Here is a 115,343-nt window from a genome sequence, read left to right as displayed (position 1 = left end):
TAGCTTGACTTGTCGTGACACTAGTATTCAAGGTTCTGTTCTAACATCTACTTGCGAAAGAGCGAGCGGTGGCGTTTACAACACTAGTTCTATTAATTTGAACCGAGTAGTTGAAAATGTTGATGGTAGTCTGAAGTGGCAACCCAGCAACTTTATTGAGACTTGCAGATCAACCCAAGTAGTTGCTTCACGTCTATTAAGTGCTCAATGTAAAACCCGCGCTCAACAGTGGGTTTCCACCACAATCAACCTTGATGATCACATTGCCAATATTGATGGCACTCTACGGTTCGAGTAATATCTAGAAACATCAATCTCATTGAATGAGGACAGGAAACAGGGAACAGATTGGATTGGATCTCATTTAGAACTGTTATATACCGCGGATTGCAGGGAAATGAGGTACAAATTTCGAGAAACAACCGCATATTACAAAGCTTGCAACTTTGTTAGCTATCTTCTATTCCTTGTTTCCTGTCGCAAAAGCATCATCTTTGTAGCCAGTCCGTTGGGCTGGTTTCTTGACTTGAGGCGACTGTCGTTGGCTTTGCCGACTCCCTCACTGGCGCAACACGGAGTAATGAGGGTTTGAGAGAGTTATAGCAGTAGCCAAGTTGGTTAGGACATTGATAAATCATGAGACTTAGACACCATAAAGCTTTTAACCCTGTCACCTGTAACCTATTACCTGTCCCCTGCTATATTGTGTAATTCTTATATTGAATATAGTAATGCTCATATTGGAGGATATAGAAACAAAGAATTAACCGCCGATAGCAGAGGATGAACGCACGCTGATGAACGCAGATAAATTTGTAGCTCAAAAGCATAGTCAACGCTACAAATTAGGCAGATTTATTATTATATTGTGTCTATTTGTTGGTGTAATTTTGATGGAGTTTGAAACACCAACAGAATATGTTTTTGGATATCTTTATACAGGCGCAATCTTATTAACAAACTATTGGTTTGGCGGCAGGGCAACTTTTTTAGCGACTGTGGTGGCGGTGTGTTTGACGCTGTTGAATTTGGTGGTACCTGGAAATGAATTAGTGAAAGTCTCGACGGTAGCCAGTCGCTTAATTGCGGTGATGGCTTTAATTGTGACTGGTATTTTAAGCGATCGCCTGCGTCGTTCTCAAGAGGCGATCGCAGTGACTCGCGCTAAGTTAGAATCCCAAGAGGAATTGGTCAAGGTACGAGAAGATTTTGCCTCTACACTGACTCATGATTTAAAAACACCGTTGTTAGGAGCGATTGAAACTATCAAAGCTTTTCAACAAGAAAAATTCGGCCCAGTTGTACCAATGCAACAACAAGTTTTATCGACAATGGCACGCAGTCATGAAACCTCCCTACAATTGGTAGAAACGCTGTTAGATGTTTATCGCAACGATACCGAAGGTTTAAAACTGGACTTAGCACCAGTCGATTTAACTATCTTGGCAGAAGAGGCGGCTGGTGATTTGATGGAATTAGCTGCCAATCGTCGCGTTCATCTATCGGTTAGTTATGGTGATTCTAATTGGCGACAATCATTGTGGGTGTATGGTGATGCTTTGCAATTGCATCGCGTGTTTAATAATCTGTTAGTCAATGCTATTAATCATTCCCGGCGTGGTGGGAAGGTGGAAGTTTTTTTAGAAGCACAAACTTCTTCTCAAGTCGTGAAAATTTTAGATACGGGTGCGGGTATTCAAGCAGAACAGTTTTCTCACTTATTTGAAAGATTTTATCAAGGTCATAGCGATCGCCAAGCTAAAGGTTCAGGCTTGGGGCTTTATTTATCTCGGCAAATTATTGAAGCCCACGGGGGTATAATCTGGGCAGAGAACAAAGTGCCGACTGGTGCTGTGTTTGCTTTTAGACTACCTGTTTATCCATTTCCATCTCCGCCAACTGCGTGAAATGTCTTCTACTCCAATCAAAATTCTACTAGTTGAAGATGATGAACTTTTTCGCTTAGGTTTGCAAGTACGGTTGCAGCAAGAACCTGGGTTAGAAATTATTGCTGAGACGGAAGATGGTGAAACAGCTATTGAGTTAGTCAAAGAATATCCTCTAGATATTGTGCTGTTAGATGTGGGTTTACCGGGAATTGGTGGAATTGAAACTTGTAGACAAATTAAGCAGCAAAATCCGGCACTGCCAATTTTAATTCTTACTTCCCATTCACAAAAGCCTTTAATTTCACGGTTGATAGAAGCAGGCGCTCAAGGTTATTGCCTGAAAGGTATTGCTGCGGAAAAATTAGTTTTAGCATTGCGTTCTGTGGCGGCTGGCGCTTCTTGGTGGGATGAAACTGCAACTAGAGAAATTCGTTCTTCTTTTGTTTCTGAACTACCTCAATTAGAAAATATCTCCAAGATTGCCAATCCCTTAACTGGGCGCGAACAAGAAATTTTATCACTGTTAGCAGCAGGTAAAACCAATCAAGAAATTGCTGCTGCACTATATATTGCACCGGGAACAGTGCGTGTGCATATTCATGCCATTTTACAAAAGTTAGAGGCGAGCGATCGCACCCAAGCTGTCATTACAGCTTTACAAAAAGGATTAATCAAAAGCGACATAATTGTCAAAGATTAGCAAAATCCACACCTGAAAGTATTCGGTTACACTCAAAATCCTTTTAGTTGCCTTGTTAGCCTAGAGAAGCAATCATAGCAGAAGGCAGAAGGCAGGAGGCAGGAGGCAGAAGGAAAAGTCTTACTAAGCCTAGCGTTCAAATTTTCAAATTGTCCTAACATATTTGACTACTGCTATAAATACCAGGGCAATCTTTAGCCAAACAAATATTAGTTGAAAGATTGGCAATCAAACCGCAGATTCATGCCAAAAAAATTGTTTTTAACCATAGGACTGTCATTTTTAATTTTCATCATGGTTGTACTCACAAATTCTTTTGCTAGTACTCATCCGATCGCTGGACTTTATGTATTTGGTGACAGTCTTTCGGATACAGGAATGGTATTTCAAGCAACAGGGGGAATGTACCCGCCTAGTTCAACTTACTTTCAGGGGCGTTACTCAAATGGTCGGGTGTGGGTGGAGTATCTCGCCGATCGCCTGCATTTGCCAAGCCAGCAAAGTAACAATTTTGCTTACGGTGGTGCAACTACTGGTAATGTTGGCAACAATTATGTGCCGAACTTATTAACTCAAGTCAAGTCATTTACCCAGTCACATCAAAAGACTGATCCCAATGCCTTATATGTAGTTTGGGCGGGAGCAAATGATTATTTACAAGGGGTAAATAATGCAAATGTCCCAATTCAAAATGTGACACAAGCGATCGCTTCTTTAACAGATGTCGGTGCGAAAAAATTTCTGGTGGCGAATCTACCAGATTTAGGTAAGTTACCCGCCACAAGCAGCAACGCCAATTCTAACAGCCTCAGTTCCTTAACCCAAGCACATAATCAAGGTTTGCGGCGATCGCTAAAAATACTAAATCAGCAGCATTCTGACTTGGAGATTGTCAGTTTGGATGCTAACACCTTGTATCGGAATGCGATCGCTAATCCGGCTGCATTTGGTTTTAACAATGTTGTCAGTGCGTGTATGTCTGCTTCTCAACCATGTGGTCATCCAAATCAATTCTTATTTTGGGATGGTATTCATCCGACAACTGCGGCGCACCGAATAATTGCAGACACAGCTTTTTCGGCGATTCAAGAAGCTGGAATTTCTACTTATTCCCGCACACCAAACCAAACTTAATTAACCCACGTTCATAACCGCGACTCATTAACCCTAGTGCTAAGGCTCCTTGAATGGTATTCCAACCAGAACGTAACAAGCCAAAAATCGCACTAGGTGTGATTGCGGAATCAATTACGACATTCCAAAATGGCGCAACCGCAACTGACCAATCAGCAGTGCGGATATTTTTTAATGGTAGTTGATGAGCGATCGCTTCATACTCCGGTAACGAAATTACATAAGGCAAACAATACACGCGATAAATATCTTGTAAATGCTTTTGTTCATCTGCTGTTAATGGTGCATCATCTGTCGCTCGATGGCACCAAGTTGCCATAATTAAAGTCCCACCCGGTTTTAATACGCGATAACATTCTTGCAAAAATTGTGTTTTATCAGGCATGTGTTCACCACTTTCCAGTGACCAAACCAAGTCAAAAGTATTATCTGCAAAGGGCATAGCTTGAGCATTAGCCACTAAAAACTTACTTTTCAGATGTAACAGCATTTCTTGGGCGCGTTCTGTAGCTCTCGCCGCCTGCACAGGACTTAAAGTAATACCAGTAGTCCGAGCATGAAACTTTTCGGCTAAGTATAAAGAACTGCCGCCGATACCACAACCCACATCCAAAATGTTAGTTGCTGTTTTGACATCTGCCCAATGAAGTATTTCTTCTATTAAATCAATTTGCGCTTGGCGGCGCTCTTTTTTTTGCGTTCCATCCACACCGTAAAAACCGTGGTGCATGTGTTCGCCCCAAACTTCTTCCCATAAACCCGAAGAAGCATCGTAAAACTGCTGAATTTGCTGATATAGTGTTGTATTCATAAAACAAATAATGCTAAGACAAAACAGTGTTTAAATCAACATACTGGTAGGCTACCATGTGTGTTTTTCTTTAAATAAAGATGTTTTTCCTTTCCAGGAAAATTTAATTAAGTAAACCCGCCTGGAAGAATTGAGAGGCTCTACCTTAATATGACTGTTTCGCGGACAATTTGCTTGGGTTTTATGGCTGTCATCACTGTCGGCACGATTTTGTTGATGCTGCCAATTTCAACTAGTGACGGCAGTTGGAATAATTTAGTGGTGGCATTGTTCACCTCAACATCTGCCGTTTGTGTGACTGGTTTATCAGTAGTTGATCCTGGGACTTATTTTTCTTTTTGGGGTCAGTTGTTTATTGCCTTGTTAGTTCAAATTGGTGGTTTGGGATATATGACAACCACTACCTTTTTGATTTTGCTAATTGGACATAAATTTGACCTGCGGCAAAAAATGGCAATTCAACAAGCATTAGACAGGCCAGGAATGCAAGGTAGCGCCCAAGTGATTCGCTCAATTATTGCCACTACTTTAATTTTTGAAATTACAGGTATCTTTTTACTGCTGCCTGCTTTCGTACCGCAATATGGTTGGTCACAAGGACTATGGTTAGCGATTTTTCATAGTGTTAATTCTTGGAACAATGCAGGGTTTAGTTTGTTTAAAGATAACTTGATTGGTTATCAAACATCTGTGTTAGTAGTTTTCACAGTTACTACATTAATTATTTTTGGTGGTATTGGTTATCAAGTTATTTTAGAGATGTATCTTTGGTTGCGCGATCGCATCTTCAAACAAAAGACCTGTTTAATATTTTCTTTAGACTTTAAAGTTGCTACCAGCACAACTTTAATTCTTTTAATTCTAGGTACAATTGCCTTTTTTTGTATTGAAGTGAGGAACCCTGCAACCTTTGGTAACTTAGATTTGGGCGGTCAATTTTTAGTAGCTTGGTTTCAATCTGTCACCCCTAGAACTGCCGGATTCAACACTATAGATATTAGTAAAATGACCACTGCTGGTCTATTCATCACAATTGCCTTCATGTTTATTGGTGCTAGTCCTGGTGGTACAGGCGGGGGTATAAAAACTACAACTTTACGAGTTTTGACAAGTTGTACAAAAGCAATTTTGCAAGGTAAAGAAGAAGTTTTATTGTATGACCGCAAAATCGCCATCTCTTTAATATTGAAAGCCGTGGGTGTTTTAGTTGCTTCTGTAGCTACGGTAATTTTGGCAACGGTTCTAATTTCTTTAACAGATCCAAAGTTAGACTTTATTCAAATTTTATTTGAAGTAGTATCTGCCTTTGCTACCGTTGGTCTTTCTACAGGCATTACGGGTACAGTTTCCACTGCCGCTAAACTGATATTAATTATTACTATGTACATTGGTAGAGTTGGGGTTCTTTTGTTAATGTCCGCGATTTTAGGCGACCCCCGTCCTACTAGAATTCATTATCCTGAAGAAAATTTATTGGTGGGATAGCTGGACACAAGGCAAAAGTAAAAAGGCAAAAGTAAAAAGAAAGAATAAGGATACCACAAGCCTTTTAGCAATTTCTTATGGTCTGTTTATTTACGCCGAACTGTACTAGATACAAGGCAAAAATTAAACATACCAATTTCATTGGATTTGTGAAAATTGAGAGACTCAGATCCCCGACTTCTTAAAGAAGTCGGGGATCTGTTTGTGGATAACGAAAACTTACTGTTGGGATAACCGTACTGAGTATCAATACCATTAACTTAAACTGATAAAATATGAAACACTAGGCAAAAAATAAAAATTGATACTTTAAGTGAGATTGAAAAATTTTTTGTCCTAAATACAGGGAGCGTTAATAAGGAAAGCAACTGTGAACCTTGCATCACTAGGTTTTTTTCGCAGCTTACGTAAAGATAATCAGCAATTTGCGGTCATTGGGCTAGGTCGCTTTGGTCGGTCTGTATGTTCAACTCTGCATAAATTTGGTTATCAAGTTCTAGCGACAGATGTTGATGAAAAAAGAGTCTGTGAGGCGTTGACAGAAGAAATTGTCGGTCATGCTTTGCAATTAGATTCTACAGAACCAGCCGCACTCAAAGAAGCAGGGATTTTTGAATTTGATACAGTAATTGTAGCGATCGGTAATTACGTTCAAGAAAGTATTATTACTACTCTCAATGTCAAAGAAGGTGGCGTACCTCACGTTGTGGCGAAAGCTTCTAGTGAAGTTCACCGCAAGTTACTGCACAGAGTCGGTGCAGACCATGTTGTTTTCCCGGAGTATGAAGCCGGCTGTGCTTTAGCACGTACTCTCACCAAACCATCTATATTAGATAGATTTGACCTCGACCCAGACCATAGTATTGTTGAGATGATTGTGCCTGATGAGTTTCATGGCAAAACCATTACTGAAATTCAACTGCGTAATCGTTATGGTTTAAATTTACTGGCTGTCAGTCAAGATGGTAAATTTGCCATCAACCCAAACCCACACCAGCGACTAGAACGTGGTTCAGCAATGGTGGTAATTGGCTGTAATAAAGATATTAATCGCTTACCAATTTAATGCTCTGATTGAGGAACATAGGAATTACACTTAAGTATATGGTGTAAAAACCCTGAAAAAAGAATTTTGTTTTTGATCGGAGTTATGGATTTAATAGTTAAAGATTTAGCAGCAATAGATGATAGACTTTCTCAGCGTCATATTGACCTTGACCCGGCTGGCTATTTCATCATCTATTTGGACAGAGGGGAGGGATTAATCCACGCCAAGCATTTTACCAATGTAATTGATGAGCATGGTTTAGCGGTAGATCCCGAAACAGGTAAAGTCATTCCCGCGCGGGGTAAGGTGGAAAGAACTCACAGCACAGTTTACAGTGGTAGGACTGCCAAGGAACTCAGTGTCAAAATTTTTGAACAAACTCACCCTTGTCCAGTGTCGCAGTTAGACCATGCAGCTTATTTAGGACGAGAGTTTGTCCGCGCTGAGGTGGCTTTAGTGACAGGACAAGAGTATGTTCAAGACTAGAAAAAGTATGAAGTATGAAATTTTCACACCTCATACTTCATACTTTAGACTTCAGATTTAGCCGTTAGATGGTGGCTGTGGCTGATTGACTTGATATATGTAGTAAGTCGCCATCGGGATGACGGTTGCTGCAATTAACAGACCTATCACCCAAGCAGTTGCACTACCTTTGTCGGTATCCTCTGCTTTGGTAAAGGTGCCTTCTACCGTTTCTTTATCAACAATTTGTGGTGGGCCGGGGTCGGGTTCACCAGAGAGAACTTTTACTAAGCGATCGCTTGCATCCAAAAATGCCTGATTATATTTATCACCGTTGCGTAATGGTGCAGCTAAGGTTTCTGTAGCTACACTCTCGGCAATAGCATCAGTCAGCAAAGACTTGACTTTATCCCCGGTAAGAATAGCAGTGTTGTTAGTAACAGTATCTAACACCAACAAAATTTGATTGGCTTGCGCCTCTTTGGTGGGAAACCATTTTTCAAACAGCCCTTTAGTAAAGCTTTCTGAGGTTTCACCATAATCTAAACGGCGAATAGTGACAAATCGCACTTCATTGCCAGTTTTCTTGGCTAAATCTTCAAAGGCACCACTAATTTTACCTTCGTTGATGCGACTTAGCACTTCACCTTGATCTACAACCCAGTCACCACCGGGGGTTAAATTCGGAATTTGATACACACCAGTAGCTAACGCCGGGGTAGCCAAAAGTGATGCACTAAGAATAATTGCCAGTATTGGGGTTAGCAGCCAAATGATGTATGTTTTAATGCCAAATACTGTTCTGAGGAGCTGTTTCATTTGATTGATCCTAAGACAGACTAGCACCAAAAATACTACACAATCAATGACAAAATCACCCTGTTCAGGAATTTATATCGTGTCCGGTGAAAGACTTATCATGATTCACTCACATCGAATCGCACACCCTCACACCCTTACGCCCGATAGGAACACACATTGGTGTTCCAACAATCGGATCAGATACAATCCGACATTCTAAGCCAAATACTTCTTGTACCATCTCCTCCGTCATCACATTTTGCGGTTCTCCAGCCGTAAAAATCCTTCCTTGTTTGACAGCCACCAAATAATCTGCATAACGACAAGCCTGATTTAAATCATGCAGCACCATTACAACAGTTCGTCCTTGATGCTGGTTCAGTTCATATAACAAATCTAAGACTTCTATTTGATGTGCTAAATCTAAAAAAGTAGTCGGTTCATCTAATAATAAAATATCTGTATCTTGTGCCAATGCCATTGCAATCCAAGCACGTTGTCTCTGTCCACCAGATAAAGTATCTAAGGCTCGATTTGCTAAATCTAATAAATTGGTAATTTCGAGTGCTTGTTGGACGATTTTTTCATCTTTTTCTGACCATTGCTGTAACCAGTTTTGATAAGGGTAACGTCCTTGTCCTACCAAATCTCTGACAGTTAGTCCTTCGGGTGCTAGTGGGTTTTGTGGCAAGATTCCCAATTGTTGGGCTACTTCTTTGGTAGAAAGATTAAAAATAGATTGACCATCAAGATAAACTGTACCACCATAAGGTTTTAAAAGTCTGGCTAACCCTCTTAATAAGGTGGATTTACCACAACCATTTGCGCCTACTAAAGCACTAATTTTGCCGCCAGGAATTGCCAAATTCAGATCACGAATAATTGGCGCACCATCATAAGCTAAAGATAAACTTTTTGTTGATAAGCCTTTCATATTTGTTACCATCTTAAATTAATAAAAATCAGATTTTTACCTATTCCCTAGTTCCCAAAACTATTTCTTCCGATTACGAATTAACAAATAGAGGAAATAAGGCGCACCGACGGCAGCCGTCACAATGCCACAAGGAATTTCAATAGGTGCAAACATTGTTCTTCCTAGAAAGTCTGCTATTACAACTAATATTCCTCCCAACAATGTCGAGATAGGAATTAAGCCTTGATGATTTGTACCTACTAACTGTCTGCCGATATGGGGTGCGATTAATCCTACAAAACCAATCATTCCGGCTGTGGCGACTGCTGCACCAGCTAAGGCAACACCAACTAGCACCAGTAAACCCCGTTGCCATTCCACGCGAGTTCCTAAACCTTTGGCGACATCATCCCCCAAATTTAAGGCGTTCAACTGTCTGGCTAATATCAACGCCATCGGGACAAAAACGATTAACCAAGGTAAGAAGGAAAAGACTTGTTCCCAAGTGCGTCCGTAAACACTACCCGCTAACCACACCAAGGCATCACTGACGCTATAAATATTGCCAAAGGTAATCATCAAACTGGTGAATGCGCTGGCGATCGCCGACAATCCCACGCCCATTAAAATAAATAAAACGGGGGAACTACCATTGTTCCAAGCTAAGGAGTAAATTAACCCAGCCATTAATAAAGCACCGCCAAAGGCTGATAAAGGCAAAGCGTAAATAGGTGCTGTTGGCAATAGTACAATTACAGAAACGGCTGCTAAACTTGCGCCTGCATTAATCCCAATAATGCTGGGGTCAGCTAATGGGTTGCGTGTGATGCCTTGAAAGATAGTCCCTGCAACTGCCAGTGCCATTCCCACCATGACAGCTACTAAGGTACGAGGTAGACGCAGATTATCAATCACAAAAGCATGATCTGGGTTGCCTGTATCTATACCCAATACAGTTTTGACGATATCTAAGGGAGAAATCGGATATTCACCCTGTCCTAAATTCATCACCATCGCCACCACAAGCCCGACTGCCAAACATAACAGCATTGGTGGCACACGGCGGTCAATCCGCAAAGATATCGTTTCAGAACGAAATACAAGCCAATCCAATTTCATTTTCTTACCTTCGATTTAGCCAAGTAGACAAAAAAGGGTGCGCCAACCAAGGCTGTCATAACTCCTACTGGTATTTCTTGGGGTTGCAGTAAGACACGCGCCGCGATATCTGCAATTAACAGTAAAGTTGCCCCCAAGACTGCGGAATAAGGCAAAATCCAACGGTAATCAGCTTTAATAAAAAACCGCACAACATGGGGAACAATTAAGCCAATAAAGCCAATTGGCCCAGCTAAAGATACAGAACTTCCCGCCAGTAAGACAACGCTGATGGCGGTTGTAATTTTTACCCAACCCGTTTGTTGACCCAAGCCTTTAGCGACATCTTCACCTAGACTCATTGTGGTAATTTGTCTACCCAGGGCAAATGCTACGACTAAGCCAATCACGACAAAAGGTAACGCTGACAATAATATATTGATATCGCGGCCAGCTAGTGAACCAGCTAACCAAAATCGAATTTCTTCTAAGGTTCTTTGGCTAACTATGAGCATCGCAGTCATTACAGAGGAAATCAGGGCGGTGATTGCTGCGCCTGCAATGGTGAGATTCAGTGGGGTGGCTCCGCCTTTGCCCAAGGAAGCAATCAGGTAGACTAACACTGCTGTCGCACCTGCACCTAAAAAGGCCACGATAGTTAAAACATTTAAGGAAGAGCTACCGAAGATAAAAGTTGTGGTGACTACAGCTAATGCGGCTCCTGACTCAATACCTAAAATTCCGGGATCTGCTAAGGGGTTGCGTGTCAAACCTTGCATTAATGCACCTGCAACTGCCAAGGCTGATCCTACCAGCAAGGCGATGAGCGATCGCGGTAATCTCACTGTCTGAATGACTAAATGTTCATAAGACCCATCAAAAACGACAAAGGATGCCAAAATCTTATTTATTGGTATTTCTGCGGCACCTAAAGCGACGCTAAACACCAAGCAAATCAGCAGAATCAGTATGCCCAAAATCAGCCCTAAGAAAGGCGATATTTTGGGTTTATGCCAGTTTATTGGTGATGCTGTGGTTGCTTTTGTCATGCTCTTGAATTAATTGAACATCTCGTCATTTAGGTAAACTATTTGTGTTTTATTTGACATTGGCAATTACAACATCTTAATTGAGAATATTTAGTAAATATTGAGCCGCATATTCTTAGATGCACGGCTTTATAGCTCAATATGAGCAATGAGTTTCCAAAACTTACTTTATACTTATTAGTAATTTTTTTCAACTCTTGGGGTCAAATGGCGATCGCATCAACCAGGAGCTAATAATTTGATTTTTCCTGGCTCTTCATCTATCCTGTTCTGCGGCGCTGCGTTCTCGTGCCAAGCTATCGATCGCATCACCCAAAGCGGTGGTGAGACTTTTACGTGTTTGAGCGTGACTTTCTTGTTCAGTTTTCAAAGCTTGTAATAAGCGATCGCGCTCTTTAATCGCTGCAATCAATTTTGTCTGCAATTCTTCCACAGTTTGGATTTGAGTAATTTCAGCTTGAATAGCTTCAACTGCTTTACCGTCAGCCAGGGTTGCAGCTTCAATACCTTGGAGTTTGTGAATATTAGCTTTGAGAGATGCGATCGTTTGTTGGAATAAATGCGCGTCTGTCCGGCGTTGTTCTGCTTCTGTATTGTAGAGTTTGCGCCACTTTTCGGCACTTTCCCAAGCTGCTGCTAAATCAACTCTTTGTTCTGCCAGTTGGCGTTTGAGTGCTTGAATTTCAGCTAACCACTGCTGTGTTAAAGATGTACTTTCACTCATTTTTCTATGGTTGTATTTGTATAGTGTCAGTTGTAACTGCACTCTGATTATCTGTCACTGTTAATTTGGTGAGGGTTGAGCATAGTGGTTACAGTTTTACCATTGCCAATGCTTGGTGGATAAATTAATTTACCAATTGTCTAATATCAGATTTGCATCTTCGCTAATTAGCTCTTCAGGAGATTGAGCCGCCGACTCTATAATTATCTTCGCTTCAGGAGTTCCGATTTCTGCTAATGCCAGGAGAGACTTTCTTGGTACATTGAGCCATTCATCATACGACCATCGGTATGTCAACGCTTTGGATAATGCCGGAATTGCTCTTTCATCGCGCAATACATCCAAAAGTTCAATAACTGATTCGTGAAGACCATTATTATTCTCATCATTGAGGATTTGACAAAGTATAGGTGTGTAATCCTTTGATAAGTTACTCCATGCTGCCATCATGATAAACGAAGCCACAGGATAATCTGGATTTGAAGCATATTCTTCCAACTCCTGAATTACTTCGCTAACTAAAGGAGGTGATGTTTCAAATTCCTTGTTCATCTCCTTTAAAAGGAGAGATGATTCACTGGGTGTTGAAGAATCCTTGAATAATTGTAGATATTTTTCAATCGTTTTACTTAGCATTTGATAGCTTATTAATATTAGTGCGATCGCCTCTTGCTTAGGTTGGTAGAACGAAGTGAAACCCAAGAAACCTTCAACTACAAAAATATCTCAATTCCAAGGGTAAAATTGACGCTGCAATTATTTTACCTATTAAAATATTGCCTCAAAATATCATGATTTTGTGTTGGATTACGGCGCAATATATCTTGTGCGCCTGCACCAACATACTAGTATTGAAATTTGTTAATACCAAAACGGGATAGGTTATCCTATCCCGTCAACATATCCTATCGCTTAAACTTTAACACTGAGTTTAAGTTCCACTAGTCCAAGAGTTGATGTACTCAATTTGCTCTGGTGTTAAGGAGTCAATGCTAATACCAATAGCTTGCAACTTCAACCGCGCAATTTCTTGATCTACCTCGGTAGGAATCGAGTGCAAACCCGGTTCCAATTTACCTTTATTCTTCACCAAGTATTCACAAGCCAATGCTTGGTTTGCAAAGCTCATATCCATTACCGCGCTGGGATGTCCTTCGGCTGCGGCGAGGTTGACTAAGCGTCCTTCACCCAAAACAATCACTGATTTACCACTCTTCAGCTTATATTGTTCGGTAAAGGGGCGGACTTGCTTAATTTCTTCAGCTTGACTAGCCAAATATTTCAAGTCAAGTTCGATATCAAAGTGACCGGAGTTACAAACGATCGCACCATCTTTCATAACATCGAAATGTTCACCGCGAATGACGTGCTTGTTACCAGTTACGGTAATAAACAAATCACCTTGGGGTGCAGCTTCAGCCATTGGTAAAACGCGGAAGCCATCCATCACTGCTTCAATCGCTTTGATGGGGTCAATTTCGGTGACAATCACGTTTGCACCCAAACCACGGGCGCGTAATGCAGTACCTTTACCACACCAGCCATAACCAGCAACAACAATAGTTTTGCCAGCTAAGAGAATATTTGTCGCACGGATAATCCCATCCAGGGTTGATTGTCCTGTACCGTAGCGATTATCAAAAAAGTGCTTGGTATCTGCGTCGTTAACATTCACAGCCGGGAAGGTGAGAACGCCATCTTTGAACATCGCGCGTAAGCGCACAATTCCCGTTGTGGTTTCTTCTGTAGTCCCAATTAAATCAGCAATTTGATGTTGACGCTGCTGAACTAAGGTAGCTACCACATCACTACCATCATCAATAATAATGTTAGGACGGTGGTCTAAAGCAATTTGAACGTGGCGGTTATAAGTTTCGTTATCTTCGCCTTTGATCGCAAAAACGGGAATTTCATGATCAACAACGAGACTAGCAGCTACGTCGTCTTGAGTTGATAAGGGGTTACTCGCAATTAATACTGCATCTGCACCGCCAGCCTTGAGCGCAATGGCTAGATGTGCTGTTTCGGTGGTGACGTGGGCGCAAGCTACAAGACGCAGCCCCGCAAAAGGTTTTTCTTGGGCAAAGCGATCGCGGATTTGCCGTAAAACTGGCATTTCCCGTCCAGCCCATTCAATACGCTGTCTTCCCAAGGGAGCGAGGGCGAGGTCTTTAACCTCGTGCTTTAATCGGGGAGAAGTTGCGGTCATAAGTTCCTCAAAAACGTAAAAAATGTACGTAAATATCGCTTACGTACTTTATTTAGTTTATTGTACGACTAGAATTTTTGGGTTGTTTAGTTCGGATTTAGAATTGGAGGGGATGAAGGGCGATCGCGCCTGAGCTTAATTTATCACTTGTCTAACCAAGCCTGTAAATCAGCCAAACTGGTAAAATCTAGCAATGCTTCGCTCAAATCTTCCAGAACAGGCAAAGGCAAACCAGCAATTGTAGAGCGCATTTCTTCCGATAATTCGCCAAACCGCTTGGTTAGCTGTCGAGTAATCAGATTAATTGTTGCTGCTTCTCGACCTTCTTCACGCCCTTGTTCTCTGCCCTCTTCACGTCCTTCTTCTTTAATTTCTCGGTAAACTCTGGTTTCTTTAAGTGTAATTCCCAGCATTGACTCAACCTCTGTTCTGGTTAATTGTTCAAACTTGTACACCATAATCGTGAGAATCATCTCTATTATGGCTTTATTCCCTAGCTCTGTGACTTCTTGGCGAGTTCTAGTTAAAAGATATCTTGCTTCTTCTGGTGCTTGATTTTCCTCTAGAGTTGTCAGCACCATCAACGCTACCCATATCGGTAAAGAGCGAATATTGCCTAATTCGTTCAGATACACCCGATGCACTTGTCCACCATTGAGGAATGAGCGATGTGGATGAATGTCGGCTTGTTCAGTATTGCGTGATGGATAAATGATGACTGCTTGCCAATCGCTAAATCTAGCACGATTGCGGTAAAAGTAGAGTGCAGATTCAGCAAATACTCTTTCGTAAAGCTGTTCATCTGTTTGGAACTGTACTTCACAGAAGTACACAACTCCCGCACCTTGATTTTCTGGCGGGAGAAACACACCATCAATTTCAAATTTGGGTTCTTTGACGGCTACTGAATCAAATCTGTATGCTTCTGCATTGCTGGGTGGTGTTGCTAATAATTGAAATAACAGTGTAGGAGATTGTTGAAATAGTTTGTAAAATATCGAATCTCGGCGCATAAATTAGTATTAGCCATATATGTTCATTATTTTAGATTAAGATGCGTATTTTAATCTGATATTCATTGTATTTACCATCAGAAATCAAACATAAAGCAATCAGAGAAAAGTCGCCAATCAGTGACAACAAGTTCATTATGTAACCAGTGTTGCATTAGTTAGTATTGAAGAAAGTCAAGTGAGGAGTCGGATTCTGAAAAAGTTTGAACTGAAAGGGGTTGAGAAATTAATTGGGCCGATCGCGGCGCTATTGGCTTTTATATGCTTGTTACAGTGGTATATCTTTGGAGACTTGCGATCGCCTTCTGATCCTGTGTTTAATGATAATCAACCACCCCTAGTCATGAAAGGCGGCGACCCCTATATCCGCGCCTTGATGCGAACCATTTCCGCCAGTGAAGCTAATGGGAACCGTCCTTACTCTCTGTTGTATGGTGGACAACAAGTTACAGACTTAAGTCGTCACCCAGAAATCTGCGTTACCATCGTTACCGGGCCAAACACAGGTAATTGTTCTACAGCTGCTGGCAGATATCAAATTATCAATACTACTTGGTATAATATTGCACCCCGTTATCATCCCAATCCAACAAGAATGGTGTTTTGGATTTCTTATAGTTTTGAACCAGAATTTCAAGATGTGGTAGTTTACCGTTGGTTAAACGATATTCAAGTTTGGGGTGTTGATATTCCTAAACTTTTGCGTCAAGGCAAAATAAATGATGTTTTACGCCGTTTATCTCCAACTTGGACAAGTTTAGGATATGGAATCGAAACAAATTCTATCAGTAATTCTTTACCTAAGATTTATCAAAAAATGTTAAAAGAAGAATTAGCAAAAGCTAATCAACCAACATCAGTAAATGTTGCGCCAACTCCTTAAGTAAACTCCCTTTAATGTTGATATGAAGATGTGTAATTAGTCTTGAATTTATCAGTAAATAAATGAAAATTTTAATCTTCCTATGACAGCAATAACATTCTGCAAAAAATTTGGTCTTAAAGATATTCCCGGACAAATAAAGAATAATTAACTGCCGATGGACGAAGATGAACGCAGATATTTTTCACATCAACAGACTAGCAAAATCTATATATAGCGGTAGTATCTGTAGTGGCGCGGCAAGCCTTAAATGTTGCATGATAAATTTCTTGTGGGATGGGCTTCTAGCCCGTCCGGTGCGGGCAGGATGCCCACACCACAAGAGTTATTTTTATGCCCTATTTTAGCCTTGCCGCGCCAGTAGGGTGTGTTAGGCGTAAGCCGTAACGCACCGAAAACTTGGCGTTAGATGCGTTACGCTGTCGCTAAAACATCCTACGTACATTTCATAAATCTAATTATCCTGCTAAAAATTCTTGAATATACTGCACAAATTCTGGAGTATTTTCTAAGTGAACATTATGAGCAGAGTTACTAATTACTTTTAATTGAGCAACTGGGCATTTTATCGCCATTTCTTTATTGATATTGATAAACTTTTCATCATTATGACCTACTAGTAAAAGCAAAGGTACTGTATTATTTTCGAGTTTATGCCATAACGCAGGTTGACTACCTGTTCCCATAATTCTGAGTGATTTAGCTAATTCAAGCGGTTGATTTTGTAATCGACTTGCTAACATTCTGTCAAATGCTGGATGATTTTTGATAGAACCAAAAATTGGCTGATTATACCAGTTTAATAAAAATCCTCGAAATTCATCTATAGAAAGACATCTTGAGAGTTTCCTGGCTATTTGTTCATCTTTTTTAATTCTTCCTAGTCGTTCTTGTTCTGTAGCTAAACCGGGAGAGGCTGATTCTAAGATAACTTTTTCAAAACGCTCAGGAGAATGTAAAGTTAGGTATAGGGCTAATCTTCCACCCATTGAATAACCAACTAAAAAGCATTTACGTAAGTGCAATTCATCTAATAAATTAATTAATGCTTGAGAAGTTTGTTCAATGTTATAGTATTTATCTTCACCAAATACTTGCGTTTTACCATGTCCGGGAAGGTCTACGGTGAGATAAGAAAATTCTGTACCCAGAAGTTTGATAACTTCGTCAAATTCATCTAACTGACCAATAAAACCATGTAGAAAAATAATATATGGTTTATTGGGATGGCTAACTAACTGATAGTGAAATTTATAATTTTCTCCCATACTATTAAATTTACACAAATCAGCGATCGCTCTCTATTTTAGCTTCTAGGTAGGAGTGATTTTACTAATGGGATACCCCCAATTAAAACAAACAGTGAACCCATACCAATAAACATTGTAGGTAAAAACCATAAATCAAACCAAGAGTGAATTGCAGCAGATTCTGGCTCTTGAGGATTGTAGACAATTTCTACTTGTTGTCCTGGAGAATATGCTGGGGGGTTACTGCCGCTACCAGCTTCAAATTCTACTACTTTACCAGAATTTGCTGTAAATTTGATGACTGGATAATAAATAGTAGAAGAACGCCCTTTACTATCTCTAGATTTATGTTTGACTACGTTAATCACAGTTCCTTGGGCGGGGATAGAATTTTTAGAGAAACTGCGAGTATCTATAGCAATGATGATACCTGTGATCAAAAAAATACTACCAATCCCCGCAAATATAGAACCAAATATGCGAAAAAAGGTGACATCTTGATTTGGCATATATTTGAGATTTAAGTAAAATATCTAGATTTGGTGATCGCGGCATTTATAAGGTAAGTCAAAATTAATTATCGGGCCTACTGGCATCACTCCACTAGGATTTAATTCTGGTAGACCGACATAATACAGTTGTTTGATATGATTAATATTACACCATTGTTTCACACCAGGATATTGATATAGCTCCCGGCAATAATTCCAGAGATTGGGATACTCCACTAACCGCTTCAAGTTACACTTAAACAAGCCATAATATGCTAAATCATATCTGAACAAAGTCGTAAACATACACCAATCTGCTAAGGTAATTTCATCACCGCAGAGATATGGCTGTTTAGCTAACACTTTTTCCCAATGTTCCATAGCCAAGAATAATTCTTTCATGGCTTGTTCATAAGCCGTTTGGGTTGTGGCAAAACCAACGCGGTATACACCATTATTTATCGGCTGGTAAATAGCATCGATGGTTTTATCAATGACAGCTTGTAGGGATTTGGGATAAAAATCAACCATTTTCTCAGCAAAGAAATTAAATTCTGTATTTAATATTTGGATAATTTGCCGAGATTCATTATTAATAATGCTGTTTGTATGTTTATCCCACAGTACTGGAACGGTGACTCGTCCGGTATAATTGGGATTCGCTTTGGTGTAAATTTGCCAAAGATAATCAGCTTGGTTAACTTTGTCTCGAATACATCCTTGTTTATCAGAAAATTTCCATCCTTGTTCACTAATTACAGGGTCAACGATAGAAAGACCAATCACTTTTTCTAACCCTTTTAAAGCACGTAATAAAACAGTACGATGCGCCCAAGGACAACCCAAAGAAACATACAAATGATATCTATCGGCTTCTGCTCTAAATCCACTAGCGCCATCTGCGGTAATTTTATGATGAAACTGTGTAGGCATTCGCTGAAATTCGCCTTTCTCATTTCGTTCTGTCCAGACAGTTGTCCATTGTCCGTTAACTAATCTACCTAATGCCATATTTTTTCCCTATATTAATTGATGGAATGATTTGGCGATAGTTTAACAGACTTTTTTGGCGTTTACAGCTTAATCAAAGGTAGAGTGACAATAAAAGTTGTGCCGACTCCTACCTCGCTGTTGAGCATAATTTCGCCGCTATGGGCATCGACACACTTTTTTACAATTGCCAAACCTAAGCCAGTACCGGGAATTCCCCCGACGTTTTCGGCACGTTGGAAAGGTTGAAACATATGCTTTTGGTCTTGTTTTGGGATACCAATTCCCCAATCTTGAAACCGGAACATGACGGAGTTTTCTTGGCTAATTAATTCAAACTGAATTTTGCCATTAGGTAGGGAATATTTAATAGCATTGCCTAATAAATTGCCTAAAATGTGGCGTAGTAGAGTTTCATCCCAAACGGCTTCAGCTAATTCTCCATAACTGGTAAATACCAGATTTAAATTTTTTTCTTTGAGATTTAATTGCGCTTCATAAACTAATTGGCGACAAAATCCTTCTAAATCTAATGGTTCAAGGTCACAGGTAAATTTCCCAGAGTCAACCCTACCAATTACAGAAACTTCGTCTAGCATTTGTGCCATGTTCTTAATAGCTGCGCGAATCATTTGTAAATGATTGCGTTTTTTCTCTTGAGTTAATTTATCTTCGTTATTTTGGAGTAGTCCGGCGGCTAAGAGAATAGTATTTAGCGGTTGACGAATATCATGAGAAAGCATGGAAACTAATTCTGATCTGAACTGGTTAATTTCGTTAGCTTTCACTAGTTCGGCAGTACTTTCTTTAACTTGTACTTGTAATGTTTGATTAACTTGGCGTAATGTTTCTAAAAGCTGTTTACGCTCGATCGCATAACAGATAGAACGCACCAAACCATTAGCATTGACGTGACGCTTGACTAAATAATCTTGCGCTCCTTCTCTGACTGCTACAATCGCCAGTTCTTCGTCGTTAGTATTTGTGAGTACGACTATTGGCACGCTGGGCGCACAACTAATCAAGACTGGCAAAGATGATAATCCTTGACTGTCGGGTAGAGTCAGGTCGAGTAATATGATATCGTAATCGCTGCTTTTGAGTTCGTTGAGTGCTTCTTGTAATCGCTTGACATGAACTAGCACAAATTCTTTAGCGTCGGCTTGCTGCAAAAACTCTTGCAATAACCTAGCTTCTGCCAGATTGTCTTCAATTAACAAGATTTTTACTAAGCTTCCAGCCATAGTTTTTTATTTCAAGCCCTGGGAAGTGAGAGTGGGAAGGCAGGAGGCAGAAGGCAGAAGGCAGGAGGAAAAGACTATGTGGCATTTTCTCTCCTGCACCCTGACACCCTGACACCCCTACACCCATCTAGTTACTCTGAAGGTAAGGTAACGGTAGATAGCCAAAAATCTTCGATACCTTTGACGATTTGGAAGAGTTGGCTGAGGTTGCGAGATTTTGTAATGTAGCAGTTAACGTGCAAGTCGTAGCTGTGAAAAATATCATCCTCGTTTTTTGAGGTTGTCAGCACAACTACCGGGATGCGTTTCAGGAGTGGGTCGTTTTTAATTTCTGCTAAGACTTCTCGACCATCTTTTCTAGGTAAGTTTAAATCTAGCAGAATCAGGTCGGGGCGGGGAGCATCGGCGTATTCACCTTCTTGGCGTAAAAAGGCCATTGCATCCACGCCGTCCCTGACTATCACGACTTCGTGGGGGACTGCGCTATTTTTCAATGCTTCTTGAATTAAGCGGATATCGGCTTTATTATCCTCGACCAAAAAGATGGTTTTGGGCTTGTCTTCCGTTTCTACGCTCACGCTCGCGCCCTCCAACTGGAATTGTAAAGTAGAAGGTAGCTCCCTCACCAAGTTGTGATTCTACCCAGATGCGACCTCGATGACATTCGGCAATTTTTTTACAGATGGCTAAACCCATACCCGTACCAGGATACTCGTCTCTGGTGTGTAGGCGTTGGAAGATGACAAAAATGCGATCGCTAAATTTGGGTTCTATACCGATACCATTATCGCGTACCCAGAACAACCATTCATCTTCTAATCTTTCTGCACCTACGTGAATGCGGGGTGGTTGGTTGCTACGGAATTTGATGGCGTTAGCAATCAAGTTCTGGAATAGTTGCATTAACTGGGTACTACCAGCCATGACTGTGGGTAAGGGATCATAGGTAATTACCGTACCTGTTTCAGCAATGCGCTGACGTAAGTTGCTGAGGGCGTGTTCTAAGGCGGTTTCGACTTCAGTTAGTTGAAATGCGATCGCTTGAGTATCAACTTTGGAGTATGCTAGTACGTCATCAATCAAAGTCTGCATTAGACTCACACCCTGAACGGCGAAGCCAATAAATTCTTTCGCGTCTTCGTCCAGTTCTTCGTTATAGCGCATTTCCAATAACTGCACATAATTCGCCACTTGATTGAGTGGTTCTTGCAAGTCATGGGAAGCAACGTAAGCAAATTTTTTCAATTCGGCGTTAGAACGTTCTAAATCTTGGGCTAATTGAGCAAGTTCATCGGCTTGGCGCAAGACAATATTTACAATTGCTTTTCGCAATTCCAATGCAGCTTTAATTTCCACATATTGCCAAGGTAAAGATGTTAGCTTGACTGTTTCTTTCCACAATTCAAAAGATTTGCGGGGACACAGACGCACATCGCCATCTGTTTGGCTAACTTCAAATGCTTTATTAGGATCACCACCCCAATTCACTGTTTGAATGACTTCGGGACGGAACCACAAAACATAATTGCGTTTAGAAATGGGAATTGCTAATAAACCACTAGCAACGTTTTTAAATTTCTCCGCATCGGGGTAAACTTGGGGCAAAGAATTAGTATAGAAAACTTCTTCATCGACGTTGTTCTTTAACCACTGTACCAAAAAAGTCAAGTCTTCTTCGGCGGGAGTCTCACCTATAAGTGTACAGCGATCGCCAAAACAAACAGCCGCACCTTGGGCGCTGGTTAAATCTAATAAATTCGGCTGATGTTTGACTAAACCATCGATGAAGTTTTCTTCCTGAGACATATATTCAACCAACAGTGATTGAATATGTGTCAAATTCATCCGATAGTCGTAATCTTCTGTTTCTTCTCTGGCAGAAATTTCGGCAAATATCACTCGTCCTAAAAATTCGCAGGCTTTCCGCAATTCGTAAGAAACAAATTTCGGTGTTTGATGATGGCAAGCAATCAATCCCCAGAGTTGTTGGTCTTTAATTAAGGAGATAGTTAAAGAAGCACCCACACCCATATTATGTAAATATTCCAGATGGCAAGATGCAGCACTTCTCAAAATAGAATTGGTTAAATCTACAGGACGCTGACTAACTGGATTAACGGCGGGAATTAGTTGTACTGGTTCGGCTTTGGCATCCGGGATAATTCTAATCGAATTAGATGCAAATAATTTTCTAGCTGGTTTAGGAATATCTGATTCAGGATAATGTAAACCTAAATATGGCTCCAGGGTTTCTAGCTTTTCTTCAGCAATTACTGAACCATGTCCATCATGATCAAATTTATATAACATTACCCGGTCAAAACCAGTTACTTTCCGCACTTCTTGGACAATGATTTGGCAAAAATCCCGCAGATTTGAGGTTTTTTCTAACTGGTTAATAGAAGCCTTCGCTAGATGGTAAAAACTTAAAAATGGGATGTTTTCTTGGGAAAATGTTGGTTCCAGTTCCAGAATTAAACAGCCTTCTGAGTTACGATGAAAAACTGCATCAAAAACTATATATTCATCACCTTTTTTGCGGAACCAAAGTTTGGTCGGGTTGATAAACTCTAAATTAGCTTCGGCTAACCCTGCCTTAATTCTTTCGAGTTGATAAGAGTCTAATAAATCTTCGAGTTTCTTTTGTAACATTGCTTCGGGTTCTATCCCGAATACAGCCCAAGTATTATTACTTACTTGTAAGATTTGTAATTCTGGTTCTGCCAAAACTAACAATACTCCGTGGGGCTGAATTTGGCGAGAAGTATGAATTGGCGCTTCTTTTAAGCTAGTAACATTAATGCTAGGAAGTTGTACATTTAATTCCATTAGGATTCCCCTCTATATACTAGGGAGCATCAAAAGCAGGCTCTATATAGGTGTTACCTATGGTGTGGATAACTTTATGACACTTCCTAGATGTAAGCTGATATAATTGTGATTCTATAAATCTAGTAATTCTGAAATTCTTACAGTAAAAATATAGAATGATGAATTATAAAATTTTTCTTTATTTTTCTTCATCATTTCTGATATTTCGATACTTAATTTTTTGCTACCTCAATTGTGCTACTTAGCTATATTTTTAGCTTAACTTGCGTTTTTAGTCTAACAGTCAGGCTCGATAAATACAGATAAGAAATGTAAAAAAGATGTGATTAGTTACCCTGCATATATGTAGCAGTATTAAGGAGATTAGAGGTGACAGGTGATAGGTGACAGGTGACAGGTGACAGGTTAGAGGTATCTTAAGGCAAAATAACTTTAAATCCAAGAGTTAAACCACATTCTGAGGCGATAAAGTTCGGTTGTCAGTGGTAAACCTAAATAAATCGGCAACCAAAACACAAAAGCCACCAAAATAATTATAGAAAGGCTGACACCGATCGCCTGCAATGGATAATGATAACTACGTAGGCATTGATCCACAAACCAAGCGATCGCGAGAAATGCAAATACCACAGCCGTCATATAGTGGTAAATAAACGCGCAGCGCGATACTCTCATCCAAGGTACTAAGTTAGTGGCATAATTTACGACTAAGTACAAAGCAATCCAGGTATCGACAGTAAAGTTTTTCGGTAAGGTAAATTGTTTTTTTTGCTGCAAAAACATTACCATTGAAACAATGAGCATTCCGATTAAAAATAACATGGCAGCAACACTAAACCACCATAAAAAAGGATTGCCCATTGCATGAACATCATAAATAATTTTCCCAGCATTTGCAGGCAAATCTGGCCCCAAAACAGGTAATGGCTCATTAATACTGTGGGCTGTTTTGTAATAATATGCCATTGGTCTGATTAACAATGGCCATTTATACCAAGCAGCGCAATAGGGATGCACATTAGCATTATTTCCACCCAACCGTTCATGAAAACTCAAGATTTGCTTGTGGACTTCGATAAATCCGTATTTGGTATCTAGTTGTAAATGGGGAATCCAAATCAAGCTATAAACAATAAGTGGGATAACTCCTAAAAATAATATTATTTGCCAAGCATAGATTTGAGTGAGCTTTTGTAGTGGTGATTCATTCTGCTGATGAGTTTCTTCAGCATGATGATTGATTTTTCTGCCAATGAATTGCCATATCCAAGCAAATAGCCACAAACAATAAACACCAGCTAGGAAAAATAAACCATTCCACTTGGTAGCAATTGAGCAACCAAAAGCGATACCAGAAATAATTAAAAATAATTTACGTTGTTGTTTTTGATGATTTAAGGCTAAAAGAAACAACCAATGCCCTAATAAACCAAATATTACTATATATATATTAATCAAGGCATAGCGGGATTCAACAATAAAAATGCCATCAACAGCAGTAAATAACCCAGCAATTAAAGCAAAGCTACGCCGCGAACTTAATTGATAAGCAATCCCAGCATTTAATAAAGGGATAAATGAACCTAAAAAAGCATTAATCCAACGATAATCCCAAGGCGATCGCAGTGAACCCGTAAGTCCATTCACACTCTCATACAAAAATTTTACATGGCTACCCAGCCATATACCGAGAGCAATGATCAGTTTTCCCAATGGTGGATGACCATCGAAAAACGGAACATGGGTGAGATAGTTATTTCCAAACTTAGCGTAATAAACTTCATCAAAGACTAAGGTGTTAAACCTGTCTAGTCCCCAAAACCTGACAGCGAGTGAGAGTAAAAAGATACTCACTAACCCAATGCGAAACCAATTTTTATTCATCAGTCAAGGTCATCAGTCAATAGTCTTTAGCTATTTTCCCCTTTGTGTTGCTTTCTGTGGAAAAATTTTTAGGGTGAGCATTGCCCACCCTCATAGTACTGAATGTTAGGCTAGTACAGTTCGGCGTAAATCAACCGATCACACTTCGACTACTTCGACTGCGCTCAGTACAAGTAAGCTCAGTGACCATAAGAAATTGCTAAAAAGCTTGTGGTATCACTATTATTTCTTTTTCCTTTTGACCTTTTACTTTTGCCTTATTGTACTAGGCGATCGCAAATTCTGAATCTTGTCGCAGTTCCTCAGACCGAAACCCCAACACAATCTGATTTTTCGGTACGCCAGCATTAACAAGTTCTGCGGCTACTCCGTCTTCCGTACCATCACGCTGAATCCAAATCTTACCATCAATAATATCAACGTGAATAAGACAGCCGTGAACGCGTCGAGTCACAGTAGGAGAAAAATCATACGCAGGTTCTCGTCCCAAAATCATCACCAGATAACGATCTTGTTCACTATCAAAAACTGTTTCAAATTGAATGTCACCAGTACTGAAAGGAGTTTTTGTATGTTCAATTAAAATATTTCGTATTAGCTGTCTGTATTGCTCCAGGGTATCCATCGTAAAATAACCTCTTGTTCTAGGTTAAAGACAACGATATTAACTTTGTAATCCTCTACCAAAAGTTTAGCAATTGGCTCATCTTACAACAGAGACGTTGCAATACAACGTCTCTACTTTATCGCTTTACTCAAGACTCAGGATTTTCTACCTTGGCAATTTCCAGCATTGTTTTTAAAACTGAATCGGGATTTAAACTGATAGAATCAATGCCCTGTTCGACTAAAAACTGAGCAAATTCTGGATAATCGCTGGGTGCTTGTCCGCATATACCGATTTTCCGGTGGCGTTTTTTGGCGGCTTCAATGGCCATTTTCACCATTTGCTTCACGGCGGGACTGCGTTCATCAAATAATCTGGCGACTAAAGCTGAATCTCTGTCTAAACCTAGTGTTAGCTGCGTCAAATCATTAGAACCGATGGAAAAACCATCAAAGACATCGGCAAATTCTTCTGCCAAAATCACATTACTTGGTAATTCGCACATCACATAAACTTGCAAGTTATTTACACCTTGTTGCAAGCCATTTTTTGCCATCTCTGCTAATACTAACTTTCCTTCTTCGGGTGTGCGGCAAAATGGAATCATCGGTATGACATTTGTTAAACCCATTTCATCCCGGACTCGTTTGATAGCTTGACATTCTAAGGCAAAAGCAGCTTTATAACCTTCATCATAATAACGTGCGGCACCACGCCAACCCAACATCGGGTTTTCTTCCCCTGGTTCAAATTGTTTACCACCTAATAAATTGGCGTATTCATTACTCTTAAAATCTGACATTCGCACAATCACAGGTTTGGGATAAAATGCGGCGGCGATTCTGGCTATACCTTGAGCTAATTTATCCACAAAATATTGTGGTTTATGATGATAAAGTGCGGTGATTTCTGCTATTTGGAGTTTGACTTTTTCATCTTGCAATTGGTCGTAATGAATTAACGCCATTGGATGAATTTGAATTTGATTAGCAATAATAAATTCTGTCCGCGCTAAACCTACGCCGTCGTTGGGAATTGCAGATAAGCTAAAAGCCTCCTGGGGATTACCAACATTCATTAAAATTTGGGTACGGGTGCGGGGTAAGTTTTCTAAAGGGACTTCTTTAACTTCAAAGGGTAACAAGCCAGGATAAACTTTACCGTCTTCCCCTTCAGCACAAGAAACGGTGACTGCTTGACCATTTTGCAAGACTTGTGTCGCATTACCACAACCAACGATCGCCGGCACACCCAATTCTCGTGCAATAATCGCTGCATGGCAGGTACGACCACCAGCATTCGTAATAATTGCACTGGCGCGTTTCATAATTGGTTCCCAGTCGGGGTCGGTTCTCTCGGTAACTAAGACATCCCCTGGCTGAAATTTATCAATGTTGTGAACATCGACAATGACACTCACTTTACCTTGGCTGATGGCTTCACCTATGGCGCGTCCAGTTACTAAAGGGTTTGGAGTTTCTTGATTTGATACTAAACGATAACTGCGTAAGACATTGCCTTTTTTCTGTGACTGCACAGTTTCGGGACGTGCTTGCACAATAAATAATTGATTACTAATCCCATCTTTTGCCCACTCAATATCCATTGGGGTGTAATTACCGTGGACTTGGGAATAATGGTCTTCGATGACGCAAGCCCAATGGCCTAATTGTAAGATTTCTGCGTCATTGAGGGCAAATTGAGTGCGATCGCTTTCCGAAACCGGGACATTTTTGGTTAACTTGCAATTATCATCTGATTTAACTGTTAATGTATGGGCATTGTCAGCAGCACAAGCAACTAAATCAATTTCGGAAGCTGACACATAAATCATTTTGATTTCTTTACTGCCCAATTTCTTATCCAAAATTGGCCGGAAACCTGTTTTTAATGTGGGTTTAAATACTACATATTCATCAGGATTCACTGCACCTTGGACAACGTTTTCCCCTAAACCGTAGGCGGCGGTGATTAAGGCTGCATCTTTAAATCCGGTTTCGGTATCAATTGAAAACATCACCCCAGATGTTGCTAAATCAGAACGCACCATTTTCTGGACACCAACTGATAAAGCTACGTTAAAGTGATCAAATCCTTTTGTATGACGATAAGAAATAGCGCGGTCAGTAAATATAGAGGCAAAACATTTATGACAAGCTGTAATTACTTCTTCAACACCAACAATATTTAAATAAGTTTCTTGCTGTCCAGCAAAACTCGCATCAGGTAAGTCTTCCGCCGTGGCGCTAGAACGGACTGCAACATCTGTTTGAGTTTGATATTTATCACATAAATTTTCGTAGGCTTGGGCAATGGCTTGGCGTAAATCTGTGGGGAATGGTGTGTGTAATAATAGCGATCGCGCTTTTTCTCCACGTTCGCGTAAATTGTTTACATCATCAACATTTAAATCAGCAAAAAGTTGACGTAACTTGCTTTCTAACCCTGCTGATTGAATAAAATAACGATAAGCATAAGCTGTAGTTGCAAACCCCGTTGGTACATTCACACCTTTGGGGGTTAATTGTTGAATCATCTCTCCCAAAGAGGCATTTTTTCCACCTACTAGGTGTATGTCTTGAATGCCTACTTCATCAAACCAAAGAATCAGCGATTGTTCTTTAGAAAATGAAGACAAAATTTGATGAGATGCTGTAACCATAATTGTTACCTCCCCAATAGATACTCTGAATTAATGAGCTTTTAATTTTAGTGATTAATTTCATATCTCGCACCCAGCAGGCATTTCGGCGCTGATTTAGCGTCTGGTCTATCTTGTTGGTGCTTAATAATTCCTTTGGGATCACGATAACAAATAAATTCAGATTTTGGGTAAGATATGCAGCATTCCTTAAGATATTGCTGGCAATTTCTCCAGGTATTGCAAGCATTCGGGACTCTCTCAAACTATGAGAAAGAATGTAAAGAAAAATAAAGAGACGTTGCATTGCAATGTCTCTAGCAATGTTTGGCATAGATGCACTGTTTTCATGTCAGCGAGTTTGATTTCGCCGTGGCTGACTGGAGGTGGTAGGACTGTTTGATGGTTGTGTGCGAGTCACAGCAGAACCGATGATTAGTGATGGCGATCGCATATTATTAGTTTTGCATCCTACCCTGACACCTGATGAATCTGAATGGCCTGTCGGGGGTTTTTGGTCTTTCGGTGGTTCATATCCAGCTAGTGCTGTTTGACTCATCCCTAAGATGATACTGAAAACACAAATTGTGAAAATCTTTGGCTGCCAAAATTGATGATTTTTTATCTTAAATACCGAAGATTTGATCATTATTTTTCTCCTTCATGGAAGTACTCAAAAAATAATTTAAAAAATCAAAAAGTTATTTAATTTGCAATTAAAGCTATGCGTATCTTTTCTGTTTAAATTATATTAGTATCTTCTCATACTATATAACTATTTAGCAATTTTTAACCAATTCACTTAAGGGTATATCTATATAGATTGCAATATGTAAATCATGAAAATTCTCAAAACAAATTTCAATATAAAGTGGCGGATAAATAAACAAGTTGAAAACTACCAATAAATAGAAAATTTATTGGCGAGTCTGAATTTTTTACTATAGCGTTTCTTATTCTAGTGAAGTACAAGCAAGAATAATTAACCGCAGATGGACGCAGATAAATTTGTACCTCAGCAGACTAGGAAATACTACAATTAATTTTGACTTCTTCAATACCAAAAATAAAACTTAGGTATATGCCAAGATAACTCACACAGAGTTCCTCTAGGAGAAAGGGGAATGCGGCGAAATTTACCTTTAAATTGTCGTGCTAAATTTCTAAACTGTTGTGTTCCCCGTCCTTCTATCGATGAGTTAATTCCTAAACCATCATCGATAATACTTAAAGTGTACCAACCTTCCGATGCTGAACAAGTTACTTCTAGGCGGGTGACTCCTGCGGCATGTTTACCGACATTACATAAAGCTTCTTCTAAAAACCGACAAAGGTCACGCTTATGATCAAGATTTAAGCAGCGTTCATTTATTGGTTCAAAATTTCTGATTTTAACTTTAATAGTTTTAAAACAAGGTAACTCTCGCTCTAAGGTAGAATTATAAACTTGATAGAGAAGCTCATGTAAAGGGTCACGTAAATTTAGCACTGTATTTTTACCTAAATACAAGCTAGTTTCTTGGTCGATGGGTTCTCGTTGTAAAAATTCATAAATGCCTCGTAAATCATAGTTTAATTTTTCTAGTTCTTTTTCGATTTCAATGAGTAATTCATTGACTGGTAAATCTTTATCTCGCACTAGTTTTAAAACTTGAGCGAGGCTTTGTAAGGGGCCATTATGAATTTTAGCAAAGGTGCGTTCAATGATGGCTTGTCTGACTCTAATTCCCGAACGTAAAGCTTGCTCATATTGATATAAAGCTGTAATTTCCATACCATTTAAACTTAAAACTAAAAATGCAGGAATTAACGGAATCCACCAACCAAATAGCAGTAGAAAATAACACAATATAAATAAGCTACAACCGGCAATAGCCACAACTAATAAACTACGCCAAGGTGATTTTGTCAGCCTTGCGATCGCAATTCCAACTAATCCCCAACTCACAATCCATACATATTCCCAACCTTCTGACCAAGTATTTAACAATGGTCGAGAGTCAAGGACGGCGCTGATAATTTGGCTAACAGTATGTGCTTGAATTTCTACACCATAAACTCTCCCTGGTGCAGACTCCAAAGATTCAATTGCAGAAGTTGGAATAAAATCTTTCCGACTGGGGGAAGTGATACCGATAATTACAATGCGATCGCGTATCCAGTCTGGATTAAATTTATCATTTTTCAGTTCGGATAAGGATAAAAAGCGAAAGCGGTCTCGACCACTGTGAAAATTGAGTAAGACTTGCACTCCCCCCGCGTCGGTTCGCACATATCCCCCGGAATTGGGGAAGACTCTGGGTATCTCGGTTTGACCAAATCTAATCGCCGCGCGATCGCGTATGCCATTTTCTAGATTAAGCTGATAATGATTTAAATATACTGCTGCTAACTTGAGAGACAACGAAAATTTATAACCTTGATTGGTAGGCGTACCTAATAAACTACGGCGTAATTTACCATCACTATCCATAATTTGATCAGCAAAACCAATTTGTTCTGGTGACAATGCTGGCGGTGGTGCAATTTCATCAGGTAATACTTTATCAATTCCAATAATATTTTGAAAATTTTGCAAGACTGCGACTAATTCATCATGACCAGGATTTACTGGCGCATCTCGATAAACATCCAGTCCAATAACTCTTGGTTGATAAGTTTGTAATTTTAATAGTAACTGTGCTAAATCATGGTCTGAAAACGTAAAATCTGTACCATTATTAATATCATCTTCATTAATTCCGATTAATATAATTCGTTCATCTTTGGCTTCTTCAGGGCGTATCCGTAGCAAACTATCAAAAGCCAGCCACTCTAAAGATTGCATTACACCAGACAGACGAGCAATGATCACTAATCCAATAACTGCAATCCCTGGTAATATCCCTACGCGCCAAATATTAATTTCCTCTTTAATTTTTTTCCAATGTTCGGGCTGCATAAACCTTCGCTTGCATTTTTGCTGTTAATTAGCCCTGAACTTTAGCAGGTTGATTTATCGCCTTTCTTACCTAAGATACAAACACCAGTAAATAACTACATTAGACACAAAGCAGCTTCCCATAAAGTTGGACACAGATTAGCAGCAATAAATTTGTATCTCAGCAGACCGGGAACCGCTATCAATCACTTTCTAGACATCAAAATAGGGAACAAAGAATCAACAATAATTTTTTCTCTGACTTGTAAACAAAAATACTTTCATAGATTTAATTAATTTTGTTAATTATTAATCAATTAAACCTTCTTCTCTAGCTTGCATTTCAGTTTGAATACGGATATTTTTACCCTCTTCAGGATAAACATTTAAAGCATCTTGCAACTTACTCCAGTAATGACGCACCATCCTCTCAGAAATACACATCCGTTCGGCAATTGTTTTATCTTGCAATCCTTCTTCAAAAGCTAAAGCTAATACTCTCAGCCATTCTGGTTTAACTTCTAATACAGAATGGATACCTTTGATATCTTTTGTATGTGTTAAACCTTGCAAAGCCCAATCAACTCTTGTGAGCATTTCTTGGGTGGAAAGGCTTTTATCTGCAACAGTAAAACCTCCTTTATGACTGTCAATATCAGGTCGAATCCTCACTAAAGTTCTCACATTAGCACTCTGCACAACAATATTTAAGTGAGGATAATTTTTCATCAGAGTTCGCAGCAGTTGAACTCCGATATCTGGTCTGGCTGTCATCCCTGAAGTATCAGGAATTGACAAATCCATCACAATTAAATCTGGCTGTAAACAACTAATTTGATTGAGTGCATTTTTAGCATTTACAGCAGTAATAAATTCCGCATCAGGGTAACGCTTTTGCAATACATTAACAGTTCCCGCTAAAACTGATTCATGGTCATCAATTACTAAAATAGTGAGTAATGCTTTCTCTGTTAAAGCTTGTTTCATAATTAATAATCCACCAATTCCAGAAGTCACTATTAACTACATCAAGCACCATCAATAAATAAGTTTTTTATATTATGATTATATGACTTATTACGCATATTTACGCAAATATTACGTATTCTTAATCTAAAAACATTAACTGAAACAATTTTGCTAAATAGCAAGCAAGTTGCTACAAATCTTACCAATAAAAATCCCAAGTGATGCTGAGATGATGCTGACGATAAGAGCATTTCCCAGAAGTTAAAAATTGAAAGCTGTGGCAGAGATAATCTAATTCTTTTAATGTAGAATAAAACCTCACAGTGGAGAGATCAGGATATGTAATGTGTACCCTAAGTTGAGCTAAATATGTTTGTTGTTTGAGGCTGATAAAAATAGATGTATTAATTGCACAATTGGGCAAGGTTAAGATGAGTAATTCTTCTAATGATCGCAGAACTATCAAACTGCGTTCAACTGTCTCAAATCGCCAGTAGACTGGAATATCTAAATGGAATTGAAGATGAGAATTTGCAGTTGACCAAGGTTCTAATAAGCACTCAATAGCTAAGGGTAAGTTATCTTGAATGTAGGTAGGAAATAAGCGATCGCTCAGTTGCATGAGAGTATGATGAAAGTTATCAGCTTGTTGGAGATATTCATGGGTTTTATTAATTGTCAAATTTAAATTATCCTGAGTTAATAAATCTAAGCTGCGCCGAATTGCGAAGGATTCTTGTAATAATCCATCACGAATTTCTTTCGCCTCTAGATAAAGTTTCAGGGATTGTCGAGCAAACCACCATTGCAATGCTTGTTGAAATTTAGAACAGTTTTTGACAAACATTAACGAGGTGATAATGTATAGCAGCACCAATATAATTTGTGAGGAAAATTTCAAAAGCACATATTTATCCCCTTATAAATCTGTGGTTAATCTAGCCTTACGCAACATAAATTGTAATGCAGTTTCTTCTTGGGAAATAATGTTAGCTTTTGCCTCCATACCAGCTTGGATATGACATTGGCGATCGCCATTACCAAAAATGATTCTTTCTGGTTGAATGGTGGCTTCAAAATAGCTCCCTCCGGGAGTGAGAGCAGTTGATGTCGGAATATCTGCATTACTTGTTTTAGGCGAAATTGCATCAGGAGAAATTGCTGTCACCACACCTTTGAGAGTTCCGTAATCAGGATAGGGACAAGCATCAATTCGCATCTGTACTTTTTGACCAACGGCGACATTTTTAATTTCTTGGGGTGGAATCATCGCTTTCACAACTAAAGGTGCATTAGTCGGTGCAATTTCCGCAATTGGTTCACTCACCCGCAAAACTTGACCAGGGTTGCGTAAATTCAGCTTGAGAATTACCCCATTACTACTAGCTCGCAAAATAGTATCTTGCAATTGGCTAATAACTTGTAAAAGTTCTTTTTGCGATTGTCCCAATTGATTTTGCATTTCTACACGTCGTTGAATTAATGCTTGTTTTTCCTTTTTTAAAGTAGCGATATTAGCCTCACCTCTAGCAATTTCTTGGGCGATTCTCGCCTGAGCGATCGCAATTGAGGCGTTGCTAGGATTTACAGATGCTTGGGCGACTTGCACTTTGGCTTTTGCAATATCTACGGCTTTTTGTTCAGCTTCTAAAATGGCTTGGGTTTGAATCACAACCAGCTTTTTTTGTTCAAATTCGCGCTTACCAATTGCGCCAACCAGGGCTAATTGTCCATAGCGATCGCGATCCACCTCGGCAAAACTTAAATCAGCTTGGGCTTTATGCAAGTCTGCTTCCGCCTTTTGTAAACTGGCTTGTGCTGCGAGTAATTCGCTGCTGGTGGTAACTTGGCGTTCTTGATATTCTCTTTGATTGCGGGCTAAATCGGCTTCAGCAGAAGCGACAGTCCGTTCTCCTACCGTGGATTCTGCGACAATTTGTGTATCTAAAGTTCTGATTTGAGCATCAATTTGGAGAATTTGCAGCCTAGCTTGCTGAATGTTGTCTTGTAATTGACTTTTTTTGATTTGCAATTGTTCGTCATCTAATTTTGCGATCGCATCGCCTTGTTTGACGATTTGATTTTCTTGCACAAAAATACTTTTTACAGTCCCTTCAATTTTGGGTTGAACAAAGCGAATTTCTCCCGTTGGACGCACAGATGCAGAAGTTTTTACCGTCACATTATATTTCACCCATGAAGCTAAACTCATCCCCGCACCCAAACTTCCAACTAAAAAAATTCCGGCTAGAGATGTCCAACGACTCACAGGCGGAAGAAAATCATCACTTTCTATTGATGGCAGAGTTTGTTTAGTATATGTGTACAGCATAATTACCTGTAAAATTCTGAATGATTAAGGATTTAAAAATTCCCAATGCTCTCCAGGTTGAGAGCGTAATTCTGCCAACGAACCTTGTGTTTTTAACTTACCTTGATCTAGTAAAACTATCCAATCTGCCCGATTAACTACTCTAGGACGATGAGTAATTAAAATTGTGGTTTTACCTTGACGATGTTTAAATAATTTATCTAAAACTTGTGCTTCACTTACTGGATCAAGTCCACCAGTTGATTCATCTAAAATCAAAATTGGCGGGTCTGTAACAATCGCCCTGGCTATTGCTAATCTTTGACGTTGCCCACCTGAAATATTTGCGCCAAATTCCCCTAAAATAGTTTGATATTTATCTGGTAATTTACTAATAAAATCGTCGGCTTCGGCTACCTGACAAGCTCTGACAATTTGTTCAAATGTGACATGAGGAGCGCCCAAGCGAAAGTTTTCTACAATTGAACGACTCCAAAAATGCGGTTCTTGGGGAACAAGTACGACTTGTTGGCGCAGACATTCAAGAGATAAATCTTGCAAGTTATACAGCCCAATCCGAATATTACCTGATTGCAAAGGATATAAGCCAGCAATTAGTTTCGCTAAAGTACTTTTTCCACAACCAGATTTACCAATTAAAGCCACAACTTGACCACCAGGAATAGTCAACGAAAAATCATCAATTAAATCTAGTCGCCCAGCATAATGAAAATTCAAATTTGTACAAACAATGTCAGCATCACCAACAATTTTGGCGTAAGGTTTGATTTCATCACCTGCATTTTCTGGCGTTGCGTCTATTACCTCCGTGAGTCGTTGAGTAGCAGTTTTAGCGCGGGTAATTTCATCCACAAAGCTAATAATAGTAGCAATTAATCCTAAAAAATTACCATTCATTGAGTTGAAAGCAAAAAGTTGCCCAATACTCAAATTTTCGGCTGGATTAATTACTAAATTTCCCCCAAACCACAGCAAAACTACACTCCCAACTCCCGAAACAAAACCAGAAAAAGTATGATTTATAATACCAATTTGAATTGTGCGATAGGTAACATTTGCTAACCGACCAAAGCGGCTTTGTAATTCATCCCAAAATTGCAACCCAGAAGTTGTAGTTTTGAGAGTAAGTGCGCCTTTAAAGGTTTCGACTAAAACGCCTTGTGTTTCTGCTTCTTGGACTAAAAGCTCACGAGTTTTTTGTTGTAAAGTCGGCTGAAAAACTACTGTTGATAAGCTCATCACTATACCAATCAATGCAGCTACTAGTGTGAGTTTCCAGCTATAGAAGACCATAAACCCAAAAGATATCAAAGCAATAAAAAATTGACTGGGTAAACCAACAACTAGTTGAGCAACTAACTGATTAATCTGGTCAATATCTTGTAAGCGACTGACAATTTCCCCACTGCGCCGTGATTCGTAATAAGCAAGCGGTAAACGCAGAATTTGTCTACCAAATTCTAAGACTAAACCTAATTGCAGCCGTTGAGCAAAGTGAGCAATTAAGTTAGACTGAACAAAGGAAAGACTGTGGGAAATTAAATTCATCACTACAACTGCGATCGCTACAGTAGTAAGTAACTGTGTATCACCTCTAACTAGCACATCATCAGTCAGAATCTGCATTAAAAATGGCGACGCTAAAGACAGCAATCCCAACATCAAATTCAGAGGTAATGCTTGCGCTAAAATCGCGCGATAAATCCAGACGCGCTGAAAGAAACGCCAAAATCCACCAACTTTTTCATCTGCTTGTGCGAAAAACTTAATCGGATCAGGTTCTAATAACAGCATCAACCAATCAGCCCAACCTTCTGCTATCTCTTGTTTAGAAAGATAGCGAATCCCCACAGCCGGATCAGCAACTAAACATTTTTGACCTTTTCTGCCATATAATACAACCCAATGATTACCTTTCCAATGAATAATGGCTGGCAAAGGTGCTTCATTTATCCGGTTTAAAACTTCTGGTGAAGTTTTCACAGGACGCACATTAAAGCCTAGTGTTTCTGCTCCTCTTTTTAGACCTAATAAAGTAGTTCCAAATTGTCCAGTCCCAACAGCTTCACGAATGCGACTGAGGGTAAAAGTACGTCCATAATATTTAGAAATAGCAGCTAAACAAGCGGCCCCACAGTCTTCTTCACTGTGCTGTTTCACAAATTGGTGTTTCATAAGTAAATTACCCTAAATCATGACAACTACTCAGTTGTCAATTTTGTTTTGCATTTTAGAGGTAATAGTATTAATGGCAATATTTACCCAAACATAGACATCAATTCAAACAACATATTGAGTAAATATTGTCTTCTTCTTCTGGCTTTCCTTCCTCTGCTTCCACCGCCAAATTCGCCCCCACTAAAACCAAAAGTCACCTGTGAAAGTCGATATCCTGTTTGTTGCTGAGAAGAAAAGCTGCGAATACCATCAGAATAAGTACTGTTAATGTTGGCAAAGCTGGCTATTTCTGTTCTTTGAAAGAACATATTATAAAGGCTAAGTCCAGGATAGGAAGAACCGCCTTTGACTGGTTCTTGTTCTTTTTCTGATAAATCAATAAATAGTTCTGATGATTTATCTTCTAAGTGTGCAGACATAATAGTAACTCCATCTTTGGCAAATAAGAAAATTCCAGAATTTTCACTTGTTTCGACCGCCAAATTGACATAATATGAAAATTCTGGAATCTTGATTAGACAATTAATTACTTACCAATGGAATGTAAGAAGGTCGCCAGCCTTACTTAAACGATTATCGTTGACAGCTTGGAAAATCTTCGTAGAAGATGCACCATTAGGCCCAGAAGTGGCTGTAGTACTAAACTGCACAAGCTTCATATTTTGCTGATAACTAGCATAATTATACTCTTGCAGTTTGGGTAAACTCATTACAGCAATTGAACCACCAGTTACTATTTGTTGTTGTTCTTCGTTGATATCAATAAACAATTCGTAAGACATAGTTAAAACACTCCGTTATTTGCATGACGTAAGTTGATTGCTTGCTTTGTGTAGCTGCTAGAACTTAGGTTTTGTGGAAATTACTAAAAATAAGATTCCAGAATCATTCCTCATCTTCTCTGCTGGATAATTCTGATTGACCAAGAAATTCAGCAGCAAATTGATAGTATTTGCGATTTTTGGTAGATGCGTTTAGGGGGCGAATTGATCTGATACAGAATCGCTATATATGATAATTCTGGAATCTAAATGATGCAGGTACTCAACTACCAAGAGAACTTGAGAATATCTCCAGATTTGCTGAGAATATTATTTTGTCCAGCACTGAATACTTTAGTGGAAGAAGCACCATTAGGCCCAGCAGTTGCAGTAGTAGCAAACTGTACAACCTTAGTATTTTGTTTAAATAAGGCACCATTAATTTCTTGAAGATTTCCACTTAGGACAGGTATAGTAAGGCTACCACCGGAAATGGTTTCTTGTTGTTCAATTGCTAAGTCGGTAAATAATTCTTGAGACATAGTGTAGACCTTCTCTTTTTTGAACTAGATTTTAGTTAGCTAGTTGATGAGTTTTGTTTAGTGGCTCAACTCCTTGCTTAATTAATAGAATAAGGTGAACACCTAAGCTATGTCATTTACAGTTTCAGTAAACTTAATTACCAAATTTAGAAAAATAAATTGCACAATGAAGCTATGACGTATTTCCGAAAAATACATAAGTAGCTCAGTGTTAAATATTATCGTTATGGAAAGGCAGAAGGCAGGATTCAGAAGGGAAGAGGATAGTAGCTTTGCTTATTTTTCTTACCTTAGTGTTGTTTTTTCGCACCGACTTAGTTATTAAGATGTGAATAAAAATAAACACAGATGAAATCTATCTCCATCTGCGTTTATCTGCGGTTATTTTATATAATCTAAACTTCATTGCATCATTTTGATATCAAATTACGGCACTAGTACCGACAGCAACACAATAAAGCGCCGCATGACGTTTGCCATCAATACCCAACATCTGATTGAGGCTGAGGTCATGGAAACCACCGATGCAAAGACTACCCAGACCTAGTTGCACAGCCATCAGACAAACATTTTCTGCTTGATGACCAGCTTCTAAAAGTGCAAAACGGTAGCCCCGCGCACCATATTTGCACAGCGATCGCATAAAAATAGACGTGAATATCACCAAAGCATTTGCATTCACAATATAATCTTGTTGCAGTAAAGCTTCTACAAAGTCATTAGGTACTGCATTATTCACCAGATGTAAGCCATGACCACGCGGTTCATAATGATAAAGTCCATCAGCTAAATTTTCCACAGCTTGGGTTGAGACAAACACTTCCAACGGATACAGCCCCCCCGCCGATGGTGAGTTTCGCGCTTCATAGGTGTAATCCTCTGTGTGACGCAACCCATTCAGACCACATCCCGCATCCAGCAACTGAGCTAATTGAATCAATGGCATAGTTGTATTAGCAAACGATCGCACAGAAGACCGCCCCTCTAAAAGTAGGCTCAAAGAATTGTTATGTGGTGCTTTGGGAAGTTCCAAAAAAGGAGCCTCCGGCATATACCGCATTTCCGTAGCCGGAACGCGCTTGACAGAACTTTTCGGTACTGGGGAGTTTAAATGATAGAGAAGAGCTAATTCTAGTGGCTCGTTGACTGTATACATAGTGATTTAAAAGATAGTCTTGCTTTGAAAAGGGGTGTCAGGGTGTAAGGGGTATAGGGGTGTAATAAAATCCAAAATTGTTCGGACTTAAGCAAGAACTCTCTCAAACTCTTTTTCCCCCTGCTCCCTGCCCCCTGCCCCCTGCCTCCGACCTAATTTAAGCCATAGGATGTGGACAGGGATTTAAATCAGCTTCGCTGCGTCGCCCACCATAACCTAACCTTTGTGGTACTTCAAACAACCGCCGATTTCCCAATGGTTCTAACCCATAACCAAAATATATCGGCACTAATTCACTCGCCAAAGTCCGCACGACGCGAAAACCAAGCGGTGCCACATCAGGAGTTGTAATATCAACTAAATATGGTTCAGCCCCCACAGAATGCAATCTTTTAATGACAGTCTGTAATTTTTCTGCCTCTGTTAAAGAAATATAAGTTGGTAAATCTTCAACGGCTATGCAATTGTTATGCTCAAATAAAAATTCCAACTCACCTAGGCGAGTGGTTGTGTAGAAAAAGGCGCTGTGATCATCTAATTGTTGTACATCTTGATATTGATGAAGATGAGAACCAGCACCGTTAGCTTTGCGTTCTATGTCACCAAAGCGGGCTTGGCAAACTTCAAAAATTGCCTTACGTAGCGCCGTTGAACCATCCAGATGACATCCTAAACCAGTGGCGACAGCCGGAGTTCTGCCGGAACGGTCAATTAACATCGCCATCACCACTGGGATATTAATATCAGTAGTCAAATAAAAGGTAACTAACTCAATGCCAAATCGGGCGTAGTGGCGTAAAATTTCTGTTTCAATTCCGGGACGGTGGGCGAAATAAATCCGGGGCGCAGGTAAGCGGTTTAACCAATTAATAATGAAAGCATCACGCTCAATTAATTCACACAAGCCACTGTCAGCCGCAAACTCAAGATTTGGGCCACTAGCCAAACCATTGGAAGTCACAGGTAAAATGTAATCTCCTGGTTGATGGCTATCCCAGTCAAAATAAACCATAAATGCTGGGACTAATACTGGTTGGTTACTGGTGAGAGATATGGCAGTTATCCAGGAAGTCTGCGTTGTTTCATCAAAAGCAGGAAAAGGAAAATTGGGGTCAGAGTATTGGGTGTCAGAAAATGAGAAAAAACTTGGCGGCGGGACGGCGGGATAAGTTAAATCTGCGTAGCTACTAATTATGAGTTGGCGATAATTCACAATACTGCCACAGTATCGCTCTACGGCTTCTCCAACTGCCCCAAAAATTGCTTGTTCATCTGTCATTCCTCTGCCGACACCGTAGCGTAAATCATCTGGCTGTTTACGCAATTGAAAATTAGCTAATTCGGCTTGCCAGAGAACTGGGAAATCAAACTCTGTATAAGGCTTGGTAAACCTATCGATGGCGCGGATGATACCAGTATGAGGGCTAACTAAATCACGCCAACGTGGACTAGCGATCGCACTATTCACTGATTCTCTCCTGTTGTGAACAATGAGGGCAACCAGGTTTTTTCAGCACAACATTGTGAGTGAGTTTTGTACCCAACAAGTCTAGATGCACTAATTTGCCATCTGTAGCGATGGGTAAACCAAGAAACATTTTAATGGTATCCAAAGCTAGGTAACTTCCTACTAACATCTGGGCGATGGGTAAAGTTTCTTGTAGCCTTGGTTGAGAACGCCGTTCTCGGTCAAGAAATCGCTCAATGGCTAATTCTGCCTCTGGGAGTTTGGCGCAAGCTATTGACCGCATCCGATAGCAGAGATAACAAGGGCTATCTTGAGCATAGATTAACGGCCCAAAAGTGCCTTCCACACCAGCCGTGCCACCTGGTAATAATGGGCGTTGCATCTGCCAGCATAATCTATTCAGACGATAGGCAAGATTGACGGAGACCGCATCGGTGGCGACAATCACCAAGTCAACATCTTCTAGTAAAGCCTTGACAGTGGCATCATCTGTGAAATTATCGGTCACAATTTCAGTTTCGGTGATTTCTGCGATCGCGGCAAGTTGTTGTGCAACTTCCACACCCCGCAAAGCCCCAATTTGATTAAATACTGAGTCTGACATCATCAAATCAGCAGTAAGTGTGCAGACATCATCACACAATCTCAGAAAACCAATCCCTGCACTAGCCAAGTTGATTGCTGCTATCATCCCTGAACCACCAAGTCCAAAAACAGCAATTCTCGCTTTTGCTAACTGTTTTTGGGCATCCTTTTGCTGAAATCCCAACTCATGATAAAGACTCATTTGAGGCAATAAATCAGCCCGGATATTTAAATCAGTCGCATCTTCTAATAATTCTTCAACTAACCGATTTTCCATCAAAAACTGTAAACATTGATTGATAGAAGCATCTGTTAATTTCTCCCCAATTTCTACTTTAATTTCTCCAATTGTTCGTGAGCCATCTAGCAACGGCAAAACTATACTTTCGATATCGCGCAGTGCTTGACCCTTTACAGTCAATGTTCGGCGTGTTGTATTGAAAATCATTGTTTCTTCGCCACTACAATCTGACGGTGTTACATGAACAACAATATGTTGTAATAAACGCAGACGTTGAGTATCATTTAATTGCATAGGCTTTATCTGATTATTTAAAATTGTCAAAAATAATTACAAAACTGTTTTTTAGAATTTGTCAGGTAAAAATTTTTTCTGTTATTGCAATCCTATTTGATTTAGAAAAATTAATTGTTCTCAAATGTCCTGGTTTCAGATACCCGACTTCTTAAAGAAGTCGGGTATCTAGAATCTAGGTATCCCCAGATTATTTAATATCCAAATCCAAACTCATCTATGTCATCTGGAACACTTGACATTGAGCTAGTTTCACTAACTCGACATCCACAGCCACCACATCCCCGACATCCACGACATCCACCACATCCAAAACAGCCACGACAAGGAAAACAGCCGCGACATCCAAAGCAGCCACCACATCCGCCACAGCCGCCGCAATTAGCAAACCATCTTTGTTGAGTTTCAGATTCTAACATTCCTGGCATTGCCAATTTTTCTAAAGCTGCTATTTCCTCCTCAGACAACAAAAGTTGTTCTAATTTGTCAGCTTTATCTTCCAAACGCATATTTATTGTTTGTTGGGCCAGTGTTTTTTCCGCAAGCATTATCAATTACTCCTTGTAACTTCAATTCATAAGCCTGTTAACAAATCTGCATTCAAATCGCCGAAAAATTTTGCTGATGTTTATTCATCAACAAGTTTTGTGAAATTAGAGATATGGGAACAGGCAAATGTGAAGGACGAGCCGATAATCAGACAGTAGTTGATGCTTAACTATATATGTCAACTAAGACATAGTTAAACAACAAAATTCAGCTTTTGATTCAGATTTTCACTAATCCACAACAGGTCAAATCACTTTGTCATCAGTGATGGGAATTTCCATACAGGATTAATCTTCCCGAAAAACCTTGTCTTTGATAAATATTTTGCGATTGTTAGCGACACCTTGTCCTGTCTTGATCATCTAACTTCTCTAACATTATCTTTTTCTAGAGTTTTTTATTCTTACTGGAGTAGTATACTTTTGACTCATTATATTCAGATTGTTCTATCTTAAGTAAGATGGTTTTGAGTTGAAATAGCATTTAATATAACTGCCTGCATTATGAAGAAGGCAGGTAGGTGGGTCACTGAGCGTAGTCGAAGTGACCCACCTAGCCGCTTGGTGAGCGACTTGCCTTGAGCGCAGTCGAAAGGAGCCGAACCACTACCCCCTGCCTTCAAATATCAATAATTAGGTTTAATTGATGAGCGATTTGAGAGTTTGGTTTACAGACTACGCTAAAGCTTTATTTCGTTCTTTACCTTTGTTATGGCAAGCAGCACCAAGAGAAATGATGTTCTTAATTGCTGTGACTTTATTACAAGGTGTTCTGCCTGCTATTAGTGTTTGGATTACTAAGTTAGTAATAGATACTGTAGCAGCAGCCTTAACATCTGGTAGAGAATTAGGGTATGCAGTTCTGATACCTTTGGTATTAGGATGGGTGGGAGCTTTACTATTAGAATCACTGCTTTATCCTTGGATATTTGCACTGCAAGGAAATCTCAATGATAAGTTAACTGCACATATCAGCTTATTGTTAATGCGTAAAGCAGATAATTTCGCAGATTTGAGTCGTTTTGAGGATTCTTTGTTTTATGATGAAATACAAATATTGCAGCAACAAGTCGGCTATAAACCATTAAGTTTACTAGAAAATTTAGTGGAATTAAGTCGCTCTTTTGTGACTTTGATAGTCATAGTTGGGTTACTAGTTCCCTTGGCTTTTTGGATACCATTAGTAATTGCGATCGCCACTGTACCCCAAATCGTCGTTTCTTCTCAATATGGCAAAGCAATTTGGCTAACTTTATTTGAAAATAGTCCGCAGGCGCGGCGGATGCAATATTACACGTCACTCATGCTCACTGATAGCTACGCAAAAGAAATACGGTTGTTTCAACTAAGTTCATTTTTTATCGAGCGTTACTTACAAGCGTTTCAATCTTTACATCAAACCATGCGTCATCTGCGTGCTAAACAGGCATTTTGGTCGTCAACTTTAGCTATTCTGAGTACTCTAGGTAATGGTTTTGCTTTTTATTGGGTGGTAAGACAAGCTTTTCGGGGTAATTTCAGTCCTGGTAGTGTACTTTTATTTGTGCAATCATTAACTTACTTTCAAAATAATCTCGAAAGATTTGTCGCTAATTGGGTAGAGTTATTTGAAAATATTCTTTATATGCAGCAGTTTTTCTATTTTATCGACAGTCCCATACCAATGCAAATCAGCATCCCTGGAGAACAAGTACCAATGCCGATTCGTTCTGGTATTACTTTTGAGAAAGTTGATTTTTATTACCCAGATAATCGATTAGCTCTACAAGATATTTCTTTTACTATTTACCCTGGACAAACTGTCGCTATAGTCGGCGAAAATGGCGCAGGTAAAACAACTTTAGTAAAACTTTTAACACGGCTGTATGATCCAACACAAGGTTGTATTTTAGTGGATGGTATAGACCTGAGAAATTTAAATTTACAACAGTGGCGACAGCAAATTGCTGGTGTTTTTCAAGACTTTGGTCATTACGCCCTGACTCTGGGAGAAAATATCGCGTTAGGAAATTTAGCGGCTTTAGAAAATCCAGATATTCTCAGGTATGCAATCGAAAAAGCAGATATCACCACACTCGTTGATCATTTTCCCACAAGAGAAGATACACCATTAGGTAAACAATTTGGCGGTACAGAACTTTCTGGTGGACAGTGGCAAAAGTTAGCTTTAGCGCGTGCTTTTGTTCGTCGAGATGCACAGATATTACTATTAGATGAACCAACGGCTGCACTTGACCCGCGTAGTGAATATGACCTCTACCGACACTTTATTGAATTAGCCGAGGGTAAAACAACAATTTTAATTACTCACAGACTAGCTTCAGTACGGATGGCTGACCGAATTTTAGTCCTGAAAGCTGGTCATTTAATTGAAGATGGAACGCACCAAGAACTTTTACAGCTTGGTGGTGAATATACAACTTTGTGGAATATGCAGGCACAACATTATGGTATTTCTGAATAAGTAGGAGGACTAAATTAAACCTAACTTGAGATTACCGGATTTCTACTAGTCCGCGTAGGCGAACTTTGTTTTTATAGCCGCAAATTCCATTCGTCGGAGCTGGGGATGAGGTCAAAAAGCACTCGTTGAATTTACGTTAATTCAGCAATTATGTAACATTATCTACCAAGTAGGATTTTTGCAAAAAAACATACATAAAAAATGCTCTTTCTTACTGCTAACCAAAGATAAACAGATTATCTTAGCAGGGTTCCAGGATTTTACACAATAACGAACAAGACAGTTAAAAAACTTATCACAATCTAAATTTTTATCATTAACCTTTTGATAGATTAGGGCTACTCTAGAAAAGCTATATATTAAGACAGAGCTAACATATAATTTATTATTGCTCTTCATGCTGTATCAGTAAATTGCATCTAAAAAGACCGAAAATTATTCACTTTATTTTTAGTAACCTGATAAGTCATGACATCCCCTGAGCCTCAAATTGATTTTGACAAAGAACTGACAGAACCATCATCGCCACCACCTCAAAAAAATTGGCGACGGTGGCGATTATTGTTAGCTTTAATACTAATAATAGGGGGTGGAGTTGCGATCGCTTGGCGTTTACTTACTCCTGTACAGCCAACAAAACCCATTCAAGCTCAAACACCAGGAGTAAGAGCCAAAATTGCACCTGTGCAATTAGGCACAATTGAAGAAAGTGCAGACTATATTGCCACTTTAGAGTCTCGACGTTCTATCAACCTCTTACCGAGAATTCCTGGACAAGTTACTCAGATATTTGTCAAGCCAGGAGACACAGTTGCCATAGGTACACCGATTATTCAGATAGATTATAAAGCCCAACAACCAAGCAACCTGGGTAATAATAATGCAACTCAAGCAACCGCCGCCCTCCTAGAAAGCGCCCGCGCCACACTCCGCGCTTTGGAATTAGAACGCATATCAAAGTTAGGTGAAGTCCAGTCAAATCAATTAGATTACGCAAAATCTGCCAATTTAGCAGACCAAGGTGCAATATCACGCCAAGCCAAGGATTTAGCTGCTAATAGATTGGCGACAGCAAAAGCTAATCTAGATGCTGTCAATTCTCGTATTCAAGCCCAAAAAACTAGCATTTTGCAAGCTGAAACAGCCCTCCAGCAAGCCACCGCCAACAACAGACAACTACCCGCACAACTTCAATATGACAAAATTACGGCTCCCTTCGCTGGTACGGTGGGTGATATTTCGGTAAAAGCTGGTGATTTTGTCACGACTTCTTCACGACTGATGACTGTTGCTGAAACTCGACCTTTAGAAGTTGCCTTAACTTTACCACTAGAGCGCGGCCCTAAATTACGTAAGGGAATGCCTGTGGAAATTCTCAGCACCCAAGGGCAAGTTTTGGGTACAAGTCGAGTGTTTTTGATTGTTCCCAATGTCAACACTGAACAACCATCGATATTAATTAAAGCATTGTTTAACAATACCCAAGGGCAATTAAGGGCAGGTCAATTAGTCCGCACAAGATTAATTTGGAGTCAGCGTCCAGGAGTTTTAATTCCAACTACAGCAGTAACTCGCGTGGCGGGGGAGACTTTTGTTTATGTCGCCCAACAGCAAACAACTCCCCAAGGAATTTCTCAGTTAGTGGCGCAACAAAAGCGAGTTAAGTTAGGCAATATCAAAAATAACTATTACCAAGTTTTAGCCGGGTTACAGCCAGAAGACAAAATTATTATCTCTGGACTGCTGAACATTCGGGATGGCGTGTCTATCGTGCCTGAGTCTTAGTGCAAGCTGAAGCAGACTTTTGATATCCTGTTCCCGCAGGGTAAGCATCGCCTTGACTTCTCCTGACGGAGACGCTGCGCGAACACTCGGCAACCGGAAGCCCAAATGTAGAGGAGAGCGTTTTTACGTTCCTGCACAAATAACTCTGTCACCTGTTATCTGTCCCCTGTCCCCTTCTATGAAGAGGTAAATTTAACCTTTGTGCGATAGGTTAAGAGCAACTAATCACTAGTCAAGCAGGATTTATTTATGGCAGTTTTAACCGGGAAAGTTGCAATTGTCACTGGTGCATCGCGGGGAATTGGTAGAGCGATCGCTTTAACATTAGCAGAAAAGGGTGCATCTATCGTAGTTAATTATGCGGGGAATGCAGCTAAAGCCCAAGAAGTTGTAGCAGAAATCGAAAAGCTGGGAGTGTCAGCAATTTCTGTCCAAGCTGATGTGGGTAATGTGGCTGATATTGAACAGCTATTTCAAAAAACCATCGCCCATTTTGGCAAAATCGATATTTTAGTGAATAATGCAGGCACAATTATTTACAAACCAGCTACAGAAATTACAGAAGCAGAGTTTGATAAACTGTTTGCTGTGAATGTCAAAGGAACTTTTTTCGCCTGTCAACAAGCTGCAAAACATATAGCTGTAGGCGGCAGAATTATTAACTTTTCTTCATCCACCACAGCTATGATGTTGCCAACTTACAGTGCTTATGCGGCAACTAAAGGCGCAGTGGAACAAATAACACGGGTTTTATCTAAAGAGTTAGGTGCTAAAGAAATTACAGTGAATGTTGTTTCTCCTGGCCCGACAGATACAGAACTATTCCGCGACGGCAAAACTCCAGAACAAATTAATCGTTTAGCTCAAATGTCGGCTTTTAACAAGCTGGGTGATGTCCAAGAGATTGCCGACGTGGTGGCTTTTTTAGCCAGTGAAGAAGCACGTTGGATAACTGGGCAGAACATTCGCGTTAACGGTGGGATCGTTTGAGGTTTTTATTTATCAAATATCTACTTCTTGGTTTTATAGCAATCCTATCTGAGTTGTGAAAAAGTATTCTTTTTAACGAACCGCAAAGGGCGCATAGACGCGATAGCGGCTTCCCGCAGGGTAGGACACAAAGAAAGAGAAAGAGGAAAAGAAAGAGAATTTCACAAATGATTTAGAATTGCTATATAGTTATTCAGTTTTAGATGTGAAATTATCTGTGCAGGTAGGGAGTCGAAAAAATTACTTTTTAAGTCTACTGTTTTTCAGAAATCAAACGTTCGTCTTATATAATCTTCCTGGAACGGCAGACAAAACAAGTAAAGAAAAATGGGCGAAAAAAAATTGTATAAAACGTTTTCTATTATACAAAATTAGCTCCTCAATCTGAGTTTATAGCTTGTTTTTTGCCAGTAATTCTCAATTAACCAATAATTCCTGAATAGTGAAATTATCTAGTTTCATTTGTGGAATCAATTGAAAATTGGCAATTATCCAGCGTTTTGCTTTGGGGACAACCCAAACTCAAAAACCTATTTTCTGACAGGTATTCTCAAACTATGGATTTATCCAACATTAATACTCTGCATAACTTAGAAGCGGCCTTTGGTGGTGAATCGATGGCTAACCGCAAATATTTATATTTTGCGAAAGTTGCTAGTAAATTAGGATTTTCGGATTTAGCAAAACTGTTTCGTGAAACCGCCGAACAAGAAACCGAACATGCTTTTGCTCATTTTGAGTTGTTGCATCCAGAATTGGTAGTTAAAGATCCAGCCGCTTTAACTGATGAACAAAAAAAACAAATTGTTTCGCGTTGCTTGTCTTTAGCGATTGAAGGCGAGACTTACGAATACACTACAATGTATCCCGAATTTGCTGAAGCTGCAAAAAGCGATCGCGATAACCCAGCCGCCGTAGAATTTCTCAAACAAGCACAAGAATCTGGCGAACACGCTAATACATTTCGAGAAGCTGCACACCGTTTTGGCTTGCTCAAGTTTATCGAAAATTACCACGCCGATCGCTACACTGAAGCATTAGAAGTGTTAAATGGTGGACAAGCTGTCACTAGAGTAGCAGGTGATGATCCCCAAACTCGTAAATGGATTTGTCGTCAATGCAGTATGATTTATGATCCCGTAGCTGGCGACCCCGATTCAGGTATTACTCCCGGTACACCTTTTGAAGATATTCCTGATGATTGGAAATGTCCAATTTGTGGTGCCACCAAAAAGACTTTTAAACCTCTAGAAGAAAAAGTCGCGGCTTAAAAATATGGGCTAGAGGTTAGAGGCTAGATTTTAGAAACAGGGATTTTTTGAGGTTTTACTGAGTAAAAATTCTTAGTTCTAGTCTCTAATCCCTAATCCAGACTCATGAACTTTATTTTTCAATCAAATCAAAATAATTGTCATATTTTTGATGATCACACCCTTCAACCATTGAGCGATCCCTAAATGTTTGACAGCACGCATTATCATCTTCTATCGTTCTTTTTGGATTTATATCCGCAGGACGATGCGAGTTTTCTTCTATTAGTTTCAAGCTGGTATTGATTACTTCCTGGGTATTTGTAAATTTTGCTAATTCGAGACGCAATTTATCTAGTTGCTCATCTTCAGGTGTTACCAAAATATTCATTGGTGAAGTACCTCTGTTATCTGTTATCAAATTTTACTGTGTTTTTCTATAAATAACTTTTTAAGTAATTATAGAAAACATCAGGAAGTTGTTTACAAATCTATTTATTACGGGTCTGGTTTCTATACCTTGACGAGTCAGTTAATCAATTAAATGGGTCTTTCATCTTACAACAAGATAAAAATCCCAATGACTTACGTAAGAAAATGAAAAACTCAGGTTTGAGAAAGACTGTAGAGTAATGAGTTCATCAGTGTATGAATGTTAAAATAATTACGAGTTTATAGACTTATTACACTCATACGCCACAAAAAATTCTTGGTGCGTAAATTTTGATTGATCAATCATAAGTAGGATATTACACATCTTTTTGCTGTATGAGAGTCTTTGCTAACTTATATTTACAGAGAAAATTATGAAAATCCGCTGAAGTCAATTGATACAAAACAGCACCCATCTTAAAATTAGGGGGCGGGAGTTTTACAGCCCATTGAACTTAGATGAATGCTGACGAATTGTTTAACCAAGGCTTTAACAAAAATTTGCAAGGAAACTTTCCAGGTGCGATCGCAGATTATACGGAGGCGATTCAGCTAAAGCCTGACTTTGCAGAGGCTTACTATAATCGCGGTAATATTTTGTATACCTCACTCCGAGATTACGATGCCGCACTGGCAGATTTTAACAAAGCAATCCAAATAAATCCTCATTTTGCTGAAGCCTATCATAATCGCGGCAACACTCGTTATTCTCTAGCAGATTACGAAGAAGCGATCGCTGATTATGAGTGGGCATTAGCAATCAATCCCAACTTAGCAGAATCCCATCACGGTCGGGGTAATGTTTATTGTGCGTTGGGTGATTATGATTATGCGATCGCAGATTATCATCAAGCGATTGAAATTAACCCGGCATTAGCAACATATATAGATTTTGATATAGCACGAGCTTTTCATTATCGGGGTATCGCTCGCAGTGAAAGTGGTGATTACCAAGGCGCATTAGCAGATTTTCAGCAAGCCTTACAGTGGTATCCCCAGTATGCTGCCGTTTACAGCAGTCGCGGGAATATTTTCCATATTTTAGAAGAATATGAGCAAGCCCTTGCCGATCATGAACGGGCGTTACAGTTAGATCCGCATTTGGTAGAGGCTTATCATTACCGGGGTAATACCTGTTATGTTTTAGGAGATTATGCAGCCGCAATTGCTGATTATAATCGCGCCTTACAAATTAACCCCAATTTTGCCCCAGCCTACTACAATCGTGGACTTGTCCGTTCTTACCTAAAAGATTATCCCGCCGCAATTTCTGACTTTAACCAAGCTCTGCAATTAAATTCTGAAGATGTGCAAGCATACTACGAGCGGGGATTAGTCAAAGCAACTTTAGGCGATTTTCCAGGTGCGATCGCAGATTATGAACAAGCTTTAGAGAGAAATCCGAGTTTAGCTTTAGTCTACGGGTTTTTGGCTCATGCGCGTTGTCAGTTGGGCGACTATCAAAGTGCGATCGCAGATAGCAATCGTGTCTTACAAATTCATCCCGAATATGCCCAAGGATACAGCGATCGCGCCACGGCTCGTCGTTGTTTGGGTGATTACCAAGGGGCAATTTTAGATTACAACCGCGCCTTACAACTCAATCCCAACTTAGCCACAGCATACTATGGCCGTGGTTTAGCCCGCGAAGCTTTACAAGATTATTTAGCTGCGGTGGAAGAATACACCCAAGCAATTAGAATTGATCCTGATTTTGCTCCAGCTTATTGTAATCGGGGTAACGCTTTGCGGTTTTTAGAAGCTGAACAAAGAGCTTTAGCTGATTACAATCAAGCCATCAAAATTAACCCCAGTTTAGTAGAGGCTTATTACAATCGCGGTTCCTTGCGCTATGCGTTGCAAGACTATCATGGCGCAATTACAGATTACACCACAGCTTTGCAAATCAACCCCAACTCGCCAGCATTTTACAGCGATCGCGCCAGTGCTTACTATGCCCTGCAAAATTATCACAGTGCGATCGCTGATTACAACCAAGCTATTGACCTTGACCCCAGTTTTGCTGAAGACTGGTATCACCGTGGGCGTAGCCGTTTGCTGTTGGGAGACTTGCAAGGCGCATTAACAGACTTAAACCAAGCCTTACAACGTCAACCTCATTGGGCTTCCGCTTATATGTTACGCGCCGATATCTACCGCCAACTCGAAGATTTTCCCGGTGCGATCGCTGATTTTCAACAATCTGCCAACATCTATTATCAAGAAGGCAACATTGAATATTATCAACAAATGCTGACTGCGATCGCTCAACTCCAGTCTCAAGTCTAAAAATTTATTTCCGCGTAGCGTTACTAGTCTGCTGAGGTACAAATTTATCGGCGGTTAAGTATTCTTGCTTGTATCTCGCTCAAGCAAGAACCGCTATATGATATGGACTTGAAAAATTTTTCATATCAATAGTCATTCAAACCATACCAAAGATGAATGATGAACTCTAAAAATGTCTCGTCTCCAGACTTTTGCGCCCGTCAACTCAAAGTTTTAGCAGATACAACACGTTTATCTGTTCTGAAAATTCTTATGGAAGGCCCGTTACACGTAGGGGAACTGAATTCTGTTTTAAAGCTAGAGCAGAGTTTATTATCCCATCATTTAAAAATCTTACGGGAGGCCGGTTTTGTAGAAGCGACACGAGATGGTAAGGCAGTACTTTACCATTTTGTCCCGACGATTCACCAAGTCAACGCTGGTAAAGCAATTGATTTAGGCTGTTGTCTCCTCTGTTTTGAATAGAACCAGAATTTTGCGATGCAACGACTCAAAACCATAGCATTTATTACTGTCGCTTTCACAATTGGCTTAGGGTTACAAGCTTGTACCCAACCATCCCCAACAGCAACTCAACCAACCAACAAATTACAAGGAAAATTAGTTTTAACAGGCTCTAGTACAGTTGCACCATTGGCGGCAGAAATTGGTAAGCGATTTGAATCAGAGCATCCTGATGTGCGAATAGATGTGCAAACAGGCGGTTCATCTCGCGGGATTGCGGATGCGCGTACAGGGGTTGCTAATATTGGGATGGCATCTCGTAGCCTCAAAGAAGAAGAAAAAGATTTACAAGCTTTTGCGATCGCCCGCGACGGAGTTGGCATAATTTTACACAAAGATAATCCCGTCACATCCCTCTCAAATCAACAAGTTAGTGATATCTACACGGGTAAAATTAACAACTGGCAACAGGTTAACGGCAAAAATGCACCGATTACAGTTGTCAATAAAGCTGAGGGACGTTCTACCCTGGAATTATTTCTGAGCTATTTCCAACTCAAAAATAACGATGTCAAAGCATCGGTAGTGATTGGAGACAATCAGCAGGGGATTAAGACAGTAGCAGGTAATCCTAATGCCATTGGTTATGTATCAATTGGTACGGCGGAATTTATTATCAATAACGGCGTGACCATTAAATTACTGCCCCTGAATGGAATTGCTGCCACCACAGAGAATGTGCAGAATGGGACGTTTCCCCTGTCCCGTCCTCTCAATTTGGTGACTAAAACCCAGCCCCAAGGCTTAGATAAAGCATTTATCGAGTTTGCACAATCGCCACAAGTTCATGACATTGTTAAAAACCAAGATTTTGTCCCCATCTCAAAGTGATATTTTTCTCTTGTGGATATTAAGGGGGTTAGCTCTAACTACAGGTATTATCGTTATCTTAATTACCACATTCTTATTACTCGAAGCATTACCGATACTGCGAGAGGTGGGATGGTTGCGTTTTGTGAGCGATCGCTCTTGGCATCCAGTGCAAGGACTGTATAATTTACTGCCGATGCTCTGGGGTAGTCTGTTGGTAACATTCGGTTCTGTACTATTTGCTGCACCTTTGGGTATTGGTTCAGCAATCTTTTGTCAGTATTATGCGCCGCCTGTAGTTGGGGGATTATATCGGCAGTTAATTAATTTACTAGCTGGGATTCCTTCTGTAGTTTACGGGTTCTGGGGTTTGGTTGTTCTTGTACCACTGATTGGCAAACTGCAACCACCAGGAACAAGTTTGTTAGCGGGAATTGCGATTTTGACATTAATGATTTTGCCTACCATCGCCTTAACCGCAGAAGCTAGTTTTTCGGAATTACCGACGGAGTATTTACAAGGTGCAGCTGCTTTAGGAATTTCTCGCTGGGCAACAATTAGAAGCGTTGTTTTACCTGCGGCGAAATCTGGTTTATTTACTGGTTTGATTTTAGGAACGGGACGGGCGATAGGGGAAACAATGGCAGTGTTAATGGTTTGTGGCAATGTAGTCCAAACACCCCTGAGTATATTTGACCCCATTCGCACCCTGACTGCCAATATTGCTTTAGAAATGGCTTACGCTACAGGAAATCACCGTGCAGCATTGTTTGTCAGTGGTTTATTGCTGATGGGAGCGATCGCTATTTTAGTAGCCTTTGCCGAAGGTGTGAGTAGGAGAAACATCTATGGCTAAAAAATTACCTACCCTTGTCTTTTGGGCGATCGCTTTATTTGTCACTGCCGTTTTCTGCTGGATTTTAGGCGATATCCTCTGGCACGGTGTCGGACAGCTATCTTGGGAATTTCTGACAACTGCACCGCGCAATACTGGGCGTGAGGGGGGAATTGCCCCAATTTTGATTTCTACTTGTTTGATATTGGGGGTTTGTATGGCGGTTTCTATCCCCCTTGGTGTTGGTACTGCTGTACTTTTAGCCGAGTTTACCACCACTGAAAGTCTGTTTGGGCGTTTAGTCCGGCGTAGCTTAGATGTATTAGCAGGAGTACCATCCATCGTCTTTGGCTTGTTTGGTAACGCCTTGTTCGCCATTAAGTTGGGATTAGGCTTTTCAATTTTGTCTGGTGGTTTGACTTTAGCTTGTATGGTGTTACCAATTCTCATCCGTTCTACAGAAGCAGGATTGCAAGCTGTTCCGGCTGAGTATCGCTTAGGGGCAGCAGCCTTGGGATTATCACGTACCACTACATTAGGAAAACTGCTCTTACCAGCAGCGACACCGGGATTAATTGTGGGTTTAGTGCTGGGGATTGGCAGAGCGATCGCCGAGACAGCCGCATTAATTTTTACTAGTGGTTATGTAGATCGGATGCCAGAGTCATTACTAGATTCCGGGCGATCGCTATCAGTGCATATTTTTGATTTATCCATGAATGTGGCTGGCGGAGATGCTAACGCCTACGCCTCTGCCTTAGTGCTGTTGGTTTTATTGTTGCTGGTGAATGTTATAGCAACTTGGACAGCTAAGTTTTGGTTAGCGGGGAGAATTACACTATGAAGCAATCTCAAATTAGGCAAAATTCTCGGTTATCTCTACCCTCAATGCAAACCGAACAACTGAGTTTATATTACGGCAAAAAAGCTGCTTTTACAGATATTACTATGCCCATTCACGCCGGAAAGATTACGGCATTGGTGGGGCCTTCCGGTTGTGGTAAAACCAGTTTTTTGAGTTGTCTAAATCGCTTGACTGATTTAATTCCTCATACCAAAGTAACGGGAAGCATTCGCTTAGATACTTTAGAAATTCTCAATGAAAAAATAGATGTCATTAGCCTGCGTCGGCGTGTGGGGACAATCTTCCAAAAACCCAATCCTTTCCCCTTTTCCATTTGGAAGAATCTGGCATTTCCCCTACAAGAACACGGAATTAAAAACCGCGCAAAACTCGACTGGCTAATTGAAACCACACTGCAAGATGTCGGACTGTGGGACGAAGTTAAAGATAGACTGAATACTTCTGCCTTATCTCTATCTGGTGGACAAAAGCAGCGTTTGTGTATTGCCCGTGCTTTGGTTTTGCAACCAGAAGTTTTATTATTTGATGAACCCTGTAGCGCCCTCGACCCGATTTCTAGCGGCGTAGTTGAGGATTTAATTGCCAGTCTGCGGGGACGTTACACAGTAGTAATTGTCACCCACAACCTTGCTCAAGCTAGACGCATTGGCGATTACGCTGCCCTGTTTTGGGTACAAGCAGAAGTAGGCAGATTAATCGAATATGGTACAGTCGAGCAGATTTTTACTGCACCACAGCACGATTTGACGGCTGCTTATGTGAATGGTGTTCGCGGTTAGTCTTCGCATCCTTTTCGGCTTAGGTGCAGATTACCTTGTATTATTTCCTGTAATTACGATTAAGTATTTTCCCTCTTGCATCAAGTTGTTATCCCCAAATAGTATTTACCACATTGTTTTTCATCATCTAAATAATTGTGAAATCAGTTCTACAAAGTTACTTAGATCAAGAAATTTGGTTATTGATCAGAGATAAGTGGTATTTCGCAACAATTATCAATGTTTGTGACGATTTATTATGCTTTAAACACAGAACGCATAATAAAGATACAGAAGAAGATACTTTGTGGGAAATGGTTGTTAAAACCAGTGAAGTAGTTGCTATTGATAAAGTTATCTCTGTTATGAGTCGCAAACCAGATGTGTTTATGTCTCGTCTGTTAGAAACTAATAGACCAAATGATAATCAGCAACAAGATTGAAGAATTCAGAAGTCAGAATTCAGGATTCGGAATGCAATCAGTGGTGAAAAGAAAGGCCACAGATTGAAGACCACAAAATTTAAATGCTAAATTGCCTTTAAATTTCAGGGTATTACTGCTGACTCCTGAGTGCGGAATTCTCACTTATTATTCCTGACCAAAAGTCACACATGGGCTATCAATTTCTTCCGCAGGTTGAAAAGAACTGCAAAAAGTCACAATAGCACAATTAACTACTAATTCATCGGGGTGAATACACTCTATTCCTGATTCAGTTTCAACATGAAAAGCACATTCATTGCAGATAGTTTGACTAGACATAAAATTACTATTATTTCTTAAACTTTCTCTAGTTCCAAATATTGATAAAAAAAGTCAGAAGACAGAATTCAGAATTGGTGAATACTTCACTCATAAAGGGATGGAGTTTAGAGCTTGCCGTTCGCGTAGCGTCTCCGACAGGAGAAGTGTCATATAGAATTCATACGGCATTCTGACTCCTGATTTCTGACTTCTTCTTCATAAACAATCCTCTCCCTTGTCTACCTTGTCTCCCCTGTCTCTTTTGTTCATATCTCACATAGGACTGCTATAACAGTAGCGATTATGGCAAATTGTCAACTAATATACGCTAAATTACTTCACAATATTGGTAGTCGATTGGTTGAGCAGTTTGGTTATGAATCAAAATGAGAACAACGAGCAATCTAATAGCCATGAATTGTCCTCACATTCCGGTGCGAGATACTGGGGTAACGTAGAGGTAATCGAAGAAGGTGATACTTATAGAATTAGTCGTGTAGAAATTAAGCCCAGGCATGGCATTAAACCACAAATCCATTACCACCGCAATGAACATTGGGTGGTAGTTTCTGGGGTAGCTAAGGTAACTTGTGGCGATACGGAAATGTTGCTTAATCGTCATGAATCAACTTATGTTCCAGCCGCAACCTTACACAAAGTTGAAAATCCTGGTTTAATTCCCTTAGTAATTTTGGAAATTCAAAACGGCGAGTATTTAGGCGAAGATGATATCGAACGCCCTTATGACCTTAATTTAATTAAGCCAACATCAGAAAATAAGTGAAGCTTGTCAATGGTCAAAAGTTAATAGTTAAAAATCACTTTTGACTTTTGACTTGATCAAAACCATCCTTCTTGTTCTAAAGTTTCGATTAGCTGTAAGCCACGGGGGTCTCCTACGCCGAGTAGTGCGGCTTTAGCATCTTCTCGCACGCCTAAATCTTGATCTTCGGCAAAGGCTTGAATTAAGGCATCAATGGCTGTGGCGTAAACAATATTAGAGGGTAGTTCTTTGCATAACTGTCCAATTGCCCAGGCGCTATTACTACGAACTGCGGGAATTGGATCTTGGACTAACGCTTCAATTAAGGCGGGAATTGCCCCAATCACTGCTTCGTAAGCCACTCCTGCCATTTGGGCTAAAGCACTCGCTGACCACAAACGCACTGCGGAAATGTCTGTTCTTAAAGCATCAGCTAAGGGTGCTAGACAACGGCGATCGCGGCAATTCCCCAACGCCCAAACTACACCTTTACGTACATAACCGTTCCAATCTTGGTTAAGTTGGGCAATTAATGGTTCTACTGCTTCTTGGCTGGGATTGCGACCAATACCATACGCGGCACTCACTCGCACTAGGGGACAGGAATCTTTTAACAGGCCAATGAGTAGCGGGGTAGCCCTTTCATCTTCAATATCACAAAAAGCACGCGCCGCCAACATTCTCTGCTGGGGTTGAGAATCTTCCAAAAGTGCTAACATCACTTCTGGATCGGGCTTTGCCACTTCTGACTCCGCATTGAGTGGCTCCATTTTATCGAGAGGGCTTTCTAGCTCTACATCTGGATCGAGTAGGCTTAGGTCATCGTCGTCATACATACGTCATTTAAATGCCGAGTGGGATTTGTAGCAGGAGGCAGAAGGCAGGAGGCAGAAGGCAGGAGGTAAAAGTTTACTATACCTAGCATTCATGCTTTTTTAATTTCCTCACCTATGCTTCGACTACTATACAGATAACCCCCCGTGCCAATAATTCAGCGCCTGATAGGTATTTGCTAGATTATTGTACACTTTATGTTCGACATGATGAGATTTGTTTGGGAAAAAGAGACGCTTAGGCTAGAGGTTAGGGACTAGAGAAGATAACTATTGACTAATCACTAACTGTCCCAGGTGTTTCAGAATTGTTAGTACAGTAAATAAATTGTTGCGGTACTGCGATCGCAAAACTGCTACTCATGGCTGTCACCAACGAAATAACCTGACAGTTCTTTCAGCATCCACAAAGATTGAGTTTGATAACCCAGTTGATTGTAGAGATTTAAAGCAGGTTGATTAGATTCAAAGACTTGTAAACCGATTTGTTTATCACCTCGTTGAATTGCCCATTTTTCTAAATACTGCATTAAAGCTTTACCAATACCTTTACGCCGATGTTCTGGGACGACGTAAAGCAAAAAAATATGAGCATGGCGATCGCCACTGACTTGATCTATGGCATTTCCCACCCAGAGGCAAGCGATGGGGGATGAGGGAGACAGGGGGGACAAGGGAGACGAAGGGGAATTATAGTTAGTTGCTTGCTCATTTCTCTCTACTTTCCCTATACCCTTATCCCCCTGTACCCCTAATTCCACATCTACCCACCACAAAGGCGTATCTTGGGATAAATACTGCTCGACGGTGCGGGCGAGGTGGGCAAAATCTTGCTGGGGAAATCGCTCCTGGTAAGTGCGTTGCATGAACTTGACAAGGAGCGATCGCTCTAATGTTGAACCGCGACGAATTAAATACCCTGGTAGTAATTGCTCAGACACTTTATTTGCTAAAGGTGAATAAATCCATCGCTGTAGCTGGCAAAATTACCCCGGTTTCTTCAATAGGTGCGGGTGCTGCCATATCAGCCGGCAAAAATATTCGGGCGCTGACTGCTACTAAGGCAACGATAAATACTAAAAGTACTAGTAGTGGGGCGATGTATTGACGAATTATAGCCATATTTAGTAAGTCAAAAGTCAAAAGAAAAAAACTGAGTGCTGAGTGCTGAGTTGAAGCATTTTCCTCTGCCCCCTGCCTCCTGCCTCTCTTCTTTAACCTTAACGCCGATCGCGTTCTAAATCATCCATAACTCGCTCGCAATACCAACTTTCTGGCATACCGGGATAATTTTGCTTGGCTTGTTCAATTAAGCGTTCAGCTGTGGCGGTATCACCGTCTAACTTGGCAATCAGCCTGTTTTTGAGTTGGTTGTCGGTGATGCGATCGTTAATCTCTGTTGCGGACATACTTTCCGGCACAACGCTGGATTGTTCTCGGCGTAACTGCCAAAATAAAACGTAATACAGTGTACCGAAAATTAAAATTAGGCTGAGTGTACCAAAAAAGGTAAAGAGATTAAAAGTCAAAAATCCCAGTACTAATTGTGACAGGACATAGCCAAGTAACAAACCTGTAAGTAAAAGAATAAATGTACCAATAACAACAATTACTTGGCTTCCCATACATCCTCATCTTCTTCCTCTAGTCCTGGTCTAGATATTATCATTGGCTTTTGATTCCAGGGAGCAACAAACGGTAAAAGTAACAATCCTGGCAAGGCTGCTACTAGGGTTAATAAGAAAAACAAAGGCCAGCCTGTGGCTTTTGCCCAATCGCCTGCCGGTGCTGAAAGAACATCTCTACTAATCGCCATTAAGCTAGAAAATAATGCAAATTGAGTGGTTGTAAAACGGTGATTGCAGAGGTTCATTAAAAAGGCCACTGTAGCAACTGTTACTAATCCGGCACTAAAATTTTCGATATTTACTGCCAAAATTAATAACGAGTAATTTTTGCCAGCAACAGCTAAAGCATAATAACCCAAGTTACTCAATAATTGCAGTATGCCAAATATCCATAAACCGCGATTTAGGTGAATTTTGGTTAAGATTACCCCACCAGCTAATACACCGACAGTTGTGGCAAGAAAGCCAATCCCTGCTTGAATTGCACCAATTTCAGTTTTAGTAAAGCTGATTTCTCGCAAAAATAAATTAGCTGTGATACCAACCAAAGAATCACCCAGTTTATAAAGAATGATAAATATCAGAATTGCACCAGCTTGAGTTAAGCCAAAGCGATGAAAAAATTCTTTAAAAGGCAGAAAAATTGCTTGTTGTAAGTTTTGAGGGGCTTGATTTTCTTGAGCTTCACCCAGTAATTCATCAGGCAATAATAAAGATGAAACTATCCAAGCTATTATCAAACCTGCCAATAGCCAATAAAACACAGGCAAAGCAATATAGCCAAGAAAAACTCCTCCCAGTAAACCAGCTACCAAGCCTGTGATAAATAGTACGAATATCACATCTTTGACAGATATAGGGGCGGTTTCTCTGTGATTACTTACCTGTGGTTCTCTGGGGGCTGATAAGCTGACAAAGATACTCCCTGCCATTAAAGCAGCCATCAGTAAGTAAACACTGTTCCAAGGTAAGTGATCAGCTAAAACCAAAGCTAGAGAACTAGTAACAAACAAAGCAACACGATAGCCGAGTACCCAAACTGATGCACCGGCTTCTGCTTCTAGAGGGTTTAAGATATCGGTGCGGTAAGCATCACCAGCGATGTCTTGGGTGGCACTTAAAAAGGTGATAATTAAACAGTTGATGGCTAGTATTTGCAATACTTGGTCACTTTGGGAAGGCTGTTGTAATGCAAGAGTGGCGATCGCAATTGCTAAACCAACTTGAGTTAAAATCAACCAACCTCGTCTCGCGCCCAAAAACGGCGGTACAAACCTATCTAACAACGGCGACCACAAAAATTTGAGAGAATAAGGCAACGCCAACAAACCAAATAAAGTAATTTTGCCGATATCAACCTTGGCATCTTGCATCCACAATTGCAATGTTCTACTAGTTAAGAACAAAGGCAATCCCGATGCAAAACCCAGCAATAACAAAGCCCCCATTTTGCGACTTTGGACGGCTTGGCGTAGTGCTTGGATTTCTTTCATCGTTTCGATATTCCTTACTCACTGGAGCGAATTGCAGTTATCTTGCCATAGTTACTGCATAGTTTCATAACCTTCAATTTGGTATAACTTGCAAAATGATTAGCAGTCTCCTAACTTTCTTTGATCGGATAAACTTGATGTCCTCTAATTTCTACTCCATGTTCAGCCAGACATTTTAACCAACCTTCTCGTGTGCCAATGTCACTTTTTTGCTTGAGTAAACCTAATTCCTGTTCTTGTTGGGTGAGTTTAACAAATTCTTCGTATTGGGGATAATTAGGTGTAACAAAAGTTTCTTTCCGGTGCAGAACAGGTGGATTTGCCCGATTTGCATAATCTCGATGAGTGACGTACAAAGTTTTTAAGTCAATGGTGATGCTGGCTTTTAAGGCTGGGTGGGGGTCTGTGTCAAAGTCTGGATAAAATAAGTAGGATATTTGTGGTTGCTCAAGGTTATATTTAATCAGCGTCGCATCATCAACACGCCCAATAGTCCGGCTGGCGCAACCTTCGTAAATGCGGAGTAAGGGATCGAGGGCGGCGAGGGCGGAAACATGAACGTAAAGTGCGCCGCGTGTTTGTTTGCCAATTTTGCTTTTTTCGCAGGCTGTTTGGATAACTTTTGGTCTACCCAAACTAAATAATTTTTGGTCAGCGACTTCGCAAGCTTCCTCGTAACTACCAAAAAAGGCTTTGATGTCGTGGCGCATTTCTGGCGCTAGTTGGGAAAATCTGGGGCGTTTATCAAAGTGGGTGAGGGCAAGGTAAACTTGAATATCTAAAGAACGACGATAGGCGATCGCATCCCATTCTGCTTCATCGGTGGCTTGCAACACAACTGCAAAGGCGCGGCGAAAGTTACCAAATTCGCTTAATAGTTCTTGTTCGTTTGTTAGTTCACCCTTGACAGGTAATCTCCCGCGTTTGGTGAAAAACTCCATGAGTGGTTGCAGTGTTTCCTGATAATCTTCAAACCGCTTGCTAGGGATGCGGACTCGCGGTGTATAAGTGCGCGAAAAGAAGCGGATGGCTTTGAAACTTTCTTTTTCGGCTTCATCACGGAAGACAAAATAAACCCCAAGCGCCACCGGAACTGCATCGACGTTGAGGACTTGATCAATATATTTTTTGAGTTCTTCTTGCTCGTAATATTTTTGAAAGGTATTACGGCTAGTTACAATGCCGTCATTGTAAGCGAGTTGGGCTTTGCTGGGAGCGTTAATTAAGACTTGTGCGGCGACAATTAAAACTTTGCGGGTGAGTTCCCAGGCTTTAATCAGGCTTTGGTTACGTTCTTCTAAATCTTCGATGACGTTGATAACGTAACCCAAGTTCACCACATCAGCAGGCGTTATCTGTTGATTAGGGTAATAGTACGGGTCCCAACCTGCACTCGTATAGCCAAGGTTTCCGACGCGCTGCACATCGCCACCATGACCACAGCCATAGTCAAAAAAAGTCGTGTCCTGGTTAATGATTGACCATTCTATGGCTAATCTTACAGGACGAGAGATTTCTGTGCGAGCGATCGCAGCTCGATGACGCTCAATTTCTAAGTAGCTCTCCGGCATAAATATATCAAGAAGAACTACATTAATCCTTATATCTTCTCTAGGGCGATCGCAATTAAATCTTCAATTTTCTTGATATTTGGGTCGCCAGCTAAATAACCAATCCCACGATGCAAATGCAATCGAAATTGCGTGGCTAAGGTTTCTTTATCAGTCCCTAAACCGTCATTATGACAACGTTGCTTCAGGGCGAGTAAAAAAATATCAGACATTTCACCACCAAAAACCCGCCAAGCCATTTCCACATTACTATCTTGGGGAATAGGTACAGGAGACGGTGGCGCGGGTTCAGCCAGCGAACGACACAACGCCCAACGACACAGAATATTCCATTGGTCGATTTTGGTGTTGCGTTTGAGTTTTTGTAGTTGGTCTTTGGCGGTTTGGGAAAGTTTAATTCTTTCGATTGGGGCTTCCATATCTTTGTTAATAATTATTTTTATACAAATTAGGCTAGTTTTTCGTCATACATTTTTTCTAATCCATCCATTTCAGTAACAATAAATTCCTCATTAATAGAAGCAATTTCTGTTTTTATATCTAAATCATTAGTTATAGTAGCTAATTGTTTATTTATATGGTTAATATCAGTTAAATTATCTGATTGTTTTCTGGCTTGCACTTGTTTTCTCATGCGTTCTAAAAGCCATTCTAGTTCTTCTAATGACAAAGCACTTAAATCACGTTCTAGTTCTAGTAAATGTGGTGATATCATCTCTACTCTCTAAAGCTGCTTACATCTATTGTAAATAGACAAACTTATACAAATTGCTCAACCCCATTGTTTCAAAGCTATCTCCTACCAAAAATATTGATTTTCTATCACGGTAGTTTGACGGGTAGATGAGTCGTATTTGAGGAGATATTCACGAGCGATCGCTTCATTTTTCCGCAGGGTTTCGACTTCTTTTTTACCAATTTCCGTATCAGTAGAAAGCAGAATTACTTGATGGCTGGCGGCGGGGAAGTATTTTTCTACTAGGTTTTGGCGGTGGGAAGAGTCGAGTCTGCCGAGGGGTGTGTCAATAGCTACTGGTAAGCGCAAACCAGAGACTTTGGCTAGTCCCCACAGGAATGCGATCGCCAGTAGTTGTTTTTCCCCAGCCGACAAGCGATGTTTCGGGACTGGTTTACCCTCGAAATCGAACAGCGATAAGGCGAAAGTTTTAGTATCAATAGCAATGCGAAATACTAAATCTGATTTGTGCAGTAAATAGAGAAAACAATTCTTCACTTCTTCCTCTAATTTATTTAGCTTCCTCAGAGTTAATTTCTCTCGAAAAACCTTCAGAGTTTCTTGCACTTTAGAAGCTGAAGTAATGATATGTTCTCTATTTTTATGTTTTATACTTTTGTCAGTGTAATCGTTTAATTCTTTTTTAGTTATTTCAATTCCATCCGTTAACGCTGCTAATTTCTGCCTTGTTGTTTCATACTTTGCCTTAGCTTGTACAACTTCTTTTTGTGAATCTTCCACAGCATCACGCAATTTTTTATAAGCTTCTGGTTCTGCTGCTGTCTGCACTTGTCTTTCTAACGTAATAATTTCTTCTTCCAGATTTCTGAGATTCACTAAGTGCTGTTTTGCAGTATTACATGCACTTTTTAAGTGATATCTCACATTATCTAGTTGACTCAAGCTTTCATCATCAGCTAATAGCCAAGGTGCTTCAGATTGGAGTGAACTTGCATATAAACTATCGACATCTTCAGCTAAAAAAGCTTGAATTTTATCAACTTGGTCAGCAGCAATAGTCAACTGACTTAGCCATTCAAGTAAGCGTTTATCTCGTTCAATTAAAACATCTCTGGCAAGTTGCACCTGTTGATTACGAAATTCACTTGCACCCTGGGTTTGTACCTGACTCAATAAATTAGGAATTAACGCTAAAGGCAAAATATCCGCAGCTAATTCACATAAAGACTGTCGAATTGCTTCTAATGCAGCAGTTTTTTCATTTTTTTTCTCTTCTAACTGACTGCGTTCGGCGGCAATTTTCCCACCTTCAGATACAAATTTATCTAAAGCTTCTTGCTGGATAGTTTCTAAATATTCAACTTGATTTTTCAAATTAGCTAACTCTTGTTCTGCTACTTGATAATCTTCTTGCTGTTGTAATAACCTTTTTTCAATATCTTCGAGATTGGCTAAATCTTTAGTATCAGCCATCTCTTTACGCTTGCGGGTGATTAAAACATCTAAATCAACTGCTAATTTATCAGCTAATTCTAGCCCTAACAGCCCGCGAATAGCTTCCACAACAATTGGTGGTGGGGTTTCTTGTTCTGCTAGTTCTTTTACTTGTTCGCCATCAAACAAAAATAAATTAGAAATTCCTAAAGGTAGTAAATTTTCTATATAGTCATCCCAGATATTTATCAGATAATCAACAGGCCAAGTATCATCATCACCTAAAATTCCCAAAGCATCTTTACCATCTTTAGGATTTTTCTCCCAAGTTCTCACAATCCTATATCTGACTGGCTGATCATCTTCAATATGCTCAAAAAGTAACTCAATCCGTGTTTTATCAGTAGGAGTAGCTTTACTATTAACACATTGATTTAAAAAATCACTATAGCTTAAATTACCGCGCGTCGAACATTGAGCGCGTTGTCCATATAATGCCAGCCGAATAGCATCCATCAGCGTAGTTTTTCCGCCGCCATTCATTCCACCTAATAAAAGAATCGGGCGAGGATTGTCCTCATTTCTTGGGTCAAGATTAATTACTTGTCTACCAGAGTAAGGGCCAAAATTTTGTAATACCAGTTCCAAAAATATCATTTTTCTTTGTAGTGAGAGAAATATTATTCCGGGCGAATGAAATTCGCGGCTACACAGGCGAAGTCCGCCTTCGCGGACTAAGATAAGATAAAATTTATGTTTTTTAACCCGCGCAGGCGGGTTTTGTTTGTATAGCCGCGATTTCTAATCGCCCTTTATATCGACAGGTAAGGTTAATTCCCATGCAGAAATAATTGATTTTTGTTGATGATGAATCGCCTGATTCCTGATATAGTGAGCAACATTATCAATTGCATCATGACTAACTGTAAAAGCAGCATAACTACCTTGCCATTTGAAAAAATCACTGGGTTTAACTTCATGGTTTATAAAGTGTGAAGAACTACCTTTAATCTGCTTAATTAAATCAGATACGCTGATAGTTACCGGAAAACCTGTTAATAGATGAACATGCTCTTCAATACCACCAACCGCAATTACAGTACATTTTAATTGTTCACATTCTTTGATAATTGCTGCATACACTAACCTTTGAATATCAGGTGTAATAAGAGGTAATCTATCCCAGGTCGCCCAAACGTAATGTAAATATAACTGCGTAAAATTTGCTCTCATTTTACTCTCATTTTCTTTGAAACCCGCGCAGGCGGGTTTTGTCTGTGTAGCCGCGAATTCTATTCGCCCCGTATTTTTTAACTTAATTTGTCACAATGTGCCTTGTTAATATACTCATAACTTCGCCAGGATTAGAACTAGGTAATCAAGGACTCCACTCATTAACTTGGGCGAAACCCAGTTTGTATAAAGTCAGAATTGTGTTATTAACACCTTTTTTAGAACCATAAATTACTACTTTTACAGACTCTCTATCGGGTGTTGCTTGTGTAGAGTCATTGGTGGAAGCAAGCGGTGTGCTGGTTTGACAAGTATCTGCTAGAAAGCTTTTAGTCATTGGAATTAACCTGTTTATAGGTAAGTTACCGTGTTACTTAAACGTAACAAGATAATCTTATCTCGTTTGTTACATATACAGAACATTTACTCTGTTAGAAGCCTTTGACACAATCAAAGGCATGGGAAAAGCAGGTAAAGCACTTAAACAGGTGTTGGAAACATACAGCATCAGTCAGAACAAGTTAGCCGTCACAATGGGAACAGGACGGCCAAACATTCACCGTTGGATTAATGAAATGACAGACCCCGTTGCTGATAAGCTGTTAGAAATTCGTGATGCACTCAGAAAAATTAATCCAGCCGCAGCAGACGAGTTTATCAGGCTGTACTTGGGAGATGCTAATGATGACCAGCAAGCTTAAGCCTTTGTCTGTTTCTTTTTAAATTTCATATTTGACCAAGTTTTTGCATTGTCAGCAGATTTTGATGTATTTTGTGTATCGGGTTTACTTGGTTGTTCATTGGGTGCGGAAAAATCGGCTAAAGTTAACTGCTTGACTTTTTCTCTAACTGTTGCAACATCTCCTTGACTAACAGCCTCTCTTAAATCACGTTTTAAATGAGCATTCCTAATTGCTTCTTCAGGAGAACGAGAACTAGTATTAAAACATTTTTCGAGAGTTTCGTAAATTCCGACACGCTTTGTTTTCTTACGAAATTGCCATTCTGTGCTTAAAAGTTTTGACATGAGTTCCAAGTGCATAGTGTCATCAGCACAGATTTCTTCTAAGACAGCCCATTCGTCACTACCTAATAGTTTATGTTCAACACCAGGGCGCGGGTCTTTGAATTCTTCCCCAGTTACTTCGTAATAAATGCGGGGTAAACTATCGTCAAACTCATGTCTTTCTTCTAGCCAGATGCGACGAATTTCGCTAAGTTCTTCTGTAGAAATCAGAGTAATATCGCGCATATTTTCTGGTGCTGTTTGACGGATTTGTTTTTCGACGTTTAGTAATTTTCTCAGCCAATCTTCCCGTGCTTCTTTTACATAAGGGCCTGGAATTGGTTCAATAGATAGTTCACCTTCTAGATTGCGCTCATACAGTTGAACATCTCCATTTCTGCGGCGGAAATCTCGGCGATCGCGTGTTTCTTCTGCATCTAATTCCTTGCGAAAATCAAGTAGAGGCTGCATCCACTCTTTTTCTTCATCATTTTGAATCATAGCCGCTAGAGATTTATCCTGGCTGACTAAGGTACAAACCCAACAACCAAAACGAGAACTACCACAGCTTGGAGTAGACGTATCCACTACTAAGGGACATTCATTATCAGCAGAAGCACCCCGATACATAGCAAATAAGTCTTTATTGCTATATCCCCAAGGATTTTCCCACTGCATTAAATAAATCCAAACTTCATCATTTTGCCAGTCTTCAATAGGGCTGTAAACTAAAGAATTCGGCAAATTCATGTTAGGACTTAGGCGATCGCGTACCCGCAGAGCTTCTAATTTTTTCATTCTGTTAGCGCGTTTTGTGCTTTCTGCTTTGCGAGTACCCAGCACAACAATTGCTTCTCCACTAGCTCGAATGACATCACGAATAAAGCGATTCGAGGGATTGATTTTCAGACGTTCTGTACACCAACGGAATTTACCTCTTGGTGCTGGATAACCTTTCCCAATCAAACCCACCCAAAATGTTTCTTTAAAATCTGGCTGTAACAAATGAGGTTCAAATGGTAATTCTTGCGCTTGAGCTTCTAATTTCATTTGCTGTAGAGAATTTCGCACCCAAGCTGCAACAATCGGGTTTTCTACCAATGTGTCTGTAGTAATGACGTAGATTGTTTTAGTCCGTTTTTCTGGTGGGAGTCCAGCGATCGCATTCCAGACCAACTGTAAAGTAGCAGTGCTGTCTTTACCACCCGAATAACCTACAACCCAAGGAATCGCATCCAAACAATACAATTCTTGAATTTCAATGGTCAGAGCTTGGATATCCTCTACTAATTCTGCTACAGTACCTTTCTGCTGACCTTTATTTTCTGGTTGTTGTGCTTCAGTCATTGCTTCCTACCTCTGGACATTTGGGCGTTACCGCTTTTTACTCCAGTGTATGGAATGCGCGGCTTCCCAAAAAGTTTTTAAAAACTGATTTATTAGTATCTAACTTTTTGGACAATATAGCTAGGTTACAAGACTAAGTTTTTAAAAATTAATATGAGTGACATTGCATCTAACCTCACCACTGAGATTGCTAAAGAGTACCTGGAGAGAGACAACAAGGATAAACAGGTACTAGCTTTACTTTTAGAAAAATTCTTAGAGAAAAAAGACCAAATTCTGGTACAGAAAACGGAGATGGGCGGAATTGAAGCCTATATTGGTTCCGTGACTCTAGAATGGTTCGCTGGTCGAGTTCATTTCGCTTCTGGTTTACCTCTGTTGCAAAAAAAATATAATCCAGAGACTGATAATATTGAAATCGATGCAGATAGTATCGATGAAATTCAACAGCGTCCTGTTGACTGGTCACGCCAAGCACCTTTAGTTCAATATTTGGCTGCGAGAAAAAATCATAAGTTTCCCCCAGTTCTTGTAGTAATTAACCAGCCTTGGGTTGATAACTCAAAAGCCTCTGAGTGGGACAATGAGGAACGCGCTACAAAGTCTACTACCGATTTTACACCTCTAGATAAAGATGGTAAGGTGGGCTTACTCAATGTTTCTGAAGAAAATGTCACCATTTATGCACTAGATGGTCAACATCGGCTGATGGGAGTTCAGGGTTTAATTGAGTTAATTAAAACTGGTAAACTCCAGCGATATAAAAAAGATAAAACTGCCGATGATAGTTTTATTACTATCTCAGATTTAATCGAGCAGTATCAAGTAGATCCTGCTTATTTGCAAAGCTTACCTAAAGAAAAAATTGGTATTGAATTTATTTGTGCAGTTAATTCTGGTGAAACTCGTAACGAAGCTAGAAGAAGAGTAAGGTCGATTTTTGTTCATGTTAACTTGATGGCTGCACCTTTAACTAAGGGTCAGTTAGCACAGTTAAATGAAGACGACGGTTTTTCTATTGTGGCGCGAAAAATAGCAGTAACTCATCCACTTTTAGAACAACGTCCAAATCGAAACCCGCGCGTTAATTGGAATAGTGCAACTGTAGCCACAAATTCTACAGTTTTGACGACATTGCAAGCCCTACAAGATATGTCTGAGCGATATTTAGGTCAAAAATTCCCTCACTGGAAACCATTAGAAAAAGGTTTGATTCCGATGCGTCCAGAAGACGAAGAAATTGAGCAGGGAATTGCGGAATTTAAAAAGCTGTTTGATAACTTGGCTAGTTTACCTAGTTACAAGATTTTAGAACATGAAGATACACCAGTTTTGCGAAGATTTAGTTTTGAAAAAGGTAGCGGCGAAGCAAATATACTTTTCCGTCCTGTAGCGCAAGTTGCTATAGCGCAAGCTTTAGGATTTATGGTTTTTAAAAAGGGTGTTTCTCTAACCAATATTTTCAAGAAATTGAAAAAATTTGACCAACAAGGTGGCTTTACTGGGATGGAATATCCTCAGTCTCTTTGGTATGGGGTTTTATATGACCCGAATAAAAAGCGAGTACAAGTTTCTGGAAAAGACTTAGCGGCTAAGTTATTAATTTACATTTTGGGTGGACTTCAAGATCCAATGGAAGTAGCTGATCTCCGTAAGGCTTTAGCTAATGCAAGAACTGTGGAAAATAAAACTATAAGTTTTAATGGTGAGTTTGTCGATCCAAAAGCGGTAGGGCTTCCATTGCTGATATGAATTACAGGCTCTAACAAGAAAATTTCAATAGAGTTTTTACTGATTACGAACCGCTTAAAAACAGCATAGCATGATAGATACTTACCTCGAATTATACAACTGTTTTTATGGTTAACGTAAACCAGGATAGTGCTAATACTATTTCACCAGAAGTTCAAGCGAAGTTTAATACTTTCCTTGAACCATTTTTTTCTACGTATCATCGTGAACGTTGTTACCCTGGTCTACTTTTTAAGCAGGGTAAGCGTACTATGCTACAAATAAATATACCTGCAAGTGATTTTTCTGGGCTTCTGCAAGCAAAACCATCAACTGGTAATGATCCGGATTCTGGAAAAAATCGCCCAGAAGTAAAAGGTCATGTAGAAGAAATTAAACAATATGTAGTTGAACGTGCGAAAAAAGACAAACCTTGGATTGTGGGAACCTTAACAGCGAATGTAAATCCAAAAGATATTACAATAATTGAATTAGGTAGAGGAATTTGTCTAGTTGTTATTCGTCGTGGAGTTAAGTTAGATATTACAGACGGACAACATCGTAAGCGTGCTATTCATGAATTAATAGAGAGTGCTGAAGGTAGCTTAATTAGCGATGATGATTTTCCAATTACTCTAGTTTTAGAAGGCGACTTTCGCCAATGTCAGACAGATTTTAGAGACATGGCACAAACTAGACAATTAGATAAATCACTTTTATTATCATTTGGTGAATTTTCTGGTCGTGTTGGCATTACTAAAGAACTAGTACAAAGAGTGCCAATGTTTCAAGATAAAACAGAGAAGATTAAGTCTAGTCCAGCTACTAAACAAAAGTTGATTTATACAACTAACTTCATAGCTAGGTTTGTTAGTTGTGTTTTCACCAACGATCCCAATCATCAGTTACGAGATTATGATGTCTATGCAACATCTGATGCTTTAGTTATTTGTCTAAATAAATTTTTCTCACAATGCAGCAACACAGAATATATTTTTGATACAAGTATTGAAGAGTTGACTGAAGCTGAAGTAGCTGCATTCAAAGACGACTGCATTTTAGGTGTAAGTGTTGGCTTAGAAGTTTTAGGACGTTTGTTGTATTATACGTATTCTAAAACAGATAACTATTTTAACGAAGAGAAAATATTACAACTTTCGCAGATAGATTGGTCAAGAGAGAACCCATTGTGGAAAGATAACATAGTTAGGATAGACCCAAAACCAAAAAATCCTGATAAACCTTATAAATTATCCACTGCGGCAAATGCTGTCAATGATGCTGTTAAGATGGTTATAATGCAGTTAGGATGGATATAAGTTTTTGTTATTAATGCGATAAATAAATCAATTTGCTCAAGAGAGGAATTTACTTAAATCAAATTCCTCTTCTTCATTATCTTTTTGAGTTCGTTCATAACTGAGAAACAATAAAATTCTCTCTGAGTAATCCACTGCTCCACGCAACTCATTGCGTAAAATTTCTAATCCTCCATTCGCATACTCTTCAAAAATACTGTTGCGTTGAGTTTCATATTCCTCTTCATGAATGGATAAGATGTTAATATTTTGGGTTTCTATCATTCCCAATAATTTAATCACCACATCATTCCCCACAGAAGCGAAATATTCCAATCGGATTGGTGATGGTTCGCGTTTAGAAATTTCGCCTAAAGGTACACGCTTTTTATGCTTTACACCCAAAGCTGCTGCAAATACAATCACATCAGCAAAGGTTTGAAAAGGCCCTGTACCACCACCAGAAGATGTTAACGCTTTTACTAAATCTGCTTTATCTTTAGCAACCCTAATTCTGCCAGTTTCAGCCATTGATTTGAATATTTACGTTGTAGCTATGATAACCGAAAGCTAAGACAATCCCCCTCAACGCAAACAAAAACGCTCCCCTTTTCAGGAGAGCGTTTTTTATTAATTATTTAGAGACAATCTCTAGCAAATTAACCGTTGATTGCAGGAGCAGTCAACGCAACAGGTTTAACTTCACCAGCAGCTAAGTCTAAGGGGAAGTTGTGAGCGTTACGCTCGTGCATTACTTCCATACCTAAGTTAGCGCGGTTGATGATGTCAGCCCAGGTGTTGATGACGCGACCTTGAGAGTCAATCACTGATTGGTTGAAGTTGAAACCGTTCAAGTTGAACGCCATTGTGCTGATACCTAAAGCGGTAAACCAAATACCAACTACAGGCCATGCAGCTAAGAAGAAGTGCAAGGAACGGCTATTGTTGAAGGACGCATATTGGAAGATTAAGCGACCGAAGTAACCGTGTGCTGCAACGATGTTATAGGTTTCTTCTTCTTGACCGAATTTGTAACCGTAGTTTTGAGATTCGGTTTCGGTTGTTTCACGAACCAAGGAAGAAGTTACCAAAGAACCGTGCATTGCGGAGAACAAAGAACCGCCGAATACACCAGCCACACCGAGCATGTGGAAGGGGTGCATCAGGATGTTGTGTTCTGCTTGGAACACGATCATGAAGTTGAAGGTACCGGAGATACCCAAGGGCATACCATCAGAGAAGGAACCTTGACCGATGGGGTAGATCAAGAATACTGCGGTAGCAGAAGCCAAAGGAGCAGAGTAAGCTACGCAGATCCAAGGACGCATACCCAAGCGGTAAGACAATTCCCACTGACGACCCATGTAGCAAGCACATCCGATCAGGAAGTGGAAAATTACCAACTGGTAAGGGCCACCGTTGTACAACCACTCATCTAAAGAAGCAGCTTCCCAGATTGGGTAGAAGTGCAAACCGATCGCATTAGAAGAAGGAACAACTGCGCCAGAGATGATGTTGTTTCCGTAGATTAAAGAACCAGCAACGGGTTCACGGATACCATCGATGTCTACTGGAGGAGCCGCGATGAATGCGATTACGAAGCAGGTGGTTGCAGCCAGCAATGTAGGAATCATTAATACACCGAACCAACCGACATAAATACGGTTTTCGGTGCTAGTGATCCAATTGCAGAACCGCTCCCATACGTTAGCGTTAGAACGCTGTTGTAAGGTTGTAGTCATTGTTTTATGAGTGCAATGTTTAGTTAAATATTGAACAGACAAATTTTTTTAATGCCTGTTGAAATAAGTCTACATGAATTTACTTTACTTGGATGTTTCACTTAATATTCTGTAATATTTTTTTGATTTTTACTTGCAGCAATGTAAAGTTTTGAGTTGTATTTATAGAAGCCTTTCAAGGCATCCAAGGCTTGATATTCATTGTTTATAGCTGTTTTAATTCACCTAGAATTTTGGTCATAAACTTTCTAGTAACTTAAATTTATATTTCTTTACAAATTTGACTAAAAATAATCAAAATTTAATCAAGACCCTACAACGCTTACTGGATAAGAGACTTAGTATGTAAACCATGAAAATAAGGGGAAAATTGTGAACACAAATTTCTTAAAATCCTAAAATTATTACCATTAAATAACTTTTATTAAAGAATGTAAACGTAATGATCTATTTTTTCGCCATACTCTGTTATGGAAGTCGCATCAGAGGCTTTATCTTTACGTTAGAGGAATGAAAATACTAATTTTTTGGTTAGCTATAATTATTAACCCTAGATTCTATAAATAGATGCTAATTATCTGAGAATGATAATAAATATCTGCTTGTAGAGGTTTGCGTTAAATGAAGCGATCGCCATTTCTCAAGCTATAAGTATTGATATACCTGCCTTTTAATTTTCTACAATTAAATTAAAATTGTTGATTGTGCCACTTTAAATCGCGGAATGTAAGCTAAAAAACAAATCAGTAAAAAGTGGTAGCAATATAGCAGTTTTGCTCAAAAACTCACATCTACCAAAAATCTTCCCTACACATGAGTTCACTATCGCCGCGCCCTGACAAAATTTTGGTGGTCGATGATTCACCAGATAATGTTTTTTTAATTAAAACCATACTAGAAGAAGAAAGTTATACAGTTAGCACCGCAGAAAACGGTTTTGCAGCGTTAGCCCAACTAGAAGCATCTCCTTGTGACTTGGTATTGCTGGATTTAATGATGCCAGGAATGGATGGTTATGAAGTTACCAGGCGCATTCGTGGGGAGATGAACTTGCAGCAATATATTCCAATTTTGCTAATCACAGCGCACGATGCACCCAACGTTGCGCGTGGATTAGATTTGGGCGCTGATGATTTTATTCGTAAACCTGTGACGGTAGATGAATTACTTGCCAGAGTGCGATCGCTATTACGACTCAAGCATAGTATGGATGAGCGTGATGAAATTGCCCGTCAGAGAGAAGACTTTGTTTCTCGACTCACCCATGACTTGCGTACGCCCTTAGTCGCGGCTGATCGGATGTTAATGTTATTTGAGCAAGGTGCTTTGGGTGAATTATCTGCACAAATGCGAGAAGTACTCACCATCATGGCGCGTAGCAATGCCAACTTGCTCTCAATGGTGAATACTTTATTAGAAGTGTATCGATTTGAAGCCGGACGCAAAACCCTGGCGTTTCAACCCGTAGATTTAAAGCTATTAATTGCCGAAGTAGTTGGTGAACTTACACCTTTAGCCGCAGCTAAAGCACTGACTATCCAACAGAAATATGACGAGGAACTAACTAACAGTAATATTATGGGCGATCGCTTAGAACTGCACCGCCTGTTGACTAACCTTATAGGTAACGCCATTAAATTTACTGAATCCGGCTATATTGCAGTGCGCCTCTCCCCCGCAGATAAAAATCCAGAAATTTCCTCCTTGGGAAGCACGTCATCTATCTCTGGTAGTGACTATATTGATATTGTGGTAGCCGATACAGGTTCGGGTATTCCACCTGAAGAACAAACAACATTGTTTCAGAGATTTCGTCAAGGTAGCCACAAAAGTTCCGGTAGTGGCTTAGGACTGTATTTGTCTCGCCGAATTGTCGAGGCACATCAAGGACAGATTTCTGTTAATTCTGTATTAGGTAAAGGCAGCCAATTTATTGTCCGTTTACCACTTAAATCTTGAAGAAATAATAAGTTGATCAATTATGATCCATAGCAGTCCTAAATCATTTGTGAATAGCAAGATACCTGGTTTCTTGAAGAAGTTGGGTATCTCAGCCTCTCGATAAAATACTAGAGGATAACATCATGATTACTGCTGAATTATCTAATATTGCAGAACTTATTACTCAGCAACGGCAATTTTTTCAAACTGGGAAAACCAAAGATATAGCTTTTCGTTTAGAAAAGCTCAGAACTCTCAAACAAGCAATAATTGATAACGAAACGGAGATTTTACAAGCTTTAAAAGCAGATTTTCAGAAACCAGAATTTGAATCTTACGCAACAGAAATTGGTATTACCAAAGAAATTGATTATGCCATTAAACATTTGCACTCTTGGGCTAAACCACAAAAAGCCGAAGTGCCAATCGAGTTCTTTTCTTATTCAGCTAAAATTTATGCTGAACCTTTAGGAGTAGTTTTAATTATTGGCCCTTGGAATTATCCCTTTAATTTGATTATTGCACCCTTAGTCGGTGCGATCGCCGCAGGTAATTGTTCCATTCTCAAGCCTTCAGAACTTGCCCCCGCTACCTCTAGTTTGTTAGCCAAAATGATGGCTAAATATTTTGCACCAGAGTTTATCACTGTAGTAGAAGGTGGTGTAGAAGCCAGTCAAAAGCTACTTGCAGAAAAATTTGACCATATCTTTTTTACTGGTGGTACGGCTGTAGGTAAAATTGTTATGGAAGCCGCAGCAAAACATCTCACGCCAGTAACTTTAGAATTAGGCGGCAAAAGCCCTTGTATTGTTGATGCAGATATTAACTTAGAACATACCGTTAGACGGATTACTTGGGGTAAATTTATTAATGCTGGACAAACTTGTGTTGCTCCAGATTATCTTTTAGTTGATAAAAAAATTAAGCCAGACTTAATCAATTGCTTGAGAAAAACTCTCACAGAATTTTATGGCGAAAACCCATACAATAGTGCTGATTATGCCAGAATTATCAGTCAAAAACACTGTGAAAGGTTAATTAAACTGCTTGATAAAGGTGAAATTGTTGCTGGTGGCGAAAGCAAACTAGAAGAACGTTATATTGCCCCGACAATTATTGATCAAGTCTCTTTGACAGACCCTGTAATGCAGGAAGAAATTTTTGGGCCAATTTTACCTGTAGTTGAATATACCGATATTACAGAAGCGATCGCCTTAATTAATTCCAAACCAAAACCCTTAGCTTTATACCTGTTTTCACAAAACAAAAATCTGCAACAGCAAGTTTTACAAGAAACTTCCTCTGGTGGTGTTTGTCTGAATGACACAGTAATGCACCTTGGTGTTTCATCTTTACCCTTCGGTGGCGTAGGTGATAGTGGTATTGGTAACTATCATGGTAAAGCGGGTTTTGATACCTTTTCTCACCATAAAAGCGTGTTGCATAACTCCTTCTGGTTAGATTTAAAATGGCGTTACGCCCCATATCAAGACAAATTGGGCTTTTTGAAGCGATTAATTAAGTAAAAAATAAATTATTCATCTTGTGGGACGGGTGAGGACACCCATCCCACAAGAAAATATCGGATATTCTTTGAGGATTTTGCTCAAATCAAAAACTACTGCTATAACGTTCTTCCGCCCAAGGTTCGCCACGGCGATGATAACCGTTGCGTTCCCAAAAACCCAGTTCTTCTTTTTTGAGAAATTCTAAACCATTAATCCACTTGGCACTTTTCCAAGCGTAGAGATGGGGAACAACTAACCGCAAGGGGCCACCGTGTTCTGCGGGTAATGGTTCTCCAAACAATTGAAAAGCAAAGAAATTTTCTTCGCGGACAAAATCTTCAATGGCGATATTTGTAGTGTAGCCACCATAGCAATGTTCCATGATATGGGCTGCTTCTGGTTCTACCTCTATCAAATTCATCAAATCTGTTACCTTAATGCCAGTCCACTTGACATCCAGTTTTGACCAACGGGTAACACAGTGAAAATCTGCTGTAAATTCGTGCTGTGGTAGTGCCATAAAGTCCGACAAAGTGAAAACAGCAGGTTTAGCCGCACCCCAAATGCGAAATTCCCACTCTTCGATATTGACTTTGGGTGTTGCACCATAAGTTAGTACAGGGAAACCTTTGGCGAGGTGCTGTCCAGGCGGGACACGTTCACCCTGTTCTTTATCTGGCTTTTGAAAAAACTTGCCTAACATATTCTCAGCAAAATTAGGTTAATTGAAACACTTGGCTATTTCGAGACGATGATCTAAACCTGATTTTGAGTGTGCTAGAGTGCCTGAGTATGAACAACTAGACTCAGACAGAGAAGAAATATTAATTTTGCTGAACACCTACATCGTTAGGATATCCAGATAATTTACTGTGTGATTATGATTATCTGATCATCAGTCATGGGTAATAGGTAATGGATAATGGATTTTCCAAATTATTCATTACCGATTTTTTATGTATCCGATTACTTGCTGCACAATAGACATAAACTATTAATAAGTAGAAGAAATTTCGGAAAAACTTTTGCTGAAATACTAGAAAGCCTGAGCGGTAAAAGTCACCGCTCAAATCTTCGGTGATGCTAGGGTTTTTCCTAATCGGAAATTATGATTCTTCTTCCTCTTCTTCAGCAGCAGGATAGACAAATGTAGAACGTCCAGTCAAAATAGACTTGCCCAGAGACAAAGCTTTTTGAGCTTCAACAGCAGCTTTATGTCTCCAAGTAGCTCGACGTTTATCGCGTTTAGATTTAGATGTTTTCTTCTTAGGGACAGCCATAGTAGCGGATATCGCAATTTTTGACAACCTTTCTATTCTAAGCCATCTCTTTGCATCTGCAATGGTCTACGCGTAATTTACAAGTTAGGGGTTATAGGCTAGGGGCTAGTATTTTTACTCAGCACTCAGCACTTTTAACTTACGGTGTGGTGGTTGCTGGTGCAACGGTGGTGATGGGAGGGATATTGACGGGGTTGGTTGGGGTTTGTTCAAAGAATAATAGCGATCGCGCGGTTTTAAAGTAAGTCGCCCAAAGTTGAGCATCAGGACGGGAACGCCATTGGGTACGGCTGACTTCTAAAGCTAAAATTGGTGCGATCGCACCGTAGCTCTGTACGGAGACAATAATCGATACATCTGTAGCTAATATATCCTGGTCAAAACTGCGTTGTGCGGCGGCTCTAGCTGTAGCTTCGGCTCTCCGCAGTGTAGTTTCATAGCTTTCATCAGGTAATCTATCAATAATTAAATCAACTCTAGCTGTGTAAGCTCTTACCATCTGTGGTGAAATTACTTCTGCCACAATCCATACAGGTAGGCTAGAAAAGAGCAAAAATATTAATGGAAATATCCGGATTTGTTTGATAACTTGGCTAATAAATAAAAAGGAAATGATCGATGATTGTTGGTTAGCAACATTCTTGGTCATAACCTGAAAGCTCCTTACTAATTAATGGCCTGTAATTGAATTGTCTGAGAATTTTTACTGAAATTAAAGGCAATAAAAATTACTTAGTCTTTGGGATTTCATGAGAAATTCCGAGGCTATAAGACATAGGTTAGCTTTGTTCTTTCGGCAAAGCCAACCGCAATTTTAGGCAAGTCAACCACAACCTACAAATAGCGGGATGGCAAATCACTGGGCGATCGCAATCGGCATCAATCAATATCAATTTTTTCAACCTTTACGTTGCGCCCAAGCCGATGCCGAGGCGCTAAAAGATTTTTTGGTTCAAGAAGCAGGTTTTTCTCCCCAACGCTGTCTATTAATGACAGATACTTCGCCGCCAATTGGTGATAGGTCTACCTATCCCACAAAAGACAATATTCTGCTGTTGTTAGAAGATTTAGCAGCAGCTTGTTGGCAACCAGGGGATTATCTGTGGTTTTTCTTTAGTGGTTATGGTGTTAACCATGCAAGCCAAGATTACTTGATGCCAGTAGAAGGCAATCCTGAGTTGATGCAGGAAACCGCCATCGAAATGCGATCGCTCTTGCAAAGTCTCCATATAGCTGAACTGAATGCTTTAGTGCTGCTTGATATTAACCGCGCTTCCAGTACACAAGCAGATGCAACCGTTGGACAAGAAACCATTGAAATAGCGCAAGAATTACAATTAGCAACAATTCTGTCTTGCGAACCAGAACAATTTTCCCGTGAAAGTAGTGAGCTAGGTTACGGATTTTTTACTGCGGCTTTGTTGGCTGCATTACGTTCTGGTCATGGCAGCAGTTTGGCAGATTTAAACAGCTATTTAAATGTGTTCACCCCAGAATTATGCCAACACTATTGGCGACCGACACAAAATCCAGTGGCGGTATTACCTGCTAAATCTTTTGTCATCTTGCCACAGCCAGAGGTGAATCATTCAGTTACAGAAGTTCCCAGCACACTAGAACCAACAGAAGCCGCACCCCATGAATTAGAGACAACTGAAGCTGAAGGTAGTATTTTTCCTGAAGAAAACTTTGCTGTGGCTTTGGCGGCTCCCCCCTTAGCGCCAACATCAACCAAAAATCCCGTAAATTCGCCGCATATTGGGATTTGGGGAGAAGCATCGGTTTTACAGTCAGCTGTTGCTGCCAGATTACCAGATTTGAAGTTTCCCAGTTTCAATTTAGGAGAACCACAACTTTCTCTATCACCCGACTTAATCACTAACGAAGAATATAGCAACCAGCAAGGGCAATTAGCGATTCCTGCTTCAGAAACAAGTGCAGGGAGATTCATTCCCGATGTTCCTCAACCTTACATCTCACGTTTACCTCAGAAAAAAGCCAACACCTTATGGTGGCAACAATTTTTCTTTTGGGGCGGTGGTGTGATGTTAATAGTAGCTGTAGTGACAGTGGTCTTTCTTCGCAATCAAGAAAAGTTTGTGGCAGGTCGAGAGGCTTTATCAGCAAAGTCCCATGAACATGAACAAGTAGTTCCTGCAAAAAATCAGTCTGCTGCTCAAATAGCTTCTCTTTCTGAGTCGAAGAACCGCAATCAAGCTGTATTAGATTTGGCGAAAATGTCTCTTAGACAAACTCAAGCCAGTGATTTGAGTTTAGCGATCGCCACAGCCAGAAAAATTCCGCCAGGTGAACCGCTTTACGAACAAGCCCAAGAAAATATCAATATTTGGAGTAACATGATCCTCAATTTAGCCGAGGGTCGTGCCAAGCAAAGACAATATACCAATGCGATCGCCGCCGCACAACTCATCAGTAAAGAAAGCTCCCTTTATCCCCAAGCTCAAACAGTAATTAAACAGTGGCGACAAGAAGCCAAGCAATATCTCGCTAACAAAACTTTATTAGATGCGGCTAATGCCTTAATTAAGCCAGGGCAAGCCTCTACATACAATCGTGCCATTGAAGTAGCCAAGCGCGTTCCCCAGGGTCAGCCAGGATTTGATCTGGCTCAAAAATCAATCAATAAATGGAGCGAGAAAATCTTAGACCTAGCAAAAACTCGTGCTGCTGAAGGTGATCTCCAATCTGCCATTACCACCGCCACCTTAGTTCCAGAAGAGACATCTGTGTATGAAGATGCTCAAGAAGCAATCCGTAAATGGCAGAAAAAATAGATATGGCAGAAGGTAAACTTACAATATTACACCTAGCCCTAGCGATTAGAAACCACGGCTATACAAACAAAGTCCGCCTGCGCGGACTAAAAGAAAATAAAGATTCTTAACCCGCATAGGCGGGTTTTGCCTGTGTAGCCGCGACTTCTAGTCGCCTGGTGCAAGATATGTATAAATCAAAGTCCTACTATGCTTGGCGTTCGTGCTTTTTAAACCTATACGTCGACTGCCATAGTAGTCAAAAATCAATAGTCCATAGTCAAGAGTAATTAACTTCGACTATGGACTATTGAGCATTGAATATTGACTTGTATTAACAGTACTGGGAAACATCCTCGCCGCATTCATCTGCTAAGTAGCACAAGGCGCGGAAACGCAAACTCACGACTTCCTCATATAAAGGATTGAGTTTGCACATTGGCGGGATGTGTAGGATGGTTTTGCCGAATAATTTGATATCGCGTTCAAAAGGACATTGAGAGGGGATCAGTTTACACAAACGATGAGCTAATTCGCGATCGCGGACTTCTATATTATTTAACCACTGCCGCAGGGGTAATAAAATATCAAAGCCTGAGTGAGAACTAGGATGGTGTAACTGGGTTACATAGGTTTTGCTAACCTCTGCCGAATTGAGTGAAACCCAGCTTGCCAGAAAAATTTTTTTTGTGGTATTATCGAATACCTTCATGGTTTAGCCTCTATGTTATTGAGGTTATTCACCTTTCTGATGAATATATACAACGTGACAACCACACGTACCGGAAAAATCTTGTTCTGACTAAGGTACAATAGGACATTAAAGTAACTGTTTAAATCAGAACCTCTTTCTTTCTACGTTCAGTAAATCGCAATTTTCTCGGAAACGGTAGTGTAGTAATCCGATCTTGTTTATAACTTGACACAGTTTAAATTCTAATGAAGACATCTATCATTGGAGAGAATTTCGTCTAATAGTTATAAAACTTAATATAACAATTGAAATCAGTATTTTTCGCAGATTTAAACATCAGCTACAGCGAGAAATGAGCAGATAGACAAATTTTGCCGAGACAGAAAGACCGATATTTCAGATATTGTTGCCATAAATAAAGCGATCGCGCTAGTGATGGTCAAGTGACTTGCAATTTATCTTTCCCGGCTGGTGAACAATGTCTTAAGACATCCTTTGCACTTCTTCCACAGATAAACTCAAAGCTTGGGCGACTTGTTCTATGCTTAAACCCATTTGTAAAAGTTGAGGAATAGCATTGCGTCTTGCTTGTTCTGCTTGTTCGGCACGTTTGTGTTCTTGTTCTAACCGTTGGGAAATTTCTGCATAGCTTGAAAAACGTTCTCCATCGGGACGATAAAGTTGTAAATCTTCTGGAGATGGTACAAAGCGAATTTTTAACCGGGGACTCACCCAATCTTCCATCTGCGGGATGACATCTAATCCATCTTCACTACGTAACCAACCTTGTAAGTTATTGCTGTCAGGGTCGTAAATGTAATACTCTTCTACACCATAACGATCATAGAAAAGTAATTTTTTGTCCATTTCAACTTGAGTATTACTAGGTGAAAGGATTTCAAATACTACCTGGGGAGGAGTCCCGCCTTCTTTCCATTGCAGGTAAGATAATCTATCTCCTTTAGGTCTACCAAGAACGACCATAACATCAGGCGCATTGAAAATCTTATTGCGACCTTCAACGGGATACCAAAACAAGTCTCCAGCCACAAATACGTTAGGATCAGACGCAAATAGCCAATCGATATTTTGTTTTATTTCGACAATCCATCGAAACTGTATGGTGTTATTCGCCACTGGTTGTCCGTCACTATCTGGGTAGATAACTTCTGGTTGGGTCTGCGGTTGGATTTGCGTTACCATAGCTTCGCCCTCAGCACGATGTTTAATTGTGATGCTTTTAAATTAGCAGACACGGGAGGATGTCTGTAGTAGTAATATGGGCAATCACTACTTAAAATAGTACTATTGTTCTGGTATTAGGTGAGTAAAAATAGTATTATTAAGAACTGTTTCATACTGCCTCCCACTTATCAGCCTGCCAATATGTCAGATAACAAGTTAGCCGCCGCATCCCTTCTCAATGGACATCTTCCCCAAACTAGCCAGAATAGTCAAAATACCATTAGGATTCGGGGTGCGAGGCAGCATAATCTGAAGAATATTGACTTGGAGTTGCCGCGCGATCGCCTGATAGTATTCACTGGTGTATCAGGTTCGGGTAAATCTTCGCTGGCATTTGATACGATTTTTGCTGAGGGTCAACGGCGTTATGTCGAATCTCTCAGTGCTTACGCCAGACAATTTTTAGGACAGTTAAATAAGCCGGATGTGGAAGCCATTGAAGGTTTAAGTCCGGCGATATCCATTGACCAAAAATCGACATCTCACAACCCCCGTTCCACTGTGGGGACAGTAACGGAAATTTACGACTATTTGCGGCTGTTGTTTGGTCGGGCTGGTGAACCCCATTGTCCCATATGCGATCGCTGTATTGCGCCCCAAACTATAGATGAGATGGTAGACCGCATTATGGACTTACCAGACCGCACCAAGTTTCAAATTCTTGCGCCTGTGGTGCGGGGTAAAAAAGGCACACATCGCAAGCTGCTATCTAGTTTGGCTTCCCAAGGTTTTGTGCGGATACGGGTTGATGGCGAAGTGCGGGAACTGTCAGACTCGATTGAGTTAGATAAAAATATTACACATACTATAGAAGTTGTTATTGACCGTTTGGTGAAAAAAGACGGTATACAAGAGCGTTTAGTTGATTCTCTGTCTACGTGTTTAAAGCAATCTGAAGGTATTGCTACGATTCTGGTCAGTCCGGCTACTGAGAACCCAGAAGCGAAAGACGAAGAAATGGTATTTTCCGAGAACTTCGCCTGTCCTGAACATGGCGCGGTGATGGAAGAGTTATCACCACGGTTGTTCTCGTTTAACTCTCCTTATGGCGCTTGTCCTCACTGTCACGGTATTGGGACTTTAAGAAGATTTTCGGCGGAGTTGGTGATACCTGACCCTGAAGCACCAGTCTACGCTGCGATCGCACCTTGGTCAGAAAAGGAAAATTCTTATTATTTGGAACTGCTGTATAGTTTGGGTCAAGCGCACGGTTTTGAATTACAAACCCATTGGAGTAAGTTGTCAGCAGAACAACAGCAAATTATTTTAAATGGTGAAGAAAATAACAAAGAAAATGCGAAAACTCAATTTAAAGGTGTTTTGCCAATATTACAACGGCAATACGAGGGTGGTTCGGAGTTAGTTAAACAAAAATTAGAACAGTATTTAATTGACCAACCTTGTGAAGTTTGCGGTGGAAAACGGTTGAAACCGGAAGCCTTAGCGGTGAAGTTGGGACAATATGGAATTTTAGATTTAACAGGCGTATCGATTAGAGATTGTCGGGAGCGAGTTGAACAGTTAAAATTAAGCGATCGTCAGATGCAAATTGCCGATTTAGTATTACGAGAAATAAGAGCTAGATTGCAATTTTTATTAGATGTTGGCTTAGATTATCTCACCCTTGACCGTCCCGCCATGACTCTTTCGGGTGGGGAAGCACAACGCATTCGCCTCGCCACACAAATCGGTTCTGGCTTAACAGGAGTTCTCTACGTTTTAGACGAACCAAGCATTGGTTTGCATCAACGAGATAACGGGAGATTGCTTAAAACTTTAATTAAATTACGCGATTTAGGTAATACTTTAATTGTGGTTGAGCATGATGAAGAAACCATCCGTGCGGCTGACTATTTAGTTGATATTGGACCTGGCGCAGGTATTCATGGCGGACATATCATTGCCCAAGGTGATTTACCAGCATTATTAACAGCAGAAAAATCCTTAACAGGTGCATATTTATCTGGTAGAAAAGTTATACAAACACCAGCAGAACGCCGCGAAGGGAATGGACGCAGTTTAATTATTAAAAATGCCCATCGCAACAATTTAAGAAATATTGATGTGGAAATTCCCCTTGGTAAACTTGTGGCTGTAACTGGTGTTTCTGGTTCTGGTAAATCGACTTTAATTAACGAATTACTCTACCCATCTCTACAACACCATCTCACCAAAAAAGTACCTTTACCGAAACAATTAGAAAAAATTCAAGGCTTAAATGCAGTAGATAAAGCCATTGTCATAGACCAATCTCCCATCGGACGCACACCACGTTCTAACCCAGCAACTTACACAGGGGTTTTTGATGTAATTCGGGATGTATTTTCGCAAACTGTCGAAGCCAAAGCCAGAGGTTATAAACCCGGACAATTTTCTTTTAACGTTAAAGGTGGACGTTGCGAAGCTTGCAGTGGACAAGGTGTCAATGTCATTGAAATGAATTTCTTACCTGATGTGTATGTACAGTGCGAAGTTTGTAAAGGTGCAAGATATAACCGCGATACTTTGCAAGTGAAGTACAAAGATAAATCTATTTCTGATGTTCTCAATATGACAGTTGAGGAAAGTTTAGACTTTTTTCAAAACATCCCCAAAGCCGTTACAAGATTACAAACATTAGTTGATGTTGGCTTGGGTTACGTTCAACTAGGACAACCCGCAACAACTTTATCTGGTGGTGAAGCACAGCGCGTCAAATTAGCCACAGAATTATCTCGTCGCGCCACTGGTAAAACACTGTATTTAATTGATGAACCCACTACGGGGTTATCTTTTTATGATGTGCATAAATTATTAGATGTCTTGCAAAGATTGGTAGATAAAGGTAATTCAATTTTAGTCATTGAACACAATTTAGATGTAATTCGTTGTGCTGACTGGGTAATAGATTTAGGGCCAGAAGGTGGGGATAAAGGTGGCGAAGTCATTGCTTTTGGAACACCGGAAGATGTGGCGAGAAATCCCAAGTCTTATACGGGGCAATATTTACAGCAGGTTTTAAAACAGTATCCGGCGATGAAAAATTAGAATTTTTTGTAATTAAATCCATATTTATACAAGGTAAAAAACAGAATGATCCCTAAAAACCTTGACGATATTACTGAAAATGATTTTCAGGTTTTAATAGATAACTCAGTTCCAGAAAGTAGAACAATTGAATACAAACGTGATTTACCAGGAGGTTCTGACACTGATAAAAAAGAATTTTTGGCTGATGTTTCATCTTTCGCAAATGCTAGTGGAGGTGATTTAATTTATGGCATTGAAGAAAATCAGGGAATAGCTATAGCTATACAAGGTTTGGAAATTGATAATATCGATCAAACAATCCTTGGACTAGAACAAACCATCAGAAGTGGACTTGAACCAAGACTACCTTATATATTTATCAAGCCTATTAGATTATCGAATTCAAAATTTATTGTAATTATTAGAATCAATAAAAGTTGGATAAGTCCTCATCGTGTAACATTCAAAAGTCATGATAGGTTCTACTCAAGGGGTTCCAATGGAAAATATAGCTTGGATGTAAATGAGTTAAGAATTGCTTTCAATCTTTCGGATACAAATAACGAGAAAATCAGAAGATTTAGAGAAAGTAGAATAGCAAACTTAGTTGCAGGTGAAACCCCTGTTCCATTTTATGATGAGGATTCACCTATGGTTATGCTTCATCTAATACCATTTACTTCGATGAATCCTTCCCAAATCTATGACTTAAGTCAGATAGATGCTTGCTCAAAATTTATTATACCAATTTCATCACCAAGGCATATAGCTAAAAGATACAACTTTGATGGACGTGTTGATTATGGTGTTATGGGTCAAGAGGGTGAAACTTACACTTATCTTCAAGTTTTTAAAAATGGTATTGTTGAAGCTGTATGGAAACAACCTGAAAATAGAGAAGAGAATCAAAAAATACTATATGGTGATTATATTGAACATGAATTACTTAAGTCCATCCCAAATTATATAGACCTTTTGAAAAAACTAGATATTGGACTACCAATATTTATATTTTTAACTATTACTGGGGTCAAAAATTACTATATGCCTGTTAATAATTTATACAGAATGGTTAATAGAGTTTATACAATTGATAGAGATATTTTAGTAATCCCAGAAGTAATTATTGATAATTATGATTTAGTAGTACCTCAACTTTTAAAACCTTGTTTTGATTCCATGTGGAATGCTGCCGGTTTCCAGGGTTCACCCAACTATAATGATCAGGGAGAGTGGAAACCAAGAAATACATAAATTTTGTAAATAGCAAATTTAGTGATGTGTAAAAACTCCGCGTACCTCTGCGTTGAAAAACTTGTTGCGTGATTTATACTAAATGCGACATTCACGGGGAAAATTTGACCACATTTCTTGTCTCACTTCAGCAATATCGGACTCGGTTATGTTACTACCCCTCCAAATTCCTCTTAAGGAAGTGCGCTTTGGTGGCTGAATTTTGATCAACTCTTGCTCAATTTGAGGCGCAATTTGCTCAATCAAGCGTATCTTATCTACTAGCGAAAGTTGCTTTATCAATGCAAGGGCATTTTCTAGAGTAACTGTTTTGTCCATGCTTTTCGACCTGAGCCATTATCAAAAGCTTATCATTCTACTTAAAGGTTGTGTGTTGTGGAGTTTTAACTAAGTGCGATCGCTCGACTTCATTTATACTAGCTGTGGCGATAAAAATCCGAAGAGGTTCAAAACCTTGACACGTCTTACCCAGTCTTACTAGATAAAACTCAATACCTAACCAAGATTTTTTATTATACCAGGTTAAAATACCGAATTTATACTTAAAAAATATTTTGTAAAATTAAGCATAAGTACGGTGGATCAATACTGAGCTACCCAGCACAATAAGATTTATGAAGTTAAGGCAAAGAAGGGTATCAACAGAAACTTCTTATCAGGGAATCTACCTTTTCATGACCTTAAAATTGAGATTGCTTGCAATAGTTGTTCTTTCCTTATGACTCTTGGCATCTTTGCGTTAGACCAATAAACATCTATGCAAGACTAATTAACCACAATTATGCCATTTTGAATTTTAGATTTTGCGGAAAGTTGCGTGCGGAGAGAACTTGCGTGCGCGGGTTCCCCCGTTGAGCAAACTTTCCAAGACAGATTTTGGATTGAAAAAGGGTCTATTGGTAAGCTTTTTAGCAATCCATTTGTCGCAATCATTCTTCAATTTGGTATTAGATATTACTGTTGAAGACTCATCGCCAACTTCAGTTAACACCATTAATTGAGGAACCTGCAATGATTCGTCGTCTTTTTATCGCTTCAGCTTTGATTTTAGGAAGTTTTGCTGTTACATCTAAAACATTGGCGGCTGATACGGAAAATGTGCCGTTTGGTGGTTCAGTTGTTGCTGCTTGTTCTTTTCCGGGTACACCTGGTAATGGTACTTTAGGCAACCCCACGGCTACTACTTTGAGTAGTGCGTTAGCAGATGGAGGAACCAAAGGAACAGCACAGGTATCATGTACAGGCAGTACTGGTAGTCTCAATATTACAGGTGTTACCCAAACAGCCGGGCCAACTATCACTTCTCCTGTATATACTGCAACAGCTACTGGAGGAACAATTGCAGCCACTTTTACTGCTGGAGTGGCTGGTGCGTCTCAAACTGTACTTCCTGGTACAACTATTCCTTTAGATGTACAGATGCTTGTGGTTAGCAGTAGTGCTTTAACAGCAGGAACATACGGGTTCACTGTGAATTTAACAGTCACACCTTAAAAATATAAGCTTGTTGGTTATAAGTTGAGTTCTGGTTGAAGGGTAATGCCATAAATCTTGTTGACTCAACTTTAGTTCTATCTTCCTTATCTTGCTAAACCTTTGGAGATTTACCAAAAAACATCATGATTAGTAATTTGGCTCTAACAAAATTGGGAGTCTTACTCAAGAATTTCCAGCAGCAACATAGTGTGATTATTGCTGCAACTTCTCTGAGTAGTTTGGCATTATCAGTAGGATTTTTTAATGCTAAGACTGCTCAAGCACAAGTTCAAATTTCTCCAATGGTAATTACAACTAAGGCTCACCAAGGACAAGCAGAAGGTGTAATTAACGTCAAAAATATGACTAATGAACCTTTCCGCGCCCGTGTATATGTTCAGCCTTTTACATATAATCGAGATACAGGATTTCAATCTTTAAAATCTAGCCCAACAGACCTTTCTCCTTACTTACAATTTTCACCAGGAGAACTGACAATTCCGGCTGGCGCTACTCGACGCATTCGGTTATTAAGTCAACTGCCACCTAACTTACCCGATGGTGAATATCGAGTGGTGATTTTTACCGAAAACCTCAAAGAAATTCGTGCGGAAGATGTTAATGGCAATGCCATTAGTATCATTGGTAAAGTTGGTTCTACTTTCTATGTTCGTAAAGGTAATGTATCACCTCATTTAATAGTAGATAGCGCCCAATTAAATGCTTCTGCGAAGAAAATTCAACTGTTGGTTAAAAATACAGGTACGGCTTCGGTTTTACCCACAGCGACCTGGAATTTAAAAAGAGCAGGAAAAGTGATTAGAAGTGGACAATTACCACCAACAGCTATTGTGGCTCAAAGCGATCGCAATTTTTTCCTCAACCTTGTGGCGCAAAATCAACCAGAAATCACTCCTGGTCAATATGAACTGAGCGGGGAGCTATTGTGGAGTGAAGGCTTGACAGAAAAAACGGTTCCTTTCAATCTGAATTTGACTATCCCTCAAACTGCGGCATCTGCTCTTCGTTAATCAGGTCAGATTATTTCCTGATATCTTCAGCATTCTCCCTACTTTGTACCTTTGTGTGTTTGTAATTATTGTTTCACGAAGGTACAAAGATATAAATAGTTTTGATAGTTGCAATAATTATGCAGATTTAACGCTACAAAATCCTGATAATTATTACTAATTTTGAGTAAGCATTCAGATTTACTCAAATTTGAATAATCCATTTTATAAAAAATTGATTTAATTTGTTACTCTTTTAAAATCCTGTGTCTTACTTAATATCTAATACTGAACTTTCCCCAGATACTAATTATTTACCATCTGTAAATGCGATCGCTCAACCGCAAACTGCTGCATCATTGTCTCCAGCCAGTTCCAACCCAGCCGTCATCAAACCTAGCGCACCCGAAAATTTACCTCCTCAATACTCTCCCATAAACAAAACTTCCACTCCCACAGCAACTATCAAATCATCTGTTTCGCAGACTTCTGACTCAGAAAAGCAGCAGTTTGCACCAGTCGTCGCACCACCAGAAAGCTTTGCTCCCGAAGCTTCTTTATCTCATCCAGTTAAATTATCAGATGACTCAGAAATACCATTTGCACCAGTCATCGCACCGCCCGAAAGCTTTACTCCCGAAGCTTCTTTATCGCATAGAGTTCAACTATCAAACTCTTCATTGCAGACTTCCCTAGAAGAGAAAACAAAAGCGAGAAGCGAACCACCATCGATTAAAGCGCCAATCTCAGAAGAGTTACAGGTTTTTCCCGTGGGCTTAGATGTAGACCAACGTCCCAGCATTAAAAGTGTGTTAATGCGTGGTCGAGAAGATGGTATGCAAGCAATTAATTTTGAGCAATGGTTGATACCTTATGAGGCTGTTGTTAGGGCTTTGCAACTCAATGTCACAACTTTGGATGATGGTCAATTAGAAGTTCGCGCTCCTGGTTTGGTGACTCGAATTAATCCGCAAAAACTCACAAATGATCCGCAATTGGGATTGGTGTTTTCGGTTGCTCAGTTGCAAACTTTGTTGGGAGTCACAGCCAAATTTGATATTAGTGATTATGCTGTGCGCTTAGAACGCCCTTGGTTACTCAAAGCCACCCAGGTAATTGCACCACCAGAACCCATTGTGGAATTAGCTGGATTACCAGAAGTTCCTGCTCCTGGCTTGACTTTGACCGCCGTTGAGCAAAAATTGAACGTTAGCGGTTCAGCTAGTGGTGCGTCTAATTATCAGGGAGACTTCGCCGCAGTGGGTACAGCTTTGGGTGGTAGTTGGTTTGTGCGTGTTAATCAACCTCAGTTTCAAAATCCCACAGCTTGGCAAGTTGCAGAAGCACAATTTCTCCGACAAACAAATCAAGCTGATTATGTGATTGGTTCACAGGCTCCTTTTTGGTTGAGCCAAGGTACTGGTGATTATTGGGGGTTGACCACAATTCAACGCTGGGGATTTCAACCGCCCAAAATTGTCGGTGGTGGTTTATCGCCCAATCAAAGGATGCAATCTGATCAAATTGGGCGAGTAATTACAGGAGAAGCCGCACCAGGAACTTTAGTGAGACTGACTCAAGGTATAGGCGATCGCATTATTGCCGAAGTTTTGGTAGATTCTTCGGGAATTTATCGCTTTAATGATGTCAAAGTTGATACGCGATTTTTAGGGGCAACTTATCAACTGTTGCTTTATCCCCAAGGAAGATTAACAGAAACACCAGAAATTAGAAATGTGACATTTTCTACTTTACCCGGACAACTCCCCGCCGGCGCGAGTGCGTTGGTGGTTTCTGGTGGTTTCCGCAGACAATTTGCTGAGGCTAATTCTGTAATTGGGGAGTTTGCTGATTTTCGCGGTGGTGTAGCGCAACGTTGGGGTTTATCTCCTGATTTAACAGTAGGTTTGGGTGGTGTTTACGATCAATCATTTCGCGGTTTGGCAGAAATATTTTATCAACCCCAAAATCTGCCGTTAAAAGTTGCTTTATCAGCGTTGAGTGGCGATCGCTGGGATATTAATACTAATGTCACATTTGATATCTCACCTCAGATTAATACGCGATTTACAAGCGATCGCTATAAAAGCCGATTTGATTTTGATTGGCGAATGTCTCCTTGGTTGACTTTACTTGGTGGTGTGGATAGCAAAGAAGGCGGATTTGGCGGTGTGCAGATTGCTCATAACCGCAAAAATTCTTTTACCTTTGCGCGGATGACTTTCAATACCCAAAGTCATTTACGCTGGAATTTATTGCATCGTTGGGGACAGCTAGAGTTAAACAGTAATGGTAATGAGATTGCTTCAACATCGGAATTAGCTTACTATGTTTCTCCCAAGAAATTTACTCACCAAGGCAATGCCTTATTTTTGGGTTATGAAACTAGTAATATTTTTACTCAAAGCGATCGCCTCGCTACCTTGGGATGGCGCTATCGTTCCCCACAACGCTCGTTGAATGGTAACTATCTTTGGGAAGCACAACTAGCTTATGGTATTGGTTCCCTTGGTTCTGGGGTCATTGCAACTTTAGGCACCAATATTCTCCCTGGCTTATTACTCCGGGGACGTTATCAAGGCATTTCCACCACATCCAATGAACCAAGTTTTGGCTTAGAGTTGGTATCTAGTCTTGACTTGCAAAGAGGTATCAAGCCTCACCCCTCTCGCCAAGCGAACAACCTACGTACTCAAGGCGGAATTTGGATTCAGCCATTTTTCGACCGCAACGGTAACGGTAAACGCGATCCCAATGAACCTATATATTTGGATCAGCCAAACTTACTATTTACCATTAACAATCAACCTTTACAGTCTTTCGCACCCACAATTCAAAATGATGGCGCTTTGATTTATTTATCTCCCGGTAAATATCGCCTTGACCTCGATCCGGCTGGCTTTCCAGCCAACTGGCAAACAGCCATTGAAGCTTTAGCCGTGGATGTCGTTGCTGGCAGTTACACACCTGTTATGTTACCCATGATTCGTTCTTTTACTCGCTCAGGCGTGGTTACTGATTCTCGCGGTAAACCAATTCCCGGCGCAAGAGTCGAAGCCATAGAACTCAATTCGGGACAAAAGCGATTCTCCGTTACCAATGGCGCAGGAGTCTATTATTTACAAGGGTTGCAGCAAGGTAACTACAAAATAGAAGTTAATGGCCAGCCAGTTAACACCGAAAACTTACAACTACAAGATACTTCAGCATCATTTCAAGAACTTAATCTTCAGTGAAATAAAACGGGTGAGAGGTTATGAGTGAGTGGTAAAAGAGAGAATATATACAGAAATGAAGTATTTTGTCTAATTTTGGCTAAAAATTTTACATGATAAATATTAATCAATCTGTATCAAATGATTCTAATTTAGATTTAGTTAAGAGTTAAGATGACCAGATTACGTTAAATTGTGGTTAATCTACAAAAAATTGTCACAACAATTAATTCATCCTGTTTTCCCAGCCTCGATTTTAAAACTTGATAATGGTCTAACATTGATTCATCAAGAGATTCCGACTACTCCTGTGGTTGTGGCGGATGTATGGGTGCGTGCTGGAGCAGCCAGAGAGCCAGAACAGTGGTTTGGAATGGCTCATTTTTTAGAACACATGATTTTTAAAGGCACAGCCAAAATTGCCCCTGGAGCTTTTGATGATAAAATTGAAAACCGTGGTGGTGTAAGTAATGCAGCCACCAGTCATGATTATGCTCATTACTGCGTGACAACGGCTGCACCTTATTTAGAAGATACCTTGCCTTATCTGGCAGAAATACTAGTGAATGCGGCAATTCCTGAAGATGAATTTCTGCGCGAACGAGATGTAGTACTAGAAGAAATTCGCTCTTGTTATGATGATCCTGAATGGTTGGGATTTCAGTCTTTGATCAAAAATGTGTATCCGCAGCATCCTTATGGACGTTCGGTGCTGGGTACAGAGCAGGAACTGATGCAGCACTCAGCCGATGATATGCGCTGTTTTCATCGCGCTCACTATCAGCCCGAAAATATGACTGTGGTAATTGTGGGCGGAATTGAACAAGCCAAAGCCTGGGAATTGGTGAATCAATCATTTGCTAATTTTGCCCCACCTGTTGATTGTCCACCATCCATCACAGCCAAACAACCAGTGATTCAAGGTATAGAGCGTCAAGAACTCTGTTTACCCAGGCTAGAGCAAGGGCGGTTACTAATGGCTTGGACTGCACCAGGCGTTGACCAACTCCGCACCGCTTACGGCTTAGATGTGTTATCTGTATTCTTAACAGAGGGGCGGACTTCGCGCTTAGTGCGTGACTTGCGGGAAGAACAGCAATTAGTGTATGGAATTTGTAGTAATTTTTCTCTACAAAAAGAATCGAGTTTATTTACTATCACTGCTTGGCTAGAACCAGAAAACATCGAGAAAGTAGAGTACTTAATTCGCAGTCATTTACATGATTTGCAAACTGACGGAATTAGGGAACAAGAATTAGCGAGAATGCGTAGGTTGTTATGTAATGAGTATGCTTTTTCGACGGAAACGCCCAACCAATTAACCGGGCTGTATGGTTACTACAATACTATTGCTCAAGCAGAAGTAGCCACAACTTATCCAGAGCAAATTCAGTCATTTACTACCCAAGAACTGCAACAATTAGCTAAACAGTATCTTTCACCGCAGAATTATGCAGTGACTATCCTGAAACCAGGTTACTAAGAAGGCAGTCCCGATGAAATAAGTTTCATAGCCAAGCATGAAAGTGGGACTAGCATTTTTACTCAGCACTCAGCACTTTCAAGTCAAAAGTCAGACGGGAAGCAAGGGAGCAGGGGTGAAAAGAACTAATGACGATTGACTAATGACCATTGACTATTAAAAAATGACTCCAACTGTAAAACCTTCCCTGTCTCATTCCTTGATTCATCGCACTGTACTCAACAATGGCATTGTGGTGTTAGTAGCAGAAAATCCGGCGGCGGATATTATTGCTGGGCGAATTTTTCTCCGGGCTGGTAGTTGTTACGAACAACGAGAACAAGCCGGGTTAGCACATTTGCTTTCGGCGGTGATGACTAAAGGCTGTGAAGGGCTTTCGAGCTTAGAAATTGCCGAACAAGTAGAATCTGTAGGGGCTAGTTTGAGTGCAGATACCTCTACAGATTATTTTTTGTTGTCTTTAAAGACTGTCACCTCAGATTTTCCAGAGATATTGGCATTGACGGGACGAATTTTGCGATCGCCCACCTTCCCCGATGAACAAGTAGAATTAGAACGGCGGTTAGCCTTACAAGATATTCGCTCCCAAAAAGAACAGCCTTTTACTTTAGCTTTTGAGCAAATGCGGCAAGCTATATACCAAAATCATCCCTATGCGATGTCATTGCTAGGTGATGAAACTACCATGAGCCGTATTACTCGCCAAGACTTGGTGCAGTATCACCAAACTTATTTCCGTCCCGATAATTTGGTTGTGAGTATCGCCGGCAGAATTACCTTAACAGAAGCCGTCGCCTTAGTAGAGCAGGTGCTTGGTGATTGGCAAATACCTCCAGAACCACTACCAGTATTAAATCTGCCCAAAATTCCCGTGAACCCCCAACGCCTTCTCAAACCGCTGGAAACACAACAATCGATTGTGATGTTGGGTTATTTAGGGACAGCTGTCAATTCTCCAGATTACGCCCCACTGAAACTGCTGTCTACCTACTTGGGTAATGGCTTATCCAGTCGTTTATTTGTGGAATTACGCGAAAAACGCGGTCTGGCTTACGAAGTCTCTGCTTTTTATCCCACCCGCTTGTATCCTGGTTCGTTTGTCGTTTATATGGGTACAGCCCCAGAAAATACTACCATTGCCATTGACGGACTGCGGACAGAAGTTGATTTACTCTCGGCGACGGAAGTTTCCGCCAACGCCTTTCAAGCTGCGAAAAACAAAATTCTTGGACAGTATGCTTTAGGTAAACAAACTAACGGACAAATTGCCCAAATTTATGGCTGGTATGAAATTTTAGGTTTAGGGATTAATTTTGATAGTCAATTTCAACAGCTAATTGCGGACGTGACTGTGGAAGATGCTCAAGCTGCGGCTAGTCGCCATTTAAAAACCCCTTACTTATCTTTAGTTGGTCAAGAAGAGGCAATTAATTCGGCATTGAATTGATATGTGAATAACTAGAGACAAGGGAAGGGGACAAGGAAGATAAGGGAGATAAGGGAGACAAGGTAGACAATAGAAGTGAGGACTACTATAACGGCAGTCCTGACTTCTCTAACCATTATTACTCTGCGCTCTCTGAGCCTAACCTTCGGGAGGCCACTTCGTGTCTAATGCGGTTTGTTCATTATAAATTGGTAGCGTATAGAAACAAACTAAACGCTAGATATAGAAAAAAATAAACGCTATATATCTAAAAATAAGTATAAATTTATATCTTCTATCTCTTGTTTTTCCCTCATAAAAAATCGATGATCTAAATTAATCCAAGTAATTACAAATTTTCTAAATAATTAATATTTATGCTCCAAGGATGGATTCAAATTGGACTAACGCTACTAATTGTAGTAGCTATAACTCCATTTTTTGGGCGATATATAGCGCGGGTTTACCAAGAACAACGCACATTTCTCGACCCAATTTTAAACCCAATTGAACGCATACTTTACTCTTTAGTTGGCGTACAAACTAAAGCAGAAATGACAGGCTGGCAATATGCCAGAGCCATTTTGTACAGCAACATCGTTATGGGGTTGCTGATATTCTTGATTATTATGAATCAAGGATGGCTACCCTTTAACCCAACAAAAATACCTGCACCAACTTGGGACACAGCCCTACACACAACAATTTCTTTTATTACTAACACCAACCAACAACATTATTCTGGTGAAACATATTTGAGTTACGCCAGTCAAATGTGGGGACTTGGTTATCACATGTTCACCTCAGCCGCCACGGGTTTAGCAGTGGGAATTGCTTTTATTCGTGGGTTAACAGGTAGACCATTAGGTAACTTTTATGTAGATTTGATTCGCTCAATTACGCGAATTTTATTACCTATTTGTATTGTTGGTGGAATTGCCTTGATGGCGGCTGGTGTTCCCGAAACCTTGGCAGGGCCAGTTGTATTTCCTACCTTAGAAGATTCTAGTGTAAGTCAAGCGATCGTCCTCGGCCCCGTTGCCCATTTTGAAATCATCAAACAACTCGGAGAAAACGGCGGCGGCTTTTTTGCCATCAACTCAGCCCACCCCTTTGAAAATCCCAACGGATTTTCTAACTTAATTCAAATTGTAGCGATGTTATCAATTCCCACATCGTTGATTTATACCTACGGCTTGTTTGCCAATAACACCAAACAAGCCTGGTTAGTCTACGGGATGGTGGGCGTAATTTACATCGTATTTATTATCATCACAGCCATTGGTGAATATAACGGCAACCCCGCAGTCAACACACTGTTGGGTAGCACCCAACCCAACTTAGAAGGTAAAGAAGTCCGCTTTGGCTGGGCGCAATCAGCCTTATTTGCCGTCAGTACCACCGGAACCATGTGCGGCGCAGTCAACAGTTTACACGACTCCTTCATGCCAAACGGTGGTTTTGTCACCCTCTCCAATATGTTTTTACAAATAATTTGGGGTGGACAAGGTACAGGTACAGCTTATTTATTTGCCTACCTCATCTTGGCAGTATTCGTCACAGGCTTAATGGTAGGACGCACACCAGAATTTCTCGGACGCAAAATCGAAAAGCGCGAGGTAGTACTAGCGAGTTTCTTGATTCTCTTAGTTCATCCCATCTCAATTATGATTCCTGCCGGGATTGCTTTAGCCTTCCCCGACCAACTAGCAGGAATCAGCAACCCCGGCTTTCATGGCTTTGCCCAAGTCCTTTATGAATATGCTTCGGCTGCGGCTAACAACGGTTCAGGCTTTGAAGGCTTGGGCGACTCCCAACCATCACCCATCGCCATTGCAGCAGGCGCAAAAACCACCGCAACCGCCTTGTGGTGGAACCTCAGTACTTGCTTCAGCCTCCTCGCCGGACGCTATATCCCCATCATCGGCTTACTCTTACTGGCTGATAGTATGTCTCGCAAACCCCAAGTCCCCTTCACAGTTGGCACATTACGCACCGACACCGGACTATTTACAGGCGTAACCGCAGGCGTAATTTTAATTCTCGGCGCACTCACATTCTTTCCCGTCCTCGCCTTCGGCCCCATCGGTGAAGCCTTCTGGATAGCCAAAGGCATCGGTTAAAAACTCTCCGCGCCTCCGCGTCTCTGCGCGAAACAATTCACTCTCTCTATGAAAACCAACACAACACCTCGTCTTCCTCAAGGAATCCGTGACTCGCGCAAACATACCCCCAAAGCAGATATGCGGGGACTCTACCAAAGAGCAATTAAAGAGTCATTTCTTAAACTCCACCCTAAAATAGCCGTCCGTAACCCAGTCATGTTTATCGTCTGGGTAGGAACAATTGTTACCTTTCTCGTCACCCTCGACCCCAATTTATTCGGCACAATTCAAGCAGATGTTAATCAACAACGCTTATTAAACGGGTTAATTACACTCATCCTGTTTTTCACCGTTGTGTTTGCCAACTTTGCCGAAGCCGTAGCCGAAGGACGCGGTAAAGCCCAGGCTGATTCCTTGCGCTCCACCCGTTCTGATACCGTTGCGAGTAAAATTCTTCCTGATGGTTCAATTCAAACAGTTAATTCTACAGAACTGCGACGCGGCGATTTAGTCAAAGTAGTAGCTAATAACATGATTCCCGCCGATGGTGAAGTGATTCAAGGAATTGGTTCTGTGGATGAGTCAGCCATCACAGGAGAATCAGCCCCGGTACTCAAACAACCAGGTACAGATATTGCCAGTTCAGTTACAGGCGGTACGCGCTTGCTTTCTGATGAATTAACAATTCGGATTACTGCTGATCCTGGTAAGGGTTTTATTGACCGGATGATTTCTTTAGTGGAAGGCGCAGAACGCACCAAAACACCCAACGAAATTGCCTTAACAGTATTGTTAGCAGTGTTAACCCAAGTCTTTTTAATTGTGGTGGCAACAATGCCGCCCTTTGTTAATTATATTGCTAACTTTATCAGTACTATATTTGGGGCGGAAGCCGGCAACAGCTTACGGGCTGGTGCGAGTGTAGCGATTTTGATTTCCTTGCTGGTTGCTTTGATACCAACAACCATCGGTGGTTTGCTGAGTGCGATCGGCATTGCGGGGATGGATAGAGTAGCGCAATTTAATGTGATTGCTACCTCTGGACGCGCTGTCGAAGCCTGTGGTGATATCAATACCCTAGTGCTAGATAAAACAGGTACAATCACCTTGGGCAACCGGATGGCGGATGAGTTTATCCCTGTCAACAGTTACACTATCGAAGATGTCGCCAGAGTTGCCCATGCTGCCAGTATATTTGATGAAACACCAGAAGGTAGATCAATTGTCAAACTGGCAGATACTTATCACGTTGGTGTAGATTTCAATATCAACCAAACAGAAGGTGTAGAATTTTCTGCCAAAACCCGGATGAGTGGGACAAATCTCCCCAACGGGAAACAAGTCCGTAAAGGGGCGGTAGATGCCATTAAAAGCTTTGTTCGCTCTCGTGGAGGCGATATTGCTAGTGATGTTGATGCAGCTTATGAGCGAGTTTCGCGGTTAGGTGGTACACCTTTAGCCGTTTGTCAAGATGACCAAATTTTTGGGGTTATTTATCTCAAAGATATTATTAAACCTGGTTTACGCGAAAGATTCGACCAACTCCGGCGGATGGGTGTCAAGACAATAATGCTCACAGGTGATAACCGCATTACGGCTGGTGTGATTGCTCAAGAAGCTGGTGTTGATGATTTTATCGCTGAAGCCACACCAGAAGACAAAATTGGTGTAATTCGCGCTGAACAATCTCAAGGTAAGTTAGTAGCAATGACCGGAGATGGTACTAATGATGCACCCGCATTAGCTCAAGCCAACGTGGGTTTAGCGATGAACTCTGGGACACAAGCCGCTAAAGAAGCCGCTAACATGGTGGATTTAGATTCTGACCCCACCAAGTTAATTGATTTGGTAACTATCGGTAAACAGTTATTAATTACCCGTGGGGCGTTAACTACTTTTTCTATTGCGAATGATATTGCTAAGTATTTCGCCATTATTCCCACTATCTTTGCGGCGGCGGGAATTGGCGCACTCAACATTATGGGACTGAAAAGCGCCCAATCAGCAATTATCTCAGCACTAATTTACAACGCCCTGATTATTCCGGTACTGATTCCTTTAGCACTGACAGGAGTCAAATTCCGTCCCCTAACAGCAGATCAATTATTAAGACGCAACATTTTTATTTATGGTTTGGGCGGAATTGTTGCACCTTTTATTGCCATCAAATTAATTGATGTCATCCTACCTTTGTCTTAATTTTTCACGAATTATCAATGTTATGAAAACTTTTCGTTTACCTCAAATATTGGCAGAAATAATTGATTTCACTGCTGATTACCGCATTCCAAAACTGCCTTTATATCTCTTTTTGGGAATGTGTTTAAACATCGTGGTTGCACCTGTTGTTTATGCTGCCACCGGAGAAAGTTTTTCCCATGTTCAAGCTTGGTCATTAGGGCTGTTAGGACTAGTAACTTTGGGTCTTTCTACTTATTTATTTTTTGTTATGTTTGTTCCGGAGAAATTCTAATGAGTTTTGCACGCGAAGTTAACAGAGCCATTCGTTCTACTTTAGTTCTTTGGGTAATTGGCGCTATTATCTATCCCTTTGTGATGATTGGTATTGGACAGATTATCTTGCCATTTCAAGTCAATGGTAGTCTGATTAAAAATAGCCAAGGTCAAGTAATTGGCTCTAGTTTAATTGGTCAACCTTTCACATCCGAAAGATACTTTAATAGTCGTCCTAGTACCACTAGTTACAGCACTGCTGACCCGAAAAAAGATGAAGCGGGAGTGTTAAAAACTGGGGTTTCTGGCGCGAGTAATTTAGCACCAAGTAATTCAGCATTAATTGAACGTATCAAAGGTAAAGATGATCCTGACCCCAGCAAAAGTGTTGAAGGTGATTTAAATCGGTTAAAAAAAGCAGGTATTCAACCTACTGCCGATTTAGTTTACACTTCTGGTTCTAGCCTCGACCCCCACATTACCCCGGAAGCTGCCAAAGCACAAGTTAACCGTGTAGCCAAAGCGCGAGAACTCCAACCCCAGCAGTTAGAAACTTTGATAGCTCAAAATACCGACGATCGCTTTTTGGGTATTTTTGGTGAACCAGGAGTTAATGTGTTGAAATTAAATTTAGCGTTGGATGCGTTGAAATCTGCAAGTTAAATAGGTTGTCATTTTCCCTTTTTCATTGGTCAGAGTCTGAAAAGTATCGATGTTTTTCAACTGAGTTATATTTATTTATAAAAATGGGCGATCGCAGGCAAATTTAGTAGGTGCGATCGCCTCACTATTTTATACTTAACCCAACGACTTTAATTAACTACGTGCATCATCAATTAAGCAAGACTGGAACTTTTCTTGCTTGGCTTTTGGGCTATTGATTAGCAAGTCACTAATTAAAGTGTTAGGTGTAATATCACCTCTGAGATTCAGCCACAGTTCACCTAATACTGCATTGGTACATTTAACCTCTGTCTTATCTCCAGCATCAGCAACAAGAGATGACAAGGCTTGATCAATATCTTTGAGAGTAAGTTGGCGACCAATATTACTCGCTACTAATGCTTGAATAGGTGATTTGTTTAAGACATCAAGCAAAGCAATGGCTTCAGTGAAATATTCCTCTGCTGTGCCTTGATAGCATGTACCATGCTTAATCCATTCATGTCTTTGCAAGTTAGAAGCGGTTCCTGGCATTACTGCTTGTAGCGTTGCCCATGTTTCTGGTGACAGTTCTTTCTCTACAGCTGGCAATTTTGACCAATCACTAGTTTTATCAAAATTGATATCACTTTGACTGACTCCACAGTAAATATTAGATGCTGGCTGAGGCCACAAACCATGTAAAACGAAGTGAGTAGCTTCGGGACGGTCTGGGTGTTGTGCTAAATTTTTACACTCAGCTTTGTCGGGTTTGCTTTCACAAAAAGCAGGTTGCCAACTTACTGCTAGTAAATAGTCATTACCCACAGCCACAGGAATTACAGGGGGGATGTTTCCTGTAGTGTCACTAGATACACCATTAGAACTTACGCAACTAATAGCAACCCAACGCTGAGAAGGGGTGGCACCAGCAATTTCCAGCAGGTAGTGAGTCGGGTTATCCTTATTTTGATCAACGATTTGATAAGTCTGTCCTGGCTGTAATCTAACATCACCAGGGTTTGTGCCTTTTTTAATCGAGCTTACGGCTTCACAAGCATCAACAGCCGTGGTGAATTGACCTGCTGAGGAACTTACAGCTAAAGCTGGAGAAGACCATAAAAGAAACGAAAACGCTAACAAAACTACTAACGCCAGCGTTTGTCTAAGCGATCGCAGCATAGAATACTCCTTATATCAATACCTAATATTCATATAGGAATCCGATTTGATTAATGAACATGTTTGCGTAGGGAGGGAACAGGGAACAGGGAACAGGGAACAGTAAAAAAGGGATTTAGGAGTACACTGAGTTTTTTCAGAAATCAAATATGAGTCCTATAGGCGCGAAATGTTTTTCCTGATTTTAGTTAGTAATACGCTTGTAGTATTCCTTGTCTCTAAAATCGGCTCCATTATAAGCGCATACAAATAAAATCTCTAAGTGGGAATACTTAAATTAAAATAAAATCTTTCACTATATATATAGTGCTGAGTTGTTAAATTAGCTTATAAATTAAAGTATTTAGATTGTTATTACTGTGTAAAATAATAGCCTGGATTACTTGTTCTTGATTGTGTATTTCAATATAGAAATTCCTAATGTAAAAACTTGTTGTTCTTTAGTCCTTGAGTGTATTTGTAGTTCAAAATTTTGAATAAAACTTCCAAACTTTAGGAACTCAAACCCGCGACTTTTGTAACAAAATCCAATTGGATGGTTAAATCAATGTTTTCAACAAAACGGCTCAATAGACGGTTTATGCGTTGGTTACTGGCAGAAAACCGCCGAGAGAAGGAAGGGCCTTACCATAAAGAAGAAGCACACCGCCAGCATCCTTGGTGGCAAGTTATGTGCTTGACGGGTGTAGACTATTTTTCTACACTTGGCTATCAACCGGGAATTGCTGCCTTAGCGGCTGGTGCGCTTTCTCCTATTGCTACCTTCATTTTGGTTTTATTGACACTTTTTGGTGCGTTGCCAATTTACCGCCGCATTGCTGCTAAAAGCCCACATGGTGAAGGTTCGATTGCGATGTTGGAGCATTTATTGTCTTGGTGGCAAGGCAAATTACTGGTATTGTGTCTACTTGGCTTTGTGGCAACTGACTTTATTATTACTATTACTCTGTCGGCTGCTGATGCCACAGCCCATATCATCGAAAATCCTCTGACACCAGGTCTACTGCACAGTCAAAGCATTGTTATTACACTCATGTTGATTGCTTTACTGGGTGCAGTTTTCTTGAGAGGTTTTAAAGAAGCAATTGGAATTGCAGTATTTTTAGTGGCAGTTTATCTGCTGTTGAATTTGATTGTAATTGGCATTGGTTTATATCAGATAGTAATTCACCCAGAAGCGATCGCCAATTGGCAAACAGCACTTTTCGCCCAACATAACAATTTCTTTGTCCTCATCGGCTTGGCTATCTTGTTATTTCCTCGTTTGGCTTTGGGTTTATCTGGATTTGAGACTGGTGTTACAGTTATGCCCTTAGTTCAAGGTAGCAGTAGCGATGCCCCAGAAATGCCCAGAGGCAGAATCCGCAATACCCGCAAGCTACTGACGGCTGCTGCTGTCATTATGAGCTTCTTTTTGCTCACCAGCAGTCTTGTCACTACAGTTTTAATTCCAGCCGCAGAATTTGCCACAGGTGGTAAAGCCAATGGACGCGCCCTGGCTTATCTGGCACATCTTTATTTAGGCAATGGCTTTGGTACAATTTACGATTTAAGCACTATTTCTATTCTGTGGTTTGCTGGGGCATCAGCAATGGCAGGACTACTAAATATTGTGCCGCGTTACTTACCACGCTATGGAATGGCACCAAGTTGGGCGTTATTGAACCGTCCGCTTGTATTGGTATATACAGGTATTGCCTTTGTAGTTACAATTATTTTCCAAGCCAATGTCGAAGCGCAGGGTGGTGCTTATGCTACAGGTGTTTTGGTATTAATTAGTTCTGCCGCCTTTGCTGTGACTTTATCAGCCCATCGACACAATTCCACAAAGGGACGAATTGTTTTTGCTTTGATTACCCTGGTCTTTATCTATACAACAATTGTCAATATCATTGAAAGACCAGAAGGGATTAAAATCGCTACGTTCTTCATTGGTACAATCATTGTAACTTCTCTCGTTTCCCGTGTTTGGCGCTCAACGGAACTACGTGTAGAACAAATAGAAGTTGATGACAATGCCCGCGAATTTATTGCCGAAGAAAGCCAAGGCGCGATTCGGATCATTGCTAATCGTTTAAATGTAGGTAATGAACAAGAATATTTATTAAAAGAAAAAGAGGTACGGGAAGATAATCACATTCCGCCAACAGATCCGGTGCTGTTTCTAGAGATTTTGGTATCCGATGCGTCAGATTTTACTGATGTGATCAGAGTTACAGGGGTAAAAGTTGGGGATTATCGGATTTTACGTGCGGAAAGTGCCGCAGTCCCAAATGCGATCGCGGCTTTGCTACTGTATATTCGTGACCAAACTGGTAAAATTCCGCACGCTTATTTCGGCTGGGTAGAAGGAAATCCCATCCAATATTTACTGCGGTTTATCTTATTTGGTGAAGGTGATATTGCTGTAGTTACCCGTGAAGTACTGCGTCGCGCCGAAAAAAATTCCCACAGGCGACCGGGGATTCATGTTGGTGGGTAATATTATGAACAGCAGGGACAAGGGAGACAAGGGAGACAAGGGAGATAAGTAGATGTGCAGTTAGTCAAACTATCACATAGATTCTGGTTAATATTCAGCCATAACAGTGATATGGGGCTGATGCAGTAAGACTAAAATCAAGGGTTTCAGCGTGTAGGGGTGTATGTCTGCAAAACCCTTACACCTTATACCCTTACATCCGAAACTCAGTCTCCCCAGACAATCTTTGTGCATAATTTCTGCGATAGTTTGACGGGAGAAAGAATTTTTTTTCTAGCACTAATACTTATCAATACAAAATGTGCAAATAGTTAAACCAGCACAATCATTTTGTATAACCGCCCAGCCACCGCCATGATGAAGATGATAGTTTCAGTGGAGACAGGGCAAGATGTATATTAACCTTTTTATCAGTTCCATCTTAGGAATTTTCACTATATTACTAGTAGCATTTGGCGTGTTGCAATGGTTTCATATCCCTGCTGGTAACTTTCTTGATTGGATAATTGGTGGTGCAAGTTTTTGGTGGTTGTTAGTAATTGTAACTGTCCCTTGGAATGTCCATTTTCAAGCTAAAGAAGTTTTAGCAGAAGCAGCACAATCTTCTGAAAAAGGCATTCCTGTAGATGGAAAACAAGTAAAATATGTGCAATTATTAGCCAAGCGATCGCTGTGGCTGGCTATTGCTTTACATATATTTTCTGCCATTGGACTTTACATCCTCGCCGCCACGGGAATTAGTGCGGTAGGTTATATCAGTTCCGGTGCAGCTTTATTACTAACAATTTTGCGTCCCGCCATTCGGGCTTACGAATATTTATATGCAAGGCTAACTATGATTAGCCAAGAATGGAAATATCCCCGCGAAGATATTTATGAGCTGCGGAATCGCTTCTCGGAATTAGAACAAAAAGTCCAATATATACAAGAACAACTCAACCCAGAAGAATCATATTCTTTACCAGCCACCCAACAACGTTTTGCGGACGAAACTCGCAAAGAATTGTCCAGAATTTTAGCGAATTTAGAAGAATTACGCGCCACAAATCAAACAGAACATGAACGTTTAGCCAGAGAAGCCAGAAACGCGATCGCTCAACTTTCCACTGATGGTCAATTTCTCGATCACGTCCGTGAAATTATCCGCTTTTTCAAAACAGCTTAGGTAACAGGACGGTTGAGATGGGTGTCAGGATGTAAGGTTTTTGAATACACATACTCTCACACCCTGATACTTCCTACGTCAAAACTAGTCTATTTACTCAGCACTCAGCACTCAGCACTTTTTCTTATTGCTCTAACTTACATTCCAATGCCTTCTTCTGCATGGTTTTAAATATATTGTAAAAACCGTTAGCGCGGGAAGGTGTCAAACTCACATTTAAACCAGTTGCTTGAATAAAATCTGGTGTTAATTGGACAATTTCTGTAGGACTTAGCCCGTTTAACCCTTCAATTAACAGCGCCACTAGCCCCTTTGTTAACTGAGAATCAGATTCTCCTTGAAATACAACTTTGCCATCATTTAAGGCGGCGGTAACGTACACCTGAGACACACAACCAGGAACTTTATTTTCTGGTACTTTATCAGCTTCGGGAAATTCTGGAAGTTTTTGGGCATACCAGATCAGTTGTTCATAACGCCGCTTCGGATCAGATGCACGTTGAAAGCGTTGGACGATTTTAGCCAAAGCAGGTGGTAAAGAATCTAAACTAGAAGACATAACAGAAGCTGTAATTAATTCGGTCTCACCTTGAGTTTAAATTATCTGGCGGGCGATCGCGTTCATCATGAGCAAGTCGATGACTAAACTCTGTATATCAGATATTTTAAATTAGATATCTATCTTTTAAATGGCTCAGGTCGGATTTGAACCAACGACCCCAGGCTTATGAGTCCCGTGCTCTAACCAACTGAGCTACTGAGCCAAAAACTTCCGCATTAATTCTTAATATAGCATACACATTTGTTGATGGCTAGTCTGTTTGGCAATTAATTTCCATCCACAAGCTAATTTGGCAGTTCACCCATCCAAGCAAAAGAGGGATAAAAACTCCCTCTTCTGACAAGAAAATAACTGGATTGGATACAGACAAGGACTAAATGCGGTTTTGTTGTGGTAAGAAGGCAATTGGGTTAACTGCACCCTTACCTGATGGATGAATTTCAAAGTGAGTGTGTGGCCCAGTACTGAAACCAGTGCTACCCATTAAAGCAATAGTTTCGCCTTGACGCACTTGCTGACCTGCACGCACCAGAATCTTGCTGTTATGACCATAACGGGTCATACTGCCATCAGGGTGACGAATATCAACGAGATTACCGTAGCCGCCTTTGTTCCAGCCAGCTTTTTCAATTACACCATCAGCAGAGGCATAAACTGGTGTACCAACGGCGTTAGCAACGTCGATACCTTTGTGCATTCTTCCCCAGCGCCAACCGTAACCAGAGGTAAATACACCTTTGGCTGGCCAAATATAAGCTACAGAGGATGTGGAAGGTGGAGGAATTGTCTCATCAATTGGTTTGGGCAAGTATTGATCCACTGCTGCCAAAGGTGGTAATTGTGGCGATACTTTAGTTCCCCGCATTCTTCTAGGAGAATCAGCCGCATTGATTCCAATGGGTGGTACTGTTACCCTAGCGCGGTTAGGCAAGAACTCTGGGTTAATTGGCTCGTCAGTAGTGCTGCGAATAGCACTAAATTCGGGCTTAACTGGTTGAGTGTTGTAGCTCGGTAAAATTGGTGTTGGAACAGGGATGGGTACAGCAAAATTCTTAGTTCCAGATACTGGCTTAGTAACTGCCAAGTTGCTAGGAACAGCTACAGGAACTGGAATCGCAATACTATTTTTGTCTGTATCAGTAACAGCTTGAGCAACTACATTACCAGACTCTTGATTGCGGTATTTTTGCTGTAGTCTTTGAATTTCAGCCTGTAAACTCTGAAGACGCTCGTTGTTTCTGCCTCTTGCTACTCTTTGAGCTTGGCTGCCTGACTGTAATTCAGTAAAGACTTTGGGTACGGGAGTATCACCACCTACACCGTTAGCAGTATTTGTCTGTGTTTGGTTATTTGTTGCTGTGCTTGGTCTGACAGTATTGTTGTTGACAAAAACTGGTGAGACTGGTGCTAAAGGTACATTGGGGTTGCTGCTGGCAGTGTTAACAGGTACACCAGCAACTTTGATATTGTTGGTCAACTGTACATTAGGCTGATTAACCGCCACAGGTATTGAGACTGCACCATTACGGTTGACCTTGGCAGATGGTAGAACTAGCTTTTGATTGATTTGTAGCTGGTTAGGATTACTGATGTTGTTGAGCTTTGCTAGTTCTGCAACCGTGGTGTTGTATCGGTTAGCGATCGCAGCTAGAGTATCTCCTGGCTTAACTTCGTAAGCTGTATCAGTATCCGTTGGTGCAGCAATTTGTGGTGTAGCTGGTACAGATGTTGTTGCTAGTGGCTGTACCTGTTCACTTAGAGGTTTTGTTTGCTTAACTTCAGGAAAGAACTTGGTTTTGTCTTCATCAACCAACGCAGGCAACTGTTGACCAACTTCTTGACTGATGCTTTGCGGTGGCAATTTCTCTGCTATAACTGCCGTTTGTGTCGATGCAGGGGTTTTCGCTAAATTTTTGGACTCCCCAGACCGCAACTCCGCCAGACTTGCTCTTAAACGGTTCGATTTTTCTTGTAAGTGATACAGGGCAAACTCTTGCTGTGCTTTTAATTTAGCTTTGACTTCATCGTTAGCAAATTTGATGTCAGATGCGTCGTTAGCTTTCAGGATTTCTTGTGCTTCGCCATCTTTAGCTAATGGCGACTGGTTAATGGCATTTTTCTCGGCTGCTGTTTGGGCAATATTCTCTGGTGTTGGAACTTCCACAGGTATTCCATTTGCCGCCACTTGCAATTTAGCTTCAAGCCCAGGCAACTGTGAAATTGCTGTTGGTTCCACAATGACAGGATTTTCTGGCATGGTTGCCGCCGAGACTAGTTGACTCTCCAGCGTTGTGGGAACAAATTTCATTTCAGTGTCAGGTGCAACAGGCAAGTTTGAGGCTACTTTTTGGCTGCCTACAGGTGCTGCTGCTTGGGCTTGATCGCTTTGTCGAGTCACTAAAAGACTGGTCGCCCCAACTGAAATAGCCAAGCCAATCATGGCTGCTTGTGTGCTAACTCGACGATTAGCCTTGGAATTTACCACACTTAACTGCTCACTAGGGACACCATCATTGCTGGGGGTATTTTTCAGCACAGCTTTTACTCTTTTTTTCAATGCTCGTTTCAAAGACGACCTCCTATGATCACTAGCGCTTAACTGACCTCGATTTTGCAGTCGGAATACTAGTCAATGATTTAGATCACATCTGACGATAGACCTGGATCACATTCACCAGAGATACTTAGGCAAGATTAACCTGCTTCTCTGATTTAGACAAGTTTACACCTGTTAGCAGAACATAAAGTTGCTGTGCTTACTTGTCCGCTCCACTCCTCACACCCTAGAACTTTCGCTCTTTACAGTTGTCAGCGCCTAATTTAAATTTAATCGCTGGGATTGGAAAAGTTGATATTAGCCGAATCTGCTTTTATTGTCAGCAATTTTAGTTGCTATAAGTTTTAAAAAAGCGATGCCTCCTGCTGTAAATATCTTCAAGGTTTTTTTTACCAATCCGTCTTCCCAACAGGAGACTTTACGTTGATTCTTCCCTAAAAGACAACCGTACAAACTCTCCAGTACTTTTGTCCTCCTGAAATATACCTATTCAGACAAAATAGTACAAATGCCTTATCCGTATGGATTTGCAGCTTTTTGTTTTTGGAAACCAAAGAAATCCAATTCATCAAAATCTATCATTCAAATTTGGTATATTCTCAAAATTAATATAGAAATTTCTTATATTAAACCTATGTAGTAAACTAGTTTGTTCAGGTATTTTACTGATTTTTTTTAATAGCAAGTATAAAAATTACAACTTTTTTTGTTAGAAATAGAATTATTCTCTGCCGAAAACCCTATTGGAATTTAATTTCCATACTTGCATGAGTATTTGTACTTATAGTTCATTTGTTCAAAAACTACACTAGATAACCTAGTTGTCGCCGTGCTTCAAACAGTCCTATCGCCACACTGACTGATAGATTCAGACTACGCACTCCTGGCTCAAACATCGGAATATAAAGGGTTGTATCACAAATTGATAATGCTTCTGGTGATAAGCCCGTAGTCTCGCTACCAAATAGTAGCCAATCATTAGGAGCAAACTGAAATTGTACGTAATTACTACTCCCCCTCACAGAAAAACCTAGACACCTCCCACCACGCTGTTGACGAGAGTCTTGAAAAGCTGCCAGCGACTCATGATAGTGGAGTTTGACATAAGGCCAATAATCTAAACCGGCTCGTTTGAGGTAGCGATCGCTAATTTCAAAGCCCAAAGGCCCCACTAAATGTAATTCTGTGCCTGTTGCTGCACAAGTACGCGCTATATTGCCTGTATTGGGGGGAATTTGCGGATTGACTAAAACAACTTGGGGCATCTGCTATGGAACTGCGCTTTTGTATAAAAAGTTATATTGACAATAAAAAATCTACCAAAAGGTAGAGGTTATCTATAGGTTTTCTTAATAACCATTTTGTAGTTTACATCGATTAGTTTTTTAAAACAAAAAAATTGCTACATTTTCCCAGAAATTTTTGGAAAATGTATCTGACTCACTTGTCAGTACAACTATTTTGTCCTTCCAAAACTAGAAATCTCACCCAAACTCATTTTTTGGCTACTTTTGGAAAATCTATCTTATGTATGAAACCATAAATGATGGTTTTGGGCTAGTTGGACTTTCCTGACTGGGTATTTGTCATTAGTCATTTGTGCTTGGTACGCTGTTACACATATAAATTGCATAATCAGGGCGGGCAAGATGCCTACCCCACAAGAGTTTAATCTAATTTAGATATGCAAACTAAAAGTTTTTTAGCTTATTCACAAATGACTAATGGGATTGAATCACCTGAATTTCTAGTTAAGCCAGTAAGGAAGAACACAATTTGTGTTCTAGTTCCATTTCGCGTTCTTTTGTAGCCACAATTGCCTGGGAAATCACACGTTGACAGTCAAAACCGACGCTATGAAGTTGTAGCCACTGCTGGGCTTCATTGCCTTCTCGCAGAATTTTATGCAATGGCGACAAGAAACAGCTAAAGCCTTGTTGTTTAGCGATCGCCCAAACTTCTTGATATAGTTCCGCAATCCAATCTCTGGCTAAAATAGTTCTGCCATCTTGCCAATGTTGTAGTTGAGCATCCAAACTGGCTCTAGCGGCTGCTATTTCATTGTTAGTAGTTAGTGCAATTAATTCTTCCGGTGATAATTTACTGTTAGTTAAAGGATCTAAATCAGGGTTATCAATTATCTGCAATAAACGTGCTTCTAACAATGCGGTAATTGCCAGTAAAGCAATGGGGTCTGTCACTAAATCGCAAATTCGCAATTCGAGACGATTGAGATCATAAGGGCGGCGATCGCCATTTGGTCTAACTGATACCCATAAATGCCGGACATTTTGCATTGTTCCGGCTAATAACTGCTCTTCTACCCACTGAATATGATGGGCATGGCTGGTAAATAATGGTACGTAGGCGGGAGTTTGGGGAAATAAACCCCAACGAGTCGAGTGATAGCCAGTGGTTTGACCATTGAAAAAGGGTGATGAAGCACTCAGCGCCAGAAATAAGGGTGCTTCTAAGCGAATAAATCGACAAGCCCGCATTAATGTTTCTGGGTCGCTAATACCTACATTAATGTGTACGCTGGCAGTGACTACATTTGTGCCGTAGGTCTGCTCAATATAGTCATGATAGGGATTGCTGGGGTCAGAACGAAAGAAGCGATCGCCCCCACTTAAAGACAAAGTACTTCCAGGTATCAAAGTGTAGTTACCCAAACGCTGGAGGTATTTGCGTAATTCTCGACGCGGACTTAGTAAAGCACACAACAGATTTTCGTAACTTGTGGATGGCTTTGTTATGTATTCCACGTTGCGACTGTCTGGTTCTCGCATAAACCCATTTAAGTCAGCAACAATCTTATCGGAGAGACCAACAATTTCACCTTGAGGTGTGCCAGTGTACATTTCAATCTCAAAGCCCTTTAGCAGTACCACTTAATTCTCCTTGGCTCTCCCAGCCTTTTAATTGTATCGAATTAGACTATTTTTTGGGTTAAACTTGTCGTTCTGGAAACATTAAGAATCTTTTAGCAGAAGATGAACCACGGTAAACGATTTGTTTCATCCCTTAGTAATTACTTAAAATAAAAGTATCAATTTTATTTCTATCTTGGTATGGAGATTCACATACTACATTAGGGTGAAAAAACCGTACTTGATTTTTGTTTTGTTTGCAAGTTGATTTGAGTAATTACACAATAGAGTAAATCTTGGCAGATATAACTACCACCAACGATACATACTACTGGATAACCGACACACAAAATCTATATTTTTATGCGGAAAGGGACAGAATTAATTAATTGAATAGAAAGGATAGCTATATAGTATTTCTTCTTTTTTCTTGAAATTTAATCTTTTCCATTATAGGAAGAAGTTCTAAGCAGTTAGCATTTTGTATTTCTTGATTTGCCACATCTTCCAACTCTAATGAAGCCCAAATACATAAAGAATTAATTGCCATTTTAAGATTACGAGTTCTTATAGCTTGTTGCCATAATTTTTGAGCGTGGTTTTGAAAACGATGCGAGAGAAATTCGTAAGCTTCTTTTACTTGATTTGGAATTGTCACTTTATATACTGACTCTCCTCGCGGCAAATAGTCTCCACGATAGGAAAGCCAGTTATGAGATCCGCAAAGATGAATCTCTTGATCAACTATTATTTCCTTAATGTGAGAGTCGCCCAACCAAAATATGTTTACACCAGGTAAACCATCAGGTGTTCTTATCGCCTGTAGTTTGGCTTCTACTTCTGGCGGCATTGGTCTATCCTCATCTTCTTGTCGTCGTGCAATTCCATATCCAATTAAAATCCAAACTCCACGATTTACTAATTCTTGTAGTAGCTTGAGAAATTGTTCATCTACAACGACAGAACTGACCCAAGGAGAATATATGATAATTTGACGTTTAGCAGCTTTTAATACTTCCCAAAAAGCTTGATTAATTTGTCTATCACGTAATTGAATAGCTGTACCATTTTCTATTAATTTATTTGTATTTGAATCTGTTTCTGTCTTGTAAGCTAGTGCCTTTTGTTTGATTTTCTCAACTCTAGCTTCTATTTCGGTATTTTTCCTTTTAAGAGTCGCTTCGCGTTCAAAATTAATGATATCGTCAGATAAAAAACATAATGATTTTAGCGAAATCTTCTCGTCAGCTATAAGTGATTGTAGGTTATTTGTTACAGATTCTAAAATTTTATTACTATTACGTACTTGAATATTCAGTTGATCATCATTTGCATCATAAATTACTAAGACTTCTGTTTTTCTCCAAATTTTTTGCCCAGGTGAGATAATTTTACACGAATTAATGATTTTTCCATCTTCTGGAATATGAAGACCTAAACTAGAAGCCTGAATTGTTCGCTTTAGTTCATCTAATGATAATGAGATAAGATCATTATTTTCTTGTTCAACATTTACAAAGTCTGCTAAATTCGGCAGTGTTATTAAAGCATCATCTAATAAATCTAATGGTTCATACTTAAAAATAATATTCTCTTCTAAAGGGCTTTTAAAAGCATAAATTTTTACTGTATATGGAGGTTGAGGTACAGAACCCCTCTCATAAAACAAACGTCCTTCAGGTGTAACAGTAATTTCTGAAGTATTTCCTATAACTTGTAATGATTGAAGTGTTGCAATCGTACTTTTTATAAATACACTATTAAGACCAAGTACAGATGCTAGTTCATCTGCTGTTAGCGGTGTATCAAATTCAATCCCTGCTCGAATAATAAACTCTTCAAGAAGATTAACATTGCGAGCTTCTTGAATAGTTACTTCTATAGGAGTTTGATAGAGCCTATATCGAAATTGACGTGCTGCTAAAACTGATAAGCTAGAACTTTGTGCTTCAATTTTATCTACTAAACTTTTCAGATGTTCATCAATAGGTTTAGCCGCAGATGCGAGAAACATCAATCAAACCTCCTTGATGATGGATGATATGAGAAACTTGAGAGTACATATTGCCAACTTTTCCGCGTTGACTAATAAATAATTCGTGACAGCCTACAATTACTAGTAGTTCTTGAGCGCGGGAAAAGGCTACATTAACTCGTTCTGGCTTTTTAGCAAATCCCACATCTTTAACCTGATTGTTGCGAACCATACTAACAATCACTACAGGTTTTTCCATACCTTGAAAGCGGTCAACTGTACCAGTACGAATTTGTAAAGATGGAAATGACTCAGAACGTAGTCTTTCATCAATTTTTCTGAGTTGTGCGCCATAAAATGTAATTACAGCAATTTCCTTTTTTGGTTCACCACTAGCTACTTTAGTAAACCAAATATCATTGAAATGGTGACACAAAGTTTCAATCACATCAATTTCTTGAAGATTAATAAAAGAAGTACCTTCTTTTTTCTCTTGAAAATCAGGACTGATAGGTGTTTTTATCCAAACTAGATGATGTTGTTCTTGGATAATTTTACCTGCTAAATTATGAGCGCGTTTTATATCAGGTTCTAAAATGCCACATTCTAGTTTATCGTCATAAAACTGATTGATTGCACCCATAATGAAGGGGTGTATTCGATATTGTATATTTAGCATTTGCCTAATACTTTGATCCGCAGACTCAAACTGAAGTTTAAAAAGAGACTCTTCTAAAAATTCTAGTTCTTCGCGTATACTGCCAATTTCTTGGGCAACTTCTTCTAAAGTTTTAGTATTAAGCATCGGTGGTAATTGTTTATGGTCGCCTACCATAACTAATTTTTTACCTTTTAAGGCTGGAATTAGTAACTCTGGAGGAGTACATTTACTAACTTCGTCAATGATAACGACATCAAAATATTTAAATTCGTCAGAAAAATCACGATTAGCAGCCTGAACGCATGTAATACCAACTACATTGGCATTATTTAAATAAATTCGTTTCAAATCATTACGATTGCTTTCTGATGGTTGACGCAGTTTCTGAATCCAATCTTGAATAAAGTTATGATATTTTGTTAAATAAGCCTCCTCACTTTTTAGTTGCTGTTGCCAATAATTAAAATGGTTTTCAACTTCACATAGGGCTTCTATAGAAAAAGAGTCATTAGTAGAAATTGCTATTTTAAATTTATCGGGTATTGCTTCCCATAGTGACTTCCACCAGATTCTTGCGGCTGATAGTTTATCTACGTTTTGCTTTAACTTAACTATAATTTGGTTAAGTTGTTTCTGATATTCTGTCAGTTGGTTGTTACACTTTGATTGTGTTGATTGTATATGTGATATTTTATCTGTTAGCAAAGATTTAATTTTTGAAAACAACTCCAAATTATTTATTAAATCTAATACCTTTTCTAGTTTTTTTATTCGATTTTCAATAGTATGTATTTTTGCAATAAACTCTTGAATCTCAGCTAATGTATTAGAGTAATTATTAATCATTCTTGTAACTGTAATCCTCAATTCATCTGGTAAATGTGAGAACTGAGAAAGCTCTTGTAATAGTGCGATCGCTCTTTTTAGCTTAAAGTCTGCTTCATTATGAGAAATTTGTACAGATTCTTGGATGGCTAGTATTTGTTGTTGACAATTATCTGCTAAATTTACCTTTTGACTTAATTCTTCTTCTAGCTGTTGTTGAGTTTTTTTTGTTTCAGTTTGTAATTGCTTTAGCCATGTATACTCGTTTTGATTAATACATTGTATTATGTCATTTGTAATCTCAATTAAAATTGATTCACTATCAATTTGTTTAACTTTATGAAGGATAATTTTTGCTTGTCTTTCAATAAACTCAAGTTTGATTGACGCGCTGTAATGACGGCTATATGGGCGTAATATCTGAATAATTGGATCTAAATTTTTATAATTAACAGCAAATGCAATAATTGCTTCAAAAATCTGTTCCCAGATTCCTAAAGGTTTCTCAAGTTCATCAATACTATGTTGTGCTAGTTGTTTTAGTTTTAAAAGAGATATAACTGGGTCTGTTTCTTTAATACCACTCATCTCATAAATATCACTTTCCCTAAGTGTGCGATTACCTAATAAAGTTTTTCCTTTTACTGCTAAACTTTTTATTTGTCCAAACAGGTTACAACATTTATCCCATTGACTATATTGGTTAATTAAGTCATAAAATTTTAGTTGACATTCAGAAAAAGTATTTTCCCAGTCTACCAGAAATGTTGAATCATGACATAAAACTTTACATAAATAATTACACGGATTCTAAAAAGCCGAAAAATGTCAACATAACATCATCTCTTCAAACCAATGAACATAACTGATTTTCTGACACATACAA

At 40.0% G+C, this 115,343-nt stretch carries 101 protein-coding genes and 1 tRNA gene (1 of these 102 running past the window's edge); 40 read left to right on the top strand and 62 right to left on the bottom strand.

What is annotated here, in order from left to right; genetic code table 11:
• Positions 1–298: the 3' portion of a CVNH domain-containing protein gene (locus H6G75_RS05455; protein ID WP_190978949.1), read on the top strand. Its footprint begins 92 nt before the window's first position; the window shows 298 of its 390 coding nt (coding positions 93–390); its start codon lies off the left edge, out of view; its stop codon occupies positions 296–298.
• Positions 299–488: 190 nt separating this feature from the next.
• On the opposite strand, the gene H6G75_RS05450 is transcribed toward H6G75_RS05455, so the two are convergent.
• Positions 489–674 carry a hypothetical protein gene (locus tag H6G75_RS05450; protein WP_190978948.1) on the bottom strand — a complete coding sequence of 62 codons (186 nt, stop codon included), beginning with the start codon at positions 672–674 and terminating at the stop codon, positions 489–491.
• 123 nt (positions 675–797) lie between these two features.
• Here H6G75_RS05450 and H6G75_RS05445 point away from each other — a divergent pair, with 123 nt between their 5' ends.
• The 3 genes from H6G75_RS05445 to H6G75_RS05435 all read left to right on the top strand — a co-directional run bounded on the left by H6G75_RS05445 (position 798) and on the right by H6G75_RS05435 (position 3,723).
• Positions 798–1,907, top strand: a complete 1,110-nt coding sequence (locus tag H6G75_RS05445; protein WP_190978947.1) for a sensor histidine kinase KdpD — start codon at positions 798–800, stop codon at positions 1,905–1,907.
• A gap of 1 nt (position 1,908) precedes the next feature.
• Complete coding sequence (locus H6G75_RS05440; protein WP_190978946.1) at positions 1,909–2,589, top strand: response regulator transcription factor; 681 nt, start codon at positions 1,909–1,911, stop codon at positions 2,587–2,589.
• 294 nt (positions 2,590–2,883) lie between these two features.
• A complete protein-coding gene (locus H6G75_RS05435; protein WP_242051462.1) occupies positions 2,884–3,723 on the top strand; it encodes an SGNH/GDSL hydrolase family protein in 840 nt (279 codons plus the stop codon).
• Here H6G75_RS05435 and H6G75_RS05430 read toward each other — a convergent pair.
• Positions 3,692–4,534: a methyltransferase domain-containing protein gene (locus H6G75_RS05430; RefSeq protein WP_190978944.1), complete on the bottom strand. Its 843-nt coding sequence runs from the start codon at positions 4,532–4,534 to the stop codon at positions 3,692–3,694. The genes H6G75_RS05435 and H6G75_RS05430 overlap by 32 nt on opposite strands.
• A gap of 150 nt (positions 4,535–4,684) precedes the next feature.
• Between H6G75_RS05430 and H6G75_RS05425 the strand changes: the two genes are divergently transcribed.
• The 3 genes from H6G75_RS05425 (at position 4,685) to H6G75_RS05415 (ending at position 7,553) form a co-directional block, all read left to right on the top strand.
• Positions 4,685–6,019, top strand: coding sequence for a TrkH family potassium uptake protein (locus tag H6G75_RS05425; RefSeq protein ID WP_190978943.1), 1,335 nt, complete (start codon positions 4,685–4,687; stop codon positions 6,017–6,019).
• 370 nt (positions 6,020–6,389) lie between these two features.
• Positions 6,390–7,085, top strand: coding sequence for an NAD-binding protein (locus H6G75_RS05420; protein WP_190589641.1), 696 nt, complete (start codon positions 6,390–6,392; stop codon positions 7,083–7,085).
• Between the two features lie 84 nt (positions 7,086–7,169).
• On the top strand, positions 7,170–7,553 hold the full coding sequence (locus tag H6G75_RS05415) for a DUF4346 domain-containing protein (protein ID WP_062295903.1): 384 nt from the start codon (positions 7,170–7,172) through the stop codon (positions 7,551–7,553).
• A 57-nt stretch (positions 7,554–7,610) separates the two neighbouring features.
• Here the strand turns inward: H6G75_RS05415 and psb32 are convergent, their stop codons facing one another.
• The 8 genes from psb32 to H6G75_RS05375 form a co-directional block, all read right to left on the bottom strand.
• On the bottom strand, positions 7,611–8,351 hold the full coding sequence (gene psb32, locus H6G75_RS05410; protein WP_190978942.1) for a photosystem II repair protein Psb32: 741 nt from the start codon (positions 8,349–8,351) through the stop codon (positions 7,611–7,613).
• Positions 8,352–8,460: 109 nt separating this feature from the next.
• Complete coding sequence (locus H6G75_RS05405; RefSeq protein WP_190978941.1) at positions 8,461–9,267, bottom strand: ABC transporter ATP-binding protein; 807 nt, start codon at positions 9,265–9,267, stop codon at positions 8,461–8,463.
• A gap of 60 nt (positions 9,268–9,327) precedes the next feature.
• Entirely contained in the window at positions 9,328–10,368 is a 1,041-nt protein-coding gene (locus H6G75_RS05400; RefSeq protein ID WP_190978940.1) for an iron ABC transporter permease, read from the bottom strand.
• Positions 10,365–11,396 (bottom strand): iron ABC transporter permease, encoded by a 1,032-nt coding sequence (locus H6G75_RS05395; protein ID WP_190978939.1) that lies wholly within the window; start codon positions 11,394–11,396, stop codon positions 10,365–10,367. The genes H6G75_RS05400 and H6G75_RS05395 overlap by 4 nt, the downstream gene beginning before the upstream one ends.
• A gap of 256 nt (positions 11,397–11,652) precedes the next feature.
• Complete coding sequence (locus H6G75_RS05390; RefSeq protein ID WP_190978938.1) at positions 11,653–12,120, bottom strand: hypothetical protein; 468 nt, start codon at positions 12,118–12,120, stop codon at positions 11,653–11,655.
• 129 nt (positions 12,121–12,249) lie between these two features.
• Positions 12,250–12,756, bottom strand: a complete 507-nt coding sequence (locus H6G75_RS05385; protein WP_190978937.1) for a HEAT repeat domain-containing protein — start codon at positions 12,754–12,756, stop codon at positions 12,250–12,252.
• Between the two features lie 295 nt (positions 12,757–13,051).
• Positions 13,052–14,329 carry an adenosylhomocysteinase gene (gene ahcY / locus H6G75_RS05380; RefSeq protein ID WP_190978936.1) on the bottom strand — a complete coding sequence of 426 codons (1,278 nt, stop codon included), beginning with the start codon at positions 14,327–14,329 and terminating at the stop codon, positions 13,052–13,054.
• Between the two features lie 143 nt (positions 14,330–14,472).
• The gene (locus H6G75_RS05375; protein WP_190978935.1) at positions 14,473–15,342 is read right to left on the bottom strand and encodes an Rpn family recombination-promoting nuclease/putative transposase; all 870 of its coding nucleotides are present in this window, start codon (positions 15,340–15,342) and stop codon (positions 14,473–14,475) included.
• Between the two features lie 229 nt (positions 15,343–15,571).
• Between H6G75_RS05375 and H6G75_RS05370 the strand changes: the two genes are divergently transcribed.
• Positions 15,572–16,225 (top strand): glycoside hydrolase, encoded by a 654-nt coding sequence (locus tag H6G75_RS05370; RefSeq protein WP_397331499.1) that lies wholly within the window; start codon positions 15,572–15,574, stop codon positions 16,223–16,225.
• Positions 16,226–16,683: 458 nt separating this feature from the next.
• Here H6G75_RS05370 and menH read toward each other — a convergent pair whose 3' ends face one another.
• The 10 genes from menH to H6G75_RS05320 all read right to left on the bottom strand — a co-directional run bounded on the left by menH (position 16,684) and on the right by H6G75_RS05320 (position 28,498).
• Entirely contained in the window at positions 16,684–17,493 is an 810-nt protein-coding gene (gene menH, locus H6G75_RS05365; RefSeq protein WP_190978934.1) for a 2-succinyl-6-hydroxy-2,4-cyclohexadiene-1-carboxylate synthase, read from the bottom strand.
• Positions 17,494–17,531: 38 nt separating this feature from the next.
• Positions 17,532–17,984, bottom strand: a complete 453-nt coding sequence (locus tag H6G75_RS05360; RefSeq protein WP_190978933.1) for a DUF3592 domain-containing protein — start codon at positions 17,982–17,984, stop codon at positions 17,532–17,534.
• 24 nt (positions 17,985–18,008) lie between these two features.
• Positions 18,009–18,977: a glutathione S-transferase family protein gene (locus H6G75_RS05355; protein WP_190978932.1), complete on the bottom strand. Its 969-nt coding sequence runs from the start codon at positions 18,975–18,977 to the stop codon at positions 18,009–18,011.
• Positions 18,978–19,039: 62 nt separating this feature from the next.
• Positions 19,040–20,200, bottom strand: coding sequence for a hybrid sensor histidine kinase/response regulator (locus H6G75_RS05350; protein WP_190978931.1), 1,161 nt, complete (start codon positions 20,198–20,200; stop codon positions 19,040–19,042).
• 131 nt (positions 20,201–20,331) lie between these two features.
• A complete protein-coding gene (locus H6G75_RS05345; protein ID WP_190589735.1) occupies positions 20,332–20,778 on the bottom strand; it encodes a response regulator in 447 nt (148 codons plus the stop codon).
• Positions 20,726–23,029, bottom strand: coding sequence for an ATP-binding protein (locus H6G75_RS05340; RefSeq protein ID WP_190978930.1), 2,304 nt, complete (start codon positions 23,027–23,029; stop codon positions 20,726–20,728). Before H6G75_RS05340 ends, H6G75_RS05345 begins: the two co-directional genes overlap by 53 nt.
• A 435-nt stretch (positions 23,030–23,464) precedes the next feature.
• The gene (locus H6G75_RS05335) at positions 23,465–24,916 is read right to left on the bottom strand and encodes a dolichyl-phosphate-mannose--protein mannosyltransferase (RefSeq protein WP_190978929.1); all 1,452 of its coding nucleotides are present in this window, start codon (positions 24,914–24,916) and stop codon (positions 23,465–23,467) included.
• A gap of 265 nt (positions 24,917–25,181) precedes the next feature.
• Positions 25,182–25,541: a XisI protein gene (locus H6G75_RS05330; RefSeq protein ID WP_062291441.1), complete on the bottom strand. Its 360-nt coding sequence runs from the start codon at positions 25,539–25,541 to the stop codon at positions 25,182–25,184.
• 130 nt (positions 25,542–25,671) lie between these two features.
• Entirely contained in the window at positions 25,672–28,185 is a 2,514-nt protein-coding gene (ppsA, locus tag H6G75_RS05325; protein WP_190978928.1) for a phosphoenolpyruvate synthase, read from the bottom strand.
• Positions 28,145–28,498 (bottom strand): hypothetical protein, encoded by a 354-nt coding sequence (locus H6G75_RS05320; RefSeq protein ID WP_190978927.1) that lies wholly within the window; start codon positions 28,496–28,498, stop codon positions 28,145–28,147. Before H6G75_RS05320 ends, ppsA begins: the two co-directional genes overlap by 41 nt.
• Before the next feature lie 52 nt (positions 28,499–28,550).
• Here H6G75_RS05320 and H6G75_RS05315 point away from each other — a divergent pair, with 52 nt between their 5' ends.
• Positions 28,551–28,718, top strand: coding sequence for a hypothetical protein (locus H6G75_RS05315; RefSeq protein ID WP_190978926.1), 168 nt, complete (start codon positions 28,551–28,553; stop codon positions 28,716–28,718).
• A 500-nt stretch (positions 28,719–29,218) separates the two neighbouring features.
• Here the strand turns inward: H6G75_RS05315 and H6G75_RS05310 are convergent, their stop codons facing one another.
• The 12 genes from H6G75_RS05310 to H6G75_RS05255 form a co-directional block, all read right to left on the bottom strand.
• Positions 29,219–31,105 (bottom strand): CHASE2 domain-containing protein, encoded by a 1,887-nt coding sequence (locus H6G75_RS05310; protein WP_190978925.1) that lies wholly within the window; start codon positions 31,103–31,105, stop codon positions 29,219–29,221.
• Positions 31,106–31,393: 288 nt separating this feature from the next.
• Positions 31,394–32,071, bottom strand: a complete 678-nt coding sequence (locus H6G75_RS05305) for a response regulator transcription factor (protein WP_190978924.1) — start codon at positions 32,069–32,071, stop codon at positions 31,394–31,396.
• A 181-nt stretch (positions 32,072–32,252) separates the two neighbouring features.
• The gene (locus H6G75_RS05300) at positions 32,253–32,927 is read right to left on the bottom strand and encodes a hypothetical protein (protein ID WP_313934798.1); all 675 of its coding nucleotides are present in this window, start codon (positions 32,925–32,927) and stop codon (positions 32,253–32,255) included.
• Between the two features lie 45 nt (positions 32,928–32,972).
• Entirely contained in the window at positions 32,973–34,385 is a 1,413-nt protein-coding gene (locus tag H6G75_RS05295; protein ID WP_190978922.1) for an HlyD family efflux transporter periplasmic adaptor subunit, read from the bottom strand.
• A gap of 24 nt (positions 34,386–34,409) precedes the next feature.
• The gene (locus H6G75_RS05290; protein WP_190978921.1) at positions 34,410–36,560 is read right to left on the bottom strand and encodes a peptidase domain-containing ABC transporter; all 2,151 of its coding nucleotides are present in this window, start codon (positions 36,558–36,560) and stop codon (positions 34,410–34,412) included.
• 83 nt (positions 36,561–36,643) lie between these two features.
• Positions 36,644–36,982, bottom strand: coding sequence for a hypothetical protein (locus H6G75_RS05285; RefSeq protein ID WP_190978920.1), 339 nt, complete (start codon positions 36,980–36,982; stop codon positions 36,644–36,646).
• A 111-nt stretch (positions 36,983–37,093) separates the two neighbouring features.
• Complete coding sequence (locus H6G75_RS05280; RefSeq protein WP_190978919.1) at positions 37,094–37,345, bottom strand: CTB family bacteriocin; 252 nt, start codon at positions 37,343–37,345, stop codon at positions 37,094–37,096.
• 266 nt (positions 37,346–37,611) lie between these two features.
• Positions 37,612–37,866, bottom strand: coding sequence for a CTB family bacteriocin (locus H6G75_RS05275; RefSeq protein WP_190978918.1), 255 nt, complete (start codon positions 37,864–37,866; stop codon positions 37,612–37,614).
• Positions 37,867–38,287: 421 nt separating this feature from the next.
• Positions 38,288–39,022 (bottom strand): SagB/ThcOx family dehydrogenase, encoded by a 735-nt coding sequence (locus H6G75_RS05270; protein ID WP_190978917.1) that lies wholly within the window; start codon positions 39,020–39,022, stop codon positions 38,288–38,290.
• 157 nt (positions 39,023–39,179) lie between these two features.
• Positions 39,180–40,490: a YcaO-like family protein gene (locus tag H6G75_RS05265; protein WP_190978916.1), complete on the bottom strand. Its 1,311-nt coding sequence runs from the start codon at positions 40,488–40,490 to the stop codon at positions 39,180–39,182.
• Positions 40,483–41,610: a TOMM precursor leader peptide-binding protein gene (locus H6G75_RS05260; RefSeq protein WP_190978915.1), complete on the bottom strand. Its 1,128-nt coding sequence runs from the start codon at positions 41,608–41,610 to the stop codon at positions 40,483–40,485. Before H6G75_RS05260 ends, H6G75_RS05265 begins: the two co-directional genes overlap by 8 nt.
• Positions 41,611–41,804: 194 nt before the next feature.
• Positions 41,805–42,158: a hypothetical protein gene (locus tag H6G75_RS05255; RefSeq protein WP_190978914.1), complete on the bottom strand. Its 354-nt coding sequence runs from the start codon at positions 42,156–42,158 to the stop codon at positions 41,805–41,807.
• A 646-nt stretch (positions 42,159–42,804) separates the two neighbouring features.
• On the opposite strand from H6G75_RS05255, the gene H6G75_RS05250 reads away from it, so the two are divergent.
• The 4 genes from H6G75_RS05250 (at position 42,805) to H6G75_RS05235 (ending at position 48,668) form a co-directional block, all read left to right on the top strand.
• Entirely contained in the window at positions 42,805–44,622 is a 1,818-nt protein-coding gene (locus H6G75_RS05250; protein WP_190978913.1) for an ABC transporter ATP-binding protein, read from the top strand.
• Positions 44,623–45,090: 468 nt separating this feature from the next.
• Positions 45,091–46,407, top strand: a complete 1,317-nt coding sequence (locus tag H6G75_RS05245; protein ID WP_190978912.1) for an efflux RND transporter periplasmic adaptor subunit — start codon at positions 45,091–45,093, stop codon at positions 46,405–46,407.
• Between the two features lie 249 nt (positions 46,408–46,656).
• Entirely contained in the window at positions 46,657–47,397 is a 741-nt protein-coding gene (locus H6G75_RS05240) for an SDR family oxidoreductase (RefSeq protein WP_190978911.1), read from the top strand.
• Positions 47,398–47,954: 557 nt separating this feature from the next.
• A complete protein-coding gene (locus H6G75_RS05235; protein ID WP_190978910.1) occupies positions 47,955–48,668 on the top strand; it encodes a rubrerythrin family protein in 714 nt (237 codons plus the stop codon).
• A gap of 112 nt (positions 48,669–48,780) precedes the next feature.
• Here H6G75_RS05235 and H6G75_RS05230 read toward each other — a convergent pair whose 3' ends face one another.
• Positions 48,781–49,038, bottom strand: coding sequence for a hypothetical protein (locus H6G75_RS05230; protein ID WP_190978909.1), 258 nt, complete (start codon positions 49,036–49,038; stop codon positions 48,781–48,783).
• Between the two features lie 500 nt (positions 49,039–49,538).
• On the opposite strand from H6G75_RS05230, the gene H6G75_RS05225 reads away from it, so the two are divergent.
• From H6G75_RS05225 to H6G75_RS05195, 7 genes are all read left to right on the top strand, one after another.
• On the top strand, positions 49,539–51,368 hold the full coding sequence (locus tag H6G75_RS05225; protein WP_190978908.1) for a tetratricopeptide repeat protein: 1,830 nt from the start codon (positions 49,539–49,541) through the stop codon (positions 51,366–51,368).
• A 156-nt stretch (positions 51,369–51,524) separates the two neighbouring features.
• Positions 51,525–51,833: a helix-turn-helix transcriptional regulator gene (locus H6G75_RS05220; protein ID WP_199337721.1), complete on the top strand. Its 309-nt coding sequence runs from the start codon at positions 51,525–51,527 to the stop codon at positions 51,831–51,833.
• A gap of 15 nt (positions 51,834–51,848) precedes the next feature.
• Positions 51,849–52,703 (top strand): phosphate ABC transporter substrate-binding protein, encoded by an 855-nt coding sequence (locus H6G75_RS05215; protein ID WP_190978907.1) that lies wholly within the window; start codon positions 51,849–51,851, stop codon positions 52,701–52,703.
• On the top strand, positions 52,660–53,538 hold the full coding sequence (pstC, locus tag H6G75_RS05210) for a phosphate ABC transporter permease subunit PstC (RefSeq protein ID WP_190978906.1): 879 nt from the start codon (positions 52,660–52,662) through the stop codon (positions 53,536–53,538). Before H6G75_RS05215 ends, pstC begins: the two co-directional genes overlap by 44 nt.
• Complete coding sequence (gene pstA, locus H6G75_RS05205) at positions 53,531–54,361, top strand: phosphate ABC transporter permease PstA (RefSeq protein WP_190978905.1); 831 nt, start codon at positions 53,531–53,533, stop codon at positions 54,359–54,361. Before pstC ends, pstA begins: the two co-directional genes overlap by 8 nt.
• Entirely contained in the window at positions 54,358–55,161 is an 804-nt protein-coding gene (locus tag H6G75_RS05200; RefSeq protein WP_190978904.1) for a phosphate ABC transporter ATP-binding protein, read from the top strand. The genes pstA and H6G75_RS05200 overlap by 4 nt, the downstream gene beginning before the upstream one ends.
• Positions 55,162–55,298: 137 nt before the next feature.
• Entirely contained in the window at positions 55,299–55,583 is a 285-nt protein-coding gene (locus H6G75_RS05195; RefSeq protein ID WP_190978903.1) for a hypothetical protein, read from the top strand.
• 147 nt (positions 55,584–55,730) lie between these two features.
• Here H6G75_RS05195 and H6G75_RS05190 read toward each other — a convergent pair whose 3' ends face one another.
• Positions 55,731–55,904 (bottom strand): hypothetical protein, encoded by a 174-nt coding sequence (locus H6G75_RS05190; RefSeq protein WP_190978902.1) that lies wholly within the window; start codon positions 55,902–55,904, stop codon positions 55,731–55,733.
• A gap of 358 nt (positions 55,905–56,262) precedes the next feature.
• On the opposite strand from H6G75_RS05190, the gene H6G75_RS05185 reads away from it, so the two are divergent.
• The gene (locus tag H6G75_RS05185; protein ID WP_190978901.1) at positions 56,263–56,670 is read left to right on the top strand and encodes a phosphomannose isomerase type II C-terminal cupin domain; all 408 of its coding nucleotides are present in this window, start codon (positions 56,263–56,265) and stop codon (positions 56,668–56,670) included.
• Between the two features lie 56 nt (positions 56,671–56,726).
• Here H6G75_RS05185 and H6G75_RS05180 read toward each other — a convergent pair whose 3' ends face one another.
• From H6G75_RS05180 to H6G75_RS05130, 11 genes are all read right to left on the bottom strand, one after another.
• Entirely contained in the window at positions 56,727–57,485 is a 759-nt protein-coding gene (locus H6G75_RS05180) for a HEAT repeat domain-containing protein (RefSeq protein WP_190978900.1), read from the bottom strand.
• 353 nt (positions 57,486–57,838) lie between these two features.
• Positions 57,839–58,423: an N-acetyltransferase gene (locus tag H6G75_RS05175; RefSeq protein WP_190978899.1), complete on the bottom strand. Its 585-nt coding sequence runs from the start codon at positions 58,421–58,423 to the stop codon at positions 57,839–57,841.
• A gap of 1 nt (position 58,424) precedes the next feature.
• Positions 58,425–58,604, bottom strand: a complete 180-nt coding sequence (locus tag H6G75_RS05170) for a hypothetical protein (RefSeq protein ID WP_190978898.1) — start codon at positions 58,602–58,604, stop codon at positions 58,425–58,427.
• A 98-nt stretch (positions 58,605–58,702) separates the two neighbouring features.
• A complete protein-coding gene (locus H6G75_RS05165) occupies positions 58,703–59,107 on the bottom strand; it encodes a hypothetical protein (RefSeq protein WP_062295815.1) in 405 nt (134 codons plus the stop codon).
• Positions 59,092–60,603, bottom strand: a complete 1,512-nt coding sequence (locus tag H6G75_RS05160; RefSeq protein ID WP_190978897.1) for an AmpG family muropeptide MFS transporter — start codon at positions 60,601–60,603, stop codon at positions 59,092–59,094. Before H6G75_RS05160 ends, H6G75_RS05165 begins: the two co-directional genes overlap by 16 nt.
• Before the next feature lie 110 nt (positions 60,604–60,713).
• Entirely contained in the window at positions 60,714–62,174 is a 1,461-nt protein-coding gene (locus H6G75_RS05155) for a DNA phosphorothioation-associated putative methyltransferase (protein WP_190978896.1), read from the bottom strand.
• Between the two features lie 29 nt (positions 62,175–62,203).
• Complete coding sequence (gene dndE / locus H6G75_RS05150) at positions 62,204–62,593, bottom strand: DNA sulfur modification protein DndE (RefSeq protein WP_190978895.1); 390 nt, start codon at positions 62,591–62,593, stop codon at positions 62,204–62,206.
• 29 nt (positions 62,594–62,622) lie between these two features.
• Positions 62,623–62,889 (bottom strand): hypothetical protein, encoded by a 267-nt coding sequence (locus H6G75_RS05145; protein ID WP_190978894.1) that lies wholly within the window; start codon positions 62,887–62,889, stop codon positions 62,623–62,625.
• A gap of 84 nt (positions 62,890–62,973) precedes the next feature.
• Entirely contained in the window at positions 62,974–64,962 is a 1,989-nt protein-coding gene (gene dndD, locus H6G75_RS05140; RefSeq protein ID WP_190978893.1) for a DNA sulfur modification protein DndD, read from the bottom strand.
• Between the two features lie 144 nt (positions 64,963–65,106).
• On the bottom strand, positions 65,107–65,538 hold the full coding sequence (gene tnpA / locus H6G75_RS05135; RefSeq protein WP_190978892.1) for an IS200/IS605 family transposase: 432 nt from the start codon (positions 65,536–65,538) through the stop codon (positions 65,107–65,109).
• Between the two features lie 145 nt (positions 65,539–65,683).
• Positions 65,684–65,875, bottom strand: coding sequence for a hypothetical protein (locus H6G75_RS05130; RefSeq protein WP_190978891.1), 192 nt, complete (start codon positions 65,873–65,875; stop codon positions 65,684–65,686).
• A gap of 121 nt (positions 65,876–65,996) precedes the next feature.
• Here H6G75_RS05130 and H6G75_RS05125 point away from each other — a divergent pair, with 121 nt between their 5' ends.
• The gene (locus H6G75_RS05125) at positions 65,997–66,239 is read left to right on the top strand and encodes a helix-turn-helix transcriptional regulator (RefSeq protein WP_190978890.1); all 243 of its coding nucleotides are present in this window, start codon (positions 65,997–65,999) and stop codon (positions 66,237–66,239) included.
• On the opposite strand, the gene dndC is transcribed toward H6G75_RS05125, so the two are convergent.
• A complete protein-coding gene (dndC, locus tag H6G75_RS05120) occupies positions 66,236–67,891 on the bottom strand; it encodes a DNA phosphorothioation system sulfurtransferase DndC (RefSeq protein ID WP_190978889.1) in 1,656 nt (551 codons plus the stop codon). The two genes, H6G75_RS05125 and dndC, sit on opposite strands and share 4 nt — an antisense overlap.
• 153 nt (positions 67,892–68,044) lie before the next feature.
• On the opposite strand from dndC, the gene H6G75_RS05115 reads away from it, so the two are divergent.
• Together H6G75_RS05115 and H6G75_RS05110 are read left to right on the top strand one after the other, a co-directional pair.
• A complete protein-coding gene (locus tag H6G75_RS05115; protein WP_190978888.1) occupies positions 68,045–69,643 on the top strand; it encodes a DGQHR domain-containing protein in 1,599 nt (532 codons plus the stop codon).
• A 107-nt stretch (positions 69,644–69,750) separates the two neighbouring features.
• Positions 69,751–70,941: a DNA sulfur modification protein DndB gene (locus tag H6G75_RS05110; RefSeq protein ID WP_190978887.1), complete on the top strand. Its 1,191-nt coding sequence runs from the start codon at positions 69,751–69,753 to the stop codon at positions 70,939–70,941.
• Between the two features lie 36 nt (positions 70,942–70,977).
• Here H6G75_RS05110 and H6G75_RS05105 read toward each other — a convergent pair whose 3' ends face one another.
• Positions 70,978–71,451, bottom strand: a complete 474-nt coding sequence (locus H6G75_RS05105) for a DNA phosphorothioation-associated protein 4 (protein ID WP_190978886.1) — start codon at positions 71,449–71,451, stop codon at positions 70,978–70,980.
• A gap of 128 nt (positions 71,452–71,579) precedes the next feature.
• Positions 71,580–72,662, bottom strand: a complete 1,083-nt coding sequence (gene psbA, locus H6G75_RS05100) for a photosystem II q(b) protein (RefSeq protein WP_190978885.1) — start codon at positions 72,660–72,662, stop codon at positions 71,580–71,582.
• An 813-nt stretch (positions 72,663–73,475) separates the two neighbouring features.
• On the opposite strand from psbA, the gene H6G75_RS05095 reads away from it, so the two are divergent.
• The gene (locus H6G75_RS05095; RefSeq protein WP_190978884.1) at positions 73,476–74,621 is read left to right on the top strand and encodes a hybrid sensor histidine kinase/response regulator; all 1,146 of its coding nucleotides are present in this window, start codon (positions 73,476–73,478) and stop codon (positions 74,619–74,621) included.
• A 125-nt stretch (positions 74,622–74,746) separates the two neighbouring features.
• Positions 74,747–76,129: an aldehyde dehydrogenase gene (locus tag H6G75_RS05090; protein WP_190978883.1), complete on the top strand. Its 1,383-nt coding sequence runs from the start codon at positions 74,747–74,749 to the stop codon at positions 76,127–76,129.
• Positions 76,130–76,214: 85 nt separating this feature from the next.
• Here H6G75_RS05090 and H6G75_RS05085 read toward each other — a convergent pair whose 3' ends face one another.
• The 3 genes from H6G75_RS05085 to H6G75_RS05075 form a co-directional block, all read right to left on the bottom strand.
• Positions 76,215–76,814, bottom strand: a complete 600-nt coding sequence (locus tag H6G75_RS05085) for a sulfite oxidase-like oxidoreductase (RefSeq protein WP_190978882.1) — start codon at positions 76,812–76,814, stop codon at positions 76,215–76,217.
• 403 nt (positions 76,815–77,217) lie between these two features.
• Positions 77,218–77,391, bottom strand: coding sequence for a 50S ribosomal protein L32 (gene rpmF / locus H6G75_RS05080; RefSeq protein WP_190591274.1), 174 nt, complete (start codon positions 77,389–77,391; stop codon positions 77,218–77,220).
• A gap of 139 nt (positions 77,392–77,530) precedes the next feature.
• Complete coding sequence (locus H6G75_RS05075) at positions 77,531–78,040, bottom strand: hypothetical protein (protein WP_190978881.1); 510 nt, start codon at positions 78,038–78,040, stop codon at positions 77,531–77,533.
• Between the two features lie 199 nt (positions 78,041–78,239).
• Between H6G75_RS05075 and H6G75_RS05070 the strand changes: the two genes are divergently transcribed.
• Entirely contained in the window at positions 78,240–80,186 is a 1,947-nt protein-coding gene (locus H6G75_RS05070) for a caspase family protein (protein ID WP_190978880.1), read from the top strand.
• Positions 80,187–80,499: 313 nt separating this feature from the next.
• On the opposite strand, the gene H6G75_RS05065 is transcribed toward H6G75_RS05070, so the two are convergent.
• On the bottom strand, positions 80,500–80,877 hold the full coding sequence (locus H6G75_RS05065) for a Mo-dependent nitrogenase C-terminal domain-containing protein (RefSeq protein WP_190978879.1): 378 nt from the start codon (positions 80,875–80,877) through the stop codon (positions 80,500–80,502).
• 465 nt (positions 80,878–81,342) lie between these two features.
• Entirely contained in the window at positions 81,343–82,062 is a 720-nt protein-coding gene (locus tag H6G75_RS05060; protein WP_190978878.1) for a Uma2 family endonuclease, read from the bottom strand.
• Positions 82,063–82,245: 183 nt separating this feature from the next.
• Here H6G75_RS05060 and uvrA point away from each other — a divergent pair, with 183 nt between their 5' ends.
• Positions 82,246–85,131, top strand: coding sequence for an excinuclease ABC subunit UvrA (gene uvrA / locus H6G75_RS05055; RefSeq protein ID WP_190978877.1), 2,886 nt, complete (start codon positions 82,246–82,248; stop codon positions 85,129–85,131).
• Between the two features lie 45 nt (positions 85,132–85,176).
• Complete coding sequence (locus H6G75_RS05050) at positions 85,177–86,367, top strand: helix-turn-helix domain-containing protein (RefSeq protein ID WP_190978876.1); 1,191 nt, start codon at positions 85,177–85,179, stop codon at positions 86,365–86,367.
• 78 nt (positions 86,368–86,445) lie between these two features.
• On the opposite strand, the gene H6G75_RS05045 is transcribed toward H6G75_RS05050, so the two are convergent.
• Complete coding sequence (locus H6G75_RS05045; protein ID WP_190978875.1) at positions 86,446–86,685, bottom strand: hypothetical protein; 240 nt, start codon at positions 86,683–86,685, stop codon at positions 86,446–86,448.
• 642 nt (positions 86,686–87,327) lie between these two features.
• Between H6G75_RS05045 and H6G75_RS05040 the strand changes: the two genes are divergently transcribed.
• The 9 genes from H6G75_RS05040 (at position 87,328) to kdpC (ending at position 100,199) form a co-directional block, all read left to right on the top strand.
• Entirely contained in the window at positions 87,328–87,861 is a 534-nt protein-coding gene (locus H6G75_RS05040; protein ID WP_242051461.1) for a hypothetical protein, read from the top strand.
• Between the two features lie 125 nt (positions 87,862–87,986).
• On the top strand, positions 87,987–88,874 hold the full coding sequence (locus H6G75_RS05035; protein WP_190978874.1) for a P pilus assembly protein, chaperone PapD: 888 nt from the start codon (positions 87,987–87,989) through the stop codon (positions 88,872–88,874).
• A gap of 245 nt (positions 88,875–89,119) precedes the next feature.
• Positions 89,120–92,089: a carboxypeptidase-like regulatory domain-containing protein gene (locus tag H6G75_RS05030; RefSeq protein WP_313934795.1), complete on the top strand. Its 2,970-nt coding sequence runs from the start codon at positions 89,120–89,122 to the stop codon at positions 92,087–92,089.
• 193 nt (positions 92,090–92,282) lie between these two features.
• Positions 92,283–93,551, top strand: coding sequence for a pitrilysin family protein (locus tag H6G75_RS05025; protein WP_190978873.1), 1,269 nt, complete (start codon positions 92,283–92,285; stop codon positions 93,549–93,551).
• A gap of 163 nt (positions 93,552–93,714) precedes the next feature.
• Positions 93,715–94,998 (top strand): pitrilysin family protein, encoded by a 1,284-nt coding sequence (locus H6G75_RS05020; protein ID WP_190978872.1) that lies wholly within the window; start codon positions 93,715–93,717, stop codon positions 94,996–94,998.
• 356 nt (positions 94,999–95,354) lie between these two features.
• The gene (kdpA, locus tag H6G75_RS05015) at positions 95,355–97,100 is read left to right on the top strand and encodes a potassium-transporting ATPase subunit KdpA (protein WP_190978871.1); all 1,746 of its coding nucleotides are present in this window, start codon (positions 95,355–95,357) and stop codon (positions 97,098–97,100) included.
• A 48-nt stretch (positions 97,101–97,148) separates the two neighbouring features.
• Positions 97,149–99,281 (top strand): potassium-transporting ATPase subunit KdpB, encoded by a 2,133-nt coding sequence (gene kdpB / locus H6G75_RS05010; protein WP_190978870.1) that lies wholly within the window; start codon positions 97,149–97,151, stop codon positions 99,279–99,281.
• Between the two features lie 22 nt (positions 99,282–99,303).
• Positions 99,304–99,555, top strand: coding sequence for a potassium-transporting ATPase subunit F (locus tag H6G75_RS05005; protein WP_190978869.1), 252 nt, complete (start codon positions 99,304–99,306; stop codon positions 99,553–99,555).
• Positions 99,555–100,199 carry a K(+)-transporting ATPase subunit C gene (gene kdpC, locus H6G75_RS05000; RefSeq protein WP_190978868.1) on the top strand — a complete coding sequence of 215 codons (645 nt, stop codon included), beginning with the start codon at positions 99,555–99,557 and terminating at the stop codon, positions 100,197–100,199. The genes H6G75_RS05005 and kdpC overlap by 1 nt, the downstream gene beginning before the upstream one ends.
• 153 nt (positions 100,200–100,352) lie before the next feature.
• Here the strand turns inward: kdpC and H6G75_RS04995 are convergent, their stop codons facing one another.
• Positions 100,353–101,360 (bottom strand): ribonuclease T2 family protein, encoded by a 1,008-nt coding sequence (locus tag H6G75_RS04995; protein WP_190978867.1) that lies wholly within the window; start codon positions 101,358–101,360, stop codon positions 100,353–100,355.
• A gap of 535 nt (positions 101,361–101,895) precedes the next feature.
• On the opposite strand from H6G75_RS04995, the gene H6G75_RS04990 reads away from it, so the two are divergent.
• Positions 101,896–103,842: an APC family permease gene (locus tag H6G75_RS04990; protein WP_190978866.1), complete on the top strand. Its 1,947-nt coding sequence runs from the start codon at positions 101,896–101,898 to the stop codon at positions 103,840–103,842.
• 391 nt (positions 103,843–104,233) lie between these two features.
• Positions 104,234–105,007: a hypothetical protein gene (locus H6G75_RS04985; RefSeq protein ID WP_190978865.1), complete on the top strand. Its 774-nt coding sequence runs from the start codon at positions 104,234–104,236 to the stop codon at positions 105,005–105,007.
• A 124-nt stretch (positions 105,008–105,131) separates the two neighbouring features.
• On the opposite strand, the gene H6G75_RS04980 is transcribed toward H6G75_RS04985, so the two are convergent.
• From H6G75_RS04980 to H6G75_RS04950, 7 genes are all read right to left on the bottom strand, one after another.
• Positions 105,132–105,566 carry a SufE family protein gene (locus H6G75_RS04980; protein WP_190978864.1) on the bottom strand — a complete coding sequence of 145 codons (435 nt, stop codon included), beginning with the start codon at positions 105,564–105,566 and terminating at the stop codon, positions 105,132–105,134.
• Positions 105,567–105,697: 131 nt separating this feature from the next.
• Positions 105,698–105,771, bottom strand: a tRNA-Met gene (locus H6G75_RS04975).
• A 171-nt stretch (positions 105,772–105,942) separates the two neighbouring features.
• Positions 105,943–108,105: a peptidoglycan DD-metalloendopeptidase family protein gene (locus H6G75_RS04970; RefSeq protein WP_313934794.1), complete on the bottom strand. Its 2,163-nt coding sequence runs from the start codon at positions 108,103–108,105 to the stop codon at positions 105,943–105,945.
• 824 nt (positions 108,106–108,929) lie between these two features.
• On the bottom strand, positions 108,930–109,391 hold the full coding sequence (locus H6G75_RS04965; RefSeq protein ID WP_190978862.1) for a tRNA (cytidine(34)-2'-O)-methyltransferase: 462 nt from the start codon (positions 109,389–109,391) through the stop codon (positions 108,930–108,932).
• Positions 109,392–109,877: 486 nt separating this feature from the next.
• Complete coding sequence (gene gshA / locus H6G75_RS04960; RefSeq protein WP_190978861.1) at positions 109,878–111,017, bottom strand: glutamate--cysteine ligase; 1,140 nt, start codon at positions 111,015–111,017, stop codon at positions 109,878–109,880.
• 385 nt (positions 111,018–111,402) lie between these two features.
• Positions 111,403–113,010 carry a hypothetical protein gene (locus H6G75_RS04955; protein WP_190978860.1) on the bottom strand — a complete coding sequence of 536 codons (1,608 nt, stop codon included), beginning with the start codon at positions 113,008–113,010 and terminating at the stop codon, positions 111,403–111,405.
• Entirely contained in the window at positions 112,988–115,045 is a 2,058-nt protein-coding gene (locus H6G75_RS04950; RefSeq protein ID WP_190978859.1) for a DEAD/DEAH box helicase, read from the bottom strand. Before H6G75_RS04950 ends, H6G75_RS04955 begins: the two co-directional genes overlap by 23 nt.
• Positions 115,046–115,343 lie beyond the last annotated feature (298 nt).

Origin of the sequence: Nostoc sp. FACHB-280 (assembly GCF_014697615.1) — a bacterium.
In the GTDB taxonomy this organism is placed as follows: Bacteria; Cyanobacteriota; Cyanobacteriia; order Cyanobacteriales; family Nostocaceae; genus Nostoc_B.
This window is presented reverse-complemented; position numbering and strand designations above follow the sequence as displayed.

Coding starts and splice junctions, on each gene's coding strand:
- H6G75_RS05285 (WP_190978920.1), bottom strand. CDS start 36,982: ATGTCTGCACACTTAGAAGATAAATCATCAGAACTATTTATTGATTTA.
- H6G75_RS05180 (WP_190978900.1), bottom strand. CDS start 57,485: ATGTATGACGACGATGACCTAAGCCTACTCGATCCAGATGTAGAGCTA.
- H6G75_RS05295 (WP_190978922.1), bottom strand. CDS start 34,385: ATGCTGTACACATATACTAAACAAACTCTGCCATCAATAGAAAGTGAT.
- H6G75_RS05155 (WP_190978896.1), bottom strand. CDS start 62,174: ATGCCGGAGAGCTACTTAGAAATTGAGCGTCATCGAGCTGCGATCGCT.
- kdpA (WP_190978871.1), top strand. CDS start 95,355: ATGCTCCAAGGATGGATTCAAATTGGACTAACGCTACTAATTGTAGTA.
- H6G75_RS05255 (WP_190978914.1), bottom strand. CDS start 42,158: ATGCTTGCGGAAAAAACACTGGCCCAACAAACAATAAATATGCGTTTG.
- H6G75_RS05190 (WP_190978902.1), bottom strand. CDS start 55,904: ATGTCTAGTCAAACTATCTGCAATGAATGTGCTTTTCATGTTGAAACT.
- dndC (WP_190978889.1), bottom strand. CDS start 67,891: ATGACTGAAGCACAACAACCAGAAAATAAAGGTCAGCAGAAAGGTACT.
- H6G75_RS05435 (WP_242051462.1), top strand. CDS start 2,884: ATGGTTGTACTCACAAATTCTTTTGCTAGTACTCATCCGATCGCTGGA.
- H6G75_RS05430 (WP_190978944.1), bottom strand. CDS start 4,534: ATGAATACAACACTATATCAGCAAATTCAGCAGTTTTACGATGCTTCT.
- H6G75_RS05415 (WP_062295903.1), top strand. CDS start 7,170: ATGGATTTAATAGTTAAAGATTTAGCAGCAATAGATGATAGACTTTCT.
- H6G75_RS05085 (WP_190978882.1), bottom strand. CDS start 76,814: ATGTTAGGCAAGTTTTTTCAAAAGCCAGATAAAGAACAGGGTGAACGT.
- H6G75_RS05390 (WP_190978938.1), bottom strand. CDS start 12,120: ATGAGTGAAAGTACATCTTTAACACAGCAGTGGTTAGCTGAAATTCAA.
- H6G75_RS05200 (WP_190978904.1), top strand. CDS start 54,358: ATGAAGCAATCTCAAATTAGGCAAAATTCTCGGTTATCTCTACCCTCA.
- H6G75_RS05400 (WP_190978940.1), bottom strand. CDS start 10,368: ATGAAATTGGATTGGCTTGTATTTCGTTCTGAAACGATATCTTTGCGG.
- H6G75_RS04950 (WP_190978859.1), bottom strand. CDS start 115,045: ATGAGTGGTATTAAAGAAACAGACCCAGTTATATCTCTTTTAAAACTA.
- H6G75_RS05185 (WP_190978901.1), top strand. CDS start 56,263: ATGAATCAAAATGAGAACAACGAGCAATCTAATAGCCATGAATTGTCC.
- H6G75_RS05215 (WP_190978907.1), top strand. CDS start 51,849: ATGCAACGACTCAAAACCATAGCATTTATTACTGTCGCTTTCACAATT.
- H6G75_RS05110 (WP_190978887.1), top strand. CDS start 69,751: ATGGTTAACGTAAACCAGGATAGTGCTAATACTATTTCACCAGAAGTT.
- H6G75_RS05260 (WP_190978915.1), bottom strand. CDS start 41,610: ATGCAATTAAATGATACTCAACGTCTGCGTTTATTACAACATATTGTT.
- H6G75_RS05020 (WP_190978872.1), top strand. CDS start 93,715: ATGACTCCAACTGTAAAACCTTCCCTGTCTCATTCCTTGATTCATCGC.
- H6G75_RS05075 (WP_190978881.1), bottom strand. CDS start 78,040: ATGACCAAGAATGTTGCTAACCAACAATCATCGATCATTTCCTTTTTA.
- H6G75_RS05405 (WP_190978941.1), bottom strand. CDS start 9,267: ATGAAAGGCTTATCAACAAAAAGTTTATCTTTAGCTTATGATGGTGCG.
- H6G75_RS05335 (WP_190978929.1), bottom strand. CDS start 24,916: ATGAATAAAAATTGGTTTCGCATTGGGTTAGTGAGTATCTTTTTACTC.
- H6G75_RS05245 (WP_190978912.1), top strand. CDS start 45,091: ATGACATCCCCTGAGCCTCAAATTGATTTTGACAAAGAACTGACAGAA.
- H6G75_RS05045 (WP_190978875.1), bottom strand. CDS start 86,685: ATGGACAAAACAGTTACTCTAGAAAATGCCCTTGCATTGATAAAGCAA.
- H6G75_RS05275 (WP_190978918.1), bottom strand. CDS start 37,866: ATGTCTCAAGAATTATTTACCGACTTAGCAATTGAACAACAAGAAACC.
- pstA (WP_190978905.1), top strand. CDS start 53,531: ATGGCTAAAAAATTACCTACCCTTGTCTTTTGGGCGATCGCTTTATTT.
- H6G75_RS05170 (WP_190978898.1), bottom strand. CDS start 58,604: ATGGCTATAATTCGTCAATACATCGCCCCACTACTAGTACTTTTAGTA.
- H6G75_RS05310 (WP_190978925.1), bottom strand. CDS start 31,105: ATGCAGCCCGAACATTGGAAAAAAATTAAAGAGGAAATTAATATTTGG.
- H6G75_RS04965 (WP_190978862.1), bottom strand. CDS start 109,391: ATGCCCCAAGTTGTTTTAGTCAATCCGCAAATTCCCCCCAATACAGGC.
- kdpB (WP_190978870.1), top strand. CDS start 97,149: ATGAAAACCAACACAACACCTCGTCTTCCTCAAGGAATCCGTGACTCG.
- H6G75_RS05290 (WP_190978921.1), bottom strand. CDS start 36,560: ATGAAACACCAATTTGTGAAACAGCACAGTGAAGAAGACTGTGGGGCC.
- H6G75_RS05425 (WP_190978943.1), top strand. CDS start 4,685: ATGACTGTTTCGCGGACAATTTGCTTGGGTTTTATGGCTGTCATCACT.
- H6G75_RS05060 (WP_190978878.1), bottom strand. CDS start 82,062: ATGGTAACGCAAATCCAACCGCAGACCCAACCAGAAGTTATCTACCCA.
- H6G75_RS04985 (WP_190978865.1), top strand. CDS start 104,234: ATGTATATTAACCTTTTTATCAGTTCCATCTTAGGAATTTTCACTATA.
- H6G75_RS05355 (WP_190978932.1), bottom strand. CDS start 18,977: ATGGCATTAGGTAGATTAGTTAACGGACAATGGACAACTGTCTGGACA.
- H6G75_RS05130 (WP_190978891.1), bottom strand. CDS start 65,875: ATGACTAAAAGCTTTCTAGCAGATACTTGTCAAACCAGCACACCGCTT.
- pstC (WP_190978906.1), top strand. CDS start 52,660: ATGACATTGTTAAAAACCAAGATTTTGTCCCCATCTCAAAGTGATATT.
- H6G75_RS05225 (WP_190978908.1), top strand. CDS start 49,539: ATGAATGCTGACGAATTGTTTAACCAAGGCTTTAACAAAAATTTGCAA.
- H6G75_RS05375 (WP_190978935.1), bottom strand. CDS start 15,342: ATGCGCCGAGATTCGATATTTTACAAACTATTTCAACAATCTCCTACA.
- H6G75_RS05250 (WP_190978913.1), top strand. CDS start 42,805: ATGAGCGATTTGAGAGTTTGGTTTACAGACTACGCTAAAGCTTTATTT.
- H6G75_RS05350 (WP_190978931.1), bottom strand. CDS start 20,200: ATGGCTGGAAGCTTAGTAAAAATCTTGTTAATTGAAGACAATCTGGCA.
- H6G75_RS05070 (WP_190978880.1), top strand. CDS start 78,240: ATGGCAAATCACTGGGCGATCGCAATCGGCATCAATCAATATCAATTT.
- H6G75_RS05280 (WP_190978919.1), bottom strand. CDS start 37,345: ATGTCTTACGAATTGTTTATTGATATCAACGAAGAACAACAACAAATA.
- H6G75_RS05305 (WP_190978924.1), bottom strand. CDS start 32,071: ATGAAACAAGCTTTAACAGAGAAAGCATTACTCACTATTTTAGTAATT.
- H6G75_RS05125 (WP_190978890.1), top strand. CDS start 65,997: ATGGGAAAAGCAGGTAAAGCACTTAAACAGGTGTTGGAAACATACAGC.
- H6G75_RS05270 (WP_190978917.1), bottom strand. CDS start 39,022: ATGTATACAGTCAACGAGCCACTAGAATTAGCTCTTCTCTATCATTTA.
- kdpC (WP_190978868.1), top strand. CDS start 99,555: ATGAGTTTTGCACGCGAAGTTAACAGAGCCATTCGTTCTACTTTAGTT.
- psbA (WP_190978885.1), bottom strand. CDS start 72,662: ATGACTACAACCTTACAACAGCGTTCTAACGCTAACGTATGGGAGCGG.
- dndE (WP_190978895.1), bottom strand. CDS start 62,593: ATGGAAGCCCCAATCGAAAGAATTAAACTTTCCCAAACCGCCAAAGAC.
- rpmF (WP_190591274.1), bottom strand. CDS start 77,391: ATGGCTGTCCCTAAGAAGAAAACATCTAAATCTAAACGCGATAAACGT.
- menH (WP_190978934.1), bottom strand. CDS start 17,493: ATGGGAGAAAATTATAAATTTCACTATCAGTTAGTTAGCCATCCCAAT.
- H6G75_RS05105 (WP_190978886.1), bottom strand. CDS start 71,451: ATGGCTGAAACTGGCAGAATTAGGGTTGCTAAAGATAAAGCAGATTTA.
- H6G75_RS04955 (WP_190978860.1), bottom strand. CDS start 113,010: ATGTTTCTCGCATCTGCGGCTAAACCTATTGATGAACATCTGAAAAGT.
- H6G75_RS05145 (WP_190978894.1), bottom strand. CDS start 62,889: ATGATATCACCACATTTACTAGAACTAGAACGTGATTTAAGTGCTTTG.
- H6G75_RS05445 (WP_190978947.1), top strand. CDS start 798: ATGAACGCAGATAAATTTGTAGCTCAAAAGCATAGTCAACGCTACAAA.
- H6G75_RS05005 (WP_190978869.1), top strand. CDS start 99,304: ATGAAAACTTTTCGTTTACCTCAAATATTGGCAGAAATAATTGATTTC.
- H6G75_RS05230 (WP_190978909.1), bottom strand. CDS start 49,038: ATGAATATTTTGGTAACACCTGAAGATGAGCAACTAGATAAATTGCGT.
- H6G75_RS05385 (WP_190978937.1), bottom strand. CDS start 12,756: ATGCTAAGTAAAACGATTGAAAAATATCTACAATTATTCAAGGATTCT.
- H6G75_RS05235 (WP_190978910.1), top strand. CDS start 47,955: ATGGATTTATCCAACATTAATACTCTGCATAACTTAGAAGCGGCCTTT.
- H6G75_RS05440 (WP_190978946.1), top strand. CDS start 1,909: ATGTCTTCTACTCCAATCAAAATTCTACTAGTTGAAGATGATGAACTT.
- H6G75_RS05095 (WP_190978884.1), top strand. CDS start 73,476: ATGAGTTCACTATCGCCGCGCCCTGACAAAATTTTGGTGGTCGATGAT.
- H6G75_RS04995 (WP_190978867.1), bottom strand. CDS start 101,360: ATGCTGCGATCGCTTAGACAAACGCTGGCGTTAGTAGTTTTGTTAGCG.
- H6G75_RS05160 (WP_190978897.1), bottom strand. CDS start 60,603: ATGAAAGAAATCCAAGCACTACGCCAAGCCGTCCAAAGTCGCAAAATG.
- psb32 (WP_190978942.1), bottom strand. CDS start 8,351: ATGAAACAGCTCCTCAGAACAGTATTTGGCATTAAAACATACATCATT.
- H6G75_RS05240 (WP_190978911.1), top strand. CDS start 46,657: ATGGCAGTTTTAACCGGGAAAGTTGCAATTGTCACTGGTGCATCGCGG.
- H6G75_RS05090 (WP_190978883.1), top strand. CDS start 74,747: ATGATTACTGCTGAATTATCTAATATTGCAGAACTTATTACTCAGCAA.
- H6G75_RS05340 (WP_190978930.1), bottom strand. CDS start 23,029: ATGGAATTAAATGTACAACTTCCTAGCATTAATGTTACTAGCTTAAAA.
- uvrA (WP_190978877.1), top strand. CDS start 82,246: ATGTCAGATAACAAGTTAGCCGCCGCATCCCTTCTCAATGGACATCTT.
- dndD (WP_190978893.1), bottom strand. CDS start 64,962: ATGATATTTTTGGAACTGGTATTACAAAATTTTGGCCCTTACTCTGGT.
- H6G75_RS05395 (WP_190978939.1), bottom strand. CDS start 11,396: ATGACAAAAGCAACCACAGCATCACCAATAAACTGGCATAAACCCAAA.
- H6G75_RS04990 (WP_190978866.1), top strand. CDS start 101,896: ATGGTTAAATCAATGTTTTCAACAAAACGGCTCAATAGACGGTTTATG.
- ahcY (WP_190978936.1), bottom strand. CDS start 14,329: ATGACCGCAACTTCTCCCCGATTAAAGCACGAGGTTAAAGACCTCGCC.
- ppsA (WP_190978928.1), bottom strand. CDS start 28,185: ATGGTTACAGCATCTCATCAAATTTTGTCTTCATTTTCTAAAGAACAA.
- H6G75_RS05065 (WP_190978879.1), bottom strand. CDS start 80,877: ATGAAGGTATTCGATAATACCACAAAAAAAATTTTTCTGGCAAGCTGG.
- H6G75_RS05220 (WP_199337721.1), top strand. CDS start 51,525: ATGATGAACTCTAAAAATGTCTCGTCTCCAGACTTTTGCGCCCGTCAA.
- H6G75_RS05035 (WP_190978874.1), top strand. CDS start 87,987: ATGATTAGTAATTTGGCTCTAACAAAATTGGGAGTCTTACTCAAGAAT.
- H6G75_RS05320 (WP_190978927.1), bottom strand. CDS start 28,498: ATGCCAAACATTGCTAGAGACATTGCAATGCAACGTCTCTTTATTTTT.
- H6G75_RS05360 (WP_190978933.1), bottom strand. CDS start 17,984: ATGCCAAATCAAGATGTCACCTTTTTTCGCATATTTGGTTCTATATTT.
- H6G75_RS04980 (WP_190978864.1), bottom strand. CDS start 105,566: ATGTCTTCTAGTTTAGATTCTTTACCACCTGCTTTGGCTAAAATCGTC.
- H6G75_RS05165 (WP_062295815.1), bottom strand. CDS start 59,107: ATGGGAAGCCAAGTAATTGTTGTTATTGGTACATTTATTCTTTTACTT.
- H6G75_RS05115 (WP_190978888.1), top strand. CDS start 68,045: ATGAGTGACATTGCATCTAACCTCACCACTGAGATTGCTAAAGAGTAC.
- tnpA (WP_190978892.1), bottom strand. CDS start 65,538: ATGAGAGCAAATTTTACGCAGTTATATTTACATTACGTTTGGGCGACC.
- H6G75_RS05330 (WP_062291441.1), bottom strand. CDS start 25,541: ATGGATACCCTGGAGCAATACAGACAGCTAATACGAAATATTTTAATT.
- H6G75_RS05050 (WP_190978876.1), top strand. CDS start 85,177: ATGATCCCTAAAAACCTTGACGATATTACTGAAAATGATTTTCAGGTT.